Here is a 110,840-nt window from a genome sequence, read left to right on the forward strand (position 1 = left end):
TGGACGAGCACGGGGTGGACACGGAGCGCTTCACCAACCGCGCCCTGGTCCTCAGCGGCAGCGTGCAGGAGCCGGGCCCGAAGAAGGCCGACGTCTACGACGCGTGAGCGGGGTTCCCGGGGCGTCCACCGCCTGCCCCGGGGCCCGCGGGAGCCCGCCCCTCCCCGGGGCGAAGCCCCTGGTCAGACGCCCGCGGGCCAGGCGTCGGCCAGCATCTTGCGGGTGTCCGCGAGCAGCTGCGGGAGTACCTTCGTGTGCCCGACCACCGGCATGAAGTTGGTGTCGCCGCCCCAGCGCGGCACCACGTGCTGGTGCAGGTGGGCGGCGATGCCGGCGCCGGCGACGGACCCCTGGTTCATGCCGATGTTGAAGCCGTGCGCCCCGGACGCGGCCCGCAGCGCCACCATGGCGCGCTTGGTGAAGTCGGCGAGCTCCGCCGTCTCCGGCGCGTCGAGGTCCGTGTAGTCGGCGACGTGCCGGTACGGCACCACCATGAGGTGGCCACCGTTGTACGGGTACAGGTTGAGGACCGCGTAGACGCTCTCGCCGCGGGCGATGACCAGGCCGTCCTCGTCCGACTTCGACGGAATCACGCAGAACGGGCACCCGTCCTCGGCGCCCGGCCCGGTCGGCTTGTTCTCGCCCTGGATGTACGCCATCCGGTGAGGCGTCCACAGGCGCTGGAACGCGTCCTGCGTCCCGACTCCGATCTGCTGCTCCGGCTCAGTCGTCATGCTGTGCAGCATATTGCGTCGCCCGTTCGGAACGTGCCGCCGGGGCGGAAGATGCCCCCGCGGTCCCACGCCGGTCGCATGAACGCCGCGGGAAGGACGGAAGGCCCCCGGGGACTGACCCGGGGGCCTTCCGAACGTCACTCCGGCACCGGCGGTGCTCAGACCTGGACGCGCCGCTCCACCACGTCGGCGAGCTTCGCGAGGGCGTCCTCGCGCGGGATGCCGTTCTCCTGCGACCCGTCGCGGTAGCGGAAGGAGACCGTCCCCGCGGCCATGTCCTCGTCACCGACGATGATCATGAACGGCACCTTCTGCTTCTGGTGCGTACGGATCTTCTTCTGCATGCGGTCCGAGGAGGCGTCCACGTCCACGCGCAGGCCGCGCTTCTTCGCCTCCGCGGCGAACTCCTGCAGGTACTCGACGTGGGTGTCGCCGATCGGGATGCCGACCGCCTGCACCGGGGCCAGCCACGGCGGCATCGCGCCCGCGTAGTGCTCCAGGAGCACCGCGAAGAACCGCTCGATCGAACCGAACAGCGCGCGGTGGATCATCACCGGACGCTGCTTGGTGCCGTCCGGCGCCGTGTACTCCAGGTCGAAGCGCTCCGGCAGGTTGAAGTCCACCTGCACCGTCGACATCTGCCAGGTTCGGCCGATGGCGTCCCGCGCCTGCACCGAGATCTTCGGGCCGTAGAAGGCGGCGCCGCCCGGGTCGGGGGTGAGCGGCAGGCCCTGCTTCTCGGCGACCTGCTGGAGGACGGAGGTGGCCTCCTCCCACGCCTCGTCGGAGCCGACGTACTTCTCCGGGTCCTTGGTCGACAGCTCCAGGTAGAAGTCGTCCAGACCGTAGTCGCGCAGCAGGTTCAGGACGAAGGTGAGCGTCTTGTCGAGCTCCTCCGCCATCTGCTCGCGGGTGCAGTAGATGTGCGCGTCGTCCTGGGTGAAGCCGCGGGCGCGGGTGAGGCCGTGGACGACGCCCGACTTCTCGTACCGGTACACGGTGCCGAACTCGAACAGGCGCAGCGGCAGCTCACGGTAGGACCGCCCGCGCGCGTCGAAGATCAGGTTGTGCATCGGGCAGTTCATGGGCTTGAGGTAGTAGTCCACGCCCTCGTCGAGCTGCATGGGGGGGTACATGCCCTCGGCGTACCAGTCCAGGTGGCCCGACTTCTCGAACAGCTTGCCCTTGGTGGCGTGCGGCGAGTAGACGAACTCGTAGCCCTCCTCCTCGTGCCGCTTGCGCGAGTAGTCCTCCATGACCCGGCGGATGATGCCGCCCTTGGGGTGGAAGACGGCCAGGCCCGAGCCGATCTCGTCCGGGACGGAGAAGAGGTCCAGCTCGTTGCCCAGCTTGCGGTGGTCGCGCTTCTCGGCCTCGGCCAGGAAGTCCAGGTGCGCCTTCAGCTCGTCCTTGGACGGCCACGCGGTGCCGTAGATGCGCTGGAGCATCGGGTTCTTCTCGCTGCCGCGCCAGTAGGCGGCGGCGTTGCGCATCAGCTTGAAGGCCGGGATGTTCCGGGTCGTCGGCAGGTGGGGGCCGCGGCAGAGGTCCTTCCAGCACAGCTCGCCGGTCCTGGCGTCGAGGTTGTCGTAGATGGTCAGCTCGCCGCCGCCCACCTCGACGTTCGCGCCGTCGTCCGTGGACGCGGCGCCCTTGATGCCGATGAGTTCCAGCTTGTACGGCTCGGAGCTGAGCTCCTCCCGGGCCTCCTCGTCGGAGACGACGCGGCGGGAGAAGCGCTGCCCGCGCTTCTGGATCTCCTGCATCTTCTTCTCGATGGCCTTGAGATCCTCGGGGGTGAACGGCTTCTCGACGTCGAAGTCGTAGTAGAAGCCGTCCCGGACCGGCGGGCCGATGCCCAGCTTGGCCTCCGGGAACAGCTCCTGCACGGCCTGCGCCATGACGTGCGCGGTCGAGTGGCGCAGGATGTTCAGGCCGTCCTCGGACGAGATCTCGACGCCCTCGACGACGTCGCCCTCGGCGAGTTCGTACGAGAGGTCCTTCAGTTCGCCACCGACGCGGGCGGCGATGACGGTGCGGTCGCCTTCGAACAGGGCGCCGGCGGTCGTGCCCGCGCTCACCGCCCTTTCCTCGGCTCCGGAGGTGGACTGGACGGTCACACGGACATCGGACACGGGTGCTCCATACATAAGGGCGCAGGCAGACACGAGGTGCCGGCGCCGGCGGTGCGCGGCAGAGACGAGGTGCCGCGTCACCGCTGATCGTACCGAGCCGATCCGGCCGGCCGCGAAACGGTTTTCCCCGGCCCTTCCCCGAGCCCCGTCGCCGGGCGCCCCGGCAAGGGGCGTCAGGTGTCCCCGCCGCACGCCTCCTCGAAGAAGTCGAGGTTCTCCTGGAGCGATTTCATCAGGCGGTCGCGTTCCGCCTCGTCGACCTGGACCGGTACGACCCCGGAGGCGTCGGTCAGGCGCCGGAAGCCGCCCCGGCTCTCCAAGCGGCCGACGAGCCGGATCGGCAGGCCGAGGAGGTGGGCGTGGCCGGCGATGCGGTACGCCTCCTCGTCGAGGGTGACCCGGACGTGCGGGACCTCGGCCCCGGCGAGGACCCGGAGCCGCACCGTGCCCTCACCGCGCGGGCCGGAGCGGCGCATGCGGACCACTGCTCCGGTGATCCGCACCGGCACGGACGGCTCGTCCGCGAGGTAACGGGCGCCCGCCGCGCGCAGGGCGGGCAGGTCGCCTGGCGAGAACTCGACGGGTTCGGGACGGGCCGCGCAGCCTTCGGGGGTGCCGGCCGCCGGGGCCCACTCCAGGGCGATCCTGGCGCCCTCGCTGCCCCGCACCAGGGCGATGAGCGCCTCGACCAGCTCACGGCTGACCCCGGCCTCGACGGCGGAGTCGAAGGCGTCCATGCCGCCGGTGGCGCGCTGGTAGTCGGTGGCCTCGCGGGCCGCGTACAGGGCGTGGTAGAGCCGGACGGCGATGGGCCGCCCGGGGTCGACGGGCAGGAAGGCGGTCAGGGCGCGGCCGCCGGGCGCGGCGGCGACGACGGCGGTCTCCAGCGAGGCCTGGGCGGCGCGCCGGTGGCGGGCGCCGTGGTAGCCGGCCCGGCCGCGCACGGCGAGGGCCCCGGCCACGAGGAGCTGGCGGGCGGCCGACCTGAGCTGTTCCTGCACGGTCCAGGGCACGGTGCCGGAGGGGCCCGGCGGCACGTCGCGCCACCAGCGGATCTCGTCGCTGGGCACGCAGAGCCCGGTGAGGACCTCGCGGGCGGAGGGCGCGGCGCTGCGGGCGAGCGCGGTCAGCGCCTCGCCGAGCAGGTCGTCGCAGTCGGGGAAGGCGCGGCTCTCCGGGACGAGGAGGCTGGTGCCGCCGATGCCGCTGCCGCTGCCGGGCGGTGTCCAGCGGCCGTAGCGGCCGGCCGCCCCGCCGCGCCGCCGCCAGCCGTGGCGGGCGAGGAGGGCGCCGAGGACCCGGGGATCGACCCGGCCGGGGTCGGGGGTGCCCTGCGCGTCGGCCCAGGGGCCGGACGGCGGGGCGGGGATGCCGGTCCAGGGTCCGGGAAGCTCGCCGGGAGCCGGGTGGGGCCGGTACGGGGACGGGCCGGGGTCGCGCCGGTTCCCGTACCCGCTCCCGTACTCGGGTTCGTCGATCGGCCGGTGCATCAGGGTCTCCCTCCCCCGCCGACCCGGGTCATGATGTCGCAGAGCGCCCGGTCGTCGAAGATCCGCGCCGTGGGGACGCGGACGGTGGTCCGCCGCCGTCCCGTGACCGGGTGCCCGGCCAGGTTGATCCAGTAGCAGCAGTGCCGCAGGTCGAGCCGGTCGTGGCTCGCGCTCAGCCAGTTCTCCGGTTCCCTCGGGACGAGCATCACGACCAGGATCTTGTGCACGGCCACGGGGGTCCGGGCGAGTTTCACCAGGTGGTCGTTGTCGAGGGTGAAGGAGAAGGTGCTGCCGGGCGGGCGCGGCGGTATCTGGTAGGTGCACTTGAGCTGCACCTTGATGGTCACTTCGTCGTCGATGGTGTGTCCGGGAGCGCTGTGGCTCACGTGCCAGTCGATGCCGTTGTCCGGAAAGGGCTGTGCGAGCGAGCAGCCCGCCGCGGCCGCGACCGCGTGCAGGTAGCCCACTTGAAGGGTCTCCATGCAGGCGGTGGTGGCGAGCGAGCCGCGCGCCGGTGCCGCCCGCTGCGACGGAAGCCCTTCCGACTCGGGCTGGGCGAGCGCCATGTCGTCTTCCTTCCCCGTCCCTTGTGTTGTGACCGGTCCGCGTACGTCGCAAACGGTCCGGGTATCACCGCTTCGGGCAGGGGGTTGGCCATCTGCCCGGAGCGGGCGAGGAGTTCGGGGATGACGACGCACTGGTACGAAGGGCCCCTGGCCGCATTCGACACGGAGACCACGGGAGTTGACGTCGAGGAGGACCGGATCGTCTCGGCCGCCCTCGTCGTGCAGGACACCGCCGGAGCGCGCCCCCGGGTGACGCGCTGGCTGGTCAACCCCGGCATACCGGTGCCGGAAGCGGCGACGGCCGTCCACGGCCTGACGGACGATCACCTTCAGCGCAACGGCCGCTGGCCGGCGCCGGTGATGGAGGAGGTGGGCCGGGCGCTCGCCGAACAGGCGGCGATGGGGCGGCCGTTGGTGGTGATGAACGCCCCGTTCGATCTGACGATCCTGGACCGTGAGCTGCGCCGCCACCGGGCGTCCTCGCTGGGCCGCTACCTGGAGACCACCTCGCTGTGCGTCCTGGACCCGCGGGTGCTCGACAAGCATCTGGACCGGTACCGGAAGGGCCGCCGGACGCTGACGGACCTGTGCGCGCACTACGAGGTGGAGTTGGGCGCCGCCCATGACGCGGCGGCGGACGCGGCGGCGGCGATGGAGGTCGTACGGGCGGTGGGGCGGCGCTTCGCCTCCCGCCTGGAGCGGCTGACGCCGGCGGAGCTGCACACGCTCCAGGCGGTGTGGCACGCGGCGCAGGCGCGCGGGCTCCAGGCCTGGTTCGCGCGGCAGGGGACGCCGGAGCTGGTGGACCCGGCGTGGCCGCTCCGTCCGGAGCTGCGCACGGCGGCGTGAGGCGCGGGTGGCCGGAGGGAAGGACGCCCCGGTGAGCGGGCCCGGAATGCGGAAGGCCGGTCCGTCGTGACGACGGACCGGCCTCTCCCGGTGGGCGATACTGGGATCGAACCAGTGACCCCTTCGGTGTGAACGAAGTGCTCTCCCGCTGAGCTAATCGCCCGGGAACGGGTTGAACCATACAGGCCCTCGCGCGGTTCGTTCAAACCCGGCGCAGGTGGGAGGCGAGTCCGCGCCGTCCGCTCCGCATCATCAGGGCGTGGTTGGCCCGGAAGAGGGGCCGGCCGACGACGGCGAACGCCCGCATCAGCGGAGCCCGGACCTCGACCTCCTGCTCGTACAGGGCACGGGTGCCGGAGCCTTCCGGGGTGAGGGTCCAGCGGGCCCATCCGTCCAGGTCGCCGCCGAGCCCGACCTCCAGGACGTGGGCGCGGGGGTCGCGGCGCAGGGCGCGGACGGTGACGACGAGGTCGTACGGGAGGAAGGACCGGAAGCGGGCGGTGCCCTCGGTCCCGTCGACGGGCACGGCCTCGCGGACCTGGGGCCACCAGCGGGGGTAGTCCTCGGGCCGCTCCAGGACGGCGTAGACGGTGGCGGGCGGGGCGTCGAGCCGCCAGACGCTGCGGAAGCGGTACCGGTGCCAGTCCATGGGTCCCAGTGTGGCCGCCCGGTTCGCACACGCGGGCACCGGGCGTACTCAGGTGCGGATCTGAGTATGCCGACGCTTCCCCGGCGCTGTGGCCGGGACCACACTCCGGAACATGGACAACACCCTGCCGCCCGCGGAGGAGCTCGTGCTCGTCGACCGCGAGCTGGCCCGCCTCGACGAACGGCGCGCCCAGTTGCTGGCCCGCCGGGCCTGGCTCGTCGGAACGCTGTACCGGCCGGTCGCCGCGCAGGCCGCTCCGTTCCGGCCGCCGCACGCCCCGGAGGCGTCGCCACGCGGCGCGCAGAACGTGCTGCTGACGCTCGGGGGAACCCTCCTGACGATCGCGGCGATCGCCTTCACCCTGGTCAGCTGGGGCTCGATGGGGATCGCCGGCCGGGCCGCGGTGCTCGCCCTCGTGACCTCGGCGACCCTGGCGGCTCCGGTCGCACTGCTGCGCAGGGGCCTGGTGTCGACGGCCGAGTCGGTGGCCGTGCTCGGGCTGGTCCTGATGGTGCTCGACGCGTACGCCCTGCACCGGGTGGCCCTGCCGGGGACGGACGGGCTCGGGTACGCGGCGGCGGTCTCGGCCGTTCTCGCCGGGGCGTGGGCCGGTTACGGCTCGGCGCTGTCCCGGCTGCGGATCCCGCTGCCCGCGGCGGCGGCGGCCGCTCAGCTGCCGCTGCCGCTGGGGGTACTGGCCGCGGGGGGCGGGGTGACGGCGTTCGCCTGGGCGGCGCTGGTGACGGCCGCCTTGGACGCGGCGGTGGTACGGCGGACCCGGCCGGTGGCGGTCCGGGCCACGGCGGGTGCCGGCGGGGCGGCGCTGGGCGCCTGGGCCCTGCTGACGGGCGGCTGGCTCTCCCTCGGCTCTCCGTGGACGGCCGCGCCACTGCTCCTGGCGGCGGCCGCGCTCTGCCTGTACGTGGCCCGGAGCGCCCCCGCGGTCGCGGTGGCCGCCGCGGGCCTCGGCGGCCTGTCGGTCCTCGCCGCCACGGGTGGCCTGCTGCGAACCGCCCTCCCGGACGACTGGGCGGTCCCCTCGTACGTCCTGTGCGCCCTTCCCCTGGCGGCCCTCTGGCGCCCGGGCCCCGCGGGAGAGCCGACCGCCCGCGGCGGGTGGGCGACGTGGGGAGCGCCGACGGGGCCGGCGGGAGACCCCGCGTGGGGTCCCGGCGCCGATCCGGCGCGGGCTCGGGCGGCGGCCGACGCCCACGGCCCGGAGGACCGGGCCGTACGGCCGACCGGGCCGACCGGCCCGGCGAGGCCGGAGCGGCCGCCGGCCGGTGCTGCGGGCACGGCGACCGGTGCCGGTACGCGGGCCGGTGCGGGCGCCGCTCCCGGGAAGGCCGGGGCGGGGTCCCGGCGGGCCGGGTGGCCGACCGGGGCGGTACGGACGGGTCTGGCCGGGGCCGGGGCCCTCGGGCTGGTCCTCGGCGTCCTGTGGGCGCTTCCGCCCGTGGCCGCCGGGCTCCTGGAGCCGTCGGCCAGGACCACGGGTGTCTGGTCCGGGCGGCACGCCGAGCGCGTCCTGGCGCCGTACCCGGCGACCGCCCTGGCGGTCCTGCTCCTGGTGGGAGCGGCCCTCGCCTCGCTGCCGAGGCTCTGGGCGCGCGGAGGCGCGCTCGCGCTCGGCTGGGCCCTGCTCACGGCCCTGCCCGTGACGTTCGGCCTCCCGTACGCCGGGACCCTCACGGTCCAGCTGGTGACGGCGGCGGCGGCCCTGACGCTCGCCGCCCGGTCGGGGTTCGTGACGAGGGGGCTTCCCCCGGCCGCTGCCCAGGAGGCCGCGACCGTCCTCGGGTGGCTCGGCTTCACCGCCGGGTGCGCCTCGGGAGTGAGCGCGCTCGGCCTGGGTCTGGACACGCGGGGTGGCACCTTCACCGTGCTGGGGCTGCTGTCGGTGCTCCTCACGGGCGTGGCGGTGCTCGCCCCCGGCGCGCGGCGGACGGCCGCCGCCGTCGGCGCGGTGCTCGCGGCGGCGGGCCTGGTGCTCGCCACGGCCGCCTCCGCCGGACTGGGCCACCACCACACGGCCCTGGCCCTGCTGCTGGTGCCGGCGGCGACGGCCGCTCTGGGCGCGAAGGCCCGTCCGGTGGCCCTGGCGGTGGAGGTGACGGGGGCGGCCGTGGGGCTGTTCGCGGTGGGGTTGGCGGTCTCCCGTCCCGCGTACCTGGCGCTGGTGCTGGCCCTCGGCGGGGTGATCGCCCTGGCGACGGCCCTCCGGCCGGAGCGGCGCCGCTTCGCCTCGTGGGCGGCGGCGGGTCTGTCCCTGGCGGCGGTCTGGGTGCGGCTCGCGGCCTGGGAGGTGACGACCCCGGAGGCGTACACCCTGCCGGTGACGGTACCCGCGCTGGTGGTGGGCCTGCTGCGGCGGCGGAGGGACCCGGAGGCCTCCTCCTGGACCGCGTACGGGCCGGGGCTCGCGGTGACGTTCCTGCCCGGCGTGGTGGCGGTCTGGACCGACCCCGCGTGGGTCCGTCCGCCGGCCCTGGGAGCCGCCGCGCTCGGGGTGACGCTGCTGGGGGCGCGGTTCCGGCTGCGGACGCCCCTGCTCCTGGGCGGCGTGGTGCTGGTCCTGGTGGGGCTGCACGAGCTGGCGCCGTACGTGGTGCAGGTGGTGGGCGCGCTGCCCCGCTGGCTGCCGCCGGCCCTGGCGGGCCTGCTGCTGCTGGGGGTGGGTGCCACGTACGAGCACCGGCTGCGGGACGCGCGGACGCTGCGGGAGCGGTTCTCCCGGATGCGCTGAGGCCGGTACGCCGAAGGCCCGGAGACGGTGGTCGTCTCCGGGCCTTCGGTCCGGGTGGTGGGCGATACTGGGTTCGAACCAGTGACCTCTTCGGTGTGAACGAAGCGCTCTCCCACTGAGCTAATCGCCCGGGCGCATCGCCAACATTACCCCATGTCAGCGGGGCTCCCGCACCAGCCGGGGGTCACTGGTCGATCTTCCACGGCATGACGAAGCCGAACTTCCACAGGTACAGGCCGATGAGCACCCCGGCGATCACGAGACCGACCGTCGTGAGGATCAGGTTGCGGCGGCGGACCTTGGGATCGAGGGCCCGCTGGGCGGCCTCGGTCACCTTCCGCTTGGTCCAGCGCAGCACCAGCTGGGCCCAGACGAACTCGGTCGCCCAGATCGCCATGCCGGCGAAGATGACCAACCAGCCGGGTCCGGGCAGGGGCAACATCACGATGCCCGCGCCGACCACGGCGAGTCCCACGACGAAGACGCCGACCTGCCAGCTCAGGTGCAGGGTCCGGCGGGACTTGATGAACTCCGGTGCCCGGGATCCGAGTTCGGCGTCCTGGCCGTCCGCGGATTCCCCGGTGCGCTCGTCACTCTCCGCATTCATGGGCCCAACTTACCGGACGGGGGGCTCCGACCGGAAAGGCCGTATTACCCAAAGTTACACGCGTCCATACGAGCTACCTGAACGCCCACAAAACCGACAGAGGGGTTTACAACGGCACCTGACGTGGCATGTCGATTTCGCCGACGTGCGAATCCCCGAGCGCACACTGAGCGAAAGGCCCTGGCGCTTATGAACACCACGGTCAGCTGCGAGCTGCACCTGCGCCTCGTTGTGTCGAGCGAGTCCTCACTGCCTGTACCGGCGGGCCTGCGGTATGACACGGCCGATCCGTATGCCGTGCACGCCACCTTCCACACCGGAGCCGAGGAGACGGTCGAGTGGGTCTTCGCCCGCGACCTTCTCGCCGAGGGGCTGCACAGGCCCACCGGCACGGGCGACGTCCGGGTCTGGCCGTCCCGCAGCCACGGTCAGGGAGTCGTCTGCATCGCCCTCAGCTCCCCCGAGGGCGAAGCCCTGCTCGAGGCCCCGGCGCGGGCCCTGGAATCGTTCCTCAAGCGGACCGACGCGGCCGTGCCACCCGGCACGGAGCACCGCCACTTCGATCTCGACACCGAGCTCTCCCACATCCTGGCCGACAGCTGAGCCAGCCGAGAGCCGCACGGCGCCGTCCGACTCGGGGAGACGGCGCCGCGCGGGCAGTCACACAGGCATGACATCCGGCGCCTCCACCGCGCAGCCGGCGCGGTGACGGGCGCCGCTGTGCTGTCCGGGGCGCGCTAGAGTCAGCGCCAATCCGCGGGCGCCCGCCCGCGTCCGGCCAGGGAGCGAATCGTGCTGATCCCCCACGACACCCGGATCGCCCTCGACACCGTCGTCGATCTGATGAACACCGCGCCGCAGGGTGACCGCGAGGACGAGCTCGCGGACCTCCCGGCGCTGTGCGCCTTCGTCGAGGCGCACAAGATCAGCGACGTCGGTGAGCTCGGTCCCGGCGACCTGCGGGCCGTGCGTGCGGTGCGGGAGAAGTTCGCGGCGGTCTTCAGCGCCCCGGAGGCCCGGATCGCGGCCCCGCTGATCAACCAGCTCGTGGCGGGCGCCGGCACGACGCCCCGGCTCACGGACCACGACGGCTACGACTGGCACGTGCACTACTTCGCGCCCGGCGCCTCGGTGGCCGACCATCTCGCCGCCGACTGCGGCATGGCGCTGGCCTTCATCGTGGTGGCGGGCGAGCAGGAGCGCCTGCGGCGCTGCGAGGCACCCGACTGCGGCCGCGCCTTCGTCGACCTCTCCCGCAACCGCTCCCGCCGTTACTGCGACAGCCGCACCTGCGGCAACCGGCTGCACGTGGCCGCCTACCGTGCGCGCCGCAAGGAGGCCGCCGGCTGAGTGCCGGTCCCACCCGTCACAGGACGAAGAGATCGTGCACGGCCGCGGCGAGCAGCAGGGCGCCGATCACCCCGAGGAAGATCATCAGCGGCGGCTGCGAGAGCGCGAAGAGACATCCCCGGGGCTCCTCCGCCGAGGACTCGGCGCCGCTCTCGCCCACCGCGGGGACGGCGACCTGGGGAATCTCGACAGGCCGATCGGCCGGGGAGTCGAACGGGACATCGGTGGGGGCGGGCTTCCGCGAGGTATCCGGCATCTCGGGGGGATGATCGCGCACCGCGCGCCCGGAAAATCCCGCAACACGCCCCGCGCCCGGGGGCGTTCACCCCATCCCGTGGATCGACGGAGACGGGAGCGGACACAAACGATCAGATTCCATGCTTCTTCAGAATCGCCTCGATGTCGCTGAAGTCGTCACCGCCGGACGCGGGCCCCGCCTGGGGCTTTCCTCTCACGCCACGGGAGGATCCGGACGGTGCCGAGGCGCCCGGCGCGACGGCCGGACGGCCCGCCGCCCCGTCCACCTCGCCCCGCCCGGCACGGCGCCGCTCGACCGCGCGGACCGACAGGAACAGCAGCCAGGCCGCCCCCAGCACACCGAACCCCGCCCAGGCGACCGGGCTGAACGCCGTCCCCGCGATCCACTCGACGGCGCCCGTCATCACCAGCCCCAACGGCACCAGCGCGTAGGCCGCGATCCGGGTCGCCGTGAGAAAGCGCCTCCGGAAGGCCGAGATCGCGGCAATGCCCAGGCCCGCGGCGGCCACCGCGGAACAAATGGTCTCGGCGAGCATGCGATCCTCCAGGTCCCGGACGGTCCGACCCTTCCATCCTGCACCGCGCCCCACCGTCCGGGCCACGCCCCCGGACCGGTCTCAGGGAGATCTCCGGGTCGCCCCGTCAGGGTCCTCCTCCCCAGGTCCCGGTTGGGCGTCCGGGGCACGGCTGGAAGACTGCTCCCATGAGCGACACCACCACCGCATCCTCCCCCGTCGTCCTGGAGGCCTGGTTCGACCTCCAGTGCCCCGACTGCTTCCAGGCCCTCGGTGACGTCCGCGCCCTGCGCGAGAAGTACGGCGACCGGCTCGACGTCCAGCTGCGGCACTTCCCGCTGGCCAAGCACAAGCACGCCTACGCCGCCGCCCAGGCCGCCGAGGAGGCCGCCGCGCAGGGCAAGGGCTGGCCGTACGCCGAGGCCCTGCTCGCCAGGACCGCCGACCTGGCCGACCGGGGCGAGCCCGTCCTCCTGGAGGTGGCCGCGGAGCTGGGCCTGGACACGGAGGAGTTCGACACGGCCCTGATCGACGGCCGGCACCTGCTCACCGTGGACGCGGACGAGGCCGAGGGCAAGGCGATCAAGGTCACCGGCACGCCGACCTACGTGATCGGCGGGGAGCGTCTCGACGGCGGCCGCAGCCAGGAGGGCCTGCGCGCCCGCGTCGAGGCCGTCGCCGACCGGCTGCTCACCGCCTGAGAGGTCCCCGGGCCCCGTCCTACAGGAGCGTCTTCGCGCTGTTGACGTGGGTCGTGCGGTAGCCGAGCGAGTCGTAGAGCCGGAGCGCCGGGGTGTTGCCCGCGAAGACGTGCAGTCCGAGCCGGGTCTCCCCCGCCTCCCGCGCGACGCGCTCGGCCAGCAGCATCAGCGCCCTGCCGTATCCCCGGCCCCGCTGCTCCTCCGCGACCTCCACCTCGTACACGAACCCCAGCCGTTCCCCCGGAGTCGCCTCCATCCGGCCGGTCCACAGGAGGCCGACGTCGCGGCCGTCCCGCACGGCGAGGTGCACGGCCGCGCCCGGGGTCGCCAGGCCCTGCGGCAGGTGACGGCGGTGGCTCTCCTCGGCCTTCGCCCGGGCCTGCTCCTCCGGGACGCCGCGCTCGATCCAGCTCAGCGCGAAGCCCTCCTTGGCCCGCGCCGACCACGCCTCGAACTCGGCCTCGGTCATCGCGCGCACCTCCACACCCTCCGGCAGCTCCGGCGGCGCGCCGGGTGGCAGCTCCTTGAGCATGTTCCTGCTGCGCTCGGTGTAGCCCAGGGCGCGGGTCATCCGCAGCGCCGCCTCCGCCTCCGCGGGCACCGAGATCAGCACCTCCGCGCAGCCCCAGCCGCGCAGCACCTCCTCCGAGGCGAGCGCCGCCACCGTGCCCCTCCCGCGCCGCCGGTCCGGTTCGGCGATCCGGAGGTCCTCGATCACGCCCACGGCGGCGCCGAAGCCGGGATCCGTGCTGAGGCGGACGGAGCCCACGCGGCGGCTGTTCACACACACGTCGTACGTCCGGGAACGTCCGCCCTCGGGCGTCTGCTGGAGCGGCTCGACCGGCCGCAGGGTGGTGGTCATCACCCGTGTTCTACCCATCCCGGGGCCGTCCGTCATCCGGTTTTACGGCACCGGCCGCGAAGGGTGCGGCCCCGGATGCCGGGGCGGGTCAGCCGAGCCGCGGGTCCCGGTCCAGGGCGGCGCGCTCGTCGAAGACCCGCATGGCCTTCGCGGTCACGGGACCCGGCCCCGGGCCGAGCGGGCGCCCGTCGACGCGGTGCACGCCCTGTACGTCGCGGAGGGTGGAGGTCAGGAAGATCTCGTCGGCGGTCTCCAGGACGTCCATCGGCAGCTCGGTCTCCCGGGCCCCCGTCCACTCCACCGCGAGGGCCCGGGTGATGCCCGCGAGGCAGCCGGAGGAGACCGGCGGGGTGTGGACGGTGCCGTCGATCACCACGAAGACGTTCGAGCCGGTGCCCTCGCAGAGCTGTCCGACGGTGTTGCCGAACAGCGCCTCGGTGGCGCCCTGTTCGCGGGCCCGGGCGAGGGCGACCACGTTCTCCGCGTACGAGGTGGTCTTCAGGCCGGTGAGGGCGCCGCGCTCGTTGCGGGTCCACGGCACGGTGATCACGGCCGTCGTGTCGGCCCGCCGGCTCGTCGCGCCGACGGCGACGACCAGGCTGGCCCCGGCGTCGCCGCGCTCCGATCCGAGCGGCGAGAGGCCGCCCGTGTACGTGATGCGGAGCCGGCCGAGCTCCACCGGGTTGGCCGCCAGGACGGCGGCGCAGGCCCGGCGGACCTCGTCGAGGTCGGGCTCCGGCAGGCCGAGCCCCCGGGCGGAACGGGCGAGCCGCTCCAGATGGAGGGTGAGGGCGAAGGTCTCGCCGCGCTCCGCCTTGACCGTCTCGAAGACGCCGTCGCCGACGGTCAGTCCGTGGTCCAGGACGGAGACCAGGGCGGTCTCCGCGTCGCGCAGCCCGCCGTTGACCCAGAGTTTCATCGAGAAGTGGCCTTTCCGCTCGCCTCGAAGGCGCCTGACTCGTGGCCGCCCGACGCTATCGCGACCAGCCGGGCGGCCTTCAGCTCGGTCTCCTCCCACTCCCGCTCGGGATCGGAGCCCCAGGTGATCCCGGCTCCGGTTCCGAAGCGGAGGACGCCTTCGGGCCGGTCGATCCAGAAGGTGCGTATGCCGACGGCCAGCTCCCCGGTACCGGCGTCCGCGTCGACCCAGCCCACGCCTCCGCAGTACGGGCCGCGGGGCGCCGTCTCCAGGGTCTCGATGATCCGCAGGGCGCTCGACTTGGGGGCGCCGGTGACGGAGCCGGGCGGGAAGGTGGCGCGGAGCAGCTCCGGCCAGCCCGCGTCCTCGGTGAGCAGGCCGGCGACGGTGGAGACGAGGTGCACGAGGCCGGGGTGCTCCTCGACGGCACAGAGCTCGGGGACCGCGACGGAACCGGCCTCGCAGACGCGGCCCAGGTCGTTGCGGACCAGGTCCACGATCATCACGTTCTCGGCGTGGTCCTTGGGGAGGAGGTCCGCCGCGGTGCGGCCGGTCCCCTTGATGGGCCCGGAGGTGACCCGGGCGCCCTCGCGGCGCAGGTAGAGCTCCGGGGAGGCGGTGGCGATCTCCACTCCGTGCGCGGGCAGGCGAATCGTTCCGGCGTACGGGGCGGGGTTGCCGCGGGCGAGCAGCGCGGTCAGCGCGTCGACGTCGGCCCGCCCCGGGTCCGGCAGCGGCGCGGTCAGCACCCGGCAGAGGTTCGCCTGGTAGACCTCCCCGCGCGCGATGTGCTCGCGCACGCGCCGCACTCCGGCGGTGTACCCGTCGCGGTCGAGCGAGGACGTCCAGTCACCGGGCCGGGGACCGGCCCAGGCCCCGGGGACCGGCGCGGGAACCGGGTCGCGCCGCACGTCGCCGAAGCGGGCGCAGGTGAGCCGGCCCTCGAAGTCGGCGCAGACGGCCCAGAAGCCGGTGGAGTCCAGGGCCTCCGGGTCATGGGTGACGTCCCGGAGATCGGTCGCGACGAGGCCGCCGAAGCGGGCGAGGGGAGGAAGGTCGTGCACGCATCGAGTCTAGGCCGTGTCTTTTGGATCAGGCCGGATCAGGGAGCGGCGTCTGGCGCCGTGCATCGCAAGGCGGAGGAGGGAGTCCATGCGGAGCATCGGCGACCGACGACAACGCAGCGGGGCGCGGTGCCAGGCGCCGCGAGCCCGGCAAGATCCGAAAGACACGGCCTAGGTCCGCGCCGTGCCCCCGCGCGGGGTCCCGGTCGGCGGGCGCGGGCCCCGGCCCGCGCCGGGGCGGACGGCCACCCGGGGGACACGGCGGGTGACCGGGGCGCGGACCGCCGGCGGGGCCCGCCCGGGCACCCCGTTCCGCCCGCAGGTCAGCACGCTGCGGAAACGCGTTTTTGTACTGGCCCAGGAATCCGCTAGAGTTCAACACGTCGCCGGGACGCGCAAGCGGAACGGAAACGACAGGCGGACGTGGCTCAGTTGGTAGAGCATCACCTTGCCAAGGTGAGGGTCGCGAGTTCGAATCTCGTCGTCCGCTCGATGTGGGGGATCTTCCCGAACCCCCGTAATCACACTCCTGGTGGAGTGGCCGAGAGGCGAGGCAACGGCCTGCAAAGCCGTCTACACGGGTTCAAATCCCGTCTCCACCTCCAAGGACGATTAGCTCAGCGGGAGAGCGCTTCCCTGACACGGAAGAGGTCACTGGTTCAATCCCAGTATCGTCCACTGGATCTTCGGGTCCTGGATCTTCGGATCCCCCGCGCGATTAGCTCAGCGGGAGAGCGCTTCCCTGACACGGAAGAGGTCACTGGTTCAATCCCAGTATCGCGCACGCAGTACCCCGCACCCCGGGTGCACCCGCGCGATTAGCTCAGCGGGAGAGCGCTTCCCTGACACGGAAGAGGTCACTGGTTCAATCCCAGTATCGCGCACCCTACGAAGAAGCCCCCGGCTGCCTCTCAGCGGCCGGGGGCTTCTTCGTGTGCTCAGGAGGAGAAGAGCATCCGTCCGAAGCCGCGCTGACGGTAGTGACCGCCGTGGTGGCCGCCGTGCTGCGGGGCGCCCCAGGCAGGAGCGGCGGGGGCGGGCTGCGCCGGGTAGGCGGCCGGCGGGGCGGGCGGGGCCTGCTGGACCCACTGGGCCTCCAGGCGGGTCAGGGCCTCCAGCTCGCCGTAGTCCAGGAAGATCCCCCGGCAACCGCTGCACTGCTCGATCTGGACACCGTTGCGGTTGTACGTGTGCATGGCCGCACGACACTTGGGACACTGCATGCTCGGCTCAACTCCCTGCCGTTGCCGTTCGAATGATGACCTCACCTTACGTGGACGCAGGTGGGGCGGGGTCGGTTCGGTTCCCGGCGATACGGGCGCAGGTGTCGATCATCACCTCCTCCACCTCGTCCAGCGGCCGGCCCTCCGCCGTGGACTTGGCCAGGGCGAGGGCGGCGGTCTGGACGGTGAGGGCACGGGCCGGTACGTCGAGCCGGTCCCAGGGGTCGGTCCCGACCGCGGGTCCGCCCGCCGCCCGGTACGCGCCGAGGAAGCGGGACCAGACGTCGGCGGGCAGGAGTCCGGCCGCGAACCAGGCGGCGGGGCGGGCCAGGTCCCAGGCGGGATCGCCGAGGCCCGCGTCGTCCACGTCGATGAGTCGCCAGGGCCGGTGCACCGGGTCGCGGGCGTCCCGGACGAGCTGGCCGAGATGGAAGTCGCCGTGGCACAGGAACCGCTCCCGGGGCTCGGGGACGAGCCGGGGCCCGGGGACGGTCCGCCAGGCGCGCAGGACGGTCGCGGCGGCCGGGTGGTCCGGTGCGGCCCGGAGCATCCGGTCGACCGCTAGGGCGGCCTTCACCGGGGCCCGCATCGCGGGGAGGGGCGCGGGAAGGTCCCCCGGCGCAGGAGTGCGGTGCAGCAGGGCCAGGAGCCGGGCCGCCTCCTCCCAGGGGGCGGCGTCGGGATTCTCCGGGTCCACGGGCGGGCCGTAGGGCCAGACGGTCACGGGCCGACCGGCCACCACGGCGGCGGTGCCGCCCTCCCCCGCGCCCCGGCCACCCGCGGGCGGGAGCGGGAGCGGCGGCAGGAAGATCCCGGCGACGGACGGGTGCGCGGCGAGCGCGAGCCGGGCGCGGTGCCCCTCGGGGTCGGTGTCGGGGGCGTGCGCCTTCGCCACGAGCGCCCCGTGCCTGACGACGGTGCCGTCGGCCCGGTCCGCGAGCACCCGGAGCAGGCCCCCGGCGCAGTCGCAGGGGCGGCCGGTCCCGTGCGCGGCGGCACGCGCGAGGACGGCGAGCCGCGCGGGCACGTCGGGCTGGTTCGGGGCTGCGGTCTCCACGCGGGGAGCGTACGCGGTGGGGCGCCGGCCGCCGAGGGGCGCGGGTGTGCGGGGCCGACGGCGGGACTGCCCGGCCACCGTGGCGGGCGGGAGCGCGTACCGCACGGTCGTCCGGGGGCGTACCGGCGCCCGCCCGGCGAAGGAGACCACTGTCCGCGGCACCGCCGGACATGCGCGAGGGCCGGTCAGCTCCCCAGCTGACCGGCCTCGCGTTGCCGTCCGCCGCACCCCCGTCCCCACGGGGCTGTTGGCCGGATGTCCCCGACCCGGGCCGCTCTCCCGGGTCCGGGGCGCCGCTCAGCGCCCCAGCATCACGCCCACGGACGACGCCTGTGTGACCACCGCTTCCCAGCCGCCGAAGACGACCACCAGCAGGGCCGCGAGAGGGAGGACCATGGCGGTGGCCACCAGGGGGTGACGGTGCCCCGAAGGGCGGGGTGTCGACCGCTGTGCCGTGTAGGCCATGGTTCCTCTCCTGTCGTGTCCGGCGCGGCGGGTGCGGGACCTCGGGGGACGAGTGCTGCACCCGCCGCTTGACCTCAACATTAGGGAGCCGGGAGCGGCGGGACGTCATGCCCGCGTACCGACTTGCGGGCCTCCCGGAGGATGACGCCCGGCCCCCCGGCGTACTCCCCTGGGTGGAGACGGCGGTGGAGATGTGGGGGACTTCCCCGAGCGGTGCGGGGTGGAGGCCGGGAACCGGCCGTCGGGTGGCCGAAGAAGGTCGGCGGGGTGACGTCGCTCACGTCCCCGGCCCCGGCCCGGCTCCGCCGTCCCACGAGAGCCTCCGGCGGCGGGCCCGGGCGCGCTCCCCTCGTCCGGACGACACGTCAAGTGGACCGTGCAGGAGGGGCGTTGGCGGAGAGCGGGCACGGACCGCCCGGGCGGTGTCCCCCTCAGCACTGACAATCGATCCGGGCGTGAGGGCGCGGCCTATGAGCACGCGGGGGCGCCACTACGTAAGCTGTGCCACGTCGAACGGACGAGGGGACGGACATGGCGATGATGCGGCTCCGGCGCGAGGATCCGCGGATCGTCGGGTCGTTCCGCCTCCACCGCAGGCTGGGGGCCGGAGGGATGGGGGTCGTGTACCTCGGATCCGACCGGCGCGGACAGCGTGTGGCGCTGAAGGTGATCCGACCCGATCTGGCCGAGGACCAGGAGTTCCGGTCGCGGTTCGCCCGTGAGGTGTCCGCGGCCCGGCGGATCCGCGGCGGGTGCACGGCCCGGCTGGTGGCGGCCGATCTGGAGGCCGAGCGCCCGTGGTTCGCGACCCAGTACGTGCCCGGCCCGTCGCTGCACGACCGGGTCGCCGAGGAGGGTCCCCTGCGGGCGGCGGACGTGGCCGCGATCGGAGCCGCCCTCTCGGAGGGTCTGGTCGCCGTCCACGAGGCGGGCGTGGTGCACCGGGATCTGAAGCCCTCCAACATCCTGCTCTCTCCCAAGGGCCCGCGCATCATCGACTTCGGCATCGCGTGGGCCACCGGGGCCAGCACGCTCACCCATGTCGGCACCGCCGTCGGCTCGCCCGGCTTCCTGGCACCCGAGCAGGTGCGCGGCGCGGCGGTCACCCCGGCCACGGACGTCTTCTCGCTCGGCGCCACCCTCGCGTACGCGGCGATGGCCGACTCCCCCTTCGGGCACGGCAGTTCGGAGGTCATGCTCTACCGGGTGGTGCACGAGGAGCCGCAGTTGCAGGGGGTGCCGGACGCCCTCGCGCCGCTGATCAGGGCGTGTCTGGCGAAGGACCCGGAGGAGCGCCCGAGCACGCTCCAGCTGTCGATGCGGCTGAAGGAGATCGCGGCCCGCGAGGCGCAGGGGCTGCCGGCCTCCCGCCCGCCGGCGCAGCGGGACCGCACCGAGGAGCGCGGCCACGTACGGCCGACCGAGCGGTACACGGAGCGCGACACCCGGGGCCGGTCCCCGGAGCGGGGGCGCGGTACGGGGCCGTCGTCGCGGCCCTCGGGCGGCCCCCGGACCGGCGGTTCCCGCAATCCGCAGTCCCGGCCCGGAGCCCGCTCCACCTCCACGGGCCGGCGTCCCGCCAATCCGCGACTGCTGCGGCAGCGCCTCTTCGTCTTCGTCGTGGTGACGCTGGTCGTGGCCTTGGGGATCGCCGCCGCGCAGGCGCTCCAGGGCTAGGCCGTGTCTTTCGGATCTTGCCGGGCTCGCGGCGTCTGGCGCCGCGCCCTGATCCGGCCTGATCCGAAAGACACGGCCTAGGGGGACCTATTCCGGGCGGCCCGAGGTGACGGCGTAGAAGGCGACGGCCGCCGCCGCGCCCACGTTGAGGGAGTCCACGCCGTGGGCCATCGGGATGCGGACCCACTCGTCGGCGGCCCGCAGGGCCTGGGGGGAGAGCCCCTCCCCCTCGGCGCCGAGCATCAGCGCCACCCGGTCGAGCCGGTGCGGGGCGGCCTCGTCGATCGCGGTGGCCCGCTCCGCCGGCGTGAGCGCGAGCAGCCTGAAGCCCGCCTCCCGTACGGTCTCCAGTCCCCGGGGCCAGCTCTCCAGGCGGGCGTACGGGACGGAGAAGACGGCGCCCATGGAGACCTTGACGGAGCGCCGGTAGAGCGGGTCCGCGCAGTCCGGGGAGAGCAGGACGGCGTCCATGCCGAGGGCGGCGGCGCTGCGGAAGATGGCGCCGATGTTGGTGTGGTCGTTGACCGACTCCATGACGGCCACCCGCCGGGCGCCGGCGAGCAGTTCGGCGGCGTCCGGGAGCGGCTTGCGCTGCATGGAGGCGAGGGCGCCCCGGTGCACGTGGTAGCCGGTGACCCGCTCGGCGAGTTCCGGCTGGATCGCGTACACCGGCGCGGGGTCCTCGTCGATGACGTCGCGCATGGCGTCGACCCACTTGTCCGAGAGCAGCATCGACCGCATCGCGTAACCCGCCTGCCGGGCCCGGCGGATGACCTTCTCGCCCTCCGCGATGAACAGGCCCTCGGCGGGCTCGCGGCGGCGGCGCAGTTCGACGTCGGTCAGCCCGGTGTAGTCGTGCAGGCGCGGGTCGTCGGGGTCGTCGATGGTGATGAGTTCGGCCACGGGGTGATACTGCCTTGTCCGGGGTGGAGTGCCAAAAGGAGCGGGGGCGGGCGCGGTCAGCGGACCGGCTTGCCGGGGCCTTCCGCGACGACGGGGCCGATCACGATGACGGCGGGCGGGCGCACGTCCTCGGTCCTGACGACCTCCGCCACGGTGGCGAGGGTGGCGTCGACCCTGCGCTGGGCGGCGGTGGTGCCCTCCTGGACCAGCGCGAGCGGGGTGTCCGGGTCCTTGCCGTGGGCGACGAGCGCCTCCGCGATCTTCCCGATCTTGTCGACGCCCATGAGGATCACCAGGGTGCCGGTGAGCTTGGCGAGCGAGGCCCAGTCGACGAGCGAGCGCGGGTCGTCGGGGGCGACGTGGCCGCTGACCACGGTGAACTCGTGGGCGACGCCCCGGTGGGTGACGGGGATGCCCGCCGCGCCGGGGACCGAGATCGAGCTGGAGATGCCGGGGACGACCGTGCAGGCGATGCCCTCGGCGGCGAGCGCCTGGGCCTCCTCCATGCCCCGGCCGAAGACGAACGGGTCGCCGCCCTTGAGGCGGACGACGGACTTTCCGGCCTTGGCGTGCTCGATGAGGGCGTTGTTGATGGCCTCCTGGGCCATGAAACGGCCGTACGGGATCTTCGCCGCGTCGATCACCTCGACGTGCGGGGGCAGTTCGTCCAGGAGGTCGCGCGGGCCGAGGCGGTCGGCGATCACCACGTCCGCCTCGGCGAGCAGACGCCGGCCGCGCACGGTGATGAGGTCCGGGTCGCCGGGACCGCCGCCGACGAGGGCGACGAACGGGGTCCGGGCCCGCTGCTGCGGGGCCGCGAGGGAGCCGTCCCTGAGACCTTCGAGGACGGCGTCGCGCACGGCGGCCGAGCGCCGCGGGTCGTGGCCGGTGAGCACGGCCACCGTCACGCCCTCGCAGCGGCCGGTGGCGGGGGTCCAGGCACTGGCGGCCTCGGCGTCGTCGGAGCGGACGCACCAGATCCGGCGGCGCTCGGCCTCGGCGGAGGCGGCGGCGTTGGAGGCCGGGTCGGTGGTGGCGACGAGCGCGTACCAGGCCTCGGCGAGGTCCCCGTCCTCGTACCGCCGCTTGACCCAGGTGATCTCGCCGGCCTCGGCCATGGCCTCCACCGAGGGGGTCGCGGACGGGGAGACGAGGGTGATGTCGGCACCGGCGGCGATGAGGGCCGGGAGCCGGCGCTGGGCGACCTGGCCGCCGCCCAGGACGACGACGCGGCGGCCCGCGAGGCGCAGGCCGACGGGGTAGGCGGGGTGCTCGGCGTGCGCGGGGTGCGCGGCGTGCTCGGCCATGTGCGGGCGGCTCCTCGGAGGGGCGTGCGGATGAGGGGGGCCGCTGCGGCGGTGAAGCGGCTGGTGGGACGGGCGGTGGGCCCGTGCCCACGATATCGGTGAGGGGGGCCGGGCACGCTGTGACCCTTGTCCCTCGGGGGCGCGGGGCCCCGGTGGTACGGGAGGCGCGGTACGCGTGGGGGCGGTACGGCGCCGGGGCGGCGCGGGAGGCACCGTACGGCTCCGCCGGGCCGGGCGGGACCGCCCGGGGACGCGGACGTACGGGCGGGGCCGGGCGGCGCAGGAGCCCGGCCCGGACTTCCGGGTCGGGCTCCTGCGCCGGTGCGGAAAGGCCCTACTTCTCGGTGACGCCCGCCGAGTCGAACGTGGCCACCTCGTGCATCGCGCGGGCCGCGCTCTGCACCAGCGGCAGGGCGAGCAGCGCGCCCGTGCCCTCGCCGAGGCGGAGGTCCAGGTCGACCAGGGGGCGCAGGCCCAGCTTGTTGAGGGCCGCCACGTGGCCCGGCTCGGCGCTGCGGTGGCCGGCGATGCAGGCCGCGAGCGACTCGGGCGCGATCGCCCGGGCGACGAGGGCCGCCGCACCGGTGGAGACGCCGTCGAGGATGACCGGGGTACGGAGCGAGGCCGCGCCCAGGATCAGGCCGACGAGGGCGGCGTGCTCCAGGCCGCCGACCGCGGCGAGGACGCCGAGGGGGTCGGCCGGGTCCGGCTGGTGCAGGTCGAGCGCGCGCCGCACCACGTCCACCTTGCGGGCGTGGGTCTCGTCGTTGATGCCGGTGCCGCGGCCGGTGACCTCGGCGGGGTCCACGCCGGTGTAGACCGAGATGAGGGCGGCGGACGCGGTGGTGTTCGCGATGCCCATCTCACCGGTGAGGAGCGCCTTGTTGCCGGCGGCGACGAGGTCGCGGGCGGTCTCGATGCCGACCTCGACCGCGGCGAGCACCTCCTCGCGGGTCATCGCCGGGCCGGTGGTGAAGTCGGCCGTGCCCGGGCGCACCTTGCGGGGCAGCAGCCCCGGGGTGGCCGGCAGCTCGGCGGCGACGCCGACGTCGACGACGCAGACCTCGGCGCCGACCTGGTTGGCGAAGGCGTTGCAGACCGCTCCCCCGCCGAGGAAGTTGGCCACCATCTGCCCGGTGACCTCCTGCGGCCAGGGGGTGACGCCCTGGGCGTGGACGCCGTGGTCGCCCGCGAAGATCGCGACGGCGGCGGGCTCGGGGATCGGCGGCGGGCACATCCGGGAGAGACCGGAGAGCTGGGCGGAGATGATCTCCAGCATGCCGAGCGCGCCGGCCGGCTTGGTCATCCGCTTCTGCCGCTCCCAGGCCTCGCCGAGCGCCTTGGCGTCCAGCGGGCGGATGTTGGCGACGGTCTCCTGGAGGAGGTCGTGCGGCTCCTCGCCGGGCAGGGCGCGGCGGCCGTACGTCTCCTCGTGGACGACCCAGGCCAGCGGGCGGCGCTTGGACCAGCCCGCCTGCATCAGCTCGGGCTCGGCCGGGAACTCGTCGACGTAGCCGACGCAGAGGTACGCGACCACTTCGAGGTGTTCGGGCAGACCGAGGGCGCGGACCATCTCGCGCTCGTCGAAGAAGCTGACCCAGCCGACGCCGAGGCCCTCGGCGCGGGCGGCGAGCCACAGGTTCTCGACGGCGAGGGCCGAGGAGTAGGGGGCCATCTGCGGCTGCGTGTAGCGGCCGAGGGTGTGGCGGCCGCCCCGGGTGGGGTCGGCGGTCACGACGATGTTCACCGGGGTGTCGAGGATGGCCTCGATCTTCAGTTCCTTGAACTGCTTGGCCCGGGCCTTCGGCAGCGAGTTCGCGTACGCCTCGCGCTGCCGCTGGGCGAGTTCGTGCATCGTCTGCCGGGTCTCGGCGGAGCGGATGACGACGAAGTCCCAGGGCTGGGAGTGGCCGACGCTGGGGGCCGTGTGGGCGGCCTCCAGGACGCGGAGGAGCACCTCGTGCGGAATCGGGTCGGAGCGGAAGCCGTTGCGGATGTCGCGGCGCTCGCGCATCACGCGCAGGACGGCCTCGCGCTCGGCCTCGTCGTAACCGGGGGCCGGGGGTCCGGCCTCGGCGGCGGGAGCGGTGACGGCGTCCTCGGCCGGCTCCGCGTCCTGGACGGCGGGCTCGGCGGTCTCCACCGGCGCGACGGGCTCCGCGCTCTCGACCGGTGCGGCCGGCTCGGCCGGTGCGGTCGGTGCGGTCGGCTCGCCGGGCTCGTCCGTGGTGGCGGGGGCGCCGGCCGTCTCGTCGGCCTGCGGGACCTCGGCGGCGGGGGCGGGGTGCGCGGCCTCCGGCGCCTGCGGGACCTCGGCCGCGGGGGTCTCCTCCGGGGTGCCGGCCTCCGTGGCGGCCTCCGGGAGCATCTCCGGCTCGCCGGTCACCTCCACGGGCACGGCCTCGGCCGCGGTGTCGGCGACAGCCCCGGTGGGAGCGGCCGGCTCGACGGGGACCGACTCGACAGGGGTCGGCTCGACAGGGGCCGGCTCGACAGGGGCCGGCTCGACAGGGGCCGGCTCGGCGGGCTGGGCGACGGGGGCCGGGACCTCGACGGGCGCGGCCTCGGTGACGGCCGGGACCTCGACGGGCACGGCCTCGGTGACGGCCGGGGCCTCGGCCGTCTGCTCCTCGGCCATCTGCTCCTCGGGGAGCGGCTGCACGGCGGCCTCGGCGGGCGGGGCGGGGGCGACGGCCGTCTCATCGGTCTGCGGGACCTCGGCGGGCTCCGCGGGCACGGCGGCCTCGGCCGGCGTCTCCGGCTCGGACCGGACCTCCACGGGCTCCGCGGCCGGCTCCGTCATGGGCATCTCGGCGGCGGGCAGCGGCCCGGCCTCCGCCGGAGCGGCCTCCGCGGCCTCCTCCGGGACGGCGACCGGTACGGCTTCGGCGGCAGGTGCCGTGGCCGGCTCGCCCTCGCGCGGCGCGGGGACGGTCGGCTGGGCGACGGCGGGCTGCTCGGCGGCGGCCTCGGGCACCGGCTCGGCGGCCGGCTGAGGCTCCGGCCGGGCCTCGGCGGGGAGGGCGGCCGCGTCCTCGGGCGCCTCGGGCGCCTCCTGCGGGACGGGGGCCGGGGCGGGCTCCGCGACGGGCGTCGGGGCCAGGTGCGGGGCGGTCGGGACGGTGCCCTCCACCTGGACGAACCGGCCGGCCGGCGGAACGACCGTTTCTGCGGGAACCTCGGCCACCTGGGGCTGCGCCGGCCACGGCTCCGCACCCTGCGGGGCGAGCTGCCGGCCCTGCCCGAGCGACTGGTCCTGTGCGATGTCGAAGTACTCGGGGCCCGTGGTGGGCGGCCCCGGGTTCCGTACGGGCATGGGCGCGGGCGCCGTCGCCACGACCGGCTCGGGCGCCGGGGCCGGCGCGGGCTGCGCCGCGGGAGCGGGTGCCGTGGCGGGACCGCGGTCGGCGAGGGAGCGCACCACGCCTCCGGTGCCCTCGGGCACGGCCGGTCCCATGTGCAGCGGGCGGCGGCCGTGCTGCGGCCCCGGGGCGGTGGCCGGCGGCGGGACGCGGACCCCGCCGAGGTCCACGGAGCCGGTGTCGCGGCCGGCGGCCTCGTGGGCGCCGGTGTCGAGGATGCCGGGCTCGTACCCGTGGTCGGTCACGACCGGCTGCTCCTGCGGCGCGGCCGGGACGCCGTGCGCGGGGGTGCCGGCTCCCTGGGGCGGGAGCGGCACGCCCTGCGGCGGGGTGGCCGCCGCGGGGGCGGTCAGCTGGTCGGCGAGGACGGCGGAGTCCGGCAGCGGGCCCGTGAGCGGATCGGTCAGCGGGTCACCGGCCCGCGGGGCCTCGGCGGCCTGGCCGGCGTGCTGCGCCACACCCTGGTGCGGTGCCTCGTGGCCGGGGGCCACGGGGGCGGCGGGCGGCGGGGGGACGGCGACCGGCGGGGCGGGCGTGGCCCCCGGCGGCTGCTCGCTCCAGGCTCCCTGCGTACCCGGCATCAGGAGCAGGTCGTCGTCCTCGGCTGTGTGCTCGGAGGGGTCCAGGTAGGTGTACGCAGCCGGCGCGGGAACGCCCGGCTGCTCGACCATGCCTGCGTTCTCCGGCAGCCCCTCGCCCGGGATCTGGCCGGTGTCCGTCATGCGTACCCCTCGCCCATCGGTTGTGCTCCTTCAGACCTTCGCCCGTCGACAAGAACGAGCGTCCGCGTCGCGCGGCACGGAGGACGCGCGGACACCCAAGCATTGTCGCGGCCCTCGGCCATCGTGGCAGGGAGATCCGCCACGGTGCGCTGTGGACTGCGCCACGTCGCGCGGTCCCCCCGTTGCTCCGTACCACATCAGCGGGCCAAAAGGGCCAGCGTTTCAGGACATTGACGAACAGAACGCCGAACGTCCGGGTGCGGTACAACAATCCGCCAGCCTACCTGGCCCGGTGGGGCGGGGCGGTCACGGGTGGGGCGGCCCGGCCCGGTGCGCGGGCGGGTCGACGCGGCGTCCGGAGAGCAGGAAGACGACCGACCGCTCGCGCTCGGACCAGTCGTCCGGGTCGAGCCCGACGGTCTGCAGGAGGAGGCTCTCGACGGTGTAACCGCCGGCGGTGAGAGCGGTGCCGGCGGACTCGGCCTCGTCACGGGTGGAGGCGTGGGCGACGATGCGTTCCGGGCGCCGGTCGGTGCAGGCGGTGACGACGGGGACGCCGCCGGCCCCGACACGGACGACGTCCGGCTCGGGCAGGCTCTCCAGGACGTGCGGGGCGCGGCCGTGGACGGTCTGGAGGGGGACGCCGTGGCGCCGGGCGGCCGCGGCGGTGCGGGCGCAGGCGTCGGGGTCGAGGTCCACGGCGATGACGGCGGCACCGAAGCGGGCCGCCTCGACGGAGAACCCGCCGCCGGCGCAGCCGATGTCCCAGACCAGGTCGCCGGTGCGGGGTCCGAGGCGGGCCAGCTGGGCGGCGCGCAGGGCCGGATCCTCGCCCGCCCGGGTGCGGGGGGCTCCGCCGGAGCCGTACTCCTCGGCCGGCAGGCCCCAGCCCCGTACCGCACGGGCCGCCGGGTCCTCACCGAGGAGCCAGGGGGCGCCTGCGGTCCCGGGGGCGCCGCCGGCGATGCCGCCGATGACGAGGACGACGTTGGGGTCGCGCCAGTTGTGGTCGGCGGCCTTGTCGGAGGTGAGGACGGAGACCTGCTCGCGGGCGGTGCCGAGTTCCTCGCAGACGACGAAGGTGCGGTGGACGCCGTCGAGGAGCAGGGCGAGTTCGGCGGGGCCCGCGCCGGGCGAGGTGAGGACGGCGACCTTGGGGTGGGCGCGGCAGACGTTGACGGCGCGGCGCAGGGTGCGCTGGTGGGCGACGACGACCTTGGCGTCGTCCCAGGGCATGCCGGCGCGGGCGAACGCGGCGGCCACGGAGGAGACGGCGGGGACGACCTCGACCTCCAGGCCGTGCTCGGGCGCGCGCAGGGTGCGTACCACGCCGAAGAATCCGGGGTCGCCGTCGGCGAGGACGACGGCGGTGCCACGGTGGCCGGCGATGCGGCGGGCGGCGAGGTCGAGACTGCCGAGGCGGACGCGTTCGGCACCGGGGGGCACCTCGGGCAGGGCCAGGTGGTGGGCGGCGCCGGCCACGAGGGTGGCGGCGCGGAGCGCGGACCGGGCCGCCGAGGTGAGCGGCGAGCCGTCCCAGCCGATCACGGTGACGCGGTCGGCCATCGTCGTCTGTCTCCTGGGGTGGTGTGCGGGTCGTCGCAGGTCGAACGCGGCGGAAGGGGTGCCGGGCGGGTCGAGCGTACCCGGAACGGGCGCGGGCCCGGCGCGCCGCCGGGGCGTGTGGCGGCCGTCTCGGGCGGGGGATCAGCTCCAGTCGGCGAAGGTGGAGTAGCCGGCGTCGGCCATCTGCTCGGCGACGCCGTCGAGGTCCTCGGGGAGGAGGCTCCAGACGATGAGGTCGGTCCGGATGTCGGCCCAGTCACCGGCCTCGGTCTGGCTCCGCGCTATCCAGGCGTTGCGCAGGACGCCCTCGCTGATGCAGCCGATCTTCTGCGCGACCTGCTGGGAGGCGGTGTTGTCGGCGGCGGTGCGCAGTTCGAGGCGCTCGAAGCCGCGGTCGCCGAACAGCCACTGGGCGACGGCGAGGACGGATTCGGTGGCGTAGCCCTCGCCGCGGGCCCAGGGTGCGGTGACGTACGCGACCTCGGTGGCTCTGGTGCGCCAGTTGGTGCTGTGGAGGTGGACGGTGCCGACGAGGCGCTGGGTGAGGAACTCGGTGACGGCGAAGACGATGCCGTGGCCTTCGGTTCGCTGCGCAGGAGCGATCCTGCGCACCCAGTCCTCGGCGTGGGAGCGGGTGTAGGGGTGCGGAACGGAGGTCCAGGCGACGACGAGTTCGTCGTTCATCATCTCGACGAAGGCGGGGATGTCGGCCTCTTCGTACGGGCGCAGCACCAGCCGGTCCGTGCTGATGGAGATGTCCGGAAAGGTGGTAGTCATGCGCAGCTCCGTAGCGAAGACCGTCCGTAAAGACCGTGAACGGACAGCATGCAGCATGGGACGGCGCGTGCGCATGGCCGGGTGCGGGGCGGCGGGGCCCGTGCCGAAGGCCCCGCGCGCCGGTGGGGCGGGCGGGGCCTTCGCGCGGGGGATCCTGCGCGGCGGGCGTTACTTGGCGGCGCCGAAGGCCGGGATGACCGATCCCTTGTAGGTGTCCTCGATGTACTTCTTCACCTCGGGCGAGTTGAGGAGCTTCGCGAGCTTCTGCACGCGCGCGTCGTTCTCGTTGCCCTTCTTGACGGCGAGGAAGTTGGCGTACGGGTTGCCGTCGGCCTTCTCCAGGACGAGGGCGTCCTTGGCGGGCTGCAGCTCGGCCTCGATGGCGTAGTTGCCGTTGATGACGGCGGCGTCCACGTCGTTCAGGGCGCGGGGCACGGTGGCGGCCTCCAGCTCCTTGAACTCCAGGCCCTTCTTGTCGGTGATGTCGGAGAGCTTGGCGTTGGTGCCCACGCCCGGCTTGAGGGTGATCAGGCCGTTGTCGGCGAGGAGCTGGAGGGCGCGGCCGCCGTTGGTGGTGTCGTTGGGGACGGCGACGGTCTGGCCGGGCTTGATGTCCTTCACCGACTTCAGGCTCTTGGAGTAGAGGCCGAGCGGCTCCAGGTGGACGTCGACCACGGGGACGATGGTGGTCTTGTTCTTCTGGTTGAAGTCGTCCAGGTACGGCTTGTGCTGGAAGAAGTTGGCGTCGACCTGGCCGGACTGGGTGGCGGTGTTCGGCAGGACGTAGTCCGTGAACTCGCGGACCTCCAGCTTGAGCCCGGCCTTCTCGGCGAGGTTCTTCCGGACGAAGGTGAGGATGTCGCCGTGCGGCGTGGGGGACGCCGCGACGACGAGGGCCTTGGAGGCGTCGCCGGAGCCGCTCGCGGAGGAGGACGGGTCCGAGGAGGTGCCGCAGGCCGTGAGGCCGAGGGCGAGGGCGGTGGTGGCGGCGAAGCCGGCGGTGAGCTTGATGTTCTTACGCACGAAGAGTGCCTCTTTCGGGTGGAGCGGTGGACGCCTGGACAACAAGTCCGGGCTGTTCTTCGGTGGACGAAGTGCGGGGTGGGCGGCCGCCGTCAGGCGGTGCGGCCGCGGCGGGCGAGGAGCCGTACGACTCCGTCGCCGATGAGCTGGACGACGGTCACGAGGACCACCAGGACGACGACGGTGACCAGCATGAACGTGGTGTCGAAGCGCTGGTATCCGTAGGTGACGGCCTTGGAGCCGAGGCCTTCGCCGCCCACCGCGCCGGCCATCGCGGAGTAGCCGATGAGCACGATCACCGTGGTGGTGACGGCGGAGACGAGCGAGGGCAGGGCCTGCGGCAGGAGCACCTTGCGGACGATGGTGGGGATGCCGCCGCCCATGGCCTGGACGGCTTCGACGAGTCCGTGGTCGACCTCGCGGACGGCCGTCTCGACGAGGCGCGCGAAGAAGGGGATGGCGCCGATGGCGAGCGGCACGATCATCGCGGTCGGTCCGATGAAGGTGCCGACGACGAAGGTGGTGAAGGGGATCAGGGCGATCAGCAGGATGATGAACGGCAGGGAGCGCCCGATGTTCACGATCGCACCGACGATCTTGTTCACCGGCCGGTTCTGCAGCAGTCCGCCCTTGTCGGTGAGGACGAGGAGGATGCCGAGCGGCAGTCCGCCGAGCACGGTGACGACGGTGGCCCAGAGGACCATGTAGAGGGTGTCGACGGTGCCCTGCTCCAGCAGGGGCCGCATCTCTTCCCAGGTCACTTGGCACCTTCCTTGACCAGCAGCGGCGTTCCGGCGGCTTCGCCGTGTTCCCGTCGTTCCCGCGTTCCGGGCTGTTCCGGTTCCTCCTCGACGACCTCGACCTGGAGGCCCTGCTCGCGCAGGAAGCCGACCGGGACGACGTTGTCCTCGTACCGTCCGGGCAGTTCGATCCGCATCCGGCCGATCTGCCTGCCGCCCACGGTGTCCATCGCCGCGCCGAGGATCGAGATGTCGATGTTGTAGGTGCGGGACAGCTGGGAGATGACCGGCTGGGTGGCGGCCTCGCCGTGGAAGGTGACGTCCACGACCGTGCGGTCGGGGCCGGTGGAGTGGCCGCTGACCGGGAACAGCTCGGCCGCCAGCTGCGAGCCGGGGGTGGCGAGCAGTTCGCTCACGGTGCCGGACTCCACGATCCGGCCCCGCTGCATGAGGGCGGCCGAGTCGCAGATCGTCTTGACGACGTCCATCTCGTGGGTGATGAGGAGGACGGTGAGGCCGAGCTGCCGGTTGAGGTCGCGCAGCAGCTGGAGGATGGAGCGGGTGGTCTCGGGGTCGAGGGCGCTGGTGGCCTCGTCGGAGAGGAGCACCTTCGGGTTGCCGGCCAGGGCGCGGGCGATGCCGACGCGCTGCTTCTGGCCGCCGGAGAGCTGGCCCGGGTAGGCCTTGGCCTTGTCGGCGAGGCCGACGAGGTCGAGGAGTTCGAGGGCGCGGCGGGAGCGCTCGGCGCCGGAGACTCCGAGGATCTCCAGGGGCAGTTCGATGTTGTCCTTGACCGTGCGCGAGGACAGCAGGTTGAAGTGCTGGAAGACCATGCCGATGCGGCTGCGGGCCTGGCGCAGATCCTTGCCGGCGCGGCGGCTCCGTCCGGCGAGGGCGGTGAGGTCGACGCCGTCGACCGTCACGGTGCCGGAGGTGGGGCGCTCCAGGAGGTTGACGCAGCGGATGAGCGAGGACTTGCCGGCGCCGCTCTGGCCGATGACGCCGTAGACCTCTCCTTCGCGGACGTGGAGGTCGACGCCGTCCAGAGCGGTGACCTGGCGGCCGCGCGACTCGTAGACCTTGGTCAGGCCCGAAGTGGTGATCACAGGGGTTTCCGTCACTGTCGAGTGCGCGACGCGGGTTCCGCCGTGCACGGGGCATTCGTCATTTCGGACAGTCAGGCGCACGGGAGGCGGCTCCGGCGGTGGCCGGGGCAGCGGTGCGCGGGGCAGGCACGGTCCGCGCCGGTGGGCGGCGGAACGGCTGGCCGTCGGGGTCTCGCTTCGGGGCGCGAGGCTCGGCGGGGGCCCTCAGAAGGCGCACATTCGACACATACAACGAGCACCGGGCGTCGTGTTCGCCTCGGTCGCAAGGGTGCGGCTGCTCGTCGTGGTCATGTCTGCAAGTAAAACATGCGCGGCTGCGAAGGGAAGCAGCCTGTCCGTATAACGGACAGCTGTGAGACGCCCTGCGGACGGCCGGCGCTCCACGCGCGGGCCGCCGCCCCTCCCCCGTACGGCCTGCCCGTAGGGGCTCCGCCCGGGCGGGCCGGCGGCCGGCCGCACCGGCCACGAGGGGAACCGGATGTGGTCAAGGCCACGGCCCGGGGGCCGCGCGCATCGGACCATTCCGGCCGTAATACGCTCGGGCGCATGCTCGACGCCCTGACGGTCGCGGTCTGTGTGGCCGCGCTCGCCCTCGCCGCCTGGTGCGGCTTCGCCGCCTACCGGGACCAGCCGACCAAGGACTGGCACTTCATCGGCATGGCCGTGGTGACCCTCCTGGTCCTCGCCCAGCTGATCGTGGGCATCGTGCAGCTGGCGCGCGGCGAGAAGGCGGAGGAGGGCACCACCATCTTCGTCGCCTATCTGCTGGGCGCGCTGTGCGCGGTCCCGGTGGCCGGCTTCATGTCGCTCGCGGAGCGCAGCCGGTGGGGCTCGGCGACGGTCGCGGCGGGCGCGGTCGTCCTCGCGGTGCTCGAAGTGCGTCTCCACGACATCTGGACGGTGGGCTGATCATGGGCGGGACCCGGGAAGCGCGGGAGACGGCGGCCGGCGGCGGACGGACCCGGCTGGTGTCCGGCCCCGGCATGCTCGTGGTCTGGCTGTACGGCGTGATGTCGGTGGGCGCGGCCTCCCGCTCGGTGTACGAGATCGCCGCGAAGTTCGACCAGGCCCCGCTGGCCTACTCGCTCTCGGCGGTGGCGGCGGTCGTGTACGTCTTCATCACGTACACGCTGGTGCGCGGCGGCGAGACGGCGCGCAGGGCGGCGCTGGTGTGCTGCGCCGCCGAGCTCGCCGGTGTCCTGGTCGTGGGGACCTGGACGCTGCTGGAACCGTCCGCCTTCCCGGACTCCACGGTGTGGTCGGAGTTCGGCTACGGCTACGTCTTCATCCCGGTGCTGCTGCCGCTGACCGGCATCTGGTGGCTGCGGCGGTCCCGGGCCGCCTGAGCCGGCGACGCGGGTCCGCCGTCGTCACGGGGCGGGCGGCCCACCGGTCCGTCAGGCGGCCTTCTCCAGGGTCACCAGGGTGATCCGGGGACCGAGCGGGCGGGTGGCGACCTGCTCGTACCCCTTCCTGCGGTAGAGGCGGAGGTTGCCCTCGCTGCGGTGGCCCGTGTCGAGCCGGAAGCGCTTGGCGGACGGGACCTCGGGCCGGCCGGTCGTCGCGAAGTGCTGCTCGATGGCGTCGAGGAGCCGGCCGCCGAGGCCGTGCCGGCGCAGCCGCGGGTGGACCATCAGGTGGGTGATCCGTACCGTGCCGTCCTCGTCGGCGAAGGCCCGCACGGAGGCGACGACCTCGTCGCCGAGCCGGGCCACGAGGCCGTGGCTCCCGGCCAGTTCGGCACGCAGGGCGTCGAGCGACTGGGTGAGCGGTTCGATGGACCAGTCCCCGTACAGCTCCGCCTCGCTCTGGTAGCAGAGGTACTGCAGCTTCAGGATGTGCTCCGCGTCCTGCGCGTCCGCTGCTGAGATGGTCACACTCATGCCCATGTGTGCACGCCTCCCGCTCACTTGGTCCACCGACGGTTTACCGCACCCTTCCCCTCCGGCCGGGGACGGGAACCTCCGCGGCGAGCATTCTGCGCAGGCATCCCAGGCAACGGGAACGCATCGACCCCAAACTGCCTTGTGAGATACCCAACGCTCCTGCGATTTCCCGGTACGTGGGGTCGGCGGGGTCGAGCATGGCGGCCAGCAGCCGGGGGCAGCGGCCGGGCGTCCGGGTGACGGCGGCGCGGACGGTGCGGCGTCGTTCGGCGACGAGTGCGGAGGCCTCCGGGGAGTACGGCGCCTCGCCGCCGTGCGGGGCGGGGGCCGGGTCGTCCCGGTAGGGCCGCTCGCGCAGGGCGGCGCGGCGGCAGCGGCGGGCCTCCGCGCGGACGGCCCGGCGCAGCCACTCGGCGGGGCGTTCAGGGGCGCCGTCGTCGCGGAGGCGCTCCAGGAGCCGCAGCCACACGGCCTGTTCGAGGTCGTCCGGTTCGACGCCGGCGGCCGCGGCCTCCGCCTCGGACTCGGCGGCGAGGAGCGGGGTGAGGGTGCGGAGCAGGGCTTCGGGCGAGGTGGGGGGAGTCATGTCCGCCACGATGCGGCCCGGCGGGGGGGCCGGTTGCGGGCCGGGCGGTAAACCACCCGGGCGGGGGTACGGGCCGGGGTGCCCGTACCCCCGCCCGGGGGGTGCGGCCGGTGTCAGCGCCGGCCGGCGTCGGCGGCGGCGAGGAGGGCCGTGTCGGGGTTGTCGGAGAAGATGCCGTCGATCCCGGTCTCCAGGTAGCGCTTGAGTGCGCCGAAGGAGTCGCCGTAGGCGGCGGGGTCGGTGCCGCGTCGGAAGTCGGCCGGGAGGAAGGCGTTCTCGTTGCGGTGCGTGTACGGGTGGAGGATCAGGCCGCGGGCGTGGGCGTCGCGCACCAGGGTGGTCGGTTCGCCGAGCCTGCCGTCCTTGTCCTTGGGGATGACGAGGTCGAGGAGCGGGCCGATGCCCTGGGCGAAGGAGGCGATCCAGGCGAGGCCCTCGGGGGTGACGAGGTCGGCCACCGTGCGCGGGTCGCCCGACTGCCGGAAGTCCCACGGGCGGTCGTCGGGAGTCCAGAGCAGGACGACGCGCGGGGTGGCGACGAGCTTCGCCATGCGCCGCATGCTGGTGGGCTCGAAGGACTGCAGGAAGGTGGGCGAGTCGGCGCGGTGGCGTCCGTACCGGCGCAGGAGGACGGCGAGACGTTCCTCCAGGCCGAGGCCGAGCCCGCGGAAGTACGTGGGGTGCTTGGTCTCGACGTGCAGCCAGATCTCCCGGCCCCGCCGGCGGCCCTCCGTCTCGGCCCAGCGCAGCACCTCCTCGAAGGTGGGGACGGTCCAGCGGCCGTCGTAGAGGGTGTTCTCCTGGCGCGTGCCGGGGATGCGCTCCTTGGCACGGAGCGTCTTGAGCTCGGCCAGGGTGAAGTCCTCGGTGAACCAGCCGGTGAGGGTGGTGCCGTCGACGTTCTTGGTGGCCTTGCGGGAGGCGAACTCGGGGTGGTCGGCGACGTCGGTGGTACCGGTGATGTCGTTCTCGTGGCGGCAGACGAGGTGCCCGTCCCTGGTGGGGACGAGGTCCTGTTCGATGACGTCGGCGCCGAGGTCGAGGGCCAGCTGGTAGGAGCCGAGGGTGTGTTCGGGGCGGTAGCCGCTGGCGCCCCGGTGGGCGATCACGGTGGGGACGGGCAGGGAGCGGTGGCCGCGGCCCCGGCCGGGCCCGTGGTCGGGGCCGGGTCCGGGGCTCCGGTCGTCGGCCTGCGCGGCGGGGGCGGCCGTCAGCGCCGCGGAGGCGCCGAGGACGGCCGCCCCCGCCGCTCCGAGGACCGTCCGCCGTGCCGGGGTCGGGCGCGCGCCCTGAGTCATGAAGTACCTCCTGTGTGATGTCCCGCACGTGCCGGCGGTGCCCCCGACCGTAGGCAGGGAGGCCCTACGGGCGGCAGACCCCGGTCGAACATGGCGGAAACTCACGTCAACACTGTGTATCCAACCGGTGAACCCGATGTGCGCACGGCGGTGACCCGCGAGTATCGTCGCCAGCTGCACCGTCGGCCCGCTGACCCGCGTCCCACCCGGAGGAACCGTTGTCCCGTCTCGCGATCATCAAGGCAGTGCTCGGGCCGGTCATGCGCCTGATGTTCCGCCCCCGGGTGGAGGGGGCGGAGAACATCCCCGGCACCGGGCCCGTGATCCTGGCCGGCAACCACCTCACCTTCATCGACTCGATGATCATGCCGATCTGCCTGGAGCGCCAGGTCTTCTTCATCGGCAAGGACGAGTACGTGACGGGCAAGGGCCTCAAGGGCCGCGCGATGGCGTGGTTCTTCACCAGCGTCGGCATGATCCCGGTGGACCGGGACGGCGGGCGCGGCGGGGTGGCCGCGCTGATGACCGGCCGCCGGGTCCTGGAGGAGGGCAAGATCTTCTCGATCTACCCGGAGGGCACCCGCTCCCCCGACGGCCGGCTGTACCGGGGCCGTACGGGCATCGCGCGGCTGACCCTCATGACGGGGGCGCCGGTGGTGCCGTTCGCGATGATCGGCACCGACAAGATCCAGCCGGGCGGCGCGGGCTTCCCCCGGCCGGGGCGGGTCACGGTGCGCTTCGGCGAGGCGATGGAGTTCTCGCGGTACGAGGGCATGGACCGCGACCGGTACGTGCTGCGCGCGGTGACGGACTCCGTGATGGCGGAGGTCATGCGCCTGTCGGGTCAGGAGTACGTGGACATGTACGCCACCAAAGCGAAGGCCGCGTGACGCACGTGGACGGCAGTGGTGCCCCGTACGGCGAAAGCCGTACGGGGCACCGTGCTTTCCGGGCCCGTCAGTGGCCGATGCCGTCCTCCAGGCGCTGGCCCTTGAGCAGGAACCAGGCGGCCACGGCGGTGGCCAGGAGGACCGCGGCGCCGACGCCGGCGGCGATGCGCAGGCCGTCCACGAAGGCCTCCTGGGCGGCGCCGACCAGGGCGTTCGCGGTGCCGGGCGCGAGGCCGGCGGAGGCCTCGACGGCGCCGCCGAGCGATTCGTGGGCGGCTGCCGCGGTCTGTGCCGGGACGCCGGCGGGGGTAACGAAGTCCCGGTAGACGCCGGTCACGATCGAGCCGAGAACGGCGATGCCGAGCGCCGCGCCGAGCTCGTACGCGGTCTCCGAGACGGCGGAGGCGGCGCCGGCCTGCTCCTTGGGGACGCTGGAGAGGATGACGTCGGCGGTGACGGTGAAGGCGAGACCCGCGCCCACGCCGACGACCAGGAGGCTCGCGCCGAGCAGCGGATAGCCGGTGGTGCGGCCGAGGGTGGTCAGGACGGCGAGCGCCAGGCCGACCGCGCCGAGGCCGGTGGCGACCACGGACCGTACGGAGAAGCGGCGCGCGGCCCGGCCCGCGACCAGACCGGCGGTCACCGCGCCGACGGCGGCGGGCAGTTCGGCGAGCCCGGCCTCCAGCGGCTGGCGGCCCTGGACCAGCTGGAAGAACTGGGACAGGAAGAAGACCAGTCCGGAGAGGCCCAGGATGGTGAGCAGGTCCGCGAGGACGGCCGCCGAGAAGCCCCGGTGACGGAAGAGGCGCATGTCGAGCAGCGGGGCGGGGAGGGTGAGCTGCCGGCGGACGAACCAGGCGAGGGCGGCGGCTCCGGCGAGGGCGGCGAGGGCCGCGTCCAGGGAGAGGCCGTGCGAGGCCGTCTCCTTGACCGCGTAGACGACGCCGATCATGCCGACGAGGGACAGGCCGACGCTGGACAGGTCCCAGGGGCCCGGCCGCGGGTTCTTCGACTCGGGGATGAGCCGGACGCCGACGAGGACGAGCACGGCCATGACCGGCAGGTTGATGAGGAAGACCGAGCCCCACCAGAAGTGCTCCAGGAGGAATCCGCCGACGACCGGGCCGACGGCGGCGCCGGCCGAGGCCATGGCGCCCCAGATGCCGATGGCGAAGCTGCGCTCGCGCGGGTCGTGGAAGAGGTTGCGGATGAGCGCGAGGGTGGAGGGCATCAGGGTCGCGCCGGCGACGCCGAGCAGGGCCCGCGCGACGATCATCATCTCGGGGCTGGTCGCGTAGGCGTTGAGCACCGAGACGGCGCCGAAGGCGGTGGCGCCGACGAGGAGCAGCTTCTTGCGGCCGACGCGGTCGCCGAGGCTGCCCATGGAGACGAGCAGGCCGGCGATGACGAACGAGTAGACGTCGCCGATCCAGAGCAGCTGGGTGCCGGTCGGCTCCAGGTCCTCGGAGAGGAAGGGGGTCGCGAGGCCGAGCACGGTGGCGTCGACCGCCACGAGCAGAACGGCCAGGACGAGGACGGAAAGGGCGAGCCACCGGCCGGGGCGGTGCACGCCCTCGGTATGGCCGGGGGTCCTGAGGGTGCTGGTGGTCACTTCTCCACGCTCCTGCGCGCTCCACCGAGCAGCAGCTCGGTGATCATGTACGAAAAGTCCTTGGCGGCGACCCGGCCGTCCTGGACGGCCCAGGCGCCGGCTCCGACGAGTCCGTAGAGGGCCTCGCAGAGCCAGGCGGGGGTCAGGTCGATCCGGAAGACGCCCTGTTCCTGTCCGCGCCGGAACAGCGCGGAGACGCGGGCGTCGAGGCGGGCCCAGCCCTCGTTCCGCTCCTCGCCCTCGAACAGCTGGTTCTCGGTGACGAGGAAGGACAGCAGGGGGGCGACGGCCTCGGTCTCGGCGACGAGCCTGCGGACGGCCTCGTCGGCGGGGCCGGTGTCGAGCCCGGCCCGGTCGAGGGCGGCCTGCATCTCCTGGAGCCCGAGGTCCTCCAGGGCCCGCACCAGGGCGTCCCGGCCGGCGAAGTGCCGGTGGAGGGTGGCGCGGCCGATGCCTGCGGCCCGGGCGACCTCGTCCATGGTGGCGGTCGCTTTGCGGGACAGCAGGGCGGCGGCGGCGCGGAGCACCTGGGTGCGATCGACGGACATGAGACAACCGTACACCGAATGAGACATCAATGTCTCATTCCCGGGTCATGGAAAAGCGCCACCGCCCTCCCGGAGGAGGACGGTGGCGCGTTCCGGTCCCGGCCCGCGGGCGGGGACACGGGTCACTTCTTGGCGTTCGCCCAGGCGTGCTGGATCACCAGGTCCGCCTTGACCTCCACAAGCTGGGCGGCGACCGCCGAGGGGGCCGTGCCGCCCCGGCCGTCACGGGAGGCGAGGGCGCCCGGCACGTTGAGGACGGTCCGCACCTCGGGGGTGAGGTGCTCGGAGATCTTGGCGAACTGTTCGTCCGTGAGCCCGTCCAGCTCCTTGCCCTCGGACTCGGCCACCTTCACGCACTCGCCGGCCACCTCGTGCGCCACCCGGAAGGGCACGCCCTGCTTGACCAGCCACTCCGCGATGTCGGTCGCGAGCGAGAAGCCGGCCGGGGCCAGCTCCTCCATCCGCTCCCGGTTGACCGTGAGCGTCGCCATCATGCCGGTGAAGGCGGGCAGCAGGACCTCCAGCTGGTCGCAGGAGTCGAAGACGGGCTCCTTGTCCTCCTGGAGGTCCCGGTTGTAGGCGAGCGGGAGCGCCTTGAGGGTGGCCAGCAGGCCGGAGAGGTTGCCGATGAGGCGGCCGGACTTGCCCCGGGCCAGCTCGGCGATGTCCGGGTTCTTCTTCTGCGGCATGATCGAGGAGCCGGTGGAGAAGGCGTCGTGGAGGGTCACGAAGGAGAACTCCTTCGTGTTCCAGAGGATGATCTCCTCCGCGATCCGCGAGAGGTTCACGCCGATCATCGCGGTGATGAAGGCGAACTCGGCGACGAAGTCACGGGAGGCCGTGCCGTCGATCGAGTTGCCGGCCGAGCCGCGCTCGAAGCCGAGGTCCTTCGCCACCGCCTCCGGGTCGAGCCCGAGCGAGGAGCCGGCCAGGGCGCCGGAGCCGTACGGGGAGACGGCGGTCCGGGTGTCCCACTGCCGCAGCCGCTCGGCGTCCCGGGAGAGGGCCTGGACGTGCGCGAGGACATGGTGGGCGAACAGCACGGGCTGGGCGTGCTGGAGGTGGGTGCGGCCGGGCATGGCCACGTCCGGGTGCGCCTCCGCGAGGCCGACCAGGGCGTCCTGGAGGTCGGCGACGAGGCCGCCGATGATGCGGGCGTGGTCCCGCAGGTACATCCGGAAGAGGGTGGCGACCTGGTCGTTCCGGGACCGGCCGGCGCGCAGCTTGCCTCCGAGGTCCGGACCGAGGCGCTCCAGGAGGCCCCGCTCCAGGGCGGTGTGGACGTCCTCGTCGGCGACGGTTCCGACGAAGGAGCCGTCGGCGACGTCCGCCTCCAGCCGGTCCAGACCGGCCAGCATGCGGGTCAGCTCGTCCTCGGCGAGCAGCCCGGCGGAGTGGAGCACGCGCGCGTGGGCGCGGGAACCGGCGATGTCGTACGGCGCGAGCCGCCAGTCGAAGTGGACCGACGCGGACAGCTTCGCCAGGGCCTCGGCGGGACCGTCGGCGAACCGGCCGCCCCAGAGCCGGACGTCACCGTTGTTGCTGCTCACAGCTGTGCTCCTCAGTCGAACGCGGGGTGATCGTGGACCGCGACCACGTCATGCATGAGTATGCAGAGTGATGCATGATTCGTCAATCCATCGCTCCCCTTACGGGTGAAAGCCGTGCCGCGCCCGCCGAACAGCCCCGTACGCCGTGCGCGGGGGCCCCGGCGCGCCTAGCGTCGCGGCCATGCGCACCCTTCTCGTACTCGGCGCCGCCCTGCTGTCCCTCGGGGCGGCGCCGCCTCCGGTCCCGCTGCCCGCGCGCATGGCGGACACCGGCGGCGGCTCCCAGCTCATCACCGCCCAGGCCCCCGAGGCGGGAGCGACCACGGGGACGGTGAGCTGGTGGGACCGGCGCGGCGGGCGCTGGGTCAGGGCGGGGTCCGCGCCCGCCCGCTTCGGGGCGGGCGGCCTCGTGGAGGGCGCCACCCGGCGACAGGGCACGAACACGACGCCGACGGGGCTCTACCGGCTCCCGTACGCCTTCGGGATCGCTCCCCCGCCGGGAGGCACCGCCTACCGGTACCGCCGGGTGACCGACCGCTCCTGGTGGTGCCAGGACAACGACGCGCGCGCGTACAACCGCTGGGTCGAGGGTCTGCCGCCGGACTGCCGCGCCGCCGAGGCCGAACACCTCGTCACGTACCGCGCCCAGTACGCCCACGCGCTGGTCATCGGCTTCAACTACGACCGGCCGGTGCGCGGGCGGGGCGCCGGGATCTTCCTGCACGTCAACGGGCGGGGCGCCACGGCCGGTTGCGTGTCCGTGCCGCAGGAGGCGATGCGCGCGATCCTGGACTGGGCGGAGCCGGCGCGCCGACCGCACATCGCCGTCGGAACGCGGAGCGGTCCGACGGCGATCACACGGTACTGAGAGGCCTGGTACGGGAGCGGGTCAGCGCTCCTTCTGCGCGAGGCGCAGCAGGTGGTCGGCCAGGGCCTGGCCGCCGGCCGGATCGCGGGAGATGAGCAGCAGGGTGTCGTCACCCGCGATCGTGCCGAGGATGGCGTGGAGTTCGGCCTGGTCGATGGCCGACGCGAGGAACTGGGCGGCGCCCGGCGGGGTCCGCAGGACGACCAGGTTGGCGGAGGCCTCGGCGGAGATCAGCAGCTCGCCGGAGAGGCGGCGCATCCGCTCCTCCTTGGCGGACTCGCCGAGCGGGGCCTGCGGGGTGCGGAAACCGCCCTCGCTGGGGACCGCGTAGATCAGCTCGCCGCCCGTGTTGCGGATCTTCACCGCGCCCAGTTCGTCCAGGTCGCGGGAGAGCGTCGCCTGCGTGACGCTCAGCCCGTCGTCGGCGAGGAGCTTGGCGAGCTGGCTCTGCGAGCGCACCGGCTGCCGGTTGAGGATGTCGACGATCCTGCGGTGGCGGGCGGTACGGGTCTGCGGAACGGACGGTCCTGCTCCAGGCTCCGCCTGGGGGGTCCCCCAGTGCTGGTTCTCCTGCGCGTCGGTCATCGTCGTCTCATTCTCCGCTTCGTCCTTGCCCGTTCGCCACGTCCAGGACGCCGGGCAGCGCCCGGAGGAAGGCGTCGGCCTCGGCGTCGGAGAGGACCAGCGGAGGCATGATCCGTACGACGTCGGGCGCGGGCGCGTTCACCAGGAGGCCGGCGTCCTGGGCCGCCTGCTGCACCTGGGGTGCGAGGGGCCCGGTGAGCACGATACCCAGGAGCAGACCCGCGCCACGGACGTGGGAGACCAACGGATGCCCCAGGGCCTCGATTCCGCTCCGCAGCCGCTCGCCGACCGCCTTCACGTGGTCGAGGGCGGCGTCGGCGGCGAGGGTGTCCAGGACGGCGAGGCCGGCGGCGCAGGCGACCGGGTTGCCGCCGAAGGTGGTGCCGTGGTGGCCGGGGCCGAACAGTTCCGCCGCCGGACCGAAGGCGACGGTCGCGCCGAGCGGCAGGCCGCCGCCGAGGCCCTTGGCCAGGGTGACGACGTCGGGGTCGACGCCCTCGTGGGCCTGGTGCTCGAACCAGTGGCCGCAGCGCCCGATGCCGGTCTGCACCTCGTCGAGGACGAGGAGCGTGCCGGTGGCGCGGGTGATCTCCCGGGCCGCCCGCAGGTAGCCGGCGGGCGGCACGACGACGCCGTTCTCGCCCTGGACGGGCTCGAGGATGACGAAGGCGGTGTCCTCGGTGACCGCGGCGCGCAGCGCCTCGGTGTCGCCGTACGGGACGTGGGTGACGTCGCCGGGCAGTGGCAGGAAGGGGCCCTGCTTGCCGGGCTGGCCGGTGAGGGCGAGCGCCCCCATGGTGCGGCCGTGGAAGCCGCCGTCGGTGGCGACCATGTGGCGGCGGCCGGTGAGCCGGCCGAGCTTGAACGCGGCCTCGTTGGCCTCGGCGCCGGAGTTGCAGAAGAAGACCCGGCCGGGCCGGCCGAAGAGGCCGAGGAGGCGTTCGGCGAGGGCGACGGGCGGTTCGGCGACGAAGAGGTTGGAGACGTGGCCGAGGCTGCCGATCTGCCGGCTCACGGCCTCGACGACGGCCGGGTGGCCGTGCCCGAGGGCGTTGACGGCGATGCCGCCGACGAAGTCCAGGTACTCCGTGCCGTCGGCGTCCCAGACCCGGGCGCCCTCACCGCGGACGAGGGGCAGCCGGGGGGTGCCGTAGTTGTCCATGAGCGAGCCCTGCCACCGCTCGGTCAGTTCCTGGTTGCCGCTCATGACTCCCCCTCGGTGGCGCGTCGCCGGTCGATGGTTCCGTCGGGCACGACCATCGTGCCGATGCCCTCGTCGGTGAAGATCTCCAGCAGGATGGAGTGCTGGACCCGGCCGTCGATGACGCGGGCCGTGGTGACGCCGTTCCGTACGGCGTGCAGGCAGCCCTCCATCTTGGGGACCATGCCGCTGGAGAGCTCGGGCAGCAGCTTCTCCAGCTGGCTCGCGGTGAGCCGGCTGATGACCTCGTCGCTGTTCGGCCAGTCCTCGTAGAGGCCCTCGACGTCGGTCAGGACCATCAGGGTCTCGGCACCCAGCGCCGCAGCGAGAGCCGCAGCCGCCGTATCAGCATTGACGTTGTAGACATGTCCGTCGTCCTGGGAGCGTGCGATGGAGGAGATGACCGGGATCCGGCCGTCCTCCAGGAGCGCCTCGATGGCGCCGGTGTCGATGGCGGTGATCTCGCCGACCCGGCCGATGTCGACGGCCTCGCCGTCGATCACCGGCCGGTGGCGGGTGGCGGTGATGGTGTGGGCGTCCTCGCCGGTGAGGCCGACGGCGAGCGGGCCGTGCTGATTGAGCAGCCCGACGAGCTCCCGCTGGACCTGGCCGGCGAGGACCATCCGTACGACGTCCATGGCCTCGGGGGTCGTCACCCGCAGCCCGGCCCGGAACTCGCTGACCAGGCCGTGCCGGTCGAGGGCGGCGCTGATCTGGGGGCCGCCGCCGTGCACGACGACCGGCTTGAGGCCGGCGTGGCGCAGGAAGACGACGTCCTGGGCGAAGGCGGCCTTGAGCTCCTCGTCGACCATGGCGTTGCCGCCGAACTTGATGACGACGGTTTTGCCGTGGTGGCGGGTGAGCCAGGGCAGCGCCTCGATGAGGATCTCGGCCTTGGGGAGCGCGGTGTGCTTCCGCGTGGCGTTGGTCATGACGAGTAGGCGCTGTTCTCGTGGACGTAGTCGGCGGTGAGGTCGTTGGTCCAGATGACGGCGGAGGCGGTACCGGCGGCGAGGTCGGCGGTGATCACGACCTCCCGGTAGCGCATGTCGACGAGGTCGCGGTCCTCGCCGACCGAGCCGTTCCGGCAGACCCAGACGCCGTTGATGGCGACGTTGAGGCGGTCGGGCTCGAAGGCGGCGCTCGTGGTGCCGATGGCGGAGAGCACCCGGCCCCAGTTGGGGTCCTCGCCGTGGAGCGCGCACTTGAGGAGGTTGTTGCGGGCGATGGAACGGCCCACCTCGACGGCGTCCTCCTCGGTGGCGGCGTTGATCACCTCGACCTTGATGTCCTTGCTGGCGCCCTCGGCGTCGCCGATGAGCTGGCGGCCGAGGTCGTCGCAGACGGCCCGCACGGCCTCGGCGAACTCGTCCTGGGCGGGGGTGACGCCGGAGGCACCGGAGGCGAGGAGCAGCACGGTGTCGTTGGTGGACATGCAGCCGTCGGAGTCCACCCGGTCGAAGGTGACGCGGGTGGCGTCGCGCAGGGCGCTGTCGAGGGCCGCGGAGTCCAGGTCGGCGTCGGTGGTGAGGACGACGAGCATGGTGGCGAGACCGGGGGCGAGCATGCCGGCGCCCTTGGCCATGCCGCCGACCGTCCAGCCGTCCCGGCCGACGACGGCGGTCTTGTGGACGGTGTCGGTGGTCTTGATGGCGATGGCGGCCTTCTCGCCGCCGTGCTCGGAGAGTTCGGCCGCGGCCTTCTCGACGCCGGGGAGGAGCTTGTCCATGGGGAGGAGGACACCGATGAGGCCGGTGGAGGCGACGGCGACGTCCCCGGCGCCGGTCTCCGTGCCGCGGGCACTGAGCACCTCGGCGACCTTCTCGGCGGTGGCGTGGGTGTCCTGGAAGCCCTGCGGACCGGTGCAGGCGTTGGCGCCGCCGGAGTTGAGGACGACGGCGGTCAGCTCGCCGTCGGCGAGGACCTGCTGGGACCAGAGGACGGGGGCGGCCTTGACGCGGTTGGAGGTGAAGACTCCCGCGGCGGCGCGGCGGGGCCCGGTGTTGACCACGAGGGCCAGGTCCGGGTTGCCGTTCTGCTTGATCCCGGCGGCGATGCCCGCCGCCGTGAATCCCTGCGCTGCGGTGACGCTCATGGAGCGACTCCAATCGTGGAAAGTCCGGTGTCCTCGGGGAGGCCGAGGGCGATGTTCATGCTCTGCACCGCGCCGCCGGCGGTGCCCTTGGTGAGGTTGTCGATGGCGCTGATCGCGATGATCCGGTGCGCGTTCGCGTCGAGGGCGACCTGGACGTGAACGGCGTTGGAACCGTGCACGGACGCGGTCGCAGGCCACTGCCCCTCCGGCAGCAGGTGGACGAACGGCTCGTCGGCGTAGGCCTTCTCGTACGCGGCCCGTACGGCCTCGGCGGTGACGCCCGGCCGGGCGGCGGCGGTGCAGGTGGCGAGGATGCCGCGGGGCATGGGCGCCAGGGTGGGCGTGAAGGAGACGGTGACCCGCTCCCCCGCCGGTCCGCTGAGGTTCTGGATCATCTCGGGGGTGTGCCGGTGGCCGCCGCCGACCCCATAGGGCGACATGTTGCCCATGACCTCGCTGCCGAGCAGGTGCGGCTTGAGGGCCTTGCCGGCGCCGGAGGTCCCGGAGGCGGCGACGATCACGGCCTCGGGTTCGGCGAGCCCGCCGGCGTATGCCGGGAAGAGGGCGAGCGAGACGGCGGTGGGGTAGCAGCCGGGCACCGCGATGCGCTTGGACCCCTCCAGCGCCGCACGGGCACCCGGCAGTTCGGGGAGGCCGTAGGGCCAGGTCCCGGCGTGCGGGGAGCCGTAGTACGTCTCCCAGTCGGCGGGCTCCCTGAGCCGGAAGTCCGCGCCCATGTCGACCACGAGGACGTCGGGCCCGAGCTGCTCGGCGACGGCGGCGGACTGCCCGTGCGGCAGGGCGAGGAAGACGACGTCGTGCCCGGCGAGCTCCTCGGCGGTGGTCGGCGCGAGGACGCGGTCGGCGAGCGGCAGCAGGTGGGGCTGGAGCGCCCCGAGCCGCTGGCCGGCGTTGGAATGGCCGGTCAGGGTGCCGATCTCCACGTGGGGGTGCGCGAGGAGGAGACGCAGGAGCTCGCCTCCCGCGTAACCGCTCGCACCCGCCACTGCTGCTCGTACCGTCATCGAAGAACCCTCCTCATGGATGGCATGACTATACGTCGGCCTGTAGTTTTATGCAACGACGATCGGGGGCACCGGGGGGAAGAGCCGGCGCGCGGTTCCCGACGTGAGCGCGGCGCGCCGCTGACCTGCGCCTTCCGGGACGCCGGGCCGACGGGGCGAAAATCCCGCGCACAGGGCGGGCGCCCCCCTTAACCTGGACGGCATGTCTACGCCCCGAATTTCCTAGCTGAGGACCCGCTTCCACGCCACCCGTGTGTCCTCAAGCCTTTTCGGAGCGTTACCCCATGATCACCGTTCGTGGTGCCGACGTGCGCGTCGGCGCCCGGCTCCTGCTGTCCGGCGTCTCCTTCCACGTCGCCCCCGGCGACCGCGTCGGCCTCGTCGGCCGCAACGGAGCGGGCAAGACCACCCTCCTCGACACCCTGGCCGGGCTGCGTGCCCCGGCCGCCGGAACCGTCACCCGGACCGGCTCCGTCGGCCACCTCCCGCAGGACGCGCGGGCGGCCGATCCGGCAGTCACCGTCACCGACCGCATCCTCTCCGCGCGCGGCCTGGACCGCGCGGTCCGGCGGCTCGCGGACGCCGGGCGCCGGCTCGCCGAGCACGCGGACGCCCGGGCGCTGGCCGCGTACGACCGGGCCGAGTCCGAGTTCCAGGCGCGCGGCGGGTACGCCGCCGAGGCGGAGGCCGCCCGCGTCGCCGCCGGGCTGGGTCTGCCCCCCGAGGTCATGGACCGGCCGGTGGGGCGGCTGTCCGGCGGGCAGAAGCGCCGGGTCGAACTGGCCAGGATCCTCTTCGCCGGGCACGGCCGCGAGGACACCCTGCTGCTCGACGAGCCGACCAACCACCTGGACGCCGACTCGATCGGCTGGCTGCGCGGCTTCCTCACCGCCCACCGGGGCGGTCTGGTGATGATCAGCCACGACGTCCGGCTGCTCGCGGACACCGTCAACCGCGTCTTCCACCTGGACCCGGCCCGGTGCGCGCTCGACGTCCACAACACCGGCTGGGACACGTACCTCGCGCAGCGGGAGGCGGACGAGCGGCGGCGGGTACGGGAACGGGCCAACGCCGAGCGGAAGGCGGCCTCGCTGCACGCCCAGGCGGAGCGGATGAAGGCGCGGGTGGCGACGGCCACGACGGCGCGGAGCATGGCCCGCCGGGCGGACCGGATGCTCGCCGGGCTCGCCCCCGCGCGGCAGACCGAGCGGGTGGCCCGCATCCGGCTTCCGGAACCGGCCCCCTGCGGCCGGACGCCGCTGGGCGCCGTCTCGCTCACCAAGGCGTACGGGGGGCGGCCGGTGCTCGACGGGGTGGACCTGGCGGTGGACCGGGGCTCCCGGCTGATCGTCCTCGGCCTCAACGGCGCAGGCAAGACCACCCTCCTGCGGCTGCTCGCGGGGCGGGAGACGCCGGACGCGGGGCGGGTCGTCCACGGGCCGGGGCTGCGGCTCGGCTACTTCGCCCAGGAGCACGAGACGCTGGACCCGGGGCGCACGGTCCGGGAGAACCTCGCGGCGGCCGCGCCGGCCCTGACGGACGGTGAGGTGCGGACCGTCCTGGGGGCGTTCCTGTTCAGGGGCGACGAGGCGGACAAGCCGGCCGGGGTCCTCTCGGGCGGCGAGAAGACGCGGCTCGCGCTGGCCGCGCTCGTCCACTCGGGGGCCAACGTGCTGCTCCTGGACGAGCCGACGAACAACCTCGACCCGGCCTCGCGCGACGAGGTGCTGGCCGCCGTGGGCACCTACCCGGGCGCCCTCGTGATGGTGACCCACGACGAGGGCGCGCTCGACGCCCTGCGCCCGGACCGCGTCCTGCTGCTGCCGGACGCGGACGAGGACCTGTGGAACGAGGAGTACCGGGAGCTGGTCGCCCTGGCGTGACGGCGGGGGCCCCGGGGCGCCCCGGGGCCGGGGCGCCGTGTGCCCGGAGCGCCGTGGGGCCGGGACGCCGTGGGGCCGGGACGCCGTGTGCCCGGAGCGCCGTGGGGCGGCCCGTGCTCCGTGGCGCCGGGCCGGGCGTCTCCGGGTCGGCCCTGACCGGGTGTCAGGGGCGGCTCCGGGGGCGACCGGGGTGTTCCCTGAGGCGGACGGGGCCGGGGGCGGCCTAGTCTCGACGCATGATCATCGATGCGCAGACCCGGGTACGGGTCGCCCGCCCCTCGCGGGATCTCGTCGCCGCCGAACGCTTCTACGTGGACGGGCTCGGGCTCGACGTGCTGTGGCGCAGCACCGCCCGGGCCCGGGGGGAGCACGACCTGCTCATGGTCGGGCCCGCCGACGGGACGTGGCACTTCGAGCTGACCCGGGACCCGGAGCGGCCCGTGGAACCCAGACCGACGGTGGAGGACCTGTTCGTCGTCTATCTCGGCGCGCCCGTGGAGGAGGAGCAGGTGGAGAAGCTGCTGGCGGCCGGCGGGACGCGGGTGACCGCGCACAACCCGTACTGGGAGGAGTACGGGGTGACGGTCGCCGATCCCGACGGCTACCGACTGGTGCTCTGCTCCAGGACCTGGGGGCATTGAGGCCCGGCCCCCGGGACCCGACGCGCGGGCCCGGCGGGCTCAGCGTTTGACAGCGCGCAGGACGACGAACTTGGGGTCGCTCGCGACGAGTTCGCTGTTGCCGAAGATCCGGCGCAGGGTCACGTGGTAGCCGAGGTGCCGGTTGCCGACGACCCGGAGTTCGCCGCCGGGGCGCAGGGCGCGCCGGGCATCGGCGAACATACGACGGGCGGTGCGGTCGGTGGTCGCCTGGTGGCTGTGGAAGGGCGGGTTGTTCAGGACCAGGTCCAGGGAGCCGGGCGGGAGGTCCGCGAGGCCGTCGCCGACGAGGAACTCCGCTTCGCGGTCGGCACCGGCGTGGGCGCGGAAGTTCTCCTCGGCGGAGGCGACCGCCTGGTAGGACTCGTCGGTGAAGACGAGTTCGGCGCCGGGTTCGGCGAGGGCGACCGCCAGGCCGACCACGCCGTTGCCGCAGCCGAGGTCGGCGACCCGCGCCCGGCCGAGGTCCCGGGGGAGGTGGCCGAGGAGGAAACGGGTGCCGATGTCGAGGCGGTCGGCGCAGAAGACGCCGGCGTGGTTGGTGACGGTGCGCCCGGCGAGCGCGGGAGCCGGGGTGTCGGCGGGGAGGGCGTAGCGGTACGGCCACGGGTTCGGGCCCGGGTCCGCGGCCGGGTCCGGGGTGGTGTGGATCAGCCGGGCCTTCCTGACCGCGAGGGAGGTGCGGGTGGGGCCGAGGATCCGCTCGAAGAGGCGGAGGGTGGAGGTGTGGATCTCCTTGACCATGCCGGTGCCGACGACCACCGTGCCCTCGTGGACGGCGGGGGCGAGCCGGTGCAGCTGGTCCTCCAGGAGTGCCAGGCTCTTGGGGACCCGGACGAGGAGGACGTCGATCCGTTCCGGCGGCGGGTCCTGGGTGGTGAGCAAACGGGCGGCGTCGGGGGCGGCGCCGGCGCGCGCGAGGTTGTCGCGGGTGGCCCGGCGGCCGAGGTAGGAGTCGGAGATCTGGACGAGGGCGCCGGGTGCGGCGGCGTGGAGCGCGGTGGTGAGGGCGCCCCAGCGGTCGCCGAGGACGGCGACGGTGCCGGAGAGGTCGGTGCCGGTGTCGGCGAGGTGGCCCAGGAGGTATGCGTCGGCCGCGTCCCAGGCACGCAGCGGGTCGCGCGGGTCCTCGGGGTGGCGGGTGAGGGTGAAGGTGCCCCATGACGTGGTCAGACGGTTCATCGTGCCCTCAGGCTAGCCGGTCGCCGGCGTCGCCCCGCGCCGGCGGCGTACCCGGCTCCGCTCCCGTGGCCCGTCCCCTCCGCCGCGCCTCCTGCCCCGCCGTACCGCCCCGGGACCGCCGAGCCCCGGGCTCAGTCCGCGGAGGGGTGTTCCGCCCGCCCCGCGCCCGCACCGCCGGTGAGTTCGTCGACGGCCGTCCTCAGGCGGAGGACGCCTTCCGCGATCTCCGTGGGGCCGGCGACGCCGGCGAAGCTCAGCCGGAGGTGTCCCGCGGGCGGTTCCGCGCAGAAGTAGGGGCGGCCGGGGGCGGCCACGACCCCGGCCCGCAGGGCGGCGGCCAGGAGGGAGGCCTCCGGCAGGGCGTCGGGGAGGCGGAGCCACAGGTGGTAGCCGCCGGAGGGGACGTGGGGCAGGGCGAGGGAGGGGAGGTGGAGGGCGAGGGCGCCGGTCATGACGGTCCGGCGGTTCCTGAGCTCCTGGGAGACGGCGCGCAGGTGGCGTGGCCACGCCGGGGATCCGACGAGTTCGAGGGCGGCTTCCTGGAGGGGCCGGGGGACGAAGAAGCTGTCGACGACCTGGATGGCGCGGAGGCGTTCCAGGACCGGCCCCCGGGCGGCGAGCGCGCCGACGCGGAGGCTGGCCGAGGTGGGCTTGGTGAGCGAGCAGACGTGCACGACGACGCCGTCGGGGTCGTCGGCGGCGAGCGGCGGCGGCAGCGGCCCGGCGTCCTCGTGGACGAGACGGCGGGCGAAGTCGTCCTCGACGACGAAGGCGCCCGCGGCACGGGCGATGCGGACCACCTCGCGGCGCCGTTCCGGGGCGAGCACGGCGCCGGTGGGGTTCTGGAAGAGGGGCTGGCAGACGACGACCCCGGCCCCGGTGGCGCGGAAGGCGGCTTCGAGGAGGTCGGGGCGGATGCCGTCGGCGTCGGTGGGGACCGGCACGGGGCGGAGCCCGGAGGCGCGGGCGACGGCGAGCATGCCCGGGTAGGTGGGCGATTCGACGAGGACGGGGGCGCCGGGCGGGGCGAGGGCCCGCAGGGCGGTGGTGAGGGCCGACTGTCCGCCGGCGGTGATGAGGATCTCGGCGGCGGTGACGCCGCCGCCGATCTCGCGGGCGAACCAGGCCCGCAGTTCGGGCAGGCCGTCGGTGGGCGGGCGGTCCCAGGCGCCGGGCCGGCGGCCGGCGCGGGCGAGGGCGGCGGCGAGGGCGCGCTCGGGCTGGAGCGAGGGGTGCAGATAGCCGCCGTTGAACTCGACGACACCGGGCGGGGGTGCGGCCAGGGTGGCGAGGACCCCGGAGGCGTCCACGGAGCGGGGGACGAGTTCGGTGGCGGTGTCGGCGCTGAGGGCGACCTCCTGCCAGGAGGTGTCGCCGGTGACGGGCGCGGCGTGGCGCGGTTCGGCGCGGAAGGCTCCTGCGCCGGGCCGGGTGACGACGAGCCCCTCGGCGACGAGCTGGGCGAGGGCGCGGGTGACGGTCACCGGCGAGACCCGGTAGCGCTCGACGAGCGCACGACTCGACGGCAGCTTTCCTCCCGGCGAGTAGCGGTCGAGTTCCGCTCTCAAGGATTTCGCCAGTTCCGCCACGCTGCTACGCTCATGCATGACAGCACAGAATAGCGCTACTTCCCCGAAGGCGATAGCGGTGGCGACTTCTCCGCAGAGCACCGGCACCCTGCTCGCCGCCCTCGGGGTGGTCTCCTTCTCGCTGACCTTCCCGTCCACGGTGTGGGGCCTGGAGAGCTTCGGCCCCTGGTCCCTGGTGGCCGTCCGTTCCACGCTGGCCGCCCTGATCGCCGGCGCCTTCCTCCTCGTGGGGCGGGTGCCGCTGCCCGACCGGCGCCACTGGGCGGGTCTCGCCGTCGTCGCGGGCGGCGTGGTGATCGGGTTCCCGCTCCTGACGACCCTGGCCCTGCGGACCTCCACCACCTCGCACGCCGCCGTCGTCGTGGGTCTGCTGCCGCTCACCACGGCCGCCTTCGCCGCGGTACGGACCGGCCGGCGCCCGTCCCGTACCTTCTGGATCGCGGCCGTCTCCGGGGCCGCCGTGGTACTCGCCTTCACCGTCCACCAGAGCGGCGGGGTACTGTCCGCCGGCGACCTGTACCTCTTCGGCGCGCTGCTGGTCTGCGCGGCCGGGTACACCGAGGGCGGCCGGCTCGCCCGGCTCATGCCGGGCTGGCAGGTCATCGGCTGGGCCCTGGTCCTCTGCCTGCCGCTGATGGTGCCCGCCTCGGCGGTCGCCCTTGCCCTGGAGCCGGTGCGCCTCACCGCCCACGGCGTGATCGGCCTGGTGTGGGTGGCGGCCGGTTCGACCTTCTTCGGGCTGTACGTCTGGTACCGGGGCATGGCGGCGATCGGCATCCCGAAGGCGAGCCAGCTCCAGCTCGCCCAGCCCCTGCTCACCCTCTTCTGGTCCGTCTTCCTGCTGGGCGAGGACCTGCCGCTGGCGGCTCCGCTCGCCGCCGGCGGGGTTCTCGTCTGCATCGCGGTCACCCAGCGGGCCAGGAGCTGACGCGACGGCCGGGGGTGAGCGGAGTGACAATGGCAGGCAGAAGCCCCTGCACTCCCCCGAGAGAGACAGACCCCAGACGAAGCCCCGGCCGCGAGGAGGTCCCCGATGCAGGCGCGCGTGGGCGACAAACTGCTGGTGCACGGCCGTACGGTCGGTCAGCACGACCGTACGGCCGAGATTCTGCAGGTACTGGGCGAGAACGGAACTCCCCCGTACCGCGTGAAGTTCGACGACGACGGCCACGAGGCCCTCATGTCGCCGGGCCCCGACACCGTCGTACGCCATCCGGAACGCCCCGTCTGAGAAACCGGGCGGCGACGGTCCGGACGACCGTCAGCGGCGCGGTGCGCGCACCCGGGTCGGGTAGTGGTCGGCCACCACGGTGGCCATCGCCCCGATCCGGTCCGCGGTGACCTCACGGGCCGCGAAGAAGCAGTGGCCGCCGACCTCCGGGTGCTCCCCCGCCAGCGTCAGGTGCCGTGAGAGTTCCGTCCGGTCCTGCCAGGCCCTCACCTGAGCCGGATCGCCCGCCTTGTACAGGGCCTCGCCGATGTACAGGCCGACGCCGGTGCCCCTCACCACGCCCGCCCACCACGACACCAGCTTCGCGTAGTCGACGCCGGACTGTCCGATATGCCAGTAGAGCTGCGGCACGACGTGGTCGATCCAGCCCTCGCGGATCCACTTGCGCGTGTCCGCGTACAGGTCGTCGTACGTCTGGACCCCGGAGCTGGTGTCCGAACCCGCCGGGTCGGTGGCGGCGTTCCGCCAGACCCCGAACGGGCTGATCCCGAAGGCCACGTCCTTCCTGATCCCCTTGACGCGCGCGGCGGTCTCGGAGACCAGCAGGTCGATGTTGTTCCGCCGCCAGGACGCCTTGTCGCGGAAGCCGCCGCCGTACCGCGCGTACGTCTCGTCGTCGCCGAAGGTCTGGCCGGCCACCGGGTACGGGTAGAAGTAGTCGTCCCAGTGGACGGCGTCGATGTCGTAGCGCCGTACCGCGTCCAGCATCGCGTCCTGCACGAAGCGGCGGACCTCCGGCTGCCCGGGGTCGTAGTACAGCTTCCCGCCGTAGGGCAGCACCCACTCGGGGTGGAGCCGCGCCGGGTGGTCGGGGACGAGCCGGCCGGGATCGGTGTGGTTCGCCACCCGGTACGGGTTGAACCAGGCGTGCAGCCGCAGGCCACGCGCGTGGGCCTCCTCGACGGCGGTGCCCAGCGGGTCCCAACCGGGGTCCCTGCCCTGGGTGCCGGTGAGGTACTGGGACCAGGGCTCGTACGGCGAGGGCCACAGGGCGTCGGCGGTGGGCCGGACCTGGAGCACGACGGTGTTGAGGCGGCGCTCGACCGCCTGGTCGAGATGGGCGAGGAGCTGGGCCCGCTGTTCGGCGGCGGACAGCCCCGTCCGGGACGGCCAGTCCCGGTTGGCGACGGTCGCCACCCACACGCCCCGGAACTCGGGCACGCGGTAGGGCCACTTCCGTACGTCCGCGGTGTCCGCCGTCCGCCCGCCCGGACCGGCTCCTTCCCCGGGGCCGTACGGGGCGGAGGCGCCGCCCGACGTGACTCTTCCCGGACCCGGCGTTCCGCCCGCCGCCGTGGCGCCCGTCACGGTGAGCGCCGCCGCTGTGGCGCCGGTCACGAACCCTCTTCTGCCGATAGGCCGCACTTGTACCCCTCTTGTGTCGGATACGTCACACCTTCCCGGACAGCATGCCCGCCTCCCCGGCGATCGATCATCGCGCGAATCGGAGTAACGTCGTGGGGTCGAGGCGGACGCTCCGGAATCACACGGGCCCGCCGCTAGGAGAGCGAGAGGCACGAGGTGACGGACTCCATGGCCGACATTGAGCGCGTCGGAGTGGTCGGCTGCGGCCAGATGGGCGCAGGCATCGCGGAGGTGTGTGCCCGTAGCGGGCTTGAGGTGAAGGTCGCCGAGACGACCGGCGAGGCACTGGAGATCGGCCGTACGCGGCTCTACAACTCGCTGGCGAAGGCCGCCGAGCGCGGCAAGATCAGCGAGGAGGAGCGCGACGCGGCGCTCGGGCGCCTCAGCTTCACCACCGACCTCGGGGAGTTCGCCGACCGCGACCTCGTCATCGAGGCGGTCGTGGAGAACGAGCAGGTCAAGACCGAGATCTTCCAGGTGCTCGACCAGGTGCTGACCCGGCCGGACGCCATCCTGGCCTCGAACACCTCCTCCATCCCGCTGGTGAAGCTGGCCGTGGCGACCTCCCGTCCCGACCACGTCATCGGCATCCACTTCTTCAACCCGGCCCCGGTGCAGAAGCTCGTCGAGCTGATCCCCGCCCTCACCACCTCCGAGGGCACGATCAGCCGGGCGCAGGCCTTCGCCGAGAAGGTCCTCGGCAAGCACGCGATCCGTGCGCAGGACCGGTCCGGCTTCATCGTCAACGCGCTGCTCGTGCCGTACCTGCTGTCCGCCATCCGCATGTTCGAGTCGGGCATCGCGAGCCGCGAGGACATCGACAACGGCATGGAGTTCGGCTGCGCCCACCCGATGGGCCCGCTGAAGCTCTCGGACCTGATCGGCCTCGACACGATCGCCTCGATCGCCGACTCGATGTACACGGAGTTCAAGGAGCCCCTGTACGCCGCTCCCCCGCTGCTGCAGCGCATGGTGGACGCGGGCCGGCTGGGCCGGAAGACGGGCTCGGGCTTCTACCCGTACTCCTGACGCTCCCCCGAACCATCCCTCCGGCCGGACGGCCCGTACACCCGCACAGGTACGGGCCGTCCGGCGCGTCCGGGGCCCCGTGCGGCCCGTCAGCCGAGGCGGAGATGGTGGGGCATGAGCGGTCCGGCGGCCAGGTTCGCCGCCGGGATCCGGCCGCGGGCGATCATGTCGGGCACGTGCTTGATCGGGATCCCCGCGCGGCGCGGAGGACTCGAAGGCGTCCTCGGGCGGTCCGGTGCAGGTGGCGTGGTCCGTCCAGTAGAGGCGGAGGCGGGCGTCGGTGAGGCCGTTGGAGGGCGACGGCTCACAGGGGAACGCGCAGCGTCCCCTCGATCACCGCCGCGGCCTCGCGTGCCTCTCCGCCTCCGCTCGCGAGCAGATCGTCCCGCACCTGCCGCAGCCGCTCGCGCAGCCGCCGCGACTCCATGCCCCAGGCCCGCTCGGTCATCTCCGCCGCCGTACGCGCCGCCGCGTCGCACTCGCCCCGGCGGAGCTCCACCTGGCACAGCATCGCGAGCCGGTGCACCCGGCCCCGGTCGTGCGAGGGCGCCCCCACCGCCGTCGCGGCGTGCGCATACGCCGCCGGAAGATCACCCAGACTGAGGAGCGCCTCGGCGACCTGCACGTTGACGAGCCCCGGCTGGACGTACCCGGTCTCGGCCGGCTCCCCCTCCGGACTGATCCGTTCCGCCTCCGCCTCGGCCCGCCGGATGCAGGCCAGGGCGGCGGGGGCGTCACCGAGCCGCGCGTACGCCTTCGCCTGCATCGCCGTCAGATCGGCCGCGAGCGCCGGCGTGATCCGCGGACCGGCGGCCCGCAGCGCCGCCTCCGCGAAGGCGACGGCCTGCCGGTACTCCCCGGTGAACAGTGACTGGTTGACCAGGAGCGCGATCACATAGGCGCCGAAGGCCCGGTCCCCGCTCGCCTTCGCCAGCCGCAGCGCCTGGTGGAAGTAGCGCTGGGCGAGGCCGTGCGCGTCGGCGTCGTACGCGCAGATGCCGGCGACCGCCACCAGGCCGCCCGTGGCCCGGTGCAGCCGGCGCCCGAGGGCGTCGCCGTAGGAACCGCGCAGCAGCGGAGCGGCCTCGGCGGTGAGGAAACCGACGATCCGGCCGCGGGTCGCTATGCCGCCCGCCTTGCGGTACATCTGCTCGTAGTGGGACCGGGCCGCGCTCAGCGTCACGATGTCGGCCGCCGAGACGATCGTGCGGCCCTCGCGGGAGACGTCCACGTCCTCGGGCGGGTTCTCCCACTCCCACACCGGCATCACCGCGGGCGTGCCGGTGACCGCCTGCGCGGCGACGATGTGCGCTCGCTGCTGCTCGTCGGAGCGCCAGAGGGCGGCGGCCCGCTCCACGAAACCGGAGAGCGGCGAACCGGGGGCCGGCAGCGGTCCGCCGGGGACGCCGAGGCCGATGTCGTCCAGCGTCACGGGCCGGCCGAGGCGCGCGGCGAGCACCTCGCAGATCAGGTCCGGCACCTGGCCGCGCGGCCGCTGGCCCTTCAGCCAGCGGGCGACGGCGGTGTGTTCGTAACGCAGGGCGAGGCCCCTGGCCCGGCCGGCCCGGTTCACGCGGGCGGCGAGTCCGGCGTTCGAGACGCCCGCTTCGTCGAGCAGGGCGTCGAGCAGGGTGTTGGGCTGCATGGCCCCTCCGGTCGCTCGGTGAACTCAGCGTAGCGGTGGCCGATTTCGTACGGGTCGTTTTCGCACGGGGTGTGAACGAAGCACCCGTTCCTCCGGTCCGCGCGCGCTCCCCCGCACCGGCCCGAACCGCTTGACTGAGGTGTACGCCGCAAGGCGACGACGACCGGGCCGCCGGCTCCCCCTCGTACAGTGCCGCCGCCCGGTCCGCGCCGCCCGCCCCGCCGATCTGCCCGACACTCCGTGGCGGGGCGGGCGGCACCCCGGCCCGTGCCCTGCTCAGCAGTGGGGCGACGGGGCCGGCCGGGGCCGCCGCAGCCCGGGTTCGGCGGGCTGCGACGGCACCCGGACACGGTCGTTGCGGACGACGAGCAGCGCCACGTCGTCCGCGAGCCGGCCGCCCGTGTGCCGGAGCAGCGCGGCCCGGACCCGCCGGACCAGGGCCGCGGGCGCCTCGCGTGGGGACCGGCCGAGTTCGTCACCCAGGGAGAAGAACCGGCCACGCCGGTCGCGGGCCTCCTCCGCACCGTCCGTGTGCAGGACGAGCGTCTCGCCGGGGAGCAGCCTCGGCGCGGAGTACGGCACGAGGGCGTCGGGCAGCGGGAAGGCGCCGAGCGGCGGCAGCGGCTCCCCGACCGGGAGGCGCTCGACGCGGCGGCCGAGGCGGTACGGGCCGGGGTGACCGCAGTTCAGGACGGCGAGCCGCCCGTCCGCCCGCACCTCCAGGAGCAGCAGGGTCACGAACTCCTCGACCACCGGATGCTCCGGGTCGTTCCCGCCCCGCGACGGATGCTCGTCCCGCGCCCGCTCCCGAAGGTGCCGCGCCAGCGCCCGCTCCAACCTCCGCAGTACACCGGCGAGTTCGGGCTCGTCATGGGCGGCCTCGCGGAAGCTCCCCAGCACCGCCACCACGGCCCCGAGCGCGCCGAGCCCGTGCCCCCGTACGTCCCCGATGACGATGCGCACCCCGTACGGCGTGGCCACCGCCTCGTACAGGTCCCCGCCCACCGCGGCACCCCGGGTCGCCGACAACTGCCCGGCCGCCAGCGTCAGTCCGTCGAGCCGCGCGGGCGGCGGCCGCAGCAGCACCCGCTGCGCCGCGTCGGCGACGGCCCGCACCCGCGCCAGCTCGCGGACCAGCCCCCGGCTGATACCGAGCACGAGCCCGGTGCCGACCGCCAGGAACACGACACTGGTGGCGATCCGCGTGGGCAGCCCCGGCTGCCGGGCCAGCGGACACCCGAACTTCCAGACCACGGCCACCGCGCCCCACGCGGTGGGAAGGGCGAGGGCGGCCAGCCGGCGGAACCGGGAGCCATCGACGGCCAACGACCTGGTACGGATCATGCACGGCCCTTCCCGAGCCCCGCCAGCGCCCGAAGGCCCTGCGGCACACAGGCCCGCCCCTGCGGCCGCCTCGATTCTTGCCGTACGGAGGCCGGCGGGGAATCCCTCAGCACGGTCCCCACCCGAACGGGCGATCCGTTCGCACATCCGCCCTTGCCGTGCTGATCAGAAGAATCCGATCTGCTCGGAAACCTTCTTCGCCAGCCCTTCCAGGTCGATCACGGGTGCACGCCTCAGCTCGTCACGAAGGAGGGTGCCCGGCAGCTGCTTCTGCGTGCCGGCCTTGCCGCTTCTGCGGAAGCTCCACTTGCCGTCCTTGAGATCGAGGATGGCCAAGCCCCGCTTCAACCTGACGTCGGCATACTGGCTGAGGTCGAGGATGTAGGCCTCGTACTTGACGCCCGGCTTGTGCTGGTCCGACAAACTCGACTGGATGAGATGGGCGAATCGAAGGTCGACAAGTTGCGCCAGCAGCTCGTAGAACGAGTGGGACTTCTGGGCGACGTTGACGCGGAAGTAGGTGAATCCTGCCCCGCGAACCGCGGTCGAAAGGACATTCAGGGCCGCCAGTAGACTTCCCGCGCTATGGCTCGAGACGTCCTGCTCGAGATCCCTCATCTTGCTGCGCGCCGCCCTACCCGCCGCGTCGGCCACGTCTTCCCTGCCGATTTCCCGCGCCTTGGTTCGCGAGCGGGCGGCGACAATGGATGAGGCAAAGAGATTCAAATAGTCACGCGGGACACCTCCGGAGGCCAGCACGAGTCGCCCCAGAGCTGCCGTCTGCGCGATACTCGAGGGCTTCGCCAGCCCCGCTGTGGTCGCGTAATTTGCCAGCACGGACTCGAGAAAGCGTTGCGTCGAGGCCGGATCTTCGAGGGTCACATCCAGGTCGATCTTCGATGCGTCGTGCGGGATTTCGATGCCGCTCTTGGACGAGGGTTCGAAGGATCGGGTCAGCCGCTCAATACTGGCCACCTTGATCCAGCCGTCGCAATCACGCAGCATACCGGCCACGCAGTCGAGGAGGTGCGGCTGAGATTCTTCGGGGAACAGGTAGAAATCGTCGATGTAGAGGTAGAGGCGGACGAGCCCTTCACGGAGGATGGCTCGCAGGGATCTGTTGAGGTCGGCGACCATCTCTCCCAGAACGACATCGCCGGAACGCACTCCCTCACGGAGCCCCGACACCCTCGTATGCACTTCTTTCAGTCGCGCATAGGAGTCCCCTTGGGACGACCCTGCGTACTGAATCAACGCATTGAGGGTGACTTCCGCGATCGCGAGGAAAGCACTCGGTACGTCGAGGAGCCGGAATGTATGAGCGTTGATCCAAGCCGTGACGCGGCCGTCCCTCTCCGCCATCCGCTTCGCTTCCAGCAGCAGCGCGGTCTTCCCCACCCCACGTCGACCGAAGACCAGGTGGTGCCTGGACGCCCCGATGGCCGCGAGACTGGCGCGGGGATCCTCCATGTACTTGAGGCTGGGCAGTGCGTCGGAGGTGCGCGAACGCGCCTCCAGCAACTGGATCAGCTGATCCACCTTGGGGCCGGACAGGAGCCCCTTGGGCTCGACCTCGACCGTCTTCTTCTCTTCTGCTCGATGAGGTCGGAAGGTGACGACCATCGACTGGTTGGCCACGTCGGAGACCGCGTTCAGCGCCTGCTCGATGGAGCCGGCCAGGCTCTGCGCCGCGACCAGCGCGTCTTCGTTCACCCATACGACGAACCACCGCTCCCCCGGAAAGGAGCGCTCATCCACCTTGACAATGGAAATGTTCGCCTCTTCGAGCGACTCTGCGATCAAGGATTCATAATCTACGTACGTCATCAGACATAACCGTTCGTCGAGGCAAAATCTTGGCACGCCTGCATAAAATTGGCCGCGGCTACCGAAAGCGCTCGCGCATCTCCGGCCCACTCGGACTCACTCACCGGGTAGGCATCGTAATCTGCCTGATTCCGCAGGAGGCGCGCGTTTGTCAGCTCGACCTCACGCACCGATTTGTCCGGAAGGTTCGTGGGGAGATTTCTCGGGAGGATGTGGTGCCTCTCGAAGTCGTCACCACGCTTCTCCGCGAACACGATCGCGCGAGCCGCGTGGTACATCGCGTAGTAGTGGCGGCTGATGGCAGACCTGTACTGCCCCGCGAAAAGAAGGTGATCCCCGGACCGTAAATGCTCTCCCGCGAGCAGCAGGCGGTCCGTCACAGCCTGCTGAATAAGCTGAGCGACCGGAAAGGGGTACCTTCCCCCCACCGGAAACGCGGAGAGCGCAGCACTACTGCTGGTCGAGATGTGCAGCAAGACTAAGTCGGCAGGCGTGACTACTGGCATGGTACCGGGTGTTCCCCTCCTGGCAGCTAACTCTGCAGATTATCAGGCTCCACTTCGTACAGCGGTCGCTTTACCTGGAACGCCAATAATCGGCCACGAGCCTCTGAAAACAGGCCACGTCGCAGTGGTTCCTCCGCGGCCCGGTCACTGCTGGCCAGAGGGAACAACGGCCGAGGGCCGCCCCGGAGTGTTCCGGGGCGGCCCTCGGGGCGGGTGCGGGGTGTCAGGCTCCGCGGAGGGTGGCTCCCGTGCGGGTGGAGGCCAGGGTGACGGCGGCGTCGCGGGCCGCGGTGGCCTCGTCGACCGTGAGGGTGCGGTCCTGGGCGCGGAACTTCAGGGCGTACGCCAGGGACTTCTTGCCCTCGCCGAGCTGGTCGCCGGTGTAGACGTCGAACAGCCGGATGGACTCGAGGAGTTCGCCGGCGCCCTCGCGGAGCGCGGACTCGACCTCGGCGGCCGGGACGTCGGTGGCGACGACCAGGGCGACGTCCTGGGTGGCGACCGGGAAGGAGGAGATGCGGGGGGCCTTGACGGGGCCCTCGTTCGCCCGGGCCAGGAGGTCCAGGTCCATCTCCATCGCGCAGGACCGGGCCGGCAGGCCGAAGGCCTTCACCACGCGGGGGTGGAGTTCGCCGGCGTGGCCCACCAGGACCTTCTCGCCGTCGATGTCCACGTGGAACGCGGCGCAGCGGCCCGGGTGCCACGGGGCGTGCCGGTCGGCGCTGATGTGCAGTTCGACGCCGGCCTCGGCGGCCACCGTGCGGCCGGCCTCGACCGCGTCCGCCCAGTCGGACGGGCGGCCCTTGCCCCACCAGCCGGCCTGCTCGCGGGCTCCGGCGAGGACGACGGCGACGCGGCGCGGCTGCGCGGGCAGCGCGGCGTTGACGCCGGCGATCTCCTCGTCGGTGGGACGGCGGTCGACGGGCAGGCGGACGGCGACGCCCGACTCGCCCTGCGGCCGGAAGACGAGACCCGTCTCGAACAGCGCCAGGTCGTGGCCGCCCCGGCTGTCGTTGCGGCGCAGCGCGCCGAGCAGGCCCGGGAGCAGCGTCGTACGGAGCGCGGGCTCCTCGTCGGACAGCGGGTTGACGAGGGTGACGACCCGGCGGCGGGCGTCGTCCTCGTCGAGGCCGAGGTGGTCGAGGGCCTGCTCGCCGATGAACGGGTAGTTCAGGGCCTCGACGTAGCCGGCGCCGGCCAGGGCGCGGCCCACGCGCCGGTGGAGACGCTGGCGCTCGGTGAGACCGCGGCCGGCGGGCGGCTTCGGCAGCGTGGAGGGCAGGTTCTCGTACCCCTCCAGGCGGATGACCTCCTCGGCGAGGTCGTTCGGCTCGTTGAGGTCGGGGCGCCACGAGGGCACCGTGACGACGAGCTCGTCCTGGCCGTAGACGTCGCAGCCGACCTCCTGGAGGCGGCGGACGACGGTCTCGCGGCCGTAGGCGACGCCCGCGACCTTGTCGGGGTGGTCCGCCGGCATGGTGATCGTGCGCGGCGCGGACGGCGCGACGACCTCGGTGACGCCGGCCTCGGCCGTGCCGCCCGCGAGCAGCACGAGCAGGTCGACGCAGCGCTGGGCGGCCGCGGCGGCGGCCTGCGGGTCGACACCGCGCTCGAAGCGCTTGGACGCCTCGGAGGACAGCTTGTGGCGGCGGGCCGTGCGCGCGATCGAGATCGCGTCGAAGTGCGCGGCCTCGATGACGACCTCGGTGGTGCCGGAGACGATGCCGGTCTCCGGGTCGGCCACCGGTTCGGCGATCTCCGTGTTGGCGCCGCCCATGACGCCCGCGATGCCGATGGGGCCGCGGTTGTCGGTGATGACGAGGTCGGCGGCGTCGAGGACGCGGACGGTGCCGTCGAGGGTGGTGATCTTCTCGCCGGCCTCGGCGCGGCGGACGCCGATGGGGCCGTCGAGCCGCGTGCGGTCGTAGGCGTGCAGCGGCTGGCCGAGCTCCAGCATCACGTAGTTGGTGACGTCGACGGCGAGCGAGATCGAACGCATGCCGGCCTTCTGGAGGCGGCGCTGGAGCCAGATCGGCGACCGGGCCTCGGGCTCCAGGCCCACGACGGTGCGCGCCGTGAAGCGGTCGCAGCCCATGGGGTCGGAGATCTGGACCGGGTAGCCGTACGAGTTCGGCGCGGGCACGTCGAGGAGCGCCGGGTCGCGCAGCGGCAGCCCGTACGCGATGGCCGCCTCGCGGGCGACTCCGCGCAGGGAGAGGCAGTAGCCGCGGTCCGGGGTGACGGCGATGTCGAGGACCTCGTCGTACAGCTCCAGCAGGACGGTGGCGTCGGTGCCGACCTCGTGCTCCGGCGGGAGCACGATGATGCCGTGCGAGCCGTCGTCGCCCATGCCGAGCTCGTCGCCCGAGCAGATCATGCCCTTGGAGACCCGGCCGTACGTCTTGCGCTCGGCGATCCGGAAGTCGCCGGGGAGCACGGCGCCGGGCAGGGCCACGACGACCTTGTCGCCCTCGGCGAAGTTACGGGCGCCGCAGATGATCTCCTGGGGCTCGCCGGTGCCGTTGGCCGGGCCGACGTCGACGGTGCAGAAGCGGATGGGCTTCTTGAACTCCGTCAGCTCCTCGATGGTGAGGACCTTGCCGACCACCAGCGGGCCGGTGAGGCCCGCGCCGAGCTGCTCGACCGTCTCGACCTCGAGGCCGGCGGAAACGAGCTTGGCCTGTACGTCCCGGCCGGTCTCCGTCGCCGGCAGGTCGACGTACTCCCGCAGCCAAGAAAGCGGGACCCGCATCAGATCTCCATCCCGAACGGCCGGGTGAACCGGACGTCACCCTCGACCATGTCTCGCATGTCTTCCACGTTGTGGCGGAACATCAGCATCCGCTCGATGCCGAACCCGAAGGCGAAGCCGCTGTACTTCTCGGGGTCCACACCGCAGGCGACGAGCACCTTCGGGTTGACCATGCCGCAGCCGCCGAGCTCGATCCAGCCCTCGCTGCCGCAGGTGCGGCAGGGACGGTCCGGGTTGCCGACGGACTCGCCGCGGCAGACGTAGCAGAGCATGTCCATCTCGGCGGACGGCTCGGTGAACGGGAAGAAGTTCGGGCGGAGCCGGGTCTTCATGTCCGAGCCGAAGAGCGCCTGGACCATGTGGTCGAGGGTGCCCTTGAGGTCGGCCATGGTGAGGCCCTCGTCGACGGCGAGCAGCTCGATCTGGTGGAAGACCGGGGTGTGCGTGGCGTCGAGCTCGTCGGTGCGGTAGACGCGGCCGGGGCACACCACGTAGACCGGGGGCTCCCGGTCGATGAGGGTGCGGGCCTGGACCGGCGAGGTGTGGGTGCGCAGGACGACACCGGACTCGTCGCCGCTGGTGGCCGTTCCCTCAGGGGTGGTTCCCCGGACGAAGAAGGTGTCCTGCATCTGGCGCGCCGGGTGGTCGGGCACGAAGTTGAGGGCGTCGAAGTTGAACCACTCCGCCTCGACCTCGGGCCCTTCGGCGACCTCGTAGCCCATCGAGACGAAGACGTCGGAGACGCGCTCCATCAGGGTGGTGAGCGGGTGGCGGGCGCCGGCCGGGACGCGGTCGTACGGAAGGGTGACGTCCACCGCCTCCTCGACCAGGACACGGGCGTCGCGCTCGGCCTCCAGCTCGGCCTGGCGGGCGGCGAGGGCCTTGGACACGGCGCCGCGGGCCTGGCCCACGAGCTTGCCGGCGGCGGCCTTGGCCTGCGGGGGCAGGGCGCCGATCTCCCGGTTGGCGAGCGCCAGCGGGGAGGTGCCGCCGGTGTGGGCGGTCTTCGCGTGCGCGAGCGCGTCGAGGTCGCCTGCGGCCGCGAAGGCGGCGAGCGCCTCGTCCCGCATGCGCTCGATCTCTTCCGGTTTCAAGGCCTCGACCTCGACCGGGTCGTACGACTTATTGGGTGCCGACATCTCTTCCCGTGTCTTCCGTTTGGCTGGCTGGGGCGACCCCGCTCGACGACAAGGGCGCAAACGTGCCAAAGGTCGAGTCTAACGGGGCGCGGGGACGCGAATGAGCCCGTGGGCGGCCCGGGCGGCTTCCGGCCTCGTACGGTCTCGTCAGGTGAGACGTCAGAGGAGGTGCGCCGGGGTGCCCACGGGCAGGGTAAATCGGAACTCGGCCCCGCCGCGGGGGCCGCGTCCGACGGTGATGGTGCCGCCGTGGGCCTCGACGATGCCCTTGACGATGTAGAGGCCGAGACCGGTGCCGCCGCGTTTGCTGCCCCGCCAGAAGCGGGTGAAGACACGGCTCATCGACTCCTCGGGGATGCCGGGGCCCTCGTCGCTCACGGTGACCTCCGTCCCCTCTTCTCCGTCGTCGCCCGCCGTGGTGGGGGCCACCTCGATGGTGACGGTTCCCTCTCCGTGCCGCACCGCATTTTCCAGGAGGTTCCCGAGGACCTGGTCGATCTTGTCGGGGTCGGCCCAGAGCGCCGGGAGTCCCGGCCGGATCCGTACGAAGAAGCGGTCGGGGGACTGGCCGCCGGTGGTGTGCACCTGGACGTGGCGGCCGACGGCGGCGGCGATGTCGACGGGCTGCCGGCGCACCTCGAGGCGGCCGGAGTCGATCCGGGAGATGTCGAGGAGTTCGGCGATGAGCCGTTTGATGCGGCCCGCGTCGGCGTCGACGGTCTCCAGCATCAGCCGCTTCTGGTCGTCGGTGAACCGTTCCCACTTGCCGAGGAGGGTGGCGGTGAAGCCCTTCACGGAGGTGAGCGGGGAGCGGAGTTCGTGGGCGACGGTCGCGATGAGTTCGGCGTGGCTGCGTTCGTTGCGGCGGCGGGCGTCGGTGCCGCGCAGACAGACCACGACCCGGCGGACGGGGCCGGTGGGCCGCTCGCGGACGTACCGCGCGGAGACGAGGACCTCGCGGCCGCCGGGGAGGAGCAGGTCGCGTTCGGGCTGGCCGCGGCGGGTCGCGAGGCCTCCGTACGGGTCGGTCAGGGCCCACCAGCGGCGGCCCTTGAGGTCTTCCAGGGGCAGCGCCCGGTCGAGCGGCATGCCGAGGGCCCGGTCGGCGGGGACGGCGGTGATGCGGGCGGCGGCGGCGTTGAAGCAGATGACGCGGCCGTGTTCGTCGGCGACGACGAGCCCGTCGGGGAGGTCGTCGGGGTGCAGTCCGGCGAAGGCCCCGCCGGACGGCTGCTCCCACACCCGCTCCTGGACGGCCGGGTCGGGTACGGGGGCGGTCCCGGTGGGCTCGGCGGCGTCCTGACCGGGGCCTCCCGGGGCAGGCGGCGGGGCGCCCCCCGCGTCCGCAGGACTGTCCGTACCGACCGTCATCCCGTCCCCACCCCTCCGTGCTGCTCGCAGTGGGCCCCGAGTGCGTCACTCTACTGGGCGAGGGCGACGGAGCGGAGCCCCGGGGTTACGGAAAGCGGTGTCAGGCGGTGGCGCGGGGGCCGCGGGGCCGCTGGGCGCGCGCGGAGGCGTACAGGCAGACGGCGGCGGCGGTCGCCAGGTTGAGGCTCTCGGCCTTGCCGTGGATGGGGACGCGGACGACGGCGTCGGCGAGGGCGCGGGTCTCCTCGGGCAGTCCCCAGGCCTCGTTGCCGAAGACCCAGGCGGTGGGGCCGCCCATGGTGCCGGCGTCGAGCTCGTCGTCCAGGTCGTGCGCGCCGGCCCCGTCGGCGGCGAGGATCCGTACGCCCGCCTCCTTGAGTCCGGCGACGGCCTGCTCGACGGGCACGCCGACCGCGACGGGCAGGTGGAAGAGGGAGCCGACGGAGGCGCGCACGGACTTCGGGTTGTACAGGTCGACGGAGGCGTCGGTGAGGACGACCGCGTCGGCGCCGGCGGCGTCGGCGCAGCGCAGGACGGTGCCGGCGTTCCCGGGGTCGCGGACGTGGGCGAGGACGGCGACGAGCTTCGGTCGGGCGGCGAGGATCTCCTCGAACGGGGAGTCCAGGAAGCGGCAGACGCCGACGAGGCCCTGCGGGGTGACGGTCTGGGAGACCTCGGCGAGGACGGCGTCGGAGGCGTGGTGCACGCGGGCGCCGGCGGCGCGGGCGGCCTCGACGATGGCGCTGTAGCGCTCGGCGGCCTCGACGGTGGTGAAGAGTTCGACGAGGGTCGGCTCGCCGGTGGTGCCCCGGTGCTCGACGGCCTCGCGGACCGCCTGCGGGCCCTCGGCGATGAAGAGGCGGTCCTTGCCCCGGAAGTTGCGCTTGGCGAGCCGCCGGGCGGCGACGACGCGCGGGGAACGCGGGGAGATCAGCTCGGGGGTGACCATGGGGTGCGGCGGTTCTCTCTTCGGGTCCGGCTCCGGGGAGTCCGGGAACGGCGGGCCGGGCGGGGCGGGTGCGGGCGGCGGCCCCGGGGGCGGCCGGGTCCGGGCGGTGGCGGCCGGCTCGTGCCGGACCGGCGGCGGGCCGGGCGTGGTCCGCGAGGCCGGGAGCCGTCGGCGGGGCCGTGGCCGGGACGCGCGGCGTTCCGTCGGCCACGGGCCGTGGCCGGGGCGCCGACGCACCCGGACCCGCAGGCGCGTGCGCGCCTGCGGGTCCGGGCAGAGGTACTGCGGCCTGGAAGATCAGGCGGCGGCCTTCGGGGCGTTGACGTCGGCCGGCAGAGCCTTCTGCGCGACCTCGACCAGCGCGGCGAACGCGTTGGCGTCGTTGACGGCCAGCTCGGCGAGGATCTTGCGGTCCACCTCGATGTTGGCGGCCTTCAGACCCTGGATGAGGCGGTTGTACGTCATGCCGTTCAGGCGGGCAGCGGCGTTGATGCGCTGGATCCACAGCTGACGGAAGTCGCCCTTGCGCTTCTTGCGGTCGTTGTAGTTGTAGACCAGCGAGTGGGTGACCTGCTCCTTGGCCTTGCGGTACAGGCGCGAGCGCTGACCACGGTAGCCGGAGGCCTGCTCGAGGATCGCCCGGCGCTTCTTGTGGGCGTTGACTGCCCGCTTGACGCGTGCCACTTCTTAACTCCTTGTAGCGGGGCCGTGGTGGTGCTCACACGACCCGGAAATCGGATGGGTCCCGGTCTCGACCGGATGCCCTCGTCGCCGAGGGCGGGAGATCAGGGTCAGATGCCCAGCATCTTCTTGATCTTGGCGGAGTCACCCGGGGCCATCTCGGCGTTGCCCGTGAGGCGACGCGTCAGCTTGGACGACTTGTGCTCGAGCAGGTGGCGCTTGCCGGCGCGCTCCCGCAGGATCTTGCCGGAGCCGGTGACCTTGAAGCGCTTCTTGGCACCGGAGTGCGTCTTGTTCTTCGGCATGGCGCCGTTATCTCCTCGTCAGTGGCGCTCCCCCGGTGCGGGCACCGGACAACCGGGAGCGTCAATTCTTCGATTGGGTGGACCGGGCGGGACCCGGGGGCTGCCCGCGGGGCAGCCCCTTGGGATCACGCCTCGGTGTTCTCGGCCGAAGGCTCGGCCGAAGCCTCCTCGGCGTCGGCCTCGGGAGCCGCCTCGGGCGACCCGCCCTGGCGCTCCGCCTTGCGCGCGGCCTGGGCCTCACGCGCCTCGGCCATCGCCTCGGTCTTCTTCTTGTGCGGACCCAGAACCATGATCATGTTCCGGCCGTCCTGCTTCGGGTTCGACTCGATGAAGCCCAGGTCCTGGACGTCCTCCGCCAGGCGCTGCAGCAGTCGGTAACCGAGCTCCGGCCGGGACTGCTCACGACCACGGAACATGATCGTGATCTTGACCTTGTCGCCCTGCTTGAGGAACCGTACGACGTGACCCTTCTTGGTGTCGTAGTCGTGCGGGTCGATCTTCGGCCGGAGCTTCATCTCCTTGATGACCGTGTGCGCCTGGTTCTTGCGCGCCTCACGGGCCTTCATGGCCGACTCGTACTTGAACTTCCCGTAGTCCATGAGCTTGCACACGGGCGGGCGGGCGTTCGCCGCTACCTCGACCAGGTCGAGGTCGTACTCCTGAGCGAGCTCCAGGGCCTTGGCAAGCGGGACGATGCCCACCTGCTCGCCGCTGGGGCCGACAAGACGCACCTCGGGAACGCGAATCCGCTCGTTGATGCGGGGCTCGGCGCTGATGGATCCTCCTCGGTTGCACCACGCGACCGCCTTGGCGGACGGACACGTCACGTGTTCAGTCAGTGAGACCAACCGCGCCGGTACATCAAAAATGCCCCGGACGGGACACAGGCGGGGCTCCATGGAAAACCGGAGCACCACCACGGTCCGCCGCGGGGCGCGCTTCGGGCGGTTCCATCGTCCGTACGGAACGATGGGGACCACCTGACCGGTGACCCGCCGCCCGTGAGGGCGGTCAGGTGGGAGTACGGAGCCTCCACTTGTGGGCCGGGCACGTAGGTGTCCGGCCGGTCGTTACACAAGGCTACCAGGCGTCGTTCCGGTCCGCGAACAGGGACGGCGGTCGGGGCGGCCGGGCGGACCGGCATATCGTGTGGGGCATGAGCGAGACGCCCCAGAACGAGTCCACGGACTCCGCAGTTTCCCCGGACTCCCCGGGCTCCCCCGCCGCCGGTGCCGGCGACACCCCCGACTTCGACGCCATGACCCGTGACATCGCGGAGGTGCCGGCCGTCGAGGTGATCGTGACGGTCGCGGTCAACCTGATGAGCGCCGCCGCGGTGAAGCTCGGTCTCACCGAGGAGGGCGAGGTCCACAAGGACCTCGACGAGGCGCGCAAGCTGATCCACGCGCTGGCCGGTCTGATGGACGCAGGCGCGACGGAGATCTCCTCCTTCCACGCGGCCCCGCTGCGGGACGGCCTGAAGTCCCTCCAGCTCGCCTTCCGCGAGGCCTCCCTCGTCCCGGACGAGCCGGGCCAGGGCCCGGGCGAGAAGTACACGGGGCCGGTGTACGGCTAGCGGGAAGCGGCGGACCGCGCCCCGGCGCGGTGGTCCGTCAGTCCCGTACGTAGAAGGGCTCGCCCGGAGGCGTGGCCGAGGCCGGCAGGAGTGCCAGGTCGAGGCCCCGCACCAGGCGGGCCCTCAGTGTTTCGTCGGCGGCCAGGGCCCGGGCCACGCGCTGGGCGGCCTCGGCCGGGGGCGCCGCCCCGTCGAGGACCAGGGCGAGGGTGCCGTCGGCCTGCCCCGGGCCGAGGTGGGCGCGGAGCACCTCGGGCTCGGCGGCGACGGCCGCCCGGACCGCCTCCCGTACGGCGGGGTCGTCGAGCGGATCGGTGCTGGTCCGGCCTTCGGCGAGGGCGACCAGGGCCGGACCGGTCACCTGGTACGGCACCGGGCCCGCCAGGTCCAGGACGAGGGTGTCGGCCTTCTCGTGGACGAGCGCCGCGAGCGCCTGGTGCAGGGGGACGGCGACCGGGCGGGCGGCCGGGTCCCACAGGGCGAGCGAGGCGATCGAGGTGAAGGCGGGCAGGGCCCTGCGGTCACCCGCGGTGAGCGTCGGCACGGCCATGTCGCTGGTCTTCTCCTGGCGCAGTCCCGTCGCGGGGTCCACCTCGACCTCGCCGAGGACGGCGACGACGGGGACGAGCAGCCGGGCGTCCCGGAGCGCCTCGAGCACCGGGCCGTGGGCGGTCCGGTCCTCCGCCCAGGCCGCCAGGGCCGCGGCGAGCCGCGGGTCGGCGGTGCCGTCGTCGTCGGAGAAACCGGGGTCCGGGATGTTCTTGAGCGCCACGCACCGAGCCTAACCGCCGCCGCCCGGCGTCCCGGCCGCCGGGTCCCGGCGGGGGCGGGCCGGGCGCTGGGGTCAGCGGGGGCGGTTCGCGCGGTGCAGGGCGAAGGCGGCGAGCAGGAGCAGCGCGCCGAGTCCGCCGGCCGCCGGGGCGAGCAGTCCGAAGGACCGGCTCTCCTCGGCGGGCGGCTGCGGGCCGGGCCCGAAGTACCGCCCGCGGAATCCGGCCGAGGCGTTCTTCGGGTCGCCGCCCTCGATCCGCGCGCCCGCCCGGATCGCGGCGGCCGGGTCGACCGTCCCGTACCCCTTGGCGTCGCTGCGGCCGCCGCGCGGGCGGTTGCGGGCGGTGTCGATGAGGAGCTGCTTGATCTGGGCGGGGGTGAGGTCCGGGTGGGCGGACCGGACGAGGGCGACGGCGCCGGAGACGAACGCGGCGGCGGCGCTGGTGCCCCAGCCCTCGTAGTAGCGGCGGTCGGGGTCGGCGATGACGACGTCGACGCCGGGCGCGCTGACGGTGGCGTACCAGCGGCGGGTGGAGAAGGAGGCGTGGACGCCGTGCCGGTCGACGGCGGTGACGGCGATGACGCCGGGGTAGGCCGCGGGGTAGGAGATGTGGTCGCCCTTCTCGCCGCCGTTGCCGGCGGAGGCGACGACGGAGACGCCCTTGGCGAGGGCGTACTGGACGGCGGCGTCCTCGCCCGCGTCGGCGTGGGCGGACTTGGAGTCGTCGCCGAGGGAGAGGTTGATGACGTCGGCGCCGTGGTCGGCGGCCCAGCGGATGCCCTCGGCGAGGGCGGAGCCCTTGGTTCTGCGGGCCTTCTCCCGGGCCTTGTCGCTGCCTTCGAGGATCACCCGGACGGGGAGGATCTTGACGCCGGGGGCGACGCCGAGGACGCCTTCCTCGCCGCCGGGGCCGTGGCCGTGCCCGGCGATGATGCCGGCCATGGCCGTGCCGTGGCGGGCCCAGGAGCGGTCGCCTCGGGCGGCCCCGAAACCGATGAGGTCGCGGCCGGGCAGGACGGATCCGGCGAGGTCCGGGTGCCGGTCGTCGACGCCGGTGTCGAGGACGGCGACGGTGACGCCCTCGCCCTTGGTGGTGCGCCAGGCCTCGGCCGTGCGCAGGGTCCGCAGGCCCCACTGCCGGTCGCGGACGGGGTCGGCGTGGGCGGTGGCGACGGGCACGACGGTGAGGGCGCCGGCGAGGAGCGCGGTGGCCACGGCCCGGGCCGGGTTCGTACGGGCGCGGGTCACCGGCGCTCCCCCTCCTTCTTCTGCGTGGCGGCGACGGTGGAGCGCAGGAGCGCGGTGAAGCGTTCGGTGACGGCCTTCGCCTCGTGGCCGAGGCCGGCCTGGGCGACGGCGTCGGTACGGCCCCGGCCCATGGCGGTGTCGGCGCGCTGCGGGCGGTCGACGGCGCGGCCGTCGGCGAACCCGGACACGGCGGTGACGACCACCGGCAGGTCGGCGGGGGTGGTGAGCCACCAGCCGGCACGCTGTGCGGGGCCGAAGTCGGCGGCGACGGTGCCGGGGCCGGAAAGGGCGGGTGGCACGTCTTCACCGAGGCGGGTGGCGAGGCCGCGGGCGGCGAGGGTGCCCTGGGTGGGGGCGTCGGCCCCCGTGAAGACGAGGCCGACGGTGATCACGCTGCTGGCGGTGGCGTCGGTGTAGGTGGCCCGCAGCACCCGCTCGCAGCCGAGCGGGCGGAGCGTGGCGAGGAGGTTCGGCGCGAGGGCCGCGGGGGTGCAGGGCGTGTCCGGGGCGACGACGATCCGGGTCCAGGTGCGGGCGGCGGTGCCGGGGCCGGCGCCGGGACCGGCGACGGTACGGGGGAAGAGGGTGTCGACCGGCGCGTTGTGCCAGAGGCTCGCGGCCTCGCTGTAGCCGGCCGGTTCGGCGGGCTTCCCGGGCTCGGCGGCGGCCAGCCAGACGCCGGCGAGTGCCCCGCCGATGAGTCCGACCCCGAGCACGACGCAGCTCGCGACCGCGATCGCCCGTCCGGTGCGCTTCGGCCGCACGGGCCGCAGCCGGGTGGTGCTCTCCGCGCCGGGGTACCCGTACGGGTCGGCTTCGTACGCCGTCCCGCGTACGGGCCTGGCGGCCGGGCTCCCCCACGGCTCGCGCACGGGCCGCAGCCGGGTCGTCGTCTCCACGTCCGGCTCCTGCGGCGGGGGGACGGCTCGCCCGGGGGCCGGCGCGGGCAGGGGTCCGGGGCCGGGAGCGGCGGCGGCCCTGGGCCGGCCGGCCGAGGGGGGCGGCGTGGGGGCGGGCGCATGCGGGGGCCGGGAGGCCTGTCCGGGCTCGGGGGCCGTGCGGCGGGCGTCCGGCGCCGGCCCGGCGGGCGGGGCGGCCGGAGGCGGCATGGGGCCCGGGAGGTGCGGGGGGTGGAGGAGGGTTTCGGTGATCCGGGAGGACGGGTGCGGGTGGTTGTCGGTCATCCCCGTCCCCCTGCTCGTGTCGACAATGCCCGCCACTCTACGGGCTGTTCCCCGCCGCACGGGAACTCAGGGGCTACCCACCCGTAAACCCGTCTGGCAAGCTCGGGCCATGACTCCCCGCGCCGCCGACCGTTCCCGGTACGACCGGGCCACCGCCCATCTCGACGCGCCCGTGGCGATCGTCGATCTGGAGGCGTTCGACGCCAACGCGGACGATCTCGTACGGCGGGCCGCGGGCAAACCGGTGCGGGTGGCGAGCAAGTCCGTACGGTGCCGGGCGCTCCTGGAGCGGGTGCTGGCGCGGCCGGGGTTCGCCGGCGTGATGTCGTTCACGCTCGCCGAGTCGCTGTGGCTGGCACGCGCCGGCTTCGAGGACGTGCTGCTGGCCTATCCGTCGGCCGACCGCGCCGGGTTCGGGGAGCTGGCCCGGGACCCGAAACTGGCGGCGGCGGTGACCGTGACGGTCGACGACGTGGCGCAGCTCGATCTGATCGACGCCGCCCGGTCCGGCGGCCGGGAGGAGGTCCGGGTCTGTCTGGAGCTGGACACCGCGCTGCACCTCCTCGGCGGGCGGATACGGGTCGGGGCGCGCCGCTCGCCGCTGCGCACCCCGGCGGAGCTGGCCGAGCTGGCCCGCTCGGTCGAGCGCCGCCCGGGCTTCCGGCTGGTCGGGCTCATGGCGTACGAGGGACATGTGGCCGGGGTCGGGGACGCGGTGGCGGGCCGGCCGCTGCGGTCGCGGGCGGTCCGGCTGATGCAGGCGGCCGCGCGCCGGGAGCTGGCGCAGCGCCGGGCGGCCGTGGTGCGCGCGGTGCGGGCGGTGGCGCCGGACCTGGAGTTCGTGAACGGCGGCGGCACCGGCAGTGTGCAGCACACGGCGGCCGAGGACGCGGTGACCGAGATCGCCGCCGGTTCGGGCCTGTTCGTGCCGCGCCTCTTCGACCACTACTCCTCCTTCAGCGGCCGTCCGGCGGCCCTGTTCGCCCAGCCGGTGGTGCGCCGCCCCGGGGTGGGCGTGGTGACGGTGCTCGGCGGCGGCTATCCGGCGTCGGGGGTGGCGGGCGAGGATCGGCTGCCCGTGCCGTACCTGCCGGAGGGACTGCGGTACGACCCGCAGGAGGGCCCTGGTGAGGTCCAGACCCCGCTGCTGGGCTCGCCGGCCGACGACCTGCGGATCGGTGACAAGGTGTGGTTCCGGCACGCGAAGGCCGGCGAACTGTGCGAGCGGTTCGACAGCCTGCGGCTGGTGGAGGGCGACCGGGTGACGGACACCGTGCCCACGTACCGGGGCGAGGGCAAGACCTTCCTCTGACCCTCCTCGATGCCGTCCGGTCCCCTGCGCGCGGCAGCCGGGCGTCTCGCGACGCCCGGCTGCCGGGTGGGGGGTGTGGGGGGACCGGAAGGGTCAGAGGGGCGTGACGTACGCGCCGGAGATGCCGCCGTCCACGAGGAAGTCGCTGGCGTTGACGAAGGAGGAGTCGTCGCTGGCGAGGAAGGCGACGGCGGCGGCGATCTCCTCGGCCTCGGCGAAGCGGCCCACGGGGATGTGGACCAGGCGGCGGGCGGCCCGCTCGGGGTCCTTGGCGAACAGTTCCCGCAGGAGGGGGGTGTTGACCGGGCCCGGGCAGAGGGCGTTGACGCGGATGCCCTCGCGGGCGAACTGGACGCCCAGCTCGCGGGACATGGCGAGGACGCCGCCCTTGGAGGCGGTGTAGGAGATCTGGCTGGTGGCCGCTCCCATCACGGCGACGAAGGACGCGGTGTTGATGATGGAGCCCTTGCCCTGGCGGCGCATGTACGGCAGGGCGGCCTTGCAGCAGAGGTAGACGGAGGTCAGGTTGACGTCCTGGACGCGCTTCCAGGCCTCCAGGCCGGTCTCCAGGATGGAGTCGTCGTCGGGGGGCGAGATGCCGGCGTTGTTGAAGGCGATGTCGACGGAGCCGTAGGTCTCGAAGGCGGTGCGGTACAGGGCCTCGACCTCCTCCGGGTCGGTGACGTCGACCTTGACGAAGGTGCCGCCGACCTCCTCGGCCGCGGCCTTGCCCGCGGTCTCGTCGATGTCGCCGCAGACGACGTGGGCGCCTTCGGAGGCGAGCCGCCGGGCGGTGGCGAGGCCGATGCCGCTGCCGGCCCCGGTGATGACGGCGGTACGGCCGACGAGGCGGCGGCAGACGATCTCTTCGGTGCTCATGCGGTCAGGCCTCCGTGCTGATGAAGACGTTCTTGGTTTCGGTGAAGGCGGTCAGGGCGTCGGGGCCGAGCTCCCGGCCGAGGCCGGACTGGCGGTAGCCGCCGAACGGGGTCCAGTAGCGCACGCTGGAGTGGGAGTTGACGGAGAGGTTCCCGGCGCGGACGGCGCGCGAGACGCGCAGGGCGCGGCCGACGTCCCGGGTCCAGAGGGAGCCGGACAGGCCGTACTCGGTGGCGTTGGCGAGACGGATCGCGTCGGCCTCGTCCTCGAAGGGGAGGACGACGGCGACCGGGCCGAAGATCTCCTCGACGGCGCAGGGGGCGTCCTCGGGCACGCCGGTGAGGACGGTGGGCGGGAACCAGAAGCCGGGGCCTTCGGGTGCCTTGCCCCGGATGGCGTCGAGGTCGTCGGGGGCGTAGGAGCGGACGCGGTCGAGCTGGGCGCGGGAGATCAGCGGGCCCATCAGGGTGCGCTCGTCGGCCGGGTCGCCGACGACGATCTCCTCGATGGCGGGGGCGAGCAGCTCCAGGAAGCGGTCGTACACCGCGCGCTGGACGAGGATGCGGGTGCGGGCGCAGCAGTCCTGGCCGCTGTTGTCGAGGAAGGCCATCGGCGCCGCGGCGGCGGCCGCCTCGACGTCCGCGTCGGCGAAGACGATGTTCGGGCTCTTGCCGCCGAGTTCGAGGGTGACCCGCTTCACCCGGTCCGCGCACTTCGCCATGATCGACTTTCCGACGCGGGTGGAGCCGGTGAAGACGATCTTGGCGATGCCGGGGTGTTCGACCAGGGCGTTCCCGGCGACGGGGCCGGTGCCGGGGAGGACCTGGAAGAGGCCTTCGGGGAGTCCGGCGGCGAGGGCGAGTTCGGCGAGGCGGAGGGCCGTGAGGGGGGTGGTCTCGGCCGGCTTGAGGACGACGGCGTTGCCGGCGGCGAGGGCGGGCGCGGTGGCCCAGGCGGCGATCGGCATGGGGAAGTTCCAGGGGGCGATGACGCCGACGACCCCGAGGGGTTCGAGGATCGTGACGTCGAGTCCGCCCGGGACGGGGATCTGGCGTCCGTTCAGGCGCTCCACTCCCCCGGCGGCGTAGTCGAGGAGGTCGCGGACGTTGCCGGCCTCCCAGCGGGCGTTGCCGAGGGTGTGTCCGGCCTCGCGGACCTCCAGGAGGGCGAGTTCCTCGATGTGCTCGTCCACGGTGGACGCGAAGCGGCGGAGCAGCCGTGCGCGGTCGGCGGGTGCGGCCGCCGCCCAGCCCCGCTGGGCGGCCGCGGCCCGGAGGACGGCGGCGTCGACGTCGGCGGGGGTGGCGGCGGGGACGGTGGCGACGACGTCCTCGGTCGCCGGGTTCAGTACCTGGAGCAACTCTTCCACTCCCTGGTCCTCATTCCTTTCGCGCGGGTGCTGCGGGCGGGGTTCGCGGTGGGGGTTCGCGGTGGGGGCGGGCGGGTCGCTCAGAGGCGTTCGAAGGAGCGCCGCAGTTCCCAGTCGGTGACCGCGGCGTCGAAGGCGTCCAGTTCGACGCGGGCCATGTTGCGGTAGTGGGCGACGACCTCGGCGCCGAAGGCCTCCTTGGCGATCTCGCTGGTCTCCCAGAGCTCGGCGGCCTCGCGCAGGGTCGTGGGGACGTGCGCGTAGTCGCCGGTGTAGGCGTTGCCGGTGCAGGCGGGGGGCAGTTCGAGGCGCTGCTCGATGCCGTGGAGTCCGGCCGCGACCATGCCGGCGACGGCGAGGTAGGGGTTGACGTCGCCGCCGGGGAGCCGGTTCTCGAAGCGGGTGGAGCGGCCGTGGCCGACGACGCGGAGGGCGCAGGTGCGGTTGTCGTGGCCCCAGGCGACGGCGGTGGGGGCGAAGGAGCCGGGCTGGAACCGTTTGTAGGAGTTGATGTTCGGCGCGTAGAGGAGGGAGAAGTCGCGGAGGGCGGCGAGCTGTCCGGCGAGGAAGTGGCGCATGGTCGCGGACATGCCGTGCGGGTCGTCCCCGGCCATGACGTTGTGCCCCTCCGCGTCCTGGAGGGAGAGGTGGATGTGGCAGGAGTTGCCCTCGCGCTCGTTGTACTTGGCCATGAAGGTGAGGGAGACGCCTTCCTGGGCGGCGATCTCCTTCGCGCCGGTCTTGTAGACGGCGTGCCGGTCGCAGGTGACGAGGGCCTCGGCGTACTTGAAGGCGATCTCGTGCTGGCCGGGGTTGCACTCGCCCTTGGCGGACTCGACGGTGAGGCCGGCGCCGGTCATCTCGTTGCGGATGCGGCGCAGCAGCGGCTCGACCCGGCCGGTTCCGAGGACGGAGTAGTCGATGTTGTACTGGTTGACGGGGGTGAGGCCGCGGTAGCCGGCGTCCCAGGCCTGCTCGTAGGTGTCCTTGAAGACGATGAACTCGAGCTCGGTGCCGACGTGGGCGGTGAGGCCGTGCCCGGCGAGCCGGTCCAGCTGGCGGCGGAGGATCTGGCGGGGTGCGGCGACCACGGGGCTGCCGTCGCCCCAGGCGAGGTCGGCGGTCACCATGGCGGTGGCCTCGTTCCAGGGGACGCGGCGGAGGGTGGTGAGGTCGGGGTGCATGGCGAAGTCGCCGTAGCCGCGTTCCCAGGAGGACATCTCGTAGCCGTCGACGGTGTTCATCTCGGTGTCGACGGCGAGCAGGTAGTTGCAGCCCTCGGTGCCGTGGCCGAGGACCTCGTCGAGGAAGAACGGTGCGGCGAACCGCTTGCCCTGGAGCCGCCCCTGCATGTCGGGGAAGGCCAGGACGACGGTGTCGATCTCGCCGCTCGCGACGAGGGCACGCAGTTCCTCGACGGTGAGCGGGGCTGTGCGGACTGCCACGGGATGACTCCTCCTTCGGCCTGCCGGGAGCCATAAGGTATGTACGAAGACCATTGCTTGTGAAGTGCCCGGGAAGGGGAAACGAGAACGTGGCCCGTACGAGTGACGTGCCGGACCGGCTGACGCCCGTGCTGCGGCCGGTGCGCGCGGGGAACGGTTTCGAGGAGGCCCTGGAGCAGATCCTCCAGGTCGTACGGCTCGGTCTCGTGCCGGGCGGCGAACGGCTGCCCGCCGAGCGGGAACTGGCCGACCGGATGGGGATCAGCCGGGTCACCCTGCGCGAGGTCCTCAAGGTCCTCCAGGAGCAGGGCCTCGTGGAGAGCCGGCGCGGCCGGTACGGGGGGACGTTCGTCCTGCCCCGGACCCGGACGGCCGGCGAGGAGGAGCTGCGCCGCCGGATCGCCGCCGTCGACATCGAGGACACCCTGCGCTTCCGCGAGGTCCTGGAGGTCGGAGCGGCCGGCCTCTGCGCGGCGCACGGCCTCGACGCGGCGGGCACGGAGCGGCTGCGGGCCGCGCTGGCGGCCACGCACGACGCCCCGCTGGACGACTACCGGCGCCAGGACACCCTGTTCCACCTCGCGCTGGCGGAGCTCTCCGGCTCGCCGACGCTGACGGCGCAGTACGCGGCCGTCCGGGCCACCGTCAACGGCCTCCTGGACTGCATCCCCCTGCTCGTCCGCAACCTGGAGCACTCCCAGCACCAGCACGCGGCCCTGGTGGACGCGGTGCTCGACGGGGACGCGGACGCGGCGCGGGAGGTGACGCGGGAGCACTGCGCGGGCACGGCGGCGCTGCTGCGGGGCTTCCTCGCGTGATCCGGAAGTTACGCGCGGGGGCTTGCGCTCGCCACTCCACCGACGCAAAGGTATGGGACTGATCCATTGGACACCAGGCCCGTTGCGGGGAGCTGACGCTGCCATGACGCTCGACGAAACGACCGGGGGCGCGACCGGGAACCCCTCGGGACGTACCCCTGGAACCACCGGTGAAACCGCCCCGGCGAGTGGTTCCGCGGCGCCCTCCGGGGACGACGACTACCTGGCCCGCCGCTCCCTGCGCCGGGGCAGCGCCGGCTGGCTGCTGCTGACGGGGCTGGGCGTCGCCTACGTCGTCTCCGGTGACTTCTCCGGCTGGAACATCGGCCTGTCGAAGGGCGGCTTCGGCGGACTGGCCGTCGCCACCGTCCTCATGGGCGTCATGTACGCCTGCCTGGTCTTCGCGCTCGCCGAGCTCTCCGCGATCCTGCCCACGGCGGGCGGCGGCTACGGCTTCGCGCGCCGGGCGCTCGGCACCTGGGGCGGCTTCCTGACCGGCACCGCGATCCTCGTCGAGTACGTCCTCGCCCCCGCCGCCATCTCCCTCTTCATCGGCGACTACGTCGAATCCCTCGGCCTGTTCGGACTGGAGTCGGGCTGGCCGGTGTACCTGGTCTGCTTCGCCCTCTTCATCGGCATCCACCTGTGGGGCGTCGGCGAGGCCCTGCGCTTCAGTCTGATCGTGACCGCCGTCGCCGTCGCCGCGCTGCTCGTCTTCGCGTTCGGCGCCTTCACCGACTTCCGGGTGGACCGCCTGAACGACATCCCGGTGGACACCACGGCCTGGGGCGCGAACTCCTGGCTGCCGTTCGGGCTCCTCGGGATCTGGGCCGCGTTCCCCTTCGGCATGTGGTTCTTCCTGGGCGTCGAAGGGGTTCCGCTCGCCGCGGAGGAGGCCAAGGACCCGGTGCGGTCGCTGCCGAGGGCGCTCGCCCTCTCGCTCGGCGTGCTGGTGCTCCTCGCCGTCATGACCTTCCTCGCGACCACCGGGGCGCGCGGCTCCGCCGCCGTGCAGGAGGCCGGCAACCCGCTGGTGGTGGCGCTCCAGGGCGACGGTGAGCCGACGGCGCTGAGCCGGTTCGTGAACTACGCCGGCCTCGCCGGGCTCGTCGCCTCCTTCTTCTCCCTCATCTACGCCGGGTCACGCCAGCTGTTCGCCCTCTCCCGGGCGGGCTACCTGCCCCGCTTCCTCTCCCTCACCAGCCGCCGCAGGTCCCCCTACCTGGGCCTGATCATTCCCGGCGCGATCGGCTTCGCGCTGGCGGCCGGCTCCGGGAACGGGGCCCGGATGCTCAACATCGCCGTCTTCGGCGCCACCATCTCGTACGCCCTGATGGCGCTCTCCCACATCGTGCTGCGGCGGCGCGAGCCGGGGCTGCACCGGCCGTACCGGACGCCCGGCGGGACGGTGACCTCGTCCGTCGCCCTCGTCCTGGCGCTCGCCGCGCTCGTCGCCACCTTCCTGGTGGACCGGACGGCGGCGTTCATGGCCCTCGGGGTGTACGTGATCGCCCTCGCCTACTTCGCGTTCTACAGTCGGCACCGCCTGGTGGCCCGGGCGCCCGAGGAGGAGTTCGCGGCGCTCGCCGCCGCCGAGGCCGAGCTCGAACGCGACCGACCCGCCGCGCCCGCCCCGAACGCCCGCACCCCGGAGGAATCCCCGTGATTAAGCCGCTCATCGGTGTGACCACCTATCTGGACCGGGCGCGGTGGGGGGTGTGGGACATGCCGGCGACGCTGCTGCCCGCCGCGTACCCCCGCCACGTCCGGGAGGGCGGCGGTCTCGCGGTGCTGCTGCCGCCCGACGAGCCGGCCGCCGCGGCGGCCGTCGTGGCCCGGCTCGACGGTCTGGTCGTCGCGGGCGGTGCGGACGTGGAGCCCGTACGGTACGGGGCCGAGCCCGACCCCCGTACCGGCCCGCCGGCCCGGGAGCGGGACTCCTGGGAGCTGGCCCTGATCGACGCCGCCCTCGCGTCCGGCACGCCACTGCTCGGGATCTGCCGGGGCATGCAGCTGCTGAACGTGGCACTCGGCGGCACACTGACGCAGCACGTCGACGGGCATGCGGAGGCGGTCGGGGTGATCGGCCGCCACGCGGTCGCGCCGGTGCCGGGCACCCGGTACGCCGCGCTCGTACCGGAGCCGGCCGAGGTGCCGACCTACCACCACCAGGCCGTGGACCGGCTGGGCGCGGGGCTGCGGGTCGCCGCCCACGCGGAGGACGGCACGGTCGAGGCGGTGGAGCTGGCCGACCCGGCCTGGGCGCTGGGCGTGCAGTGGCACCCGGAGATGGGCGAGGACGCGCGGGTGATGCGGGGGCTCGTCGCAGCGGCGGCGGCACGGGCGACCGGGACGGCGAGGGCGCGTGCCGGGACCGCCGGGGTGGCCCTCCCCGGGGCCGGGGTCCGGCCCGGGAACGGGGAGGGGACGCCGGGGGCCGGGGAGGTCGGGACGGCGGCCGTCGCCACGGTGGGCGGGTGACGGGTACGCCCTCCGGACCGGAAGGGGCGGAAGGGGCGGAAGGGGCGGAAGGGGCGGAAGGGCCGGCGGGGGGTGCGGGGCGGCCGGGACGGGCTCCGGCCGCCCGGTGATCAGCGGGCCGTGGCGGCCACCGCGCGGCGGCCGAGGGACGCGTACAGGAGCGCGGAGACGGCCATGCCGGCCGGCAGGGAGAGGTCCATGCCGCCGAGGGCCCCGGCCACCGGACCGGTGTAGAGCGTGTTCACGCAGAGCGCCGCGGCCGCCACACCGCCCAGCAGGGCGACGGCCCCGGGCACGTTGACCCCGCCGGTGAACCAGAAGGGGCCGCCCGGGGTCTCGTTCGCGAGGGCGACGCCGTCGTACCGGTTGCGGCGCAGCAGGATGTCGGTGGCGTAGACGGCCGTCAGCGGGCCGATGAGGACCACGATCACCTGGAGGGCGTTGCTGACGGTGTCCAGGAAGTGGGAGACCAGCAGGCCGTAGAGGGTGAGGGCGACGGCGGCGGCGCCGTCGAAGAGGACGCTGACGGTCCGGCGGACGCGGAGGCCGACGGCCTGGAGGGCGAGACCGGCGCTGTACGCGGTGAGCGCGTTGAGGGAGACGGTGCCGAGGACCAGGGCGATCAGGAAGACCGGGGCGAACCAGCCCGGCAGGATCTTCTGGAGCGCGTTCTGGGGGTCGGTCATGTCGACCGCCGTCGCCGCGAGCGCCCCCAGCGAGCAGACGACGACGCTCGGCACGAAGGCGCCGAGCGCCGTCCAGCCCGCGACGGCCTTCGCCGGGGTCGTACGCGGCAGGTAGCGGGAGAAGTCGGCGCTGGTCGTGTAGGAGAGCGGGCCCGAGGCGACCAGCGTCGTCCCCGCGACCACCACCGCCCACAGGTCCACGCCGGTCAGCGGCTCGGCGGGGGCGTACGAGAAGTCGGCGTGGCGGAGGACCGCGAACGCGACGACGGTGAAGGCGCCGGCGAGGGCGAGCGTGATGGGCAGGTACAGCCTGATGATCAGTCCGTGGCCGTAGACGCTGATCGCCAGGGTGAGGGCGGCGATCGCGACGATGACGGCCACCTTGACCGGGGTGGTGGCGGTGAGGCCGGTCCGCTCGACGAGCGCGAAGGCGGCGGTCGCCGCGGCGGCCAGGTTGAGCGCGAAGTAGCAGACGGAGACGAGCCAGCCGCCGATCGCGTTGTTGACGCGGTTGCCGAGCACGCCGTACAGCGCGCGGGTGATCACCTCGCTCGGCGCGCCGGCGGCGGGACCCGAGGTGGCGAGGAGGCCGGTCAACAGCCAGAAGAGGTTGCCGACGACGATCACGGCCAGGGCCTGGCCGAGGGTCAGGCCCATGAGGATCAGGGCTCCGCCGATGACGAGGCTGAGGTAGTTCACGTTCGCCGCGGCCCAGACGGAGAAGAGGGCGCGGGGGTGACCGTGGCGTTCGGCGTCGGGGATGTGGTCGATGCCGTGGGCCTCGACGCGGCCGGGCCGCTCGGTCACCGGCGGGGTGGCCCGGTCGCTCTCGGGGCGCGGGAGCGGGTCGGGGATCGTGGAAGCCATGCGGCCCTCCGGTGCGTGTCGTGCCCACCTGGTTGCTTATTGGTCGCACACTCAATAGCATCCCCGGTATGCCGTCAAGCGTTGAGCGCAAGCGAGTTCGGAAATCTCCGGAGGCCCGCCGGGCAGAGATCGTGCGGACCGCCGCCCGGGTCGCCCTCACCGAGGGCCTGGAGTGTGTGACCCTCCGGCGGATCGCCGAGGAACTCGCCGTGCGCCCCGGACTGATCAGCCACTACTTCCCCTCGGCGGAGGAGCTCGTGGCCGAGGCCTTCGCCGTGGCCGCGCTCGGCGAACTCGACTCCCTGCTGCCGGCCGAGCGGCCCCACGGGACGCCGACCCAGTACCTCGCGCGGTACTTCGCCCTCTCCACCGGCGAGGCGTACGACGACATCAGCCGCCTGTGGATCAACGCCCGGCACCTCAGCCGCTACCGGCCCGTGCTGCGCGACCGGGTCACCGAGATGGAGCTCGCCTCCGACGACCGGCTCGAGGCGCTCATCCGCGAGGGCGTCGAGCGCGGCGAGTTCCGCACGGACGACCCGCGCACGACGGCCATCCAGATCCTCGTCGTCCTCGACGGCCTCGGCGCCCACGCCAACTCCGACCGCGCCGACCGTCCGGAGGCGGTGACCCGCCTGGCCGTCACCACCGCGGAACGCGAACTGGGGCTCGCGGCCGGCGCGCTGACGGACGCCGCGCCGATTCCGGATGCGGGTGGGACCGCCCCGGCCCCGACACGTACCTCCTGAATCCCGGCCCCCTCCCTCCTGCGTCCCGGTCCTCCCACCCCTCCTCCTCCCCTCCCCTCTCCTGCTCTGGAGCCCCTGTGCGCACCACCCCGCTCGTCCTTCACTCCGCCCGGCTGCTCGACCCCGCCACGGGCTTGTTCCTGCCGGAGACCGCGCTCGCCGTGTCCACCGAAGGCCGGATCTCCGCGCTGGGCGACGACCGTGAGATCCGGGCGCTCGCGGACCCCGGCGCCACCGTCGTCGACCTCAAGGGCGGCGTCGTGACGCCCGGTTTCGTGGACGGCCACATCCACCCGGTCAGCGGGGCCGAACTGACGGCCGGTCTCGACCTGTCGGAGTGCGCGGACCTCGCCGACGTACGGGCCGCGCTGTCCCTGGGGGCACGGCGGCTGCGGCGCGGGGAGTGGCTGTTCGGCTGGGGACTCGACCCGAACGTGTTCGGTGACGTACCGGTCGGGATCGCGCCCTTCGACTCCGTCCTCCACGGCATCCCCGCCTTCCTCCTCCTGTTCGACGCGCACTCCGCCCTCGCCAGCCGGCGGGCCCTCGAACTCGCCGGGATCGACGGCCCCCGCACCTTCGAGCAGGCCTCCGCCGAGATCGTCTGCGACGCCGGTGGACGCCCGACCGGGCTCCTCCAGGAGGACGCCGCCTGCGCACTGGTGGAGCGGGTGGCGCCGCAGCCGACCGCCGAGGAGCGCCGGGAGGGACTCGCCGCGGCGCTGCGGTCCATGGCCGCGGCCGGCCTGACCGGCGGCCACGCCATGGACGCCAACGGAGCGAGCCTCGACCTGTACGCCGACCTCGACGCGGCCGGGGAGCTGCCGCTGCGCCTGCGCGTGGCGCCCTGGTGCCAGCCCGGCGCGGACGCCGCTGCCGTACGCGCGCTCATCGAGCAGCAGGGCACGGGCGGGGCCCTGTGGCGGGTCGCGGGCGTGAAGCTGTTCATGGACGGGACGATCGACAACGGCACGGCGTGGCTGGAGCGGCCCGACTGCCACGGCGAGTCCACGCACGCGTTCTGGCCCGACCCCGAGGCGTACACCCGGATCGTCGGTGAACTGCACCGGGCCGGGGTGCCCACGGCGACGCACGCCATCGGGGACGCGGCGGTACGGCACGTCCTCGACTCCGTCGAGAAGGCGCAGGCCTCCGGCGGGGGCGCGGTACGGCACCGGGTGGAGCACATCGAGACGGTGCCGGACGACACGCTGCACCGGTTCGCGGAGCTCGGGGTCCTCGCGTCCATGCAGCCCACCCACTGCTGCGACTTCACGCGAGCCGACCACACCGACAACTGGTCGCGCCGCCTCGGGGAGGAGCGGGCCTCGCGCGCCTGGCGCTGCCGGGACCTGTGGGACTCGGGGGCGACGGTGGTGCTGGGGTCGGACTGGCCGATCGCGCCGTTCCCGCCGCTCGGCGTGATGGCCGGGGCCCGGCACCGCCGCCCCAGGCGCGACCTCAGCCTGCCGCCGCACGGACCCGGGCAGGCACTGACGGCGCTGGAGGCACTGCGGGGCATGACCACGGCCCCCGCCTACGCGGCGGGCGAGGAGCACGAGGCGGGCCGTCTCGCCCTCGGCCACCGCGCCGACCTGACGGTCCTCGCGGACGACCCGCTGACGGTCCCGGCGACCGAACTGCCGGACGTCCCGGTGCTCCTGACGGTCCTCAACGGCCGGATCACGCACCGGGCCGGCACGGTCTGAGGGACGCGGGGCCGGAGCCGCGCGGCGGCGGGGCCACGATCCGGGGACGGGGCCGGAGCCGCGCGGCGGCGGGGCCACGATCCGGGGACGGGGCCGGAGCCGCGCGGCGGCGAAAGGCCCGCCGCCCGAGCGGCAGGGGCACGGGCGGGCGCGCGGTTCCCGCCCTCCCCTCGTCAGCCGCGCGGGCGGGCCCTCGTCAGGGAGAGCAGGTCGCGGGCCGGGCCGGTGGGGCGGTGACCGGTGGGCCAGACGGCGCGGAGGTCGCGGCGGAGGAGGACGTCCTGGACCGGGACGGCGACGAGGCGCCGGGAGGAGAGTTCCTCCGCGACGGCGAGTTCGCTGAGTACGGCGGGGCCGGCACCGCTCACGGCGGCGGCCTTGACCGCGGTGGTGGAGGCGAGTTCGAGGAGCGGCTCCGCGAGGCCGCCATGGGCGGCGAGGGCCGCGTCCAGGACCTGGCGGGTGCCCGAGCCGCGCTCCCGGAGCACCAGCGGGGTCGCCGCCAGTTCGGCCGGGTCCAGCGGTCGGCGTCGGCGGGCCCAGGGGTGGCCGGGCGCGGCGACCACGGCGAGCCGGTCGTGGGCGACGACGGCCCCGTCGAGACCGTCCGGCACCGCGAGACCCTCCACGAAACCGAGGTCCGCCTCACCGGCGAGGAGCCGTTCGGCGACCGCCGCCGAGTTCCCGGCCTGGAGCGAGACGGCCGTGCCGGGCCGCTCGGCGCGCAGGGCGATCAGCCAGCCCGGCATCAGGTACTCGGCGATGGTCATGGAGGCGACGACCCGCAGCCGCGAGTCGCGGCGGGTCCGCAGGGCCTGCGCGCCCGCGTCGAAGGCCTCCGCGGCCTCCACGATCCGGCGGGCCCAGTCCGTGACGAGGGCGCCCGCGTCGGTGAGACGCGACCCGCGCGGCGAACGGTCGACCAGCGCCACGCCGAGCTGCCGTTCCATCGAGCGGATGCGGCTGCTGGCCGCGGGCTGGGTGATGCCGACCTCCCGGGCGGCGGCCCCGAGGCTGCCGTGCCGGGCGACCGCCAGCAGGAGTTCGAGCGCGCCGAGGTCGGGGACCCGGTGGGACAGGGGGTGCGGCGTCTCGCCCGGCTCACTGCTCATAAACCCAGCTTATGGCCTCATAGGCGGGACGTCCCTGGTGGGGGCGGGACCGGCGGGAGAGAGTCAGGACCATGGCAAGCCACGCACCTTTCCGTCCGGAGACCCGCACGCCCGCGCCCGGCGCCGACCGGGGCCCGGGCCCCGGATCCGCCCGCACGGTGTCCGTCCTACCCCCGGCCCCCTCCCCGCGTACCGTCCGGTCCGTGCGGCACCTCGGCCCCCAGTGGTACGCCTCCGTCATGGGCACCGCCGTCGTCGCCACCGCGGGCGCCGCGCTCCCCCTCCCGATACCCGGGCTCCGTCCCGCCGCCACCCTCGTCTGGGCCCTGTCCCTGGTGATGCTGACCGTCCTCGTCGCCGCGCGGGCCGTCCACTGGGCGCGCCACCGCGACCAGGCCCGCGCCCACCTCCTGGACCCGGCGACGGCCCCGTTCCACGGCTGTGCGGCGATGGCGCTGCTGTCGGTCGGAGGCGGGGCCCTGAACGTCGGGCGGGACCGGATCGGGCTGCCGGCCGCCGTCGCCCTGGACACGGTCCTGTTCTGCGCCGGCACGCTGCTCGGACTGGTGACGGCGGTGGCCGTGCCGTACCTGATGGTGGTGCGCCACCGGATCGAGGACGCCACCCCGGCGTGGCTGCTGCCGGTCGTCCCGCCGATGGTCTCGGCGGCGCAGGGGCCCCTCCTCCTCCCCCACCTGCCGGCCGGGGAGGCCCGGGAGACCCTGCTCCTCGGCTGCTACGCGCTGTTCGGCGTGAGCCTGTTCGCCACGCTGCTCGTCCTGCCACTCGTCTTCGGGCGGCTCGTGACGGGGGGCCCGCTGCCGCTCCCGCTCACGCCGTCCCTGTTCCTGGTGCTCGGCCCGCTGGGGCAGTCGGTCACCGCCGTCGGCCATTTCGCCGACACCGCCGGGGGCGTGCTGCCGGCGTCGTACGCGCACGGCTTCACCGCCTTCGCCGTGCTCTACGGCGTGCCGGTCATGGGCTTCGCCCTGCTGTGGCTGGCTCTCGCGGGCGCGCTGGTGCTGCGGGCCCGGCGGCGGGGCATGGGGTTCGCGCTGTCCTGGTGGGCGTTCACCTTCCCCGTCGGGACCTGTGTGACCGGCGCGGAGGCGCTGGCCCGTCACACCGGTCTCGCCGGGTTCCGGTGGGCGGCGGCCGGACTGTACGCGCTCCTCGTCGCGGCCTGGCTGGTGGCGGCGGTCCGCACCGCCGGAGGCCTGGTCAGCGGTGTGCTGCTCGCAGGGCCCGGGACAGCGCCCGGGGCGCTTCGGCCAGGGACGGCCCGTACCAGGTGAGCATCCGGCCGTCGACCAGCGCGGCGGCCGTGCCGGGGAACGCCTCGGGGCCGTCCTCGCGGGTGAAGCGGTACGGCTCGTCGGGCAGGACGACCAGGTCGGGCGCGGCGGCGCGCAGCTCGTCGAGGGGGACGCGCGGGTAGCGCTCGGGATGGTCCCCGTAGAGATTGCGGACGCCGAGGCGGGTCAGCAGGTCCCCGGCGAAGGTGTCGCGGCCCAGGACCATCCAGGGGCGGCGCCAGATGGGGATCACGGCGGTGCGCGGGCCGTCCGGCGTCACCGCCCGCCAGGCGGACTCCGCCTCGTCCAGCCAGCGGGGCCGGGTCCGGGTGCCGCAGGCCGCCAGGACGCGGTCCAGTTCGCGCAGCCCCTGGTCGAGGGTGCGGATCTCGGTGACGAGGACGTGCAGCCCGGCGGCGCGCAGGGCGTCCAGGTCCGGGGTGCGGTTCTCCTCCTCGTTGGCGAGGACCAGGTCCGGGGCGAGGGCGGTGACCGCCGCGACGTCGGGGTTCTTGGTGCCGCCGATCCGTACGACGTCGAGGCCGGCGGGGCGGGCGCACCAGTCCGTCGCGCCGACGAGGACGCCGGGAGCGGAGACCGCCACGGCCTCGGTGAGCGACGGGACGAGGGAGACGACCCTCATGCCGCACGGCCCGGGGCCATCGGCTTCAGGAGCGGGACCACCGGGCCCACGCCCGGGACCACCGCGCTCATGTCCGTGGCCCGGCGTCTCATGTCCGTGGCCCGGGCGGTCACGTCTCCTCCGCCTCCACGTGGTCGGCGACGGCCACGACCAGGAGCCGGGTGCCGGGTTCCGTGGCGCGCCAGCGATGGCGTACCCCGCCGGACAGGTAGAGGGTGTCTCCCCGGCCGAGCCGGTGGGCCCGCCCCTCCGCCTCGATCTCGACGGCGCCGTCCGCCACGTACAGCAACTCGTCGTTGCGGTGCTGGAATTCGCGGCCGGCGTCCTGCTCTCCGGTGAACTCCATGGCGTGCAGCTGGTGGCGTCCCCGGACGAGCGGCCGGACGCCTTCGGGCAGGCCCGGGGCGTGCTCGCCGGCGCGGACGACGTCGACGGTGCGGGTGGCCTCGGCGGCGGCGATGAGTTCGCCGGCCGTGGTCTCCAGGGCCTCGGCGAGCAGGTCGAGGGAGCGGCGGCTCGGCCGGGCGCGCTCGTTCTCGACCTGGCTGAGGAAGGGGACGGACAGTCCGCTGCGGGAGGCGACGACCGCCAGGGTGAGCTGGAGCGTGCGGCGGCGCCTCTTGACGGCCGCGCCCACGCGGGTCGGCTCCTTCTCGTCCATGTCGGCTCCCTCCCTCGTCCTCGTGTGTACCGGCCGGTTACCTGCACCTTACGCAGCTTTGGGGCGGGGTTTCGCGTCGTGGCGAAAAGGGGCGGTCGCCGAACACGTTCGGCGACCGCCCCTTTTCGGACAGGAGTCGTACGGCGGCCCGGACGGCCGCCGGACGGGTCACTGGGGGGCGAGCTTCTCCGCCAGGCCCTTGTTGCGGTCGAGCCAGGTGCGGACCGCTTCCTGCTCCTTGCCCTTGCCGGTCTCCTGGATGACGGCTTCGAGGTCGGTGAGCTGCTTCTCGCTCAGCTCGAAGTTCTTCAGCCAGGCGCCGACCTCGGGGTTCTCCTTGGCGAAGCCCTTACGGGCGAGGGTGTGGACGCCGTCGCCCTTGCCCCAGGAGCCCTTGGGGTCGGCGAGCTTGGTCAGCTCGTGGGTGGAGTAGGCCCAGTGCGGGGACCAGAGGGTGACGACGACCGGTTCCTTGCGGTCGTACGCCCGCTTCAGCTCGGCGAGCATGCCGGGGGTGGAGCCGTCGACGACCCGGTACTCGCCCTCCAGGCCGTAGTCCTTGAGGACCTTGTCCTTGAGGATGCCCATCATTCCGGCGCTCGGCTCGATGCCGACGATCCGGCCCTTGAAGGTGTCCGCCTTGCCCTTGAGGTCGGCGAGCGACTTCACGTCCTTCATGTAGGAGGGGACGGCGAGTTCGAGGGAGGTGGGCCCGTACCAGGAGCCGAGGTCCTCCAGTTTGTTCCGGTACTTCTCCCAGTACTGGGCGTGGGTGACCGGCAGCCAGGCGTCGGTCTGGAAGTCCAGCTGTCCGCCGGCGAGGCCCGTGTAGAGGGCGCCGGCCTCCAGCTGCCTGGTCTCGACCTCGTAGCCGCGGCGCTCCAGGAGTTCCTTCCAGAGGAAGGTGGAGGCGATGCCCTCGTCCCAGGGGATGTAGCCGATGCTGATCTTCTTGCCGTGACCGCCGCCGGGGCCGGAGGCGGTGGTGGAGGAGGCGCCCTTGCCGCCCCAGAGGCCGGCGCCGCTCGCGGCGAGGGCGAGGACCACCACGCCGACCAGGGCGGTGACGGGCTGCGGGCGGTGGGCCCACAGCTTGGCGCCGCGGCGGCCGGCGGTCAGCGCGCGGGCCTTGGCCAGGGCGCGGCGGCCGAGCGGGGAGACCTGGCGGCCGAGGGCGCCGGTGATCCGGTCGAGGTACATGGCGAGGACGACGATGGAGACGCCGGCCTCGAAGCCGAGGCCGATGTCGACGTTGCCGATGGCGCGGTAGACGGCACCGCCGAGTCCGCCGCCGCCGACCATGCCGGCGATGACGACCATGGACAGGCCGAGCATGATGACCTGGTTGACGCCGGCCATGATCGTGGGCAGGGCCAGCGGGAGCTGGACGCGGACCAGGGTGTCGCGCGGGGTGGTGCCGAAGGCCTCGGCGGCCTCGACGAGTTCGCCGTCGACCTGGCGGATGCCGAGTTCGGTCATGCGGACGCCCGGGGGCAGCGCGAAGACGATGGTGGCGATGATGCCGGGGACGACGCCGACGCCGAAGAAGATGATGCCGGGGATGAGGTAGACCATCGCCGGCATGGTCTGCATGAAGTCGAGGACCGGCCGCAGGACGGCGCTGACGGTCTTGGACCGGGCGGCCCAGATGCCGAGCGGGACCGCGATCACCAGCGTCACGAGGGTCGCGACGAGGACGAGGGAGAGGGTCGCCATGGCGTCCTCCCACAGCTCGACGGAGTCGACGAGCGCGAATCCGGCGAAGGCGAGGACTCCGGCGGCGAGCCCGCGCAGCCACCAGGCGACGACGGCGAGGATGCCGGCGAAGAGGAGGGGCTCGGGGGCGGACAGGACGGCGTCGATGCCGTCGTAGAGGCCGGTGACGCCGGTGCTGATGGCGTCGAACAGCCAGGAGAGCCGGGTCTGGAGCCAGTCGACGGAACTGTCGACCCACTGGCCGAGGGGAAGCCTAGGCACGGGCCACCTCCTCGGTGGTCAGTCCGCCCATGACGCCGAGGAGCCGGTCCGCCGGTACGACGCCGAGGAAGGAGCCGTCGGTGTCCCGGACGGTCACGGGGTGCGGGGCGAGCGCGGAGACGGCGCACAGGTCGGCGACGAGGGTGTCGGGGCCGACGGGCCGGCAGGGGCAGTCGGCGGCGCAGTCCGCGGGGGCCTCGTCGTCCGTCATGACGGCGGCGGCGGTGAGGACCCGGGAACGGTCGACGTCCTGGATGAAGGAGGCGACGTAGTCGTCGGCGGGGCGGACGAGGATGTCCTCGGCGGTGCCCAGCTGGACGATCCGGCCGCCCCGCATGACGGCGATGCGGTCGCCGATGCGCATGGCCTCGTTGAGGTCGTGGGTGATGAACACGATGGTCTTCTTCAGCCGCTTCTGGAGGACCAGGAGCTGGTCCTGCATGTCGCGGCGGATGAGCGGGTCGAGGGCGCTGAACGACTCGTCCATGAGGAGCAGGTCGGCGTCGGTGGCGAGCGCGCGGGCCAGGCCCACGCGCTGCTGCATGCCGCCGGACAGCTCGTCGGGCCAGGACTTCTCCCAGCCGGCGAGGCCGCACAGTTCGAGGGCCTCGGCGGCGCGGGGCTCGCGCTCGGCGCGCGGGACGCCCTGCACCTCCAGTCCGTAGGCGGCGTTCTCCAGGACCGTGCGGTGCGGGAACAGCGCGAAGTGCTGGAAGACCATGCTGATCTTCCGGGCACGGACGGCACGCAGTTCGCGGGGGGAGAGCGCGGTGAGATCGCGGCCGTCGAAGAGGACCCGGCCCGCGGTGGGTTCCAGCAGTCCGTTGAGCATGCGCAGGAGCGTGGACTTCCCGGAGCCGGACAGGCCCATCACGACGAAGATCTGACCGGGGTCGACGGTGAAGGACGCGTCGACGACGGCGGCCGTCGTCCCCTCCGCGCGCAGCTCGTCGCGGTCTGCGTCGCCGGCGGCGAGCCTGCGGACGGCTTCGGACTGGTCGGTGGGGCGTCTGCCGAACACCTTGTACAAGTGGTCGGCCTGGAGCCTGGACACATACACCTCACGGGTAGCAATGAAGAACGGCCCTGCCACCCCCGCGCGGCCGGGCCGTGGAGCGGGGCGGGATCGGCCCGCGGCGCCCGTCGCGTACGACATCCTTGGTTGAAACTCGTACCGGGTCCGCTCCGCGCGAGCCCCTGCCCTGCGCCCCGGAGGGCAAACGCAAAGGTGACGGGCGTCACGGCGCCGCCTCGGTGACGGGCGGGGGGCGCGGGTCTCGGCCCGAGGCGGTGGGGGCGGGGGGGGCTCGGGCCTCGGCCCGGGGCGGTGGGGGCGGGGGCGGGGGGCTCGGGGCTCGGGCGGGCGCGGGCGCGGCCGGACGCGGCGAGGCGGGGGCGAGCCTAAGATCGGGCGCTGTGACGCGACGCCTGATGCTCCTCGACACCGCCAGCCTCTACTTCCGCGCCTACTTCGGTGTGCCCGACTCCGTGCGGGCCCCCGACGGCACCCCGGTCAACGCCGTGCGCGGCCTGCTCGACTTCATCACCCGGCTCGTGCAGGACCACCGGCCCGACGACCTGGTGGCGTGCTGGGACGACGACTGGCGTCCGCAGTGGCGGGTGGACCTGATCCCCTCGTACAAGGCGCACCGGGTGGCGGCGGAGACGGAGACCGGCCCGGACGAGGAGGAGATCCCGGACACCCTGTCGCCGCAGGTGCCGGTCATCGAGGCGGTGCTGGCGGCGCTCGGGATCGCGCGGGTCGGGGCGGCGGGGTACGAGGCCGACGACGTCATCGGCACGCTCACCGCGCGCGCCACGGGACCGGTGGACATCGTGACCGGTGACCGCGACCTCTTCCAGCTGGTGGACGACGCCCGGGAGGTACGGGTCCTCTACCCGCGCAAGGGCGTCGGTGACTGCGACCTGGTCGACGGGAAGCTGATCGCCGCGAAGTACGGGGTGCGGCCCGACCAGTACGCGGACTTCGCCGCCCTGCGGGGCGACGCCAGCGACGGACTCCCCGGGGTGAAGGGCATCGGGGAGAAGACGGCCTCGCAGCTGATCACGGAGTACGGGGACCTGGCGGGGGTCCGTGCGGCGGCGGTGGACCGGACGTCGAAGCTCACGCCGGCCAAGCGGCGCGGGATCGTGGAGGCAGCCGCCTACCTGGACGTGGCGCCGACGGTGGTGCGGGTCGCCTCCGATGCGCCCCTGCCGGAGTTCGACCCGGCGCTGCCGGACGCGCCCCGCGACCCGGCGGCCCTGGAGGCGCTGGTGGCGCGCTGGGGGCTGGGCGGGGCGGTGGGCCGGCTGCTTCCGGTGCTCGCCGCCCGCTGACGCGGTGTCGGATCCTCCGCCAGGGTGCTAGCTTAGGTATGCCTAAGTACGCAGAGTCAGGAGAGCCCGTCGTGGCAGAGCAGCCCGCACGCAAGGCACCGAAGGCCACCGAAGCCCGCGTGGTGCGCACCGAGCGGATCACTCCGCACATGGTGCGGGTGGTCCTCGGCGGTCCCGGACTCGCCGACTTCGACGCCGGGGAGTACACCGACCACTACGTGAAGCTGCTGTTCGCCCCGGAGGGGGTGGACTACCCGGAGCCCTTCGACATGGAGCGGATCCGGGCGGAGTTCCCCCGGGAGCAGTGGCCGACGACGCGGACGTACACCGTGCGGGCCTGGGACCCGGTCCACCGCGAGCTGACCGTGGACTTCGTCGTCCACGGCGACGAGGGCCTGGCCGGGCCGTGGGCCGCGCGGGCCCGGGCCGGCGAGACCGTGCGCTTCCTGGGGCCCGGTGGTGGGTACGCTCCGGATCCGGCGGCGGACTGGCACCTGCTCGTGGGTGACGAGAGCGCGCTGCCGGCCGTCGCGGTGGCGCTGGAGCGGCTTCCCGAGGGGGCGCGGGTGCACGCGTTCCTGGAGGTCGCGGACGCGGCGGAGGAGCAGAAGTTCGCCGCGGCGGCCGGTGTGGACGTGACCTGGCTGCACCGGGGGGACCGCCCGGTCGGCGAGGCCCTGGTGGAGGCCGTGCGGGGCCTGGACTTCCCCGCGGGCGATGTCCACGCCTTCGTGCACGGCGAGGCCGGGTTCGTGAAGGAACTCCGCCGTCACCTGCGCCTCGACCGGAACGTCCCGCGTGAGCGGCTGTCCATCTCAGGCTACTGGCGCCAGGGCAAGACGGACGAGGCCTGGCGTGCGATCAAGCGCGAGTGGAACGAGCAGGTCGAACGCGAACAGGAACGCTGACCGCCCTCCCTCGGCCCCAGGGCCCCCGCCCGCCGCCTCCCCGGCAGCGGACGGGGGCCTCGCGCATGCATGAGAGGCGCCGCAGAACCGGGCGGGAACGGCGGTCCCCCCGGAGCGGGTGGCGCCGGCCGCGTCACACGGATGGACACGCACCCGTCCCTCAGCCGACGTCGGGCACCACCGGCCCGGGGGCCGCCCCCGGCGCCCCCTCGCGGCCGAAGAGGCGGTCCGAGGCGTCGACGTGGGCCAGGCGGCGCAGGGACTCGAAGACGGCGTCGCCGAGGACGGTGCCGACGACGACGCTCTCGACCAAGTCCTCACGGGCCACGTTGCGCGCCACGTACTCCAGGTCCGCGCGCGCCACCTTTTCCGCAGCCTCGGCATAGACGTCCAGAACCTCGGCGAACCGGCCGTGGCCGACCTCTTCGAGGGCCTGGAGCGCCGCGACGAGGGCCTCCCCCGCGGGGTTGCCCCGGTACGCCCGCCACCCCCGCGCCGCGATGATCTCCTCCACCCGTTCGCGGGCCACGGCGGCGCTCCCCTCCGCGGGGTTCCCGGCCCTGGAATCCCCGTCCGAGGCGCGCTCGTACCGCGGGACGAGGCGGGCGGCGGCCTCGCCGAGCATCTTGTGCACGGGCCGTTCCGGGTCGTCGATGGCCGCGATCACCTCGCGGATCGCCGCCACAGACAGGCCGCCGACATCAAGGAGGGCCCTGATGAGCCGGAGGCGCCGTACGTGGGCCTCCTCGTACGAGGCCTGATTGGGGCTCGTCAGCCGGCCCGCGGGCAGCAGGCCCTCCCGTACGTAGAACTTGATCGTGGGCACCGAGACCCCGGTCCTGCGGCTCAATTCTCCGATGCGCACGGCGCGTTCACCTTTCCCCATCCTCCCGGGCCTTGCCGACCCGCACTCCATCATAGATAGTGGCGCTATCAGATAGCAGCAAGTGCCACTATCTATTCTTGGGGGGATTCGCATGTCCTCGTACCTGCCCGCGTCCGATCACCGCCTCCATCGGCCCCTCCTGTGGTTCGCCGGAGCGATGGTCCTGTTCGCCCTCGTCTGCGCCGGCGGTCTCCTCATCGACGACCGGACACTCGTCGGCGCGCCGATCTGGTTCAAGCCGCTGAAGTTCGCGGTCTCGTTCGTCGCCTACGCGCTCTCCCTCGCCTGGATGCTGTCGCTGCTGCCGCACGCCCGGCGGGCCGGGTGGTGGGCGGGCACCGTGGTGGCCGTGGCCGGTGCGGTGGAGATGGTCCTCATCACCCTCCAGGTGGTAAGGGGCACACGGAGCCACTTCAATCAGGCGACACCCTTCGACGCCACCGTCTTCCGGATCATGGGCCTGACCGTTGTCGTGCTCTGGGTGGCCGCCCTGGTCGTCGCCGTGCTGCTGCTCCGCGCCCGGATCCTCGATCGCGCCACCGCCTGGGCCGTCCGCCTCTCCTCCTTCATCGCCCTCGCGGGTGCCGCCGTCGGTTTCCTGATGGTGCGGCCGACGCCGGAGCAGCGGGCGGCCGAGAACCCGCCCGTCGTCGGCGCCCACAGCGTCGGTGTCCCTGACGGCGGCCCCTCCATGCCGGTGACGGGGTGGGCCGTGACCGGCGGCGATCTGCGGGTCGCCCACTTCTTCGGGATGCACGCGCTCCAGCTGCTCCCCCTGCTGCTGCTCGTCCTCACCGTGCTCGCCCCCCGCTTCGGGCGTCTCGCCGACGACCGGACCCGACTGCGGCTGGTCGTGACCGTCGCCGGGGCGTACGCGGCGGCATTTGTCCTGCTGACCTGGCAGGCTCTGCGCGGTCAGCCCCTGCTGGAACCGGACGGCCTCACCCTCGCCGCCGCCGGGGTGATCGTCCTCGCCGCCTTGGCCGGTTCCGCCCTCTCCCTCCGCTCCCCCGCGCGGTCGCTGCCCGCATCGCCCGCCGCCGACCCGGCCGGGGTGCCGCCCGCCGAACCTGCCAGGATGCGTTCATGATTTCCCTCGACCGGGCCGCCGGTGCCGTTCTCGGTGCGGCCGTCGGCGACGCTCTGGGCGCCCCCTTCGAATTCGGGCCACCGGGGACTTACCGCGCCCGCTTCCCCGACGGCATCGGTGAGCTGTGCGGTGGTGGCGGCTGGGATCCGGGGGAGGCGACGGACGACACGCAGATGGCCGTTCTGGTCGGCGAGTCCCTTCTCGAGCGCGGCGGGCTGGATCCTCAGGACCTGTTCGGCCGGTTCCGGCGGTGGGCGGCGGCCGACCCCAAGGACATCGGTCTGCAGACCGAGCGGGTCCTCCTCGGCCCCGATCCGTGGGACCGGGCGGCGGCGCGGGACTTCCGGCGGGAGGGCCGGGCGGCCGGCAACGGCTCGCTGATGCGGGCCTCGACCTCCGCCGTCCACTTCGCGCCCGCCGGCCGGGCGGTGACCATGGACGCGGCCCGGCGGATCGCCGCCCTCACCCACGGTGACCCCGCGGCCTGGGAGGGCACCGCGCTCCTGCACGAGCTGGTGCGCGTGGCGCTCCTCGGCGGTGACCCCCTCGCGGCCCTGCCCGAGGCGCTCGCCGAGGTCGCCCCCGCCCAGCGAGCACGCTGGGCGGCCGTCCTCGCGCCCGACTGGTCCCCGGCGGACGCCACCGAGTTCAACGGAGCCGTCTGGCCCTGCCTCGCGTCGGCCGTCTGGGCGCTGCGCACCACCCGCGGCTTCGTGGAGGCCCTGACGGCCGCCGTCGACCTGGGCGGGGACACCGACACCGTGGCCGCCGTCACGGGGACACTGGCGGGCGCGGTGCACGGGGCCGGGGCGATTCCGTCCTCCTGGACCGGCACCCTCCACGTCCCGCTGCCCGGCTTCGGGGGACGCGTGCTCCGCGCGGACGAGCTGCGGGCCCTCGCCACGGCGCTCGCCTCCAAGCCCCCGGCGCTCCCCGCGCCCTGAGGGCCGGTCAGGTCCTCGTCCGCACCGTGGCGATCACCTCGCGGTCCGGCTGGAGGGTCAGGCTCGGGACGGGGTGTATCTCGCCCGCGGCCACGTCCAGGTGGTGGCGGCGGGCCAGGACCGCCAGGACGAGGACCGCCTCGACCAGGGCGAAGCGCGTGCCGAGGCAGACCCTCGGGCCGCCGCCGAACGGGAACCAGGCGTACTCGGGGATCCGTTCGGCTGACTCACCGTTCTCGTCGGTGAGCCAGCGTTCGGGACGGAACGCCTCCGCGTCGCCGTACCAGCGGGGGTCACGGTGGGTGGCCCACTGGCTCGACCAGACGCGGGTGCCGGCCGGGACGGGGACGCCGGCGAGCGTGGCGCCCTTTCTGGCGATACCGGTGATGAGCCAGACCGTCGGATAGAGCCGGAGCGTCTCCTTCACCACCGCCTGCGTGTACGGCAGGGAGGCGTAGTCGTCGTGTCCCGGCTCGCGGTCCGCGAGGACCCGGTCCAGTTCCTCGGTGAGGGCGGCGCGGACCCGGGGGTTGCGGGAGAGGAGGTACCAGGCCCAGACGAGGGTGGAGCTGGTGGTCTCGTGCCCGCCGATGTACAGGGTGACGGTCTCGTCGCGGATCTCCCGGTCGGAGAGCGGGGCGCCGGTCTCGTCACGGGCGGCGAGGAGCCGGCTGAGCAGGTCGGGACGGTCGGTGTCACCGGCCCGGTGGCGGGCGACCACCCGGGACACCTCGGCGTCGATGACGGCGGTGGCCCGCTTGACGCGGGCGCGCCCGGGGGTGGGCACCCAGTCCGGCAGCAGGGCGCCGATGCCGCTGAACTCGGCACCGATCTCCTTCTGCGCGACGTCCATGGCCCGGCCGATGGCCCCCGCGACGGCGGCCGTGTCCACCCCGAAGATGGTGCGGACCGCGATGAGCTGGGTCAGCGCCGCCATCTCCTTCTTGACGTCGACGCGCTGCCCGTCGGTCCACCGGTCGGCGAGGGCGACGGCGCACTCGCTCATCGTCGCCGCGTAGGAGCGGACCTGTTTGGGGCGGACGGAGGGCTGGACGAGGGAGCGCCTGCGCCGCCAGTCGGCGCCCTTGGCGACGACCACGCCGTTGCCGAGGAGGGTGCGGAAGGCGATGCCGAGGTCGGGCTGGTCGAAGGTCCGCTCGACCTCGGTGAGGAGCTCCCCGATGGTGTCCGGGTCGGCGATGAAGAGGGCGGGACCGCGCCCGAAGCGCCAGCGGACCATGTCTCCACGGGCCCGGAGCTGTTCGAAGAAGGCGAGGGGGTTCTTTCCGAAAGCCGGCAGGTTCCCGAGAAACGGCACGCCGCGCGGGCCCTCGGTGATGGTCGCGGCCGGCTGCGCGCGTGTCCCGGCGCCGGGACCTGTCTGCGTGGTCACGTACGTCCCCTCCCCAACTGACGGTGCCCCTGTGCGGGTGTGCGAGTCCATGCAAGCCGACCGCCCGTCCCCGCGCCAGCCCTGTGGACAACCGCCTGTGGACGGACGGCGGTTCCCCAACGCGCCGCCCGCGCGGTCCTGTTGACGGCGAAGGGCCCCGGCGCGCTGCCGCGCCGGGGCCCTTCCTGTCGACCGGGACCGGTGGCGTCCCGGACCGTGTCACCGTCGTGCCGGACGGCCCGTCAGCTCACCGAGCTGTAGGCGACGACCCCGCGCAGCAGCCCCTCGACGGCCTTCCGCGCGTTCTTGGAGACCGTGCTGTTGTCCGCCGGCGCGGCGGCCGCGATCTGGCCGAGGACGTCGATGACCTGCTTGCACCAGCGGACGAAGTCACCGGCCGGCATCCCGGCCTCCCGCAGCACCTCGTCGAGGCTCTTGTCGGAGGCCCACTGGTAGGCGGCCCAGGCGAAGCCGAGGTCGGGCTCGCGCTGCCCGACGCCTTCCGCCTGGTTGATCCGGAACTCCTCCTCCAGGGCGTCGAGACGGCCCCAGATGCGGACCATCTCGCCGAGGGCGGCCTTCGCGTTGCCGGTGGGCAGCTTGGGCGCGACGGCGTCGTCGGCCTGCCGCGACTCGTACACCAGGGCCGAGACGCAGGCGGCGAGTTCGGCCGGCTTGAGCCCCTCCCAGACCCGTTCGCGAAGGCATTCGCTCGCCAGCAGGTCCAGTTCGCCGTAGAGCCGGGCGAGCCGCTTGCCGTGCTCGGTCACCTCGTCGCCGCGCAGGTAGTCGAGTTCGGTGAGGAGCGCGACGATCCGGTCGAAGGTGCGGGCGATGGTGTTCGTCCGGCCCTCGATGCGCCGCTCCAGCTGCCGGGTGTCGCGCTGCAGCCGGTGGAAGCGCTCGGCCCAGCGGGCGTGGTCCTCGCGCTCGTCGCAGCCGTGGCAGGGGTGGGCGCGGATCTCGGTGCGCAGCCGGGCGATCTCGCGGTCGTCGGCGGCCGCGGCCCGTTGCCTGCGGTGCCGCTCGGGGTTGAGGTGCGCGGCCTTGGTGCGCAGGGCCGAGGCGAGGTCGCGGCGGGACTGCGGGGAGCGCGGGTTGAAGGACTTGGGGATCCGCATGCGCTCCAGGGCTTCCACCGGGACGGGGAAGTCGATGGAGGCGAGCCTCTTGACCTGCCGCTCGGCGGTGAGGACCAGCGGGCGCGGCCCGTCGTGGTACTCGAGGCCCCGGTGGCCGTTGGTGCGGCCCGCGGGAATGCCCGGGTCGAGGACGAGCGCGAGGCCCGCGAACTTGCCGGTGGGGACGTGGATGACGTCTCCGGGCTTGAGCTTCTCCAGCGAGGCGGCGGCCTGGGCCCGGCGCTGGGCGGCGCCCTGCTTGGCCAGTTCCGTCTCACGGTCCTTCAGCTCGCGGCGGAGCCGCGCGTACTCCTCGAAGTCGCCGAGGTGGCAGGTCATGCCCTCCCGGTAACCGGCGAGTCCCTCCTCGTTCTTCTGGACCTGGCGGGAGATGCCCACCACGGAGCGGTCCGCCTGGAACTGGGCGAAGGAGGTCTCCAGGAGCTCGCGCGAGCGGTGCCGGCCGAACTGGTCGACCAGGTTGACCGCCATGTTGTACGAGGGCTTGAAGCTCGAGCGCAGCGGGTAGGTGCGCGTGCCGGCGAGGCCGGCGAGGTGGCCGGGATCGAGGCCGCGCTGCCAGAGCACGACCGCGTGGCCCTCGACGTCGATTCCGCGGCGGCCGGCGCGTCCGGTGAGCTGGGTGTACTCGCCGGGGGTGATGTCGGCGTGCTGCTCGCCGTTCCACTTGACGAGCTTCTCCAGGACGACGGAGCGGGCGGGCATGTTGATGCCGAGGGCGAGGGTCTCGGTGGCGAAGACCGCCTTGACGAGACCGCGTACGAAGAGTTCCTCGACGATCTCCTTGAAGGTCGGGAGCATGCCGGCGTGGTGGGCGGCGATGCCCCGCTCCAGGCCTTCGAGCCATTCGTAGTAGCCGAGGACGTGGAGGTCCTCGGCGGGGATCGACGCGGTCCGCTGCTCGACGATCTCGCGGACGCGGTGGCGCGCCTCGTCGTCGTTGAGGCGGAGCCCGGCGTAGAGGCACTGCTGGACGGCGGCCTCGCACGCGGCGCGGCTGAAGATGAAGGTGATGGCGGGCAGCAGGCCCTCGGCGTCGAGGCGCTCGATGACCTCGGGGCGGCCGGGGGTCCAGATGCGGGAGCGCTGGCGGCGCTCGCGCTCGCGGTCGGCCTCCCGGACCATCTTGCCGCGGCGCCGGTCGCGCGGGTTGTACGTGCGCGTGTTCTCGGTGCGGGCCAGGCGCAGGAGGTCGGGGTTGACCTCGCGGCGGGCGGCGCCGCGGCCGCCGTGGTCGGTCTCCTCCTCGAAGAGGTCGTACATCCGGCGGCCGGCCAGGACGTGCTGCCACAGGGGTACGGGGCGGCTCTCGGAGACGATGACCTCGGTGTCGCCCCGGACGGTGTCGAGCCAGTCGCCGAACTCCTCGGCGTTGGAGACGGTCGCCGAGAGGGAGACGAGGGTCACGGACTCGGGGAGGTGGATGATCACTTCCTCCCAGACGGCTCCGCGGAACCGGTCGGAGAGGTAGTGGACCTCGTCCATGACCACGTAGCCGAGGCCGGAGAGGGCCTGGGACCCCGCGTACAGCATGTTGCGGAGGACTTCGGTGGTCATGACGACGATCGGGGCGTCGCCGTTGACGCTGTTGTCGCCGGTCAGGAGGCCGACCTTCGCGTTGCCGTACCGCTTGACGAGGTCGGCGTACTTCTGGTTCGACAGCGCCTTGATGGGGGTCGTGTAGAAGCACTTGCGGCCCTGGGTGAGGGCGAGGTGGACGGCGAACTCGCCGACGATGGTCTTGCCGGAGCCGGTGGGGGCGGCGACGAGCACGCCCTTGCCCGCCTCGAGTGCCTGGCAGGCCTCGATCTGGAAGGGGTCCAGACCGAACTCGTACATCTCGCGGAAGGGGGCCAGCGCGGTGGCCTGCTCGGCGTTGCGGGCGCGAGCGGCTGCGTACGCTTCGGCTGGTGTGAGGTCCTCTGTCATCTTGTTCTCGAGCCTACCCGCCCCCTCCGACAGTGACGCGATCTTTATCCCGGGGATCCGGCCCCGGGGCGCGCGGCGTGTTCGGGCGGACACGGTACGTGCCGGCGGCGTCGCCGCTCATGGAAAGGTCCCCCCGGACGGAGCCCGGGGGGACCTCACAGCAGCGGCTCAGGTGATGTCGTCGTAGCCGCCGGGGCGCTGTGCCCCGCGCACCTCGGGCTCGGCGGCCGCCTGCTCCGGCAGGGCGGGGACGGTGGAGACGGGTTCGACGGCGCCGACGGCCTCGGGGGTGAGGTCGAGTACGGAAGCCTCGTCGTCGTCCAGTTCGGCGTCGGGGTTCCTGCGCCGGCGCCGCCGGTCGTTGAGGAGCGAGAAGGCGACGGCCCCGAAGTAGAGGACGGTGATGGGCCCGGCGAGGGCGATCATGCCGACGGGGTCGGTGGTGGGGGTGATGACGGCGCCGAAGACGAAGACGCCCATGATCACGCCGCGCCACCAGCCGGCCATGCGGCGGCCGGTGAGGACACCGGTCAGATTGAGCATCACCAGGATGAGCGGCAGCTCGAAGGCGAGGCCGAAGACGAGCACCATGCGCAGGGTGAAGTCGAGGACGTCACCGAGCGAGAGGATGTTCGCGGAGCCGCTGGGCGTGAGGCTGATGAGGACCTTCACGCTGATGGGGAGGATGAGGTACGCGAGGTAGGCGCCCGCGCTGAACAGCGGGACGGCGGCCCCGACGAAGGCGTACGTGTACTTCTTCTCGTTCCTGTGCAGTCCGGGCGCGACGAAGGCCCACAGCTGGTACAGCCAGATGGGACTGGCCACGACGAGGCCCACCGTCAGGGACAGCTGGATCGTCGTGCTGAAGGGGGCCATCAGCGTGTTGAAGGAGACGATCGCGCAGTTGCCGCCGTCACTGGTGACGCCCGGTGCGCAGGTGGGCACCGATTTCGTCAGGAACTGCATCAGCTCCTCGCTGTACACGAGGGCAACGACCGTCACCGCCGCGACGGCCAGCAGGCCTTTCGCCAGGCGGTTGCGGAGTTCACGCAGGTGTTCCACGAGGGGCATGCGGCCCTCGGGATCCCTCTCCTGCTTGCGGGCAGACTTGAGCAACCCACGTCCTCATCTCGTGCGGCAGGCCGCCGCCCGGTGCGGCGGCCGCGGCGGACCGGGTCAGCGCTTGGTGGTGTCCGAGGGCTCCGTCACGGGACGCGAGCTGGTCACGTCGCCGGGAGCGGCCTGGATGGTACGCGGCGCGGGCTGCGGGTCCTGGGCTCCGGGGTGCGGCGGGTCGGCGGGCGCGCTCTGCTGGTCCTCGGACTTCATCGCCTTCGCCTCGCTCTTGAGGATGCGGGCCGACTTGCCCAGGGAGCGGGCCATGTCCGGGAGCTTCTTGGCGCCGAAGAGCAGGATGATGACGACGAGGATGAGGATGATCTCGGTGGGGCCGAGCCTACCCATAGCTGTTTACCTTCTTCACCGAGGCGACATGGACGTGCGGTGCCCGGCGGGCCGGACAGGGTCCGGCCACCGCGCTGTCTGCGATCGTAACCCGCACGAGTAAACGCGGGGCAATGCCCGTGCATACGCGCGATTGCGTCCGCCGTGAAGCCCCGGCGGCGTCTTCCCGCAGCGCAGGGCCCCGACTCAGCGCAGGGCCTCGCCCGTTCGGGCCAGGTCGGTGGCGGCGTCCTCGAGGTCCTCGGCGGCCCGCTGGATGCGCTGTGTGGTGCGGGCCACTTGACGGCCGAGGCGCTGGACCTCCACGAAGACCTTGATCCCGAGGACGCCGAGGACGGCGAGGCCGAGGAAACCGAGGGCGATGGCGAGCATGGGCCAGAACATGTGCTGAGCCTAGACCGTCGGCGCCCGCGCTCAGGCGGTGGTGTGGAGGCGGAGGGTGCGGACGCCGCCGCCGGTGAGGAGTTCCACGATCCGTTCGCCGGCGGGCTTGCGGACGGCGCTGCCGCAGGCGGGGCAGGTGAAGGAGTAGAAGGTGGTGCGGCGGCTGGCGCCGATGGCCAGGCGCAGGGCGGAGGGGGAGAGTTCGAAGCGGGAGCGGCAGTCGGGGCAGGCCGCCTTGAAGAGGACGGGGGCCGTCGGCGCCACCAGGCCGGACATCACGGACATTCAGCTCATCTCCCTCGACTGCCGCATCTCTCTCGGCCGGCGTGGCCCGCTCGGCCGTACTCCTCACGGGCGAAGCGTCCCGCCCGGCCCTTCAAGTCCCCGGGGGGCGGGCGTGTTCCTCGCGACCGGCGCGCCGCCGGCGGGCACGCGCTCCGGCGTGTCCCGGACGGTACGCCGGTGCCGCCGGCCCGCGGTGGCACCCGGGGCCGGCTCCGGCGGAACCTCAGATCCCGTCGTACGCGGCGAGTGCCGCCGCGGCCGCCTCCCGGGCGCTGGCGGCGAGCGCCACCGGGGCGACGATCCGCCCGTCGCTGCCCAGGCGCAGTCCGAGCCGGCGCAGCGAGGCCGGGTCGGGGGTGCGCAGGGTGATCCGCAGGCCGCCGTCGGGCAGTTCCTCGGCCTTGTCGTGCGGGTAGTACTCGGCGACCCAGCGGCCACCGGGGCCGACCTCGACCACGACCTCGGGGTCGTCGGCCGACGGCTGGACCAGCCCCTCCGAGAGGTCCCGCAGCTCCAGCTCGGGCGGCGCGGCGTGCTCGTCGAGGATCCGGATCTCGGCGACCCGGTCCAGGCGGAAGGTCCGGCGCGCCTCGGAGAGGCGGCACCAGGCCTCCATGTAGGTGTGCCCGACGGCGAACAGCCGGATCGGGTCCACCTCCCGTTCCGTGAGCTCGTCGCGGGCGGGCGAGTAGTACCGGAGCCAGAGCCGCCTGCGTTCGGAGATGGCCCGGTCGACCTCGGCGAAGACACCGCCCTCGGACTCGAAGGTGACCGAGAGCCGGGAGCTGGCGCCCGCCGCCTCGCCGGCCGCCGCCTCCAGCTTGGCGGTGGCGCGCAGCAGTGCCTCCCGGTCGCTCTCGCGCAGACCGGGGAGGGTGGCCACGGCCCGGGCCGCGACGAGCAGCGCGGTGGCCTCGTCGGCGGCGAGCCGCAGCGGGGCCGCCACGTCGTCCGGGTTGTGCCACCAGATGCGGTCGCCGTCGGTGTCGATGTCGAGCAGGTCACCGCCGCGGAAGCTGGTGCCGCACATGGGCAGCACGTCCAGGTCGGAGATCAGCTCGTCCTCGGTGATCCCGAAGGCGCGCGCCACGTCGGCGACGTGCGCCCCCGGGCGCTCGCGGAGGTAGGTGACGAGGGACAGCATCCGCCTCGTCTGGTCGATCGCGTTGGCCGCCATGCGGTACGCCTCCCCTTCAGCCCTTGGCCACGGCGCGCAGCCGGTCCACGACATCGGCCCGCAGATCGGCGGGTTCCAGTACGACGACGTCCGGGCCGAACTCGACGAGCCAGGCGTCGAGGCCGTGCCCGTACGGGATCTCCAGCTCGTCCCAGCCGTCCGCGCCCTCGTGCACGGCCTGGGCGCGGGCCCGCAGCGGGTAGCCGCAGCCGGCCCGGAGCCGGATGCGGGCGGAGCGGGTGGCGGTCTCCCCCGCCCAGCTCTCCACGGTCTCCCGGACGGTGACGACGTCGGGGACGGGGGCGGTGAAGGCGCCCGCCCGGGAGCGGACCTTGCCGGTGATCCGGGACAGGCGGAAGACGCGCTCGGCGCCGCGGTCCCGGTCCCACCCGGCCAGGTACCAGTGGCCGCGCCAGCATTCGAGGGTCCAGGGCTCGACCTGGCGGGTCTCGGGGCGGGCGGAGTTGGCCTTGCGATAGTCGAAGACGACGGGCCGGCGGTCGCGGCAGGCGAGCATGAGCGGCTCGAAGGCCGCCTCGTGGACGGGGATGCGCGGTTCGAGGGCGCTGGGCTGTGCCTCGTACGTGTCGTCGGCCTCGGGCATGCCGGCGGCCCGGAGCTTCTGGAGGGCTCCGCTGGCCGCGCCGGCGAGGCGGGCCTGCTGCCACACCTTGGCGGCGAGGCCGAGCGCGGCGGCCTCCTCGGCGTCCAGGGTGATCGGCGGCAGGCGGTTGGAGTCGCGGCGGGCCAGGTAGCCGGTCTCGCCGTCGAGGTTCTCGACCGTCTCGATGACCAGGCCGAGCTCGCGCAGGTCGTCCTTGTCCCGCTCGAACATGCGGTTGAAGGCCTCGTCGCCGGCGGCTTCCAGGTAGGCCTCGATGGAGCCGCGGAGCTCACGCTTGCTCAGCGGGCGGCGCGTCCCGAGCAGGCACAGCGCCAGATTCATCAGCCGCTCGGCCTTGGCAATCGCCATCGACGCCCTGCACCCACTTCCCCGGTCTTCCGTTCTCGGACGTCCGACCGTACCGCCCCGGGGTGTCCGGGCAAAAGCCGAGGGCCCCCGCCTCGGGAGGCGGGGGCCCCGGGGCGACCGGAACCGGTCGCACGGTGCGCGGGTCAGCGCTTGGTGACAGCCACGAGGTCGCAGACGAAGATCAGCGTCTCGCCGGGGCCGATCTTGCCGCCGGCGCCGCGGTCGCCGTACGCGAGGTGCGCGGGGATGACCAGCTGGCGGCGGCCGCCGACCTTCATGCCCTGGACGCCCTTGTCCCAGCCCTGGATGACCTGGCCGACGCCGAGCTGGAACTCCAGCGGGGCGCCGCGGTTCCAGGAGGCGTCGAACTCCTCGCCGGAGTCGAAGGACACACCCACGTAGTGGACCTTGACCAGGTCGCGGGCCTCGGCGACCTCGCCGTCGCCCTCCCAGATGTCCTTGATCTCCAGATCGGCCGGCGGCTCGCCGCCCGGGAAGTCGACCTCGGGCTTCTCGATGCTCACTGCAGTGTGCTCCTCAACTGATGGATCGCGCGCACGGTGACCGCGCGACCCGGACAACCTACCCTGCGTGTGCCCCGCGAGCGGGGACCCCCCGCTACTGCTTGGCCAGGATGTCCACGGTGAAGACGAGGGTCGACTTCGCGGGGATCGGTCCCTGCGCCTGGTCGCCGTAGCCGTCGGCGGGCGGGACGACGAGCAGCACGCGGCTGCCGACCTTCTTGCCCTCCAAGCCCTTGCTCCAGCCCGGGATCACGCCGGCCAGCTGGAAGGTGGCGGGGACGCCGCCGCGCGCGTAGGAGCTGTCGAACTCCTTGCCGTCCTTCCACAGGACGCCCTTGTACTGGACGGTCAGGGTGTCGGTGGACTTGACGGCCTCGCCCTTGCCCTCGATCACGTAGTTCGACACGAGCTTGGCGGGCGCGTCCGTCTTCGGAACGGTCAGCGAGGGGGCCTTGCCGTCGGTGTTCGTCCCGACCTTCGGCAGGTCCTTGTTCTCCTGGGCGACCTCGGTGCCGGAGGCGGCCTTGGGGATCGTGGTCGCCTTGAGGATGTCCACGACGAAGACGAGGGTGGCGTTGGGCTTGATGTCGCCCTGGCCCTGGGCTCCGTAACCGAGCTCCGGCGGGATGCCGATCTCGACGCGGCTGCCGACCTTCTGGCCTTCCAGGCCCTGGTCCCAGCCCTTGATGACCTGGCCGGCGCCGAGCGTGAGGTCGAAGGGGCGGCCGCGGTCGAAGCTGTTGTCGAAGGGGGTGGTGGAGTCCCAGGCCTGGCCCAGGTAGTTCACCTGGAGCGCGTCACCCTTCTTCGTGACCGCGCCCTTGCCCTCGCTGACGACGTTGACCTTGAGTTCCTTCGGCGGGTCGCCCTCGCCCTTGGCGAGGGTCGGCTTCTCCCCGTACTTCGCGCCCGCGGTGATGGCGGGCAGTCCGTTGGTCATCGCGGCGGTTTCGGAGCCCTTTTCCTCCGTGCCGCAGGCGGCTGTCGAGAGCAGCAGCAGCGGGACGGCGAGAAGGCCGGCAAGTCGGCGCACGTGTTCCTCAGATCTCAGACGGCACAGTAGTTGTCCCGACACTCTAGGGGACCTCGCTGTGACGTCGAAGGGCCCCGCACACCCGAGGTGCGGGGCCCTCGCGCTGCCGTACGACCGCCGTGGCCGCGTACGACTCCACGCGGCCGGCGGCGGCCCGTACGGCCGGCGGTCCTACATTCCGGCGATCAGCTTCTCCACCCGGTCGTCGACGGAGCGGAACGGGTCCTTGCACAGGACCGTCCGCTGCGCCTGGTCGTTGAGCTTGAGGTGGACCCAGTCGACGGTGAAGTCCCGCCGCTGCTCCTGGGCCCGCCGGATGAAGTCGCCGCGGAGCCGGGCCCGGGTGGTCTGCGGGGGCACCGACTTGCCCTCGAAGATCTTCAGGTCGTTGCAGATCCGGGCCGCCTGGCCGTTCTTCTGCAGCAGGTAGTACAGGCCGCGGCGGCGGTGGATGTCGTGGTAGGCGAGGTCTATCTGCGCGACCCGCGGGTTCGACATGGTCATGTTGTGCTTGGCCCGGTACCGCTCGATGAGCTTGTACTTCATGACCCAGTCGATCTCGGTCTCGATGCGGTCCAGCCGCTCGGACTCGATCGCGTCGAGGGTCCGGCCCCACAGCTCCAGGACCTGGGCGATCGTGCCGGAGCGGATGCCGCGCCGGTCGACGAAGTCGGAGGCCTTGTCGTAGTACTCCCGCTGGACCTCCAGGGCGGAGGCCTCGCGGCCGTTGGCCAGCCGGACCTTGCGCTGACCGGTGATGTCGTGGCTGACCTCGCGGATGGCCCGGATGGGGTTCTCCAGGGTCAGGTCGCGCATCACGGTGCCGGCCTCGATCATGCGGAGGACGAGGTCGGTGGCGCCGACCTTGAGCAGCGTGGTGGTCTCCGACATGTTGGAGTCGCCGACGATCACGTGGAGGCGGCGGTAGCGCTCTGCGTCGGCGTGCGGCTCGTCGCGCGTGTTGATGATGGGCCGCGAGCGGGTGGTGGCGGAGCTGACGCCCTCCCAGATGTGCTCGGCACGCTGGGAGACGCAGTAGACGGCGCCGCGCGGGGTCTGGAGGACCTTGCCCGCGCCGCAGATGAGCTGGCGCGTGACGAGGAAGGGAATGAGGATGTCCGCGAGCCGGGAGAACTCCCCGTGCCGGGCGACGAGATAGTTCTCGTGGCATCCGTAGGAGTTTCCGGCCGAATCGGTGTTGTTCTTGAAGAGATAGACGTCGCCCGCGATTCCCTCCTCGTGCAGGCGGCGTTCGGCGTCGACGAGCAGGCCCTCGAGAATGCGCTCGCCGGCCTTGTCGTGGGTGACCAGCTCGGTCACGTTGTCGCATTCCGGTGTGGCGTATTCCGGATGCGAACCCACGTCGAGGTACAGGCGGGCGCCGTTCCGCAGGAAGACATTGCTGCTGCGGCCCCATGACACGACACGGCGGAAGAGGTAGCGCGCCACTTCGTCAGGTGACAGTCGGCGCTGTCCCCTGAACGTGCACGTGACGCCGTACTCGTTCTCCAGCCCGAAAATGCGGCGGTCCATGTCTGAACATTACGCCTGAGGGCGTGCGCTGAAACCGGGTTGGACGTTCCCGTTCTGATCGTTTTCCTTCAGCGGGCGTTCTTTTCGGTCCGTACGGCCGCCGGGGCATCCCCCGGGGCGGCGTGTCGCGCGGCGTCCGCGTGTCCCGCGGGGCCGGCCGGGGCGGCTCCGGCGCCCGGGTCGAGGGGGACCCGCAGGGCGCGGCCGGTGACCAGGAGCACCAGGAGGGCGACGAGACCGCCCGCCGCGGCCACCGCGAATCCGGCGGCCGTTCCGGCCAGTTCGACGGCCGGTCCGGCGACGGCGGAGCCGAGGGCGGCGCCGACGCCGAAGGTGGTCACGAGCCAGGAGAAGGCCTCGGTCACGGTGCCGCGCGGGGCGTGCCGGTCGACCACGACGAAGGCACAGGCGAGGGCGGGCGCGAGGAAGACGCCGGACAGCACGGAGAGGCCGGTCATGGCCGCCGGGCCGGGGGTGAGCAGCAGCGGCAGGTAGCAGAGGGCGAGGAGCAGGACGAGGCCGCGCAGCCGCCGCTCGGGGGCCCCGGACCACTGCCGGGCCCCGTAGACGACACCGCCGGCGAGGGCGCCGAGGCCGAGTGCGGCCATCAGCCAGCCGTAGACGCCGGGGGCGCCCCGGTCGTCGGCGTAGGCGACGGCGGCGACCGTGATGGAGCCGAGCGCGAGCCCGACGAAGAAGAAGGAGCCCAGCAGGGCGAGGAGACCGGGTGACCGCAGGGCGCCGAGCCAGTGGGCCTCGCGGGGTGCGGAGCGCCAGGCGCGGGACGGCTCGGAGAGGACGACGGCGAGGGCGCCGAGGACTCCGAGGGCGTTGATCACGAGCAGGGCGGCCGCCGGTGAGCGCAGCGCGACGAGGAGCGTCACCAGGAGGGGGCCGACGGTGAACATGACCTCCTGGGCGACCGCGTCGAGGGCGTACGCGCGGTGGACCCGGTCCTCGCGGCCGAGGACGCTCGGCCAGAGGGCGCGCAGACCGCCCTCCAGGGGCGGCGTGAAGAGGCCGGCGAGGGCGACGGCGGCGTAGGCGAGGGGCAGGTGGCCGATGCCGGTGAGGGCGAAGAGGGCCATGCCGAGGGCGGAGAGGACGGCGGCGGGCAGCTGGACGCGGGGCTGGCCCTTGAGGTCCACGGCCCGGCCGAGGAGCGGCTGCCCGACGGCGTTGGCGAGGCCGTACGCGGCGATGAGGCCGCCCGCGAGGGTGTAGCTGCCGCCCTGGTCGCGGACGAAGAGGGTCATCGCGACGGGTCCTGTGCCGTTGGGCAGCCGGCCGACGAGGGTGCCCGTCAGCAGGCGGGCCGCGTGCGGGGCCCTGAGGATGTCCAGATAGCCGCCGTGTGCCGGGGCCTCGGTGGCCATGTCGGTCTCCCCTCCCCCGGGACGCGCCCGAGGTTTTACGTATAACTTCCGGAGTCATACGTACCATGTCGGCGGTACGACGGTCCACCCGCGGCGCCCCGCGGACCCACCCACCCACCGCCCCGGAGGCCCCCGTGCAGTCCCCCGAACCGACCGGCGGCGCCCGCCCCACCAGCCGGGACGTGGCCCGCGCCGCCGGGGTCTCGCAGGCCACCGTCTCCCTGGTGCTCGGCGACAAGTGGCGGGGACGGGTCTCCGAGCGCACCGCGGGTTCCGTGCGCGAGGCCGCCGCCGCGCTCGGCTACCGGCCCAACCTCGCGGCCCGCAACCTCCGCCTCGGCCGGACGCGCACCGCCCTGCTCGTCGTGCCGGCGCTCACCAACGAGTTCTTCGCCCGCGTCTACACCGGCGCCGCCGCCGTCGCCGCCCGGCACGGGTTCGGCGTGGTCCTCTACCCCTCCCCCGAGGGCGTCGGACCGGCCAGGGACCCCTTCGCCTCGTCCCGCGCCGCCCTGGACGGGATCATCGCCTCCTCGATGGCGGCGGACGCCCTGGAGGCCTTCCGGGGCACCGACCTGCCCCTGGTCATGCTGGACAGCGACCCCTCGGACACCGGGGCCGCCGCCCACGTCAACCTGGACGTCGCCGACGGCATGCGCCAGGTGGCCCGCCACCTCCGGGAGCTCGGGCACACCCGGTTCGCGCACCTGGCCTCGGCCGTGCCCTCCTGGACCTTCGACGTCCGGGCGGCCGCGCTCGACGAGGCCCTCGCCGGCGCCCTCGTGCGCACCGTCCGCGCCCCTCTGGACGTGCACGGCGCCATGGCCGCCACCGAGCGGGTCCTCGCGGAACCCGGCCCGCGTCCGACCGCGCTGATCTGCGACGACGACATCCTCGCCGCCGGTGCCTGCAAGGCCCTGCGGCGCCTCGGCCTGCGGGTCCCCGAGGACGTCTCCGTCACCGGCTTCGACGACCTCGCCCTGGCGACCGCCGTGGAACCCGAGCTGACCACCGTCTCCCTGCCCGCCGAGCGGATCGGCGAGCGGGGCATGGAGGCGCTCCTCGCCGTCCTCGCGGGCGAGGAGGCCCGGTCCGGGCTCCTGCCGGTCGCCCTGGCCGCGCGCGGCTCCTCCGGTCCCCCGCCGGCCGGCTGAGGCCGGGCATGCCGAAGGGGCCCCGTCCGGACGGACGGGGCCCCTTCGACGTGGTGCGGCTACTCCTCCGGGGCCTCGTCGGAGGGCTCGTCCGTCTTCGTCACCGCCGCGTCGTCCGCCTGCAGGAGGCGGGACAGCTGCCGGCCGACGATCCGCTTGAACTTGCGCTGCTGCGGGCGCGTACGGTCCAGGACGGCCACCTCCAGGCGCTCGGCGGGGATCTCCCGCTCCGTGCCGTTGGTGTCGCGCGAGAGGGCCTGCACGGCCAGCTTCAGCGCCTCCGCGAGCGACATGCCGTCGCGGTGCCGCTGGTCGAGGAAGGTGCTGATCTGCTCCGCGTTCCCGCCGACCGCGACCGAGCCGTGCTCGTCGACGATCGAACCGTCGTGCGGCAGCCGATAGATCTGGTCGCCCTCGGGCTCCGTGCCGACCTCGGCGACGACCAGCTCCACCTCGTACGGCTTCTCGCCCGCGCTGGAGAAGATGGTGCCCAGGGTCTGCGCGTAGACGTTGGCCAGGCCGCGCGCCGTGACGTCGTCGCGGTCGTA

Annotated in this window: 101 protein-coding genes, 7 tRNA genes and 2 pseudogenes (2 of these 110 cut by a window edge); 34 read left to right on the plus strand and 76 right to left on the minus strand. The window is 73.6% G+C overall.

The annotated features are described in order from the left end of the window. A protein-coding gene (locus tag ACFY60_RS17300; protein WP_388612874.1) for a hypothetical protein crosses the window boundary here: on the plus strand, positions 1-107 show its 3' portion. 1,552 nt of this gene lie to the left of the window's left edge; only the last 107 of its 1,659 coding nucleotides appear in the window; its start codon lies off the left edge, out of view; the stop codon is at positions 105-107. 75 nt (positions 108-182) lie between these two features. Here the strand turns inward: ACFY60_RS17300 and ACFY60_RS17305 are convergent, their stop codons facing one another. From ACFY60_RS17305 to ACFY60_RS17320, 4 genes are all read right to left on the minus strand, one after another. Continuing rightward, on the minus strand, positions 183-746 hold the full coding sequence (locus tag ACFY60_RS17305; protein WP_388612872.1) for an HIT family protein: 564 nt from the start codon (positions 744-746) through the stop codon (positions 183-185). 146 nt (positions 747-892) lie between these two features. After that, entirely contained in the window at positions 893-2,869 is a 1,977-nt protein-coding gene (gene thrS, locus ACFY60_RS17310; protein ID WP_388612871.1) for a threonine--tRNA ligase, read from the minus strand. A gap of 173 nt (positions 2,870-3,042) precedes the next feature. Next, on the minus strand, positions 3,043-4,359 hold the full coding sequence (locus ACFY60_RS17315; protein WP_388612869.1) for a hypothetical protein: 1,317 nt from the start codon (positions 4,357-4,359) through the stop codon (positions 3,043-3,045). Beyond that, complete coding sequence (locus tag ACFY60_RS17320) at positions 4,359-4,925, minus strand: DUF4365 domain-containing protein (RefSeq protein ID WP_388612868.1); 567 nt, start codon at positions 4,923-4,925, stop codon at positions 4,359-4,361. Before ACFY60_RS17320 ends, ACFY60_RS17315 begins: the two co-directional genes overlap by 1 nt. 120 nt (positions 4,926-5,045) lie before the next feature. Here ACFY60_RS17320 and ACFY60_RS17325 point away from each other — a divergent pair, with 120 nt between their 5' ends. After that, entirely contained in the window at positions 5,046-5,774 is a 729-nt protein-coding gene (locus ACFY60_RS17325) for a 3'-5' exonuclease (RefSeq protein WP_388612866.1), read from the plus strand. 91 nt (positions 5,775-5,865) lie between these two features. Here ACFY60_RS17325 and ACFY60_RS17330 read toward each other — a convergent pair. Both ACFY60_RS17330 and ACFY60_RS17335 read right to left on the minus strand, forming a co-directional pair. Further along, positions 5,866-5,937: transfer RNA gene (locus tag ACFY60_RS17330), tRNA-Val, on the minus strand. A gap of 39 nt (positions 5,938-5,976) precedes the next feature. Then, on the minus strand, positions 5,977-6,423 hold the full coding sequence (locus tag ACFY60_RS17335; protein ID WP_388612865.1) for an SRPBCC family protein: 447 nt from the start codon (positions 6,421-6,423) through the stop codon (positions 5,977-5,979). A 112-nt stretch (positions 6,424-6,535) separates the two neighbouring features. Here ACFY60_RS17335 and ACFY60_RS17340 point away from each other — a divergent pair, with 112 nt between their 5' ends. Then, positions 6,536-9,169 carry an SCO7613 C-terminal domain-containing membrane protein gene (locus tag ACFY60_RS17340; RefSeq protein ID WP_388612864.1) on the plus strand — a complete coding sequence of 878 codons (2,634 nt, stop codon included), beginning with the start codon at positions 6,536-6,538 and terminating at the stop codon, positions 9,167-9,169. A 55-nt stretch (positions 9,170-9,224) separates the two neighbouring features. Here ACFY60_RS17340 and ACFY60_RS17345 read toward each other — a convergent pair. Next, positions 9,225-9,299, minus strand: a tRNA-Val gene (locus ACFY60_RS17345). Between the two features lie 54 nt (positions 9,300-9,353). Further along, on the minus strand, positions 9,354-9,776 hold the full coding sequence (locus tag ACFY60_RS17350) for a TIGR02611 family protein (protein WP_388612862.1): 423 nt from the start codon (positions 9,774-9,776) through the stop codon (positions 9,354-9,356). Between the two features lie 189 nt (positions 9,777-9,965). On the opposite strand from ACFY60_RS17350, the gene ACFY60_RS17355 reads away from it, so the two are divergent. Then, on the plus strand, positions 9,966-10,379 hold the full coding sequence (locus tag ACFY60_RS17355) for an SsgA family sporulation/cell division regulator (protein ID WP_015032345.1): 414 nt from the start codon (positions 9,966-9,968) through the stop codon (positions 10,377-10,379). A gap of 189 nt (positions 10,380-10,568) precedes the next feature. Next, the gene (locus ACFY60_RS17360; protein WP_309053218.1) at positions 10,569-11,126 is read left to right on the plus strand and encodes a CGNR zinc finger domain-containing protein; all 558 of its coding nucleotides are present in this window, start codon (positions 10,569-10,571) and stop codon (positions 11,124-11,126) included. Between the two features lie 16 nt (positions 11,127-11,142). Here ACFY60_RS17360 and ACFY60_RS17365 read toward each other — a convergent pair whose 3' ends face one another. Both ACFY60_RS17365 and ACFY60_RS17370 read right to left on the minus strand, forming a co-directional pair. Continuing rightward, positions 11,143-11,382 carry a hypothetical protein gene (locus tag ACFY60_RS17365; RefSeq protein WP_388613028.1) on the minus strand — a complete coding sequence of 80 codons (240 nt, stop codon included), beginning with the start codon at positions 11,380-11,382 and terminating at the stop codon, positions 11,143-11,145. A 112-nt stretch (positions 11,383-11,494) separates the two neighbouring features. After that, the gene (locus tag ACFY60_RS17370; RefSeq protein ID WP_388612860.1) at positions 11,495-11,920 is read right to left on the minus strand and encodes a hypothetical protein; all 426 of its coding nucleotides are present in this window, start codon (positions 11,918-11,920) and stop codon (positions 11,495-11,497) included. Between the two features lie 167 nt (positions 11,921-12,087). Here ACFY60_RS17370 and ACFY60_RS17375 point away from each other — a divergent pair, with 167 nt between their 5' ends. Beyond that, entirely contained in the window at positions 12,088-12,600 is a 513-nt protein-coding gene (locus tag ACFY60_RS17375) for a DsbA family protein (protein WP_388612858.1), read from the plus strand. A gap of 19 nt (positions 12,601-12,619) precedes the next feature. Here ACFY60_RS17375 and ACFY60_RS17380 read toward each other — a convergent pair whose 3' ends face one another. From ACFY60_RS17380 to ACFY60_RS17390, 3 genes are all read right to left on the minus strand, one after another. Further along, entirely contained in the window at positions 12,620-13,462 is an 843-nt protein-coding gene (locus tag ACFY60_RS17380; protein WP_388612856.1) for a GNAT family N-acetyltransferase, read from the minus strand. A gap of 88 nt (positions 13,463-13,550) precedes the next feature. Beyond that, positions 13,551-14,381, minus strand: coding sequence for an aminotransferase class IV (locus ACFY60_RS17385; protein WP_388612854.1), 831 nt, complete (start codon positions 14,379-14,381; stop codon positions 13,551-13,553). Next, the gene (locus ACFY60_RS17390) at positions 14,378-15,445 is read right to left on the minus strand and encodes a chorismate-binding protein (protein WP_388612853.1); all 1,068 of its coding nucleotides are present in this window, start codon (positions 15,443-15,445) and stop codon (positions 14,378-14,380) included. The genes ACFY60_RS17385 and ACFY60_RS17390 overlap by 4 nt, the downstream gene beginning before the upstream one ends. A gap of 417 nt (positions 15,446-15,862) precedes the next feature. Here ACFY60_RS17390 and ACFY60_RS17395 point away from each other — a divergent pair. The 5 genes from ACFY60_RS17395 to ACFY60_RS17415 all read left to right on the plus strand — a co-directional run bounded on the left by ACFY60_RS17395 (position 15,863) and on the right by ACFY60_RS17415 (position 16,329). Beyond that, positions 15,863-15,935: transfer RNA gene (locus ACFY60_RS17395), tRNA-Gly, on the plus strand. 41 nt (positions 15,936-15,976) lie between these two features. Then, positions 15,977-16,050, plus strand: a tRNA-Cys gene (locus ACFY60_RS17400). Position 16,051: 1 nt separating this feature from the next. Beyond that, a tRNA-Val gene (locus ACFY60_RS17405) sits at positions 16,052-16,123 on the plus strand. 34 nt (positions 16,124-16,157) lie between these two features. Then, positions 16,158-16,229, plus strand: a tRNA-Val gene (locus ACFY60_RS17410). 28 nt (positions 16,230-16,257) lie between these two features. Continuing rightward, positions 16,258-16,329: transfer RNA gene (locus ACFY60_RS17415), tRNA-Val, on the plus strand. Between the two features lie 54 nt (positions 16,330-16,383). Here the strand turns inward: ACFY60_RS17415 and ACFY60_RS17420 are convergent. The 3 genes from ACFY60_RS17420 to ACFY60_RS17430 all read right to left on the minus strand — a co-directional run bounded on the left by ACFY60_RS17420 (position 16,384) and on the right by ACFY60_RS17430 (position 18,190). Beyond that, positions 16,384-16,668, minus strand: coding sequence for a zf-TFIIB domain-containing protein (locus ACFY60_RS17420; protein WP_345282281.1), 285 nt, complete (start codon positions 16,666-16,668; stop codon positions 16,384-16,386). 46 nt (positions 16,669-16,714) lie between these two features. Then, positions 16,715-17,725, minus strand: a complete 1,011-nt coding sequence (locus ACFY60_RS17425; RefSeq protein WP_388612851.1) for a phosphotransferase family protein — start codon at positions 17,723-17,725, stop codon at positions 16,715-16,717. A gap of 297 nt (positions 17,726-18,022) precedes the next feature. Further along, positions 18,023-18,190 (minus strand): hypothetical protein, encoded by a 168-nt coding sequence (locus ACFY60_RS17430; protein WP_388612849.1) that lies wholly within the window; start codon positions 18,188-18,190, stop codon positions 18,023-18,025. 531 nt (positions 18,191-18,721) lie between these two features. Here ACFY60_RS17430 and ACFY60_RS17435 point away from each other — a divergent pair. After that, positions 18,722-19,867, plus strand: coding sequence for a serine/threonine-protein kinase (locus ACFY60_RS17435; protein WP_309053729.1), 1,146 nt, complete (start codon positions 18,722-18,724; stop codon positions 19,865-19,867). An 87-nt stretch (positions 19,868-19,954) separates the two neighbouring features. Here the strand turns inward: ACFY60_RS17435 and ACFY60_RS17440 are convergent, their stop codons facing one another. The 8 genes from ACFY60_RS17440 to ACFY60_RS17475 all read right to left on the minus strand — a co-directional run bounded on the left by ACFY60_RS17440 (position 19,955) and on the right by ACFY60_RS17475 (position 31,373). Further along, positions 19,955-20,770 (minus strand): TrmH family RNA methyltransferase, encoded by an 816-nt coding sequence (locus ACFY60_RS17440; RefSeq protein WP_388612847.1) that lies wholly within the window; start codon positions 20,768-20,770, stop codon positions 19,955-19,957. Positions 20,771-20,826: 56 nt separating this feature from the next. Continuing rightward, on the minus strand, positions 20,827-22,077 hold the full coding sequence (gene cobA / locus ACFY60_RS17445; RefSeq protein ID WP_388612846.1) for a uroporphyrinogen-III C-methyltransferase: 1,251 nt from the start codon (positions 22,075-22,077) through the stop codon (positions 20,827-20,829). A gap of 334 nt (positions 22,078-22,411) precedes the next feature. Beyond that, positions 22,412-26,161 carry a nicotinate-nucleotide--dimethylbenzimidazole phosphoribosyltransferase gene (gene cobT, locus ACFY60_RS17450; protein ID WP_388612844.1) on the minus strand — a complete coding sequence of 1,250 codons (3,750 nt, stop codon included), beginning with the start codon at positions 26,159-26,161 and terminating at the stop codon, positions 22,412-22,414. 306 nt (positions 26,162-26,467) lie between these two features. Further along, complete coding sequence (gene cbiE, locus ACFY60_RS17455; RefSeq protein WP_388612843.1) at positions 26,468-27,727, minus strand: precorrin-6y C5,15-methyltransferase (decarboxylating) subunit CbiE; 1,260 nt, start codon at positions 27,725-27,727, stop codon at positions 26,468-26,470. 141 nt (positions 27,728-27,868) lie between these two features. Next, a complete protein-coding gene (locus ACFY60_RS17460; RefSeq protein ID WP_309051332.1) occupies positions 27,869-28,504 on the minus strand; it encodes a GNAT family N-acetyltransferase in 636 nt (211 codons plus the stop codon). A gap of 168 nt (positions 28,505-28,672) precedes the next feature. After that, positions 28,673-29,527, minus strand: a complete 855-nt coding sequence (locus ACFY60_RS17465) for a MetQ/NlpA family ABC transporter substrate-binding protein (RefSeq protein WP_388612840.1) — start codon at positions 29,525-29,527, stop codon at positions 28,673-28,675. 92 nt (positions 29,528-29,619) lie between these two features. Further along, positions 29,620-30,288: a methionine ABC transporter permease gene (locus ACFY60_RS17470; RefSeq protein WP_309051334.1), complete on the minus strand. Its 669-nt coding sequence runs from the start codon at positions 30,286-30,288 to the stop codon at positions 29,620-29,622. Further along, a complete protein-coding gene (locus tag ACFY60_RS17475; RefSeq protein ID WP_388612838.1) occupies positions 30,285-31,373 on the minus strand; it encodes a methionine ABC transporter ATP-binding protein in 1,089 nt (362 codons plus the stop codon). Before ACFY60_RS17475 ends, ACFY60_RS17470 begins: the two co-directional genes overlap by 4 nt. A gap of 546 nt (positions 31,374-31,919) precedes the next feature. Here ACFY60_RS17475 and ACFY60_RS17480 point away from each other — a divergent pair. Next, complete coding sequence (locus ACFY60_RS17480) at positions 31,920-32,282, plus strand: hypothetical protein (RefSeq protein WP_309051336.1); 363 nt, start codon at positions 31,920-31,922, stop codon at positions 32,280-32,282. Between the two features lie 2 nt (positions 32,283-32,284). Next, positions 32,285-32,719, plus strand: coding sequence for a hypothetical protein (locus ACFY60_RS17485; protein ID WP_345282305.1), 435 nt, complete (start codon positions 32,285-32,287; stop codon positions 32,717-32,719). Positions 32,720-32,770: 51 nt separating this feature from the next. Here ACFY60_RS17485 and ACFY60_RS17490 read toward each other — a convergent pair whose 3' ends face one another. From ACFY60_RS17490 to ACFY60_RS17500, 3 genes are all read right to left on the minus strand, one after another. Continuing rightward, positions 32,771-33,262: a GNAT family N-acetyltransferase gene (locus tag ACFY60_RS17490; protein WP_388612835.1), complete on the minus strand. Its 492-nt coding sequence runs from the start codon at positions 33,260-33,262 to the stop codon at positions 32,771-32,773. A 37-nt stretch (positions 33,263-33,299) separates the two neighbouring features. Beyond that, complete coding sequence (locus tag ACFY60_RS17495; RefSeq protein WP_388612833.1) at positions 33,300-33,845, minus strand: sigma-70 family RNA polymerase sigma factor; 546 nt, start codon at positions 33,843-33,845, stop codon at positions 33,300-33,302. A gap of 113 nt (positions 33,846-33,958) precedes the next feature. Beyond that, positions 33,959-35,143 carry a glycerophosphodiester phosphodiesterase gene (locus ACFY60_RS17500; protein ID WP_388612831.1) on the minus strand — a complete coding sequence of 395 codons (1,185 nt, stop codon included), beginning with the start codon at positions 35,141-35,143 and terminating at the stop codon, positions 33,959-33,961. 218 nt (positions 35,144-35,361) lie between these two features. On the opposite strand from ACFY60_RS17500, the gene ACFY60_RS17505 reads away from it, so the two are divergent. Further along, complete coding sequence (locus ACFY60_RS17505; RefSeq protein ID WP_309055250.1) at positions 35,362-36,033, plus strand: lysophospholipid acyltransferase family protein; 672 nt, start codon at positions 35,362-35,364, stop codon at positions 36,031-36,033. Between the two features lie 67 nt (positions 36,034-36,100). On the opposite strand, the gene ACFY60_RS17510 is transcribed toward ACFY60_RS17505, so the two are convergent. The 3 genes from ACFY60_RS17510 to argH form a co-directional block, all read right to left on the minus strand. Further along, positions 36,101-37,645, minus strand: a complete 1,545-nt coding sequence (locus tag ACFY60_RS17510) for an MFS transporter (protein WP_388612830.1) — start codon at positions 37,643-37,645, stop codon at positions 36,101-36,103. Beyond that, the gene (locus tag ACFY60_RS17515) at positions 37,642-38,193 is read right to left on the minus strand and encodes a TetR/AcrR family transcriptional regulator (protein ID WP_388612829.1); all 552 of its coding nucleotides are present in this window, start codon (positions 38,191-38,193) and stop codon (positions 37,642-37,644) included. The genes ACFY60_RS17510 and ACFY60_RS17515 overlap by 4 nt, the downstream gene beginning before the upstream one ends. A gap of 122 nt (positions 38,194-38,315) precedes the next feature. Continuing rightward, complete coding sequence (gene argH, locus ACFY60_RS17520; RefSeq protein ID WP_388612828.1) at positions 38,316-39,743, minus strand: argininosuccinate lyase; 1,428 nt, start codon at positions 39,741-39,743, stop codon at positions 38,316-38,318. A gap of 181 nt (positions 39,744-39,924) precedes the next feature. Here argH and ACFY60_RS17525 point away from each other — a divergent pair, with 181 nt between their 5' ends. After that, positions 39,925-40,611: a L,D-transpeptidase gene (locus tag ACFY60_RS17525; RefSeq protein WP_388612827.1), complete on the plus strand. Its 687-nt coding sequence runs from the start codon at positions 39,925-39,927 to the stop codon at positions 40,609-40,611. 21 nt (positions 40,612-40,632) lie between these two features. On the opposite strand, the gene ACFY60_RS17530 is transcribed toward ACFY60_RS17525, so the two are convergent. From ACFY60_RS17530 to argC, 5 genes are read right to left on the minus strand one after another with little or no spacing between them, the layout of a single operon-like run. Further along, positions 40,633-41,196 (minus strand): arginine repressor, encoded by a 564-nt coding sequence (locus tag ACFY60_RS17530; protein WP_309053260.1) that lies wholly within the window; start codon positions 41,194-41,196, stop codon positions 40,633-40,635. A 7-nt stretch (positions 41,197-41,203) separates the two neighbouring features. Continuing rightward, positions 41,204-42,403, minus strand: a complete 1,200-nt coding sequence (locus tag ACFY60_RS17535) for an acetylornithine transaminase (RefSeq protein ID WP_388612826.1) — start codon at positions 42,401-42,403, stop codon at positions 41,204-41,206. Continuing rightward, on the minus strand, positions 42,400-43,329 hold the full coding sequence (gene argB, locus ACFY60_RS17540) for an acetylglutamate kinase (RefSeq protein WP_388612824.1): 930 nt from the start codon (positions 43,327-43,329) through the stop codon (positions 42,400-42,402). Before argB ends, ACFY60_RS17535 begins: the two co-directional genes overlap by 4 nt. Continuing rightward, positions 43,326-44,492: a bifunctional glutamate N-acetyltransferase/amino-acid acetyltransferase ArgJ gene (gene argJ / locus ACFY60_RS17545; protein WP_388612822.1), complete on the minus strand. Its 1,167-nt coding sequence runs from the start codon at positions 44,490-44,492 to the stop codon at positions 43,326-43,328. Before argJ ends, argB begins: the two co-directional genes overlap by 4 nt. Continuing rightward, positions 44,489-45,517 carry an N-acetyl-gamma-glutamyl-phosphate reductase gene (argC, locus tag ACFY60_RS17550; protein ID WP_388612820.1) on the minus strand — a complete coding sequence of 343 codons (1,029 nt, stop codon included), beginning with the start codon at positions 45,515-45,517 and terminating at the stop codon, positions 44,489-44,491. Before argC ends, argJ begins: the two co-directional genes overlap by 4 nt. Before the next feature lie 284 nt (positions 45,518-45,801). On the opposite strand from argC, the gene ACFY60_RS17555 reads away from it, so the two are divergent. Beyond that, entirely contained in the window at positions 45,802-47,400 is a 1,599-nt protein-coding gene (locus ACFY60_RS17555) for an ABC-F family ATP-binding cassette domain-containing protein (protein WP_388612818.1), read from the plus strand. 236 nt (positions 47,401-47,636) lie between these two features. Next, positions 47,637-48,041 (plus strand): VOC family protein, encoded by a 405-nt coding sequence (locus ACFY60_RS17560; RefSeq protein ID WP_388612816.1) that lies wholly within the window; start codon positions 47,637-47,639, stop codon positions 48,039-48,041. 39 nt (positions 48,042-48,080) lie between these two features. On the opposite strand, the gene ACFY60_RS17565 is transcribed toward ACFY60_RS17560, so the two are convergent. Then, positions 48,081-49,241 carry a methyltransferase gene (locus ACFY60_RS17565; protein WP_388612814.1) on the minus strand — a complete coding sequence of 387 codons (1,161 nt, stop codon included), beginning with the start codon at positions 49,239-49,241 and terminating at the stop codon, positions 48,081-48,083. A 131-nt stretch (positions 49,242-49,372) separates the two neighbouring features. Then, positions 49,373-50,848: a PLP-dependent aminotransferase family protein gene (locus ACFY60_RS17570; protein WP_388612812.1), complete on the minus strand. Its 1,476-nt coding sequence runs from the start codon at positions 50,846-50,848 to the stop codon at positions 49,373-49,375. On the opposite strand from ACFY60_RS17570, the gene ACFY60_RS17575 reads away from it, so the two are divergent. Further along, entirely contained in the window at positions 50,847-51,758 is a 912-nt protein-coding gene (locus ACFY60_RS17575; RefSeq protein WP_388612810.1) for a DMT family transporter, read from the plus strand. The genes ACFY60_RS17570 and ACFY60_RS17575 overlap by 2 nt on opposite strands. Positions 51,759-51,863: 105 nt before the next feature. Next, a complete protein-coding gene (locus ACFY60_RS17580; RefSeq protein ID WP_388612808.1) occupies positions 51,864-52,061 on the plus strand; it encodes a DUF1918 domain-containing protein in 198 nt (65 codons plus the stop codon). Positions 52,062-52,091: 30 nt separating this feature from the next. Here ACFY60_RS17580 and ACFY60_RS17585 read toward each other — a convergent pair whose 3' ends face one another. After that, positions 52,092-53,399, minus strand: a complete 1,308-nt coding sequence (locus tag ACFY60_RS17585; protein ID WP_388612807.1) for a glycoside hydrolase family 10 protein — start codon at positions 53,397-53,399, stop codon at positions 52,092-52,094. A 195-nt stretch (positions 53,400-53,594) separates the two neighbouring features. Here ACFY60_RS17585 and ACFY60_RS17590 point away from each other — a divergent pair, with 195 nt between their 5' ends. Beyond that, positions 53,595-54,455, plus strand: a complete 861-nt coding sequence (locus tag ACFY60_RS17590) for a 3-hydroxybutyryl-CoA dehydrogenase (RefSeq protein WP_309054064.1) — start codon at positions 53,595-53,597, stop codon at positions 54,453-54,455. Positions 54,456-54,544: 89 nt separating this feature from the next. On the opposite strand, the pseudogene ACFY60_RS17595 reads toward ACFY60_RS17590, so the two are convergent. The 12 genes and pseudogenes from ACFY60_RS17595 to infC form a co-directional block, all read right to left on the minus strand. Continuing rightward, positions 54,545-54,758, minus strand: a pseudogene (locus tag ACFY60_RS17595) (NUDIX hydrolase); the annotation flags it as partial. Between the two features lies 1 nt (position 54,759). Beyond that, positions 54,760-56,100 carry a transcriptional regulator gene (locus ACFY60_RS17600; protein WP_388612806.1) on the minus strand — a complete coding sequence of 447 codons (1,341 nt, stop codon included), beginning with the start codon at positions 56,098-56,100 and terminating at the stop codon, positions 54,760-54,762. Positions 56,101-56,376: 276 nt separating this feature from the next. After that, positions 56,377-57,444 carry a PP2C family protein-serine/threonine phosphatase gene (locus tag ACFY60_RS17605; protein ID WP_388612804.1) on the minus strand — a complete coding sequence of 356 codons (1,068 nt, stop codon included), beginning with the start codon at positions 57,442-57,444 and terminating at the stop codon, positions 56,377-56,379. A gap of 165 nt (positions 57,445-57,609) precedes the next feature. Continuing rightward, on the minus strand, positions 57,610-59,247 hold the full coding sequence (locus ACFY60_RS17610; RefSeq protein ID WP_388612802.1) for an ATP-binding protein: 1,638 nt from the start codon (positions 59,245-59,247) through the stop codon (positions 57,610-57,612). A 23-nt stretch (positions 59,248-59,270) separates the two neighbouring features. Beyond that, positions 59,271-59,777: a HEPN domain-containing protein gene (locus ACFY60_RS17615; RefSeq protein ID WP_388612801.1), complete on the minus strand. Its 507-nt coding sequence runs from the start codon at positions 59,775-59,777 to the stop codon at positions 59,271-59,273. A gap of 223 nt (positions 59,778-60,000) precedes the next feature. After that, positions 60,001-62,529 (minus strand): phenylalanine--tRNA ligase subunit beta, encoded by a 2,529-nt coding sequence (pheT, locus tag ACFY60_RS17620; RefSeq protein ID WP_388612799.1) that lies wholly within the window; start codon positions 62,527-62,529, stop codon positions 60,001-60,003. Continuing rightward, complete coding sequence (gene pheS / locus ACFY60_RS17625) at positions 62,529-63,668, minus strand: phenylalanine--tRNA ligase subunit alpha (protein ID WP_388612797.1); 1,140 nt, start codon at positions 63,666-63,668, stop codon at positions 62,529-62,531. Before pheS ends, pheT begins: the two co-directional genes overlap by 1 nt. Before the next feature lie 159 nt (positions 63,669-63,827). Continuing rightward, positions 63,828-65,039, minus strand: a complete 1,212-nt coding sequence (locus ACFY60_RS17630) for an ATP-binding protein (RefSeq protein WP_388612795.1) — start codon at positions 65,037-65,039, stop codon at positions 63,828-63,830. A 100-nt stretch (positions 65,040-65,139) separates the two neighbouring features. Further along, positions 65,140-65,988, minus strand: coding sequence for an RNA methyltransferase (locus ACFY60_RS17635; protein ID WP_309052385.1), 849 nt, complete (start codon positions 65,986-65,988; stop codon positions 65,140-65,142). Positions 65,989-66,285: 297 nt separating this feature from the next. After that, positions 66,286-66,672: a 50S ribosomal protein L20 gene (gene rplT, locus ACFY60_RS17640; protein WP_019884941.1), complete on the minus strand. Its 387-nt coding sequence runs from the start codon at positions 66,670-66,672 to the stop codon at positions 66,286-66,288. 107 nt (positions 66,673-66,779) lie between these two features. Continuing rightward, positions 66,780-66,974 carry a 50S ribosomal protein L35 gene (gene rpmI, locus ACFY60_RS17645; protein WP_041128339.1) on the minus strand — a complete coding sequence of 65 codons (195 nt, stop codon included), beginning with the start codon at positions 66,972-66,974 and terminating at the stop codon, positions 66,780-66,782. Positions 66,975-67,099: 125 nt separating this feature from the next. After that, a complete protein-coding gene (gene infC / locus ACFY60_RS17650; RefSeq protein WP_309055133.1) occupies positions 67,100-67,801 on the minus strand; it encodes a translation initiation factor IF-3 in 702 nt (233 codons plus the stop codon). 329 nt (positions 67,802-68,130) lie between these two features. Here infC and ACFY60_RS17655 point away from each other — a divergent pair, with 329 nt between their 5' ends. Further along, on the plus strand, positions 68,131-68,550 hold the full coding sequence (locus ACFY60_RS17655) for a DUF1844 domain-containing protein (protein ID WP_309053449.1): 420 nt from the start codon (positions 68,131-68,133) through the stop codon (positions 68,548-68,550). A 37-nt stretch (positions 68,551-68,587) separates the two neighbouring features. Here ACFY60_RS17655 and ACFY60_RS17660 read toward each other — a convergent pair whose 3' ends face one another. The 3 genes from ACFY60_RS17660 to ACFY60_RS17670 form a co-directional block, all read right to left on the minus strand. After that, the gene (locus ACFY60_RS17660; RefSeq protein ID WP_388612791.1) at positions 68,588-69,322 is read right to left on the minus strand and encodes an SseB family protein; all 735 of its coding nucleotides are present in this window, start codon (positions 69,320-69,322) and stop codon (positions 68,588-68,590) included. A gap of 72 nt (positions 69,323-69,394) precedes the next feature. After that, on the minus strand, positions 69,395-70,570 hold the full coding sequence (mycP, locus tag ACFY60_RS17665) for a type VII secretion-associated serine protease mycosin (RefSeq protein WP_388612789.1): 1,176 nt from the start codon (positions 70,568-70,570) through the stop codon (positions 69,395-69,397). Continuing rightward, entirely contained in the window at positions 70,567-71,469 is a 903-nt protein-coding gene (locus tag ACFY60_RS17670; RefSeq protein WP_388612788.1) for a hypothetical protein, read from the minus strand. The genes mycP and ACFY60_RS17670 overlap by 4 nt, the downstream gene beginning before the upstream one ends. Positions 71,470-71,863: 394 nt before the next feature. Here ACFY60_RS17670 and ACFY60_RS17675 point away from each other — a divergent pair, with 394 nt between their 5' ends. After that, positions 71,864-73,066, plus strand: a complete 1,203-nt coding sequence (locus tag ACFY60_RS17675; protein ID WP_388612786.1) for an amino acid deaminase/aldolase — start codon at positions 71,864-71,866, stop codon at positions 73,064-73,066. Between the two features lie 93 nt (positions 73,067-73,159). Here ACFY60_RS17675 and ACFY60_RS17680 read toward each other — a convergent pair whose 3' ends face one another. From ACFY60_RS17680 to ACFY60_RS17690, 3 genes are all read right to left on the minus strand, one after another. Further along, a complete protein-coding gene (locus tag ACFY60_RS17680; protein ID WP_388612784.1) occupies positions 73,160-73,945 on the minus strand; it encodes a 3-oxoacyl-ACP reductase in 786 nt (261 codons plus the stop codon). A gap of 4 nt (positions 73,946-73,949) precedes the next feature. Next, positions 73,950-75,305 (minus strand): aldehyde dehydrogenase family protein, encoded by a 1,356-nt coding sequence (locus ACFY60_RS17685; RefSeq protein ID WP_388612782.1) that lies wholly within the window; start codon positions 75,303-75,305, stop codon positions 73,950-73,952. 89 nt (positions 75,306-75,394) lie between these two features. Continuing rightward, positions 75,395-76,759, minus strand: a complete 1,365-nt coding sequence (locus tag ACFY60_RS17690; RefSeq protein WP_388612780.1) for a glutamine synthetase family protein — start codon at positions 76,757-76,759, stop codon at positions 75,395-75,397. An 89-nt stretch (positions 76,760-76,848) separates the two neighbouring features. Here ACFY60_RS17690 and ACFY60_RS17695 point away from each other — a divergent pair, with 89 nt between their 5' ends. The 3 genes and pseudogenes from ACFY60_RS17695 to ACFY60_RS17705 all read left to right on the plus strand — a co-directional run. Then, the gene (locus tag ACFY60_RS17695) at positions 76,849-77,577 is read left to right on the plus strand and encodes a FadR/GntR family transcriptional regulator (protein ID WP_388612778.1); all 729 of its coding nucleotides are present in this window, start codon (positions 76,849-76,851) and stop codon (positions 77,575-77,577) included. 103 nt (positions 77,578-77,680) lie between these two features. Continuing rightward, the gene (eat, locus tag ACFY60_RS17700; RefSeq protein ID WP_388612776.1) at positions 77,681-79,243 is read left to right on the plus strand and encodes an ethanolamine permease; all 1,563 of its coding nucleotides are present in this window, start codon (positions 77,681-77,683) and stop codon (positions 79,241-79,243) included. Then, positions 79,240-79,917 (plus strand): annotated as a pseudogene (locus tag ACFY60_RS17705) (gamma-glutamyl-gamma-aminobutyrate hydrolase family protein); the annotation flags it as partial. The gene eat and the pseudogene ACFY60_RS17705, both read left to right, overlap by 4 nt. Before the next feature lie 251 nt (positions 79,918-80,168). Here ACFY60_RS17705 and ACFY60_RS17710 read toward each other — a convergent pair. After that, entirely contained in the window at positions 80,169-81,611 is a 1,443-nt protein-coding gene (locus ACFY60_RS17710) for a purine-cytosine permease family protein (protein WP_388612775.1), read from the minus strand. Positions 81,612-81,679: 68 nt separating this feature from the next. Between ACFY60_RS17710 and ACFY60_RS17715 the strand changes: the two genes are divergently transcribed. Both ACFY60_RS17715 and ACFY60_RS17720 read left to right on the plus strand, forming a co-directional pair. Continuing rightward, positions 81,680-82,360 carry a TetR/AcrR family transcriptional regulator gene (locus ACFY60_RS17715; RefSeq protein ID WP_388612773.1) on the plus strand — a complete coding sequence of 227 codons (681 nt, stop codon included), beginning with the start codon at positions 81,680-81,682 and terminating at the stop codon, positions 82,358-82,360. Between the two features lie 77 nt (positions 82,361-82,437). Continuing rightward, positions 82,438-84,069, plus strand: coding sequence for an amidohydrolase (locus ACFY60_RS17720; RefSeq protein WP_388612771.1), 1,632 nt, complete (start codon positions 82,438-82,440; stop codon positions 84,067-84,069). Positions 84,070-84,242: 173 nt separating this feature from the next. On the opposite strand, the gene ACFY60_RS17725 is transcribed toward ACFY60_RS17720, so the two are convergent. Beyond that, complete coding sequence (locus tag ACFY60_RS17725) at positions 84,243-85,181, minus strand: LysR family transcriptional regulator (RefSeq protein WP_388612770.1); 939 nt, start codon at positions 85,179-85,181, stop codon at positions 84,243-84,245. Between the two features lie 239 nt (positions 85,182-85,420). Here ACFY60_RS17725 and ACFY60_RS17730 point away from each other — a divergent pair, with 239 nt between their 5' ends. Further along, positions 85,421-86,476, plus strand: a complete 1,056-nt coding sequence (locus ACFY60_RS17730; RefSeq protein ID WP_388613020.1) for a TDT family transporter — start codon at positions 85,421-85,423, stop codon at positions 86,474-86,476. On the opposite strand, the gene ACFY60_RS17735 is transcribed toward ACFY60_RS17730, so the two are convergent. The 4 genes from ACFY60_RS17735 to ACFY60_RS17750 form a co-directional block, all read right to left on the minus strand. Continuing rightward, entirely contained in the window at positions 86,403-87,119 is a 717-nt protein-coding gene (locus ACFY60_RS17735; protein WP_388612768.1) for a helical backbone metal receptor, read from the minus strand. The genes ACFY60_RS17730 and ACFY60_RS17735 overlap by 74 nt on opposite strands. 109 nt (positions 87,120-87,228) lie before the next feature. Beyond that, positions 87,229-87,780 (minus strand): XRE family transcriptional regulator, encoded by a 552-nt coding sequence (locus ACFY60_RS17740; protein ID WP_309054278.1) that lies wholly within the window; start codon positions 87,778-87,780, stop codon positions 87,229-87,231. 168 nt (positions 87,781-87,948) lie between these two features. Beyond that, positions 87,949-89,757, minus strand: coding sequence for an ABC transporter permease/substrate binding protein (locus ACFY60_RS17745; RefSeq protein ID WP_388612766.1), 1,809 nt, complete (start codon positions 89,755-89,757; stop codon positions 87,949-87,951). Next, entirely contained in the window at positions 89,750-90,811 is a 1,062-nt protein-coding gene (locus ACFY60_RS17750; RefSeq protein WP_388612764.1) for a glycine betaine/L-proline ABC transporter ATP-binding protein, read from the minus strand. The genes ACFY60_RS17745 and ACFY60_RS17750 overlap by 8 nt, the downstream gene beginning before the upstream one ends. A gap of 377 nt (positions 90,812-91,188) precedes the next feature. Here ACFY60_RS17750 and ACFY60_RS17755 point away from each other — a divergent pair, with 377 nt between their 5' ends. Together ACFY60_RS17755 and ACFY60_RS17760 are read left to right on the plus strand one after the other, a co-directional pair. Continuing rightward, positions 91,189-92,097: a 5'-3' exonuclease H3TH domain-containing protein gene (locus tag ACFY60_RS17755; RefSeq protein WP_388613018.1), complete on the plus strand. Its 909-nt coding sequence runs from the start codon at positions 91,189-91,191 to the stop codon at positions 92,095-92,097. Between the two features lie 71 nt (positions 92,098-92,168). Continuing rightward, on the plus strand, positions 92,169-93,005 hold the full coding sequence (locus tag ACFY60_RS17760; protein ID WP_388612762.1) for a siderophore-interacting protein: 837 nt from the start codon (positions 92,169-92,171) through the stop codon (positions 93,003-93,005). Between the two features lie 160 nt (positions 93,006-93,165). Here ACFY60_RS17760 and ACFY60_RS17765 read toward each other — a convergent pair whose 3' ends face one another. After that, positions 93,166-93,870 (minus strand): MerR family transcriptional regulator, encoded by a 705-nt coding sequence (locus tag ACFY60_RS17765; protein ID WP_388612760.1) that lies wholly within the window; start codon positions 93,868-93,870, stop codon positions 93,166-93,168. 178 nt (positions 93,871-94,048) lie between these two features. Between ACFY60_RS17765 and ACFY60_RS17770 the strand changes: the two genes are divergently transcribed. Both ACFY60_RS17770 and ACFY60_RS17775 read left to right on the plus strand, forming a co-directional pair. After that, positions 94,049-94,981, plus strand: coding sequence for a hypothetical protein (locus tag ACFY60_RS17770; protein ID WP_388613016.1), 933 nt, complete (start codon positions 94,049-94,051; stop codon positions 94,979-94,981). Then, positions 94,978-95,925, plus strand: a complete 948-nt coding sequence (locus tag ACFY60_RS17775; protein WP_388612758.1) for an ADP-ribosylglycohydrolase family protein — start codon at positions 94,978-94,980, stop codon at positions 95,923-95,925. Before ACFY60_RS17770 ends, ACFY60_RS17775 begins: the two co-directional genes overlap by 4 nt. A gap of 7 nt (positions 95,926-95,932) precedes the next feature. Here ACFY60_RS17775 and ACFY60_RS17780 read toward each other — a convergent pair whose 3' ends face one another. The 12 genes from ACFY60_RS17780 to ACFY60_RS17835 form a co-directional block, all read right to left on the minus strand. Beyond that, a complete protein-coding gene (locus ACFY60_RS17780; protein WP_388612756.1) occupies positions 95,933-97,318 on the minus strand; it encodes a cytochrome P450 in 1,386 nt (461 codons plus the stop codon). A 242-nt stretch (positions 97,319-97,560) separates the two neighbouring features. Beyond that, positions 97,561-100,389: a DEAD/DEAH box helicase gene (locus tag ACFY60_RS17785; RefSeq protein WP_388612754.1), complete on the minus strand. Its 2,829-nt coding sequence runs from the start codon at positions 100,387-100,389 to the stop codon at positions 97,561-97,563. Between the two features lie 168 nt (positions 100,390-100,557). After that, positions 100,558-101,460 carry a twin-arginine translocase subunit TatC gene (gene tatC / locus ACFY60_RS17790; protein WP_388613015.1) on the minus strand — a complete coding sequence of 301 codons (903 nt, stop codon included), beginning with the start codon at positions 101,458-101,460 and terminating at the stop codon, positions 100,558-100,560. 105 nt (positions 101,461-101,565) lie between these two features. After that, a complete protein-coding gene (gene tatA, locus ACFY60_RS17795; protein WP_309049612.1) occupies positions 101,566-101,853 on the minus strand; it encodes a Sec-independent protein translocase subunit TatA in 288 nt (95 codons plus the stop codon). Between the two features lie 186 nt (positions 101,854-102,039). After that, complete coding sequence (locus tag ACFY60_RS17800; protein WP_309049611.1) at positions 102,040-102,237, minus strand: hypothetical protein; 198 nt, start codon at positions 102,235-102,237, stop codon at positions 102,040-102,042. A gap of 30 nt (positions 102,238-102,267) precedes the next feature. Continuing rightward, positions 102,268-102,522, minus strand: a complete 255-nt coding sequence (locus tag ACFY60_RS17805; RefSeq protein ID WP_309049610.1) for a hypothetical protein — start codon at positions 102,520-102,522, stop codon at positions 102,268-102,270. Positions 102,523-102,745: 223 nt separating this feature from the next. Next, entirely contained in the window at positions 102,746-103,699 is a 954-nt protein-coding gene (locus tag ACFY60_RS17810) for a helix-turn-helix transcriptional regulator (protein ID WP_388612751.1), read from the minus strand. A 16-nt stretch (positions 103,700-103,715) separates the two neighbouring features. Beyond that, positions 103,716-104,672 (minus strand): helix-turn-helix transcriptional regulator, encoded by a 957-nt coding sequence (locus ACFY60_RS17815; RefSeq protein ID WP_388612749.1) that lies wholly within the window; start codon positions 104,670-104,672, stop codon positions 103,716-103,718. A 143-nt stretch (positions 104,673-104,815) separates the two neighbouring features. After that, complete coding sequence (locus ACFY60_RS17820; protein ID WP_388612747.1) at positions 104,816-105,196, minus strand: FKBP-type peptidyl-prolyl cis-trans isomerase; 381 nt, start codon at positions 105,194-105,196, stop codon at positions 104,816-104,818. Positions 105,197-105,290: 94 nt separating this feature from the next. Next, positions 105,291-106,229, minus strand: a complete 939-nt coding sequence (locus ACFY60_RS17825) for an FKBP-type peptidyl-prolyl cis-trans isomerase (RefSeq protein ID WP_309049606.1) — start codon at positions 106,227-106,229, stop codon at positions 105,291-105,293. Positions 106,230-106,400: 171 nt separating this feature from the next. Then, the gene (gene pafA / locus ACFY60_RS17830; RefSeq protein ID WP_388612745.1) at positions 106,401-107,762 is read right to left on the minus strand and encodes a Pup--protein ligase; all 1,362 of its coding nucleotides are present in this window, start codon (positions 107,760-107,762) and stop codon (positions 106,401-106,403) included. Between the two features lie 68 nt (positions 107,763-107,830). Beyond that, positions 107,831-109,138 carry an MFS transporter gene (locus ACFY60_RS17835; protein ID WP_388612743.1) on the minus strand — a complete coding sequence of 436 codons (1,308 nt, stop codon included), beginning with the start codon at positions 109,136-109,138 and terminating at the stop codon, positions 107,831-107,833. 134 nt (positions 109,139-109,272) lie between these two features. Between ACFY60_RS17835 and ACFY60_RS17840 the strand changes: the two genes are divergently transcribed. Next, positions 109,273-110,292: a LacI family DNA-binding transcriptional regulator gene (locus ACFY60_RS17840; RefSeq protein WP_388612741.1), complete on the plus strand. Its 1,020-nt coding sequence runs from the start codon at positions 109,273-109,275 to the stop codon at positions 110,290-110,292. 59 nt (positions 110,293-110,351) lie between these two features. On the opposite strand, the gene prcA is transcribed toward ACFY60_RS17840, so the two are convergent. After that, a protein-coding gene (prcA, locus tag ACFY60_RS17845; protein WP_309049602.1) for a proteasome subunit alpha crosses the window boundary here: on the minus strand, positions 110,352-110,840 show its 3' portion. The gene runs 264 nt beyond the window's last position; the window shows 489 of its 753 coding nt (coding positions 265-753); the start codon falls outside the window, past its right edge — the gene reads right to left on this strand; it ends in the stop codon at positions 110,352-110,354.

Origin of the sequence: Streptomyces sp. NPDC012827 (genome assembly GCF_042900905.1) — a bacterium.
GTDB lineage: Bacteria > Actinomycetota > Actinomycetes > Streptomycetales > Streptomycetaceae > Streptomyces > Streptomyces gulbargensis.

Excerpts from the sequence above, each read along its gene's own strand:
- ACFY60_RS17630 (WP_388612795.1), bottom strand. The coding sequence starts at position 65,039 with ATGACGGTCGGTACGGACAGTCCTGCGGACGCGGGGGGCGCCCCGCCG.
- ACFY60_RS17725 (WP_388612770.1), bottom strand. The coding sequence starts at position 85,181 with ATGAGCAGTGAGCCGGGCGAGACGCCGCACCCCCTGTCCCACCGGGTC.
- ACFY60_RS17590 (WP_309054064.1), top strand. The coding sequence starts at position 53,595 with ATGGCCGACATTGAGCGCGTCGGAGTGGTCGGCTGCGGCCAGATGGGC.
- ACFY60_RS17375 (WP_388612858.1), top strand. The coding sequence starts at position 12,088 with ATGAGCGACACCACCACCGCATCCTCCCCCGTCGTCCTGGAGGCCTGG.
- ACFY60_RS17580 (WP_388612808.1), top strand. The coding sequence starts at position 51,864 with ATGCAGGCGCGCGTGGGCGACAAACTGCTGGTGCACGGCCGTACGGTC.
- ACFY60_RS17805 (WP_309049610.1), bottom strand. The coding sequence starts at position 102,522 with ATGTCCGTGATGTCCGGCCTGGTGGCGCCGACGGCCCCCGTCCTCTTC.
- ACFY60_RS17710 (WP_388612775.1), bottom strand. The coding sequence starts at position 81,611 with ATGGCTTCCACGATCCCCGACCCGCTCCCGCGCCCCGAGAGCGACCGG.
- ACFY60_RS17305 (WP_388612872.1), bottom strand. The coding sequence starts at position 746 with ATGCTGCACAGCATGACGACTGAGCCGGAGCAGCAGATCGGAGTCGGG.
- ACFY60_RS17730 (WP_388613020.1), top strand. The coding sequence starts at position 85,421 with ATGGGCACCGCCGTCGTCGCCACCGCGGGCGCCGCGCTCCCCCTCCCG.
- ACFY60_RS17370 (WP_388612860.1), bottom strand. The coding sequence starts at position 11,920 with ATGCTCGCCGAGACCATTTGTTCCGCGGTGGCCGCCGCGGGCCTGGGC.
- pheT (WP_388612799.1), bottom strand. The coding sequence starts at position 62,529 with ATGCGGGTCCCGCTTTCTTGGCTGCGGGAGTACGTCGACCTGCCGGCG.
- ACFY60_RS17775 (WP_388612758.1), top strand. The coding sequence starts at position 94,978 with ATGATTTCCCTCGACCGGGCCGCCGGTGCCGTTCTCGGTGCGGCCGTC.
- ACFY60_RS17365 (WP_388613028.1), bottom strand. The coding sequence starts at position 11,382 with ATGCCGGATACCTCGCGGAAGCCCGCCCCCACCGATGTCCCGTTCGAC.
- ACFY60_RS17430 (WP_388612849.1), bottom strand. The coding sequence starts at position 18,190 with ATGGCCTACACGGCACAGCGGTCGACACCCCGCCCTTCGGGGCACCGT.
- ACFY60_RS17355 (WP_015032345.1), top strand. The coding sequence starts at position 9,966 with ATGAACACCACGGTCAGCTGCGAGCTGCACCTGCGCCTCGTTGTGTCG.
- ACFY60_RS17770 (WP_388613016.1), top strand. The coding sequence starts at position 94,049 with ATGGTCCTGTTCGCCCTCGTCTGCGCCGGCGGTCTCCTCATCGACGAC.
- eat (WP_388612776.1), top strand. The coding sequence starts at position 77,681 with ATGACGCTCGACGAAACGACCGGGGGCGCGACCGGGAACCCCTCGGGA.
- ACFY60_RS17490 (WP_388612835.1), bottom strand. The coding sequence starts at position 33,262 with ATGGGCATGAGTGTGACCATCTCAGCAGCGGACGCGCAGGACGCGGAG.
- pafA (WP_388612745.1), bottom strand. The coding sequence starts at position 107,762 with ATGGACCGCCGCATTTTCGGGCTGGAGAACGAGTACGGCGTCACGTGC.
- ACFY60_RS17815 (WP_388612749.1), bottom strand. The coding sequence starts at position 104,672 with ATGGCGATTGCCAAGGCCGAGCGGCTGATGAATCTGGCGCTGTGCCTG.
- ACFY60_RS17420 (WP_345282281.1), bottom strand. The coding sequence starts at position 16,668 with ATGCAGTGTCCCAAGTGTCGTGCGGCCATGCACACGTACAACCGCAAC.
- ACFY60_RS17755 (WP_388613018.1), top strand. The coding sequence starts at position 91,189 with ATGCTCCTCGACACCGCCAGCCTCTACTTCCGCGCCTACTTCGGTGTG.
- cobA (WP_388612846.1), bottom strand. The coding sequence starts at position 22,077 with ATGGCCGAGCACGCCGCGCACCCCGCGCACGCCGAGCACCCCGCCTAC.
- ACFY60_RS17335 (WP_388612865.1), bottom strand. The coding sequence starts at position 6,423 with ATGGACTGGCACCGGTACCGCTTCCGCAGCGTCTGGCGGCTCGACGCC.
- ACFY60_RS17740 (WP_309054278.1), bottom strand. The coding sequence starts at position 87,780 with ATGGACGAGAAGGAGCCGACCCGCGTGGGCGCGGCCGTCAAGAGGCGC.
- ACFY60_RS17485 (WP_345282305.1), top strand. The coding sequence starts at position 32,285 with ATGGGCGGGACCCGGGAAGCGCGGGAGACGGCGGCCGGCGGCGGACGG.
- ACFY60_RS17340 (WP_388612864.1), top strand. The coding sequence starts at position 6,536 with ATGGACAACACCCTGCCGCCCGCGGAGGAGCTCGTGCTCGTCGACCGC.
- ACFY60_RS17615 (WP_388612801.1), bottom strand. The coding sequence starts at position 59,777 with ATGCCAGTAGTCACGCCTGCCGACTTAGTCTTGCTGCACATCTCGACC.
- argJ (WP_388612822.1), bottom strand. The coding sequence starts at position 44,492 with ATGAGCGTCACCGCAGCGCAGGGATTCACGGCGGCGGGCATCGCCGCC.
- ACFY60_RS17500 (WP_388612831.1), bottom strand. The coding sequence starts at position 35,143 with ATGACTCAGGGCGCGCGCCCGACCCCGGCACGGCGGACGGTCCTCGGA.
- ACFY60_RS17570 (WP_388612812.1), bottom strand. The coding sequence starts at position 50,848 with ATGCATGAGCGTAGCAGCGTGGCGGAACTGGCGAAATCCTTGAGAGCG.
- cbiE (WP_388612843.1), bottom strand. The coding sequence starts at position 27,727 with ATGGCCGACCGCGTCACCGTGATCGGCTGGGACGGCTCGCCGCTCACC.
- ACFY60_RS17715 (WP_388612773.1), top strand. The coding sequence starts at position 81,680 with ATGCCGTCAAGCGTTGAGCGCAAGCGAGTTCGGAAATCTCCGGAGGCC.
- ACFY60_RS17350 (WP_388612862.1), bottom strand. The coding sequence starts at position 9,776 with ATGAATGCGGAGAGTGACGAGCGCACCGGGGAATCCGCGGACGGCCAG.
- ACFY60_RS17810 (WP_388612751.1), bottom strand. The coding sequence starts at position 103,699 with ATGGCGGCCAACGCGATCGACCAGACGAGGCGGATGCTGTCCCTCGTC.
- ACFY60_RS17385 (WP_388612854.1), bottom strand. The coding sequence starts at position 14,381 with ATGAAACTCTGGGTCAACGGCGGGCTGCGCGACGCGGAGACCGCCCTG.
- ACFY60_RS17680 (WP_388612784.1), bottom strand. The coding sequence starts at position 73,945 with ATGAGCACCGAAGAGATCGTCTGCCGCCGCCTCGTCGGCCGTACCGCC.
- ACFY60_RS17325 (WP_388612866.1), top strand. The coding sequence starts at position 5,046 with ATGACGACGCACTGGTACGAAGGGCCCCTGGCCGCATTCGACACGGAG.
- tatC (WP_388613015.1), bottom strand. The coding sequence starts at position 101,460 with ATGCCCCTCGTGGAACACCTGCGTGAACTCCGCAACCGCCTGGCGAAA.
- pheS (WP_388612797.1), bottom strand. The coding sequence starts at position 63,668 with ATGTCGGCACCCAATAAGTCGTACGACCCGGTCGAGGTCGAGGCCTTG.
- ACFY60_RS17535 (WP_388612826.1), bottom strand. The coding sequence starts at position 42,403 with ATGAGCGGCAACCAGGAACTGACCGAGCGGTGGCAGGGCTCGCTCATG.
- ACFY60_RS17435 (WP_309053729.1), top strand. The coding sequence starts at position 18,722 with ATGGCGATGATGCGGCTCCGGCGCGAGGATCCGCGGATCGTCGGGTCG.
- ACFY60_RS17655 (WP_309053449.1), top strand. The coding sequence starts at position 68,131 with ATGAGCGAGACGCCCCAGAACGAGTCCACGGACTCCGCAGTTTCCCCG.
- ACFY60_RS17675 (WP_388612786.1), top strand. The coding sequence starts at position 71,864 with ATGACTCCCCGCGCCGCCGACCGTTCCCGGTACGACCGGGCCACCGCC.
- ACFY60_RS17605 (WP_388612804.1), bottom strand. The coding sequence starts at position 57,444 with ATGATCCGTACCAGGTCGTTGGCCGTCGATGGCTCCCGGTTCCGCCGG.
- rpmI (WP_041128339.1), bottom strand. The coding sequence starts at position 66,974 with ATGCCGAAGAACAAGACGCACTCCGGTGCCAAGAAGCGCTTCAAGGTC.
- ACFY60_RS17800 (WP_309049611.1), bottom strand. The coding sequence starts at position 102,237 with ATGTTCTGGCCCATGCTCGCCATCGCCCTCGGTTTCCTCGGCCTCGCC.
- argB (WP_388612824.1), bottom strand. The coding sequence starts at position 43,329 with ATGACCAACGCCACGCGGAAGCACACCGCGCTCCCCAAGGCCGAGATC.
- ACFY60_RS17785 (WP_388612754.1), bottom strand. The coding sequence starts at position 100,389 with ATGACAGAGGACCTCACACCAGCCGAAGCGTACGCAGCCGCTCGCGCC.
- ACFY60_RS17835 (WP_388612743.1), bottom strand. The coding sequence starts at position 109,138 with ATGGCCACCGAGGCCCCGGCACACGGCGGCTATCTGGACATCCTCAGG.
- ACFY60_RS17480 (WP_309051336.1), top strand. The coding sequence starts at position 31,920 with ATGCTCGACGCCCTGACGGTCGCGGTCTGTGTGGCCGCGCTCGCCCTC.
- ACFY60_RS17525 (WP_388612827.1), top strand. The coding sequence starts at position 39,925 with ATGCGCACCCTTCTCGTACTCGGCGCCGCCCTGCTGTCCCTCGGGGCG.
- ACFY60_RS17635 (WP_309052385.1), bottom strand. The coding sequence starts at position 65,988 with ATGGTCACCCCCGAGCTGATCTCCCCGCGTTCCCCGCGCGTCGTCGCC.
- ACFY60_RS17460 (WP_309051332.1), bottom strand. The coding sequence starts at position 28,504 with ATGACTACCACCTTTCCGGACATCTCCATCAGCACGGACCGGCTGGTG.
- ACFY60_RS17495 (WP_388612833.1), bottom strand. The coding sequence starts at position 33,845 with ATGACTCCCCCCACCTCGCCCGAAGCCCTGCTCCGCACCCTCACCCCG.
- ACFY60_RS17600 (WP_388612806.1), bottom strand. The coding sequence starts at position 56,100 with ATGCAGCCCAACACCCTGCTCGACGCCCTGCTCGACGAAGCGGGCGTC.
- ACFY60_RS17320 (WP_388612868.1), bottom strand. The coding sequence starts at position 4,925 with ATGGCGCTCGCCCAGCCCGAGTCGGAAGGGCTTCCGTCGCAGCGGGCG.
- ACFY60_RS17515 (WP_388612829.1), bottom strand. The coding sequence starts at position 38,193 with ATGTCCGTCGATCGCACCCAGGTGCTCCGCGCCGCCGCCGCCCTGCTG.
- tatA (WP_309049612.1), bottom strand. The coding sequence starts at position 101,853 with ATGGGTAGGCTCGGCCCCACCGAGATCATCCTCATCCTCGTCGTCATC.
- ACFY60_RS17315 (WP_388612869.1), bottom strand. The coding sequence starts at position 4,359 with ATGCACCGGCCGATCGACGAACCCGAGTACGGGAGCGGGTACGGGAAC.
- ACFY60_RS17560 (WP_388612816.1), top strand. The coding sequence starts at position 47,637 with ATGATCATCGATGCGCAGACCCGGGTACGGGTCGCCCGCCCCTCGCGG.
- ACFY60_RS17555 (WP_388612818.1), top strand. The coding sequence starts at position 45,802 with ATGATCACCGTTCGTGGTGCCGACGTGCGCGTCGGCGCCCGGCTCCTG.
- ACFY60_RS17530 (WP_309053260.1), bottom strand. The coding sequence starts at position 41,196 with ATGACCGACGCGCAGGAGAACCAGCACTGGGGGACCCCCCAGGCGGAG.
- argC (WP_388612820.1), bottom strand. The coding sequence starts at position 45,517 with ATGACGGTACGAGCAGCAGTGGCGGGTGCGAGCGGTTACGCGGGAGGC.
- ACFY60_RS17380 (WP_388612856.1), bottom strand. The coding sequence starts at position 13,462 with ATGACCACCACCCTGCGGCCGGTCGAGCCGCTCCAGCAGACGCCCGAG.
- ACFY60_RS17565 (WP_388612814.1), bottom strand. The coding sequence starts at position 49,241 with ATGAACCGTCTGACCACGTCATGGGGCACCTTCACCCTCACCCGCCAC.
- cobT (WP_388612844.1), bottom strand. The coding sequence starts at position 26,161 with ATGACGGACACCGGCCAGATCCCGGGCGAGGGGCTGCCGGAGAACGCA.
- ACFY60_RS17575 (WP_388612810.1), top strand. The coding sequence starts at position 50,847 with ATGACAGCACAGAATAGCGCTACTTCCCCGAAGGCGATAGCGGTGGCG.
- ACFY60_RS17735 (WP_388612768.1), bottom strand. The coding sequence starts at position 87,119 with ATGAGGGTCGTCTCCCTCGTCCCGTCGCTCACCGAGGCCGTGGCGGTC.